The 110,222-nt window shown below is 63.9% G+C and carries 113 protein-coding genes, 1 other RNA gene, 2 pseudogenes and 1 riboswitch (1 of these 117 cut by a window edge); of the genes and pseudogenes, 43 read left to right on the top strand and 73 right to left on the bottom strand.

Annotated elements, in window-relative coordinates; all coding sequences use genetic code 11:
* The first annotated feature begins 99 nt into the window (after nucleotides 1–99).
* The 4 genes from D3242_RS09760 to D3242_RS09745 all read left to right on the top strand — a co-directional run bounded on the left by D3242_RS09760 (nucleotide 100) and on the right by D3242_RS09745 (nucleotide 5,430).
* Entirely contained in the window at nucleotides 100–3,489 is a 3,390-nt protein-coding gene (locus D3242_RS09760; RefSeq protein ID WP_064981185.1) for a helicase-related protein, read from the top strand.
* A gap of 15 nt (nucleotides 3,490–3,504) precedes the next feature.
* Nucleotides 3,505–3,891, top strand: coding sequence for an RNA-binding S4 domain-containing protein (locus D3242_RS09755; RefSeq protein WP_019861705.1), 387 nt, complete (start codon nucleotides 3,505–3,507; stop codon nucleotides 3,889–3,891).
* Nucleotides 3,892–4,140: 249 nt separating this feature from the next.
* The gene (fdxA, locus tag D3242_RS09750; RefSeq protein ID WP_008873823.1) at nucleotides 4,141–4,479 is read left to right on the top strand and encodes a ferredoxin FdxA; all 339 of its coding nucleotides are present in this window, start codon (nucleotides 4,141–4,143) and stop codon (nucleotides 4,477–4,479) included.
* A gap of 369 nt (nucleotides 4,480–4,848) precedes the next feature.
* The gene (locus D3242_RS09745; RefSeq protein WP_010911999.1) at nucleotides 4,849–5,430 is read left to right on the top strand and encodes a CarD family transcriptional regulator; all 582 of its coding nucleotides are present in this window, start codon (nucleotides 4,849–4,851) and stop codon (nucleotides 5,428–5,430) included.
* Nucleotides 5,431–5,508: 78 nt separating this feature from the next.
* Here D3242_RS09745 and D3242_RS09740 read toward each other — a convergent pair whose 3' ends face one another.
* The 3 genes from D3242_RS09740 to D3242_RS09730 form a co-directional block, all read right to left on the bottom strand.
* The gene (locus tag D3242_RS09740) at nucleotides 5,509–6,282 is read right to left on the bottom strand and encodes an amino acid ABC transporter ATP-binding protein (protein WP_019861706.1); all 774 of its coding nucleotides are present in this window, start codon (nucleotides 6,280–6,282) and stop codon (nucleotides 5,509–5,511) included.
* Nucleotides 6,279–6,959: an amino acid ABC transporter permease gene (locus D3242_RS09735; protein WP_064981186.1), complete on the bottom strand. Its 681-nt coding sequence runs from the start codon at nucleotides 6,957–6,959 to the stop codon at nucleotides 6,279–6,281. The genes D3242_RS09740 and D3242_RS09735 overlap by 4 nt, the downstream gene beginning before the upstream one ends.
* Nucleotides 6,960–7,096: 137 nt before the next feature.
* A complete protein-coding gene (locus D3242_RS09730) occupies nucleotides 7,097–7,870 on the bottom strand; it encodes an amino acid ABC transporter substrate-binding protein (protein ID WP_038650222.1) in 774 nt (257 codons plus the stop codon).
* A 325-nt stretch (nucleotides 7,871–8,195) separates the two neighbouring features.
* Here D3242_RS09730 and D3242_RS09720 point away from each other — a divergent pair, with 325 nt between their 5' ends.
* Entirely contained in the window at nucleotides 8,196–9,059 is an 864-nt protein-coding gene (locus D3242_RS09720) for an RNA polymerase factor sigma-32 (RefSeq protein WP_019861710.1), read from the top strand.
* Between the two features lie 159 nt (nucleotides 9,060–9,218).
* Here the strand turns inward: D3242_RS09720 and D3242_RS09715 are convergent, their stop codons facing one another.
* The 4 genes from D3242_RS09715 to thiB all read right to left on the bottom strand — a co-directional run bounded on the left by D3242_RS09715 (nucleotide 9,219) and on the right by thiB (nucleotide 14,348).
* Nucleotides 9,219–10,688, bottom strand: coding sequence for a M48 family metalloprotease (locus tag D3242_RS09715; protein ID WP_038650226.1), 1,470 nt, complete (start codon nucleotides 10,686–10,688; stop codon nucleotides 9,219–9,221).
* A gap of 258 nt (nucleotides 10,689–10,946) precedes the next feature.
* Nucleotides 10,947–11,723 (bottom strand): thiamine ABC transporter ATP-binding protein, encoded by a 777-nt coding sequence (thiQ, locus tag D3242_RS09710; RefSeq protein ID WP_064981194.1) that lies wholly within the window; start codon nucleotides 11,721–11,723, stop codon nucleotides 10,947–10,949.
* The gene (gene thiP / locus D3242_RS09705) at nucleotides 11,716–13,374 is read right to left on the bottom strand and encodes a thiamine/thiamine pyrophosphate ABC transporter permease (protein ID WP_064981197.1); all 1,659 of its coding nucleotides are present in this window, start codon (nucleotides 13,372–13,374) and stop codon (nucleotides 11,716–11,718) included. Before thiP ends, thiQ begins: the two co-directional genes overlap by 8 nt.
* A complete protein-coding gene (gene thiB, locus D3242_RS09700; protein ID WP_019861717.1) occupies nucleotides 13,350–14,348 on the bottom strand; it encodes a thiamine ABC transporter substrate binding subunit in 999 nt (332 codons plus the stop codon). The genes thiP and thiB overlap by 25 nt, the downstream gene beginning before the upstream one ends.
* Nucleotides 14,349–14,391: 43 nt before the next feature.
* Nucleotides 14,392–14,506, bottom strand: a riboswitch (TPP riboswitch).
* A gap of 88 nt (nucleotides 14,507–14,594) precedes the next feature.
* Between thiB and D3242_RS09695 the strand changes: the two genes are divergently transcribed.
* From D3242_RS09695 to D3242_RS09680, 4 genes are all read left to right on the top strand, one after another.
* The gene (locus D3242_RS09695; RefSeq protein ID WP_019861718.1) at nucleotides 14,595–15,239 is read left to right on the top strand and encodes a thiamine diphosphokinase; all 645 of its coding nucleotides are present in this window, start codon (nucleotides 14,595–14,597) and stop codon (nucleotides 15,237–15,239) included.
* Nucleotide 15,240: 1 nt separating this feature from the next.
* A complete protein-coding gene (locus tag D3242_RS09690) occupies nucleotides 15,241–17,061 on the top strand; it encodes an ABC-F family ATP-binding cassette domain-containing protein (protein ID WP_064981198.1) in 1,821 nt (606 codons plus the stop codon).
* A gap of 229 nt (nucleotides 17,062–17,290) precedes the next feature.
* Nucleotides 17,291–17,533, top strand: a complete 243-nt coding sequence (locus tag D3242_RS09685; protein ID WP_064981208.1) for a type II toxin-antitoxin system CcdA family antitoxin — start codon at nucleotides 17,291–17,293, stop codon at nucleotides 17,531–17,533.
* Nucleotides 17,533–17,832: a CcdB family protein gene (locus D3242_RS09680; protein WP_064981209.1), complete on the top strand. Its 300-nt coding sequence runs from the start codon at nucleotides 17,533–17,535 to the stop codon at nucleotides 17,830–17,832. The genes D3242_RS09685 and D3242_RS09680 overlap by 1 nt, the downstream gene beginning before the upstream one ends.
* Nucleotides 17,833–17,858: 26 nt before the next feature.
* On the opposite strand, the gene D3242_RS09675 is transcribed toward D3242_RS09680, so the two are convergent.
* Both D3242_RS09675 and D3242_RS09670 read right to left on the bottom strand, forming a co-directional pair.
* Nucleotides 17,859–19,568 (bottom strand): hypothetical protein, encoded by a 1,710-nt coding sequence (locus tag D3242_RS09675; RefSeq protein WP_064981211.1) that lies wholly within the window; start codon nucleotides 19,566–19,568, stop codon nucleotides 17,859–17,861.
* 75 nt (nucleotides 19,569–19,643) lie between these two features.
* The gene (locus D3242_RS09670; protein WP_010912013.1) at nucleotides 19,644–20,942 is read right to left on the bottom strand and encodes an adenylosuccinate synthase; all 1,299 of its coding nucleotides are present in this window, start codon (nucleotides 20,940–20,942) and stop codon (nucleotides 19,644–19,646) included.
* Nucleotides 20,943–21,155: 213 nt separating this feature from the next.
* Between D3242_RS09670 and D3242_RS09665 the strand changes: the two genes are divergently transcribed.
* Nucleotides 21,156–22,067, top strand: coding sequence for a DMT family transporter (locus tag D3242_RS09665; protein WP_064981213.1), 912 nt, complete (start codon nucleotides 21,156–21,158; stop codon nucleotides 22,065–22,067).
* A 55-nt stretch (nucleotides 22,068–22,122) separates the two neighbouring features.
* On the opposite strand, the gene serA is transcribed toward D3242_RS09665, so the two are convergent.
* The 5 genes from serA to glmM all read right to left on the bottom strand — a co-directional run bounded on the left by serA (nucleotide 22,123) and on the right by glmM (nucleotide 28,629).
* Complete coding sequence (serA, locus tag D3242_RS09660; RefSeq protein WP_019861724.1) at nucleotides 22,123–23,724, bottom strand: phosphoglycerate dehydrogenase; 1,602 nt, start codon at nucleotides 23,722–23,724, stop codon at nucleotides 22,123–22,125.
* A 63-nt stretch (nucleotides 23,725–23,787) separates the two neighbouring features.
* Nucleotides 23,788–24,963 (bottom strand): phosphoserine transaminase, encoded by a 1,176-nt coding sequence (locus D3242_RS09655; RefSeq protein ID WP_064981217.1) that lies wholly within the window; start codon nucleotides 24,961–24,963, stop codon nucleotides 23,788–23,790.
* A gap of 201 nt (nucleotides 24,964–25,164) precedes the next feature.
* Nucleotides 25,165–25,938 carry an outer membrane protein gene (locus D3242_RS09650; protein WP_064981221.1) on the bottom strand — a complete coding sequence of 258 codons (774 nt, stop codon included), beginning with the start codon at nucleotides 25,936–25,938 and terminating at the stop codon, nucleotides 25,165–25,167.
* 256 nt (nucleotides 25,939–26,194) lie between these two features.
* Nucleotides 26,195–27,028, bottom strand: a complete 834-nt coding sequence (locus D3242_RS09645; RefSeq protein WP_038650246.1) for an outer membrane protein — start codon at nucleotides 27,026–27,028, stop codon at nucleotides 26,195–26,197.
* A 248-nt stretch (nucleotides 27,029–27,276) separates the two neighbouring features.
* Nucleotides 27,277–28,629 carry a phosphoglucosamine mutase gene (gene glmM / locus D3242_RS09640; protein WP_019861728.1) on the bottom strand — a complete coding sequence of 451 codons (1,353 nt, stop codon included), beginning with the start codon at nucleotides 28,627–28,629 and terminating at the stop codon, nucleotides 27,277–27,279.
* A 369-nt stretch (nucleotides 28,630–28,998) separates the two neighbouring features.
* Here glmM and D3242_RS09635 point away from each other — a divergent pair, with 369 nt between their 5' ends.
* Nucleotides 28,999–29,835, top strand: a complete 837-nt coding sequence (locus D3242_RS09635; protein WP_064981223.1) for a hypothetical protein — start codon at nucleotides 28,999–29,001, stop codon at nucleotides 29,833–29,835.
* 294 nt (nucleotides 29,836–30,129) lie between these two features.
* Entirely contained in the window at nucleotides 30,130–30,588 is a 459-nt protein-coding gene (locus D3242_RS09630) for a hypothetical protein (protein ID WP_019861730.1), read from the top strand.
* 87 nt (nucleotides 30,589–30,675) lie between these two features.
* On the opposite strand, the gene ftsH is transcribed toward D3242_RS09630, so the two are convergent.
* The 11 genes from ftsH to ybgC form a co-directional block, all read right to left on the bottom strand.
* The gene (gene ftsH, locus D3242_RS09625) at nucleotides 30,676–32,604 is read right to left on the bottom strand and encodes an ATP-dependent zinc metalloprotease FtsH (RefSeq protein WP_019861731.1); all 1,929 of its coding nucleotides are present in this window, start codon (nucleotides 32,602–32,604) and stop codon (nucleotides 30,676–30,678) included.
* Nucleotides 32,605–32,726: 122 nt separating this feature from the next.
* Nucleotides 32,727–34,094 (bottom strand): tRNA lysidine(34) synthetase TilS, encoded by a 1,368-nt coding sequence (tilS, locus tag D3242_RS09620; protein WP_064981225.1) that lies wholly within the window; start codon nucleotides 34,092–34,094, stop codon nucleotides 32,727–32,729.
* A gap of 58 nt (nucleotides 34,095–34,152) precedes the next feature.
* Nucleotides 34,153–35,265, bottom strand: coding sequence for a tol-pal system protein YbgF (gene ybgF, locus D3242_RS09615; RefSeq protein WP_064981228.1), 1,113 nt, complete (start codon nucleotides 35,263–35,265; stop codon nucleotides 34,153–34,155).
* Nucleotides 35,266–35,477: 212 nt separating this feature from the next.
* Complete coding sequence (gene pal, locus D3242_RS09610) at nucleotides 35,478–35,984, bottom strand: peptidoglycan-associated lipoprotein Pal (RefSeq protein ID WP_013892538.1); 507 nt, start codon at nucleotides 35,982–35,984, stop codon at nucleotides 35,478–35,480.
* A gap of 235 nt (nucleotides 35,985–36,219) precedes the next feature.
* Nucleotides 36,220–37,491: a Tol-Pal system beta propeller repeat protein TolB gene (gene tolB / locus D3242_RS09605; protein ID WP_223217914.1), complete on the bottom strand. Its 1,272-nt coding sequence runs from the start codon at nucleotides 37,489–37,491 to the stop codon at nucleotides 36,220–36,222.
* An 80-nt stretch (nucleotides 37,492–37,571) separates the two neighbouring features.
* Nucleotides 37,572–38,729 (bottom strand): cell envelope integrity protein TolA, encoded by a 1,158-nt coding sequence (gene tolA / locus D3242_RS09600; RefSeq protein WP_019861736.1) that lies wholly within the window; start codon nucleotides 38,727–38,729, stop codon nucleotides 37,572–37,574.
* Between the two features lie 8 nt (nucleotides 38,730–38,737).
* Complete coding sequence (gene tolR / locus D3242_RS09595; RefSeq protein ID WP_027047494.1) at nucleotides 38,738–39,190, bottom strand: protein TolR; 453 nt, start codon at nucleotides 39,188–39,190, stop codon at nucleotides 38,738–38,740.
* 10 nt (nucleotides 39,191–39,200) lie between these two features.
* Complete coding sequence (tolQ, locus tag D3242_RS09590; RefSeq protein WP_019861737.1) at nucleotides 39,201–39,911, bottom strand: protein TolQ; 711 nt, start codon at nucleotides 39,909–39,911, stop codon at nucleotides 39,201–39,203.
* A gap of 185 nt (nucleotides 39,912–40,096) precedes the next feature.
* Nucleotides 40,097–40,483, bottom strand: a complete 387-nt coding sequence (locus D3242_RS09585; protein ID WP_223217846.1) for a type II toxin-antitoxin system RelE/ParE family toxin — start codon at nucleotides 40,481–40,483, stop codon at nucleotides 40,097–40,099.
* A complete protein-coding gene (locus D3242_RS09580; RefSeq protein WP_019861739.1) occupies nucleotides 40,473–40,748 on the bottom strand; it encodes a type II toxin-antitoxin system ParD family antitoxin in 276 nt (91 codons plus the stop codon). The genes D3242_RS09585 and D3242_RS09580 overlap by 11 nt, the downstream gene beginning before the upstream one ends.
* 95 nt (nucleotides 40,749–40,843) lie before the next feature.
* The gene (gene ybgC, locus D3242_RS09575; RefSeq protein ID WP_019861740.1) at nucleotides 40,844–41,326 is read right to left on the bottom strand and encodes a tol-pal system-associated acyl-CoA thioesterase; all 483 of its coding nucleotides are present in this window, start codon (nucleotides 41,324–41,326) and stop codon (nucleotides 40,844–40,846) included.
* 57 nt (nucleotides 41,327–41,383) lie between these two features.
* Between ybgC and D3242_RS09570 the strand changes: the two are divergent.
* A pseudogene (locus tag D3242_RS09570) lies at nucleotides 41,384–42,633 on the top strand (glycoside hydrolase family 5 protein).
* 15 nt (nucleotides 42,634–42,648) lie between these two features.
* On the opposite strand, the gene D3242_RS09565 reads toward D3242_RS09570, so the two are convergent.
* The 8 genes from D3242_RS09565 to D3242_RS09530 form a co-directional block, all read right to left on the bottom strand.
* On the bottom strand, nucleotides 42,649–43,545 hold the full coding sequence (locus D3242_RS09565) for a metallophosphoesterase (protein WP_064981229.1): 897 nt from the start codon (nucleotides 43,543–43,545) through the stop codon (nucleotides 42,649–42,651).
* Nucleotides 43,546–43,704: 159 nt separating this feature from the next.
* A complete protein-coding gene (ruvB, locus tag D3242_RS09560; protein WP_010912034.1) occupies nucleotides 43,705–44,742 on the bottom strand; it encodes a Holliday junction branch migration DNA helicase RuvB in 1,038 nt (345 codons plus the stop codon).
* A gap of 43 nt (nucleotides 44,743–44,785) precedes the next feature.
* Nucleotides 44,786–45,406 carry a Holliday junction branch migration protein RuvA gene (gene ruvA, locus D3242_RS09555; RefSeq protein ID WP_038650268.1) on the bottom strand — a complete coding sequence of 207 codons (621 nt, stop codon included), beginning with the start codon at nucleotides 45,404–45,406 and terminating at the stop codon, nucleotides 44,786–44,788.
* Between the two features lie 27 nt (nucleotides 45,407–45,433).
* A complete protein-coding gene (locus D3242_RS09550) occupies nucleotides 45,434–45,853 on the bottom strand; it encodes a type II toxin-antitoxin system VapC family toxin (protein WP_064981231.1) in 420 nt (139 codons plus the stop codon).
* Nucleotides 45,831–46,100 (bottom strand): AbrB/MazE/SpoVT family DNA-binding domain-containing protein, encoded by a 270-nt coding sequence (locus tag D3242_RS09545; protein WP_019861745.1) that lies wholly within the window; start codon nucleotides 46,098–46,100, stop codon nucleotides 45,831–45,833. The genes D3242_RS09550 and D3242_RS09545 overlap by 23 nt, the downstream gene beginning before the upstream one ends.
* Before the next feature lie 56 nt (nucleotides 46,101–46,156).
* The gene (gene ruvC / locus D3242_RS09540; RefSeq protein ID WP_010912038.1) at nucleotides 46,157–46,666 is read right to left on the bottom strand and encodes a crossover junction endodeoxyribonuclease RuvC; all 510 of its coding nucleotides are present in this window, start codon (nucleotides 46,664–46,666) and stop codon (nucleotides 46,157–46,159) included.
* A gap of 93 nt (nucleotides 46,667–46,759) precedes the next feature.
* Nucleotides 46,760–47,293, bottom strand: coding sequence for a protease adaptor protein RcdA (gene rcdA, locus D3242_RS09535; protein ID WP_019861747.1), 534 nt, complete (start codon nucleotides 47,291–47,293; stop codon nucleotides 46,760–46,762).
* A gap of 377 nt (nucleotides 47,294–47,670) precedes the next feature.
* The gene (locus tag D3242_RS09530; protein WP_019861748.1) at nucleotides 47,671–48,051 is read right to left on the bottom strand and encodes a hypothetical protein; all 381 of its coding nucleotides are present in this window, start codon (nucleotides 48,049–48,051) and stop codon (nucleotides 47,671–47,673) included.
* A 329-nt stretch (nucleotides 48,052–48,380) separates the two neighbouring features.
* On the opposite strand from D3242_RS09530, the gene D3242_RS09525 reads away from it, so the two are divergent.
* The gene (locus tag D3242_RS09525) at nucleotides 48,381–48,932 is read left to right on the top strand and encodes a DUF2269 family protein (protein WP_038650278.1); all 552 of its coding nucleotides are present in this window, start codon (nucleotides 48,381–48,383) and stop codon (nucleotides 48,930–48,932) included.
* A 42-nt stretch (nucleotides 48,933–48,974) separates the two neighbouring features.
* Here D3242_RS09525 and D3242_RS09520 read toward each other — a convergent pair whose 3' ends face one another.
* From D3242_RS09520 to D3242_RS09510, 3 genes are all read right to left on the bottom strand, one after another.
* Entirely contained in the window at nucleotides 48,975–49,745 is a 771-nt protein-coding gene (locus tag D3242_RS09520) for a sulfite exporter TauE/SafE family protein (protein WP_064981233.1), read from the bottom strand.
* Between the two features lie 115 nt (nucleotides 49,746–49,860).
* Nucleotides 49,861–50,589, bottom strand: a complete 729-nt coding sequence (locus tag D3242_RS09515; protein ID WP_064981235.1) for a class I SAM-dependent methyltransferase — start codon at nucleotides 50,587–50,589, stop codon at nucleotides 49,861–49,863.
* Nucleotides 50,590–50,671: 82 nt separating this feature from the next.
* Nucleotides 50,672–51,130, bottom strand: a complete 459-nt coding sequence (locus tag D3242_RS09510; protein WP_064981237.1) for an Lrp/AsnC family transcriptional regulator — start codon at nucleotides 51,128–51,130, stop codon at nucleotides 50,672–50,674.
* Between the two features lie 133 nt (nucleotides 51,131–51,263).
* On the opposite strand from D3242_RS09510, the gene D3242_RS09505 reads away from it, so the two are divergent.
* The 9 genes from D3242_RS09505 (at nucleotide 51,264) to D3242_RS09465 (ending at nucleotide 59,141) form a co-directional block, all read left to right on the top strand.
* Nucleotides 51,264–52,169, top strand: coding sequence for a DMT family transporter (locus D3242_RS09505; RefSeq protein ID WP_064981238.1), 906 nt, complete (start codon nucleotides 51,264–51,266; stop codon nucleotides 52,167–52,169).
* Nucleotides 52,170–52,302: 133 nt separating this feature from the next.
* The gene (locus tag D3242_RS09500; protein ID WP_027047496.1) at nucleotides 52,303–52,950 is read left to right on the top strand and encodes a thiamine phosphate synthase; all 648 of its coding nucleotides are present in this window, start codon (nucleotides 52,303–52,305) and stop codon (nucleotides 52,948–52,950) included.
* Nucleotides 52,951–52,996: 46 nt separating this feature from the next.
* Nucleotides 52,997–53,992, top strand: a complete 996-nt coding sequence (locus D3242_RS09495; protein ID WP_080643835.1) for a tetratricopeptide repeat protein — start codon at nucleotides 52,997–52,999, stop codon at nucleotides 53,990–53,992.
* A gap of 130 nt (nucleotides 53,993–54,122) precedes the next feature.
* Nucleotides 54,123–54,689: an elongation factor P gene (gene efp, locus D3242_RS09490; protein WP_019861758.1), complete on the top strand. Its 567-nt coding sequence runs from the start codon at nucleotides 54,123–54,125 to the stop codon at nucleotides 54,687–54,689.
* A gap of 24 nt (nucleotides 54,690–54,713) precedes the next feature.
* Nucleotides 54,714–55,514 carry an inositol monophosphatase family protein gene (locus tag D3242_RS09485; RefSeq protein WP_019861759.1) on the top strand — a complete coding sequence of 267 codons (801 nt, stop codon included), beginning with the start codon at nucleotides 54,714–54,716 and terminating at the stop codon, nucleotides 55,512–55,514.
* A gap of 101 nt (nucleotides 55,515–55,615) precedes the next feature.
* Nucleotides 55,616–56,302 (top strand): PAQR family membrane homeostasis protein TrhA, encoded by a 687-nt coding sequence (trhA, locus tag D3242_RS09480; RefSeq protein WP_038650286.1) that lies wholly within the window; start codon nucleotides 55,616–55,618, stop codon nucleotides 56,300–56,302.
* Between the two features lie 104 nt (nucleotides 56,303–56,406).
* Nucleotides 56,407–57,432 carry a MotA/TolQ/ExbB proton channel family protein gene (locus D3242_RS09475; protein WP_027047497.1) on the top strand — a complete coding sequence of 342 codons (1,026 nt, stop codon included), beginning with the start codon at nucleotides 56,407–56,409 and terminating at the stop codon, nucleotides 57,430–57,432.
* A 1-nt stretch (nucleotide 57,433) separates the two neighbouring features.
* On the top strand, nucleotides 57,434–58,465 hold the full coding sequence (locus tag D3242_RS09470; RefSeq protein ID WP_019861763.1) for a peptidoglycan -binding protein: 1,032 nt from the start codon (nucleotides 57,434–57,436) through the stop codon (nucleotides 58,463–58,465).
* A gap of 247 nt (nucleotides 58,466–58,712) precedes the next feature.
* A complete protein-coding gene (locus tag D3242_RS09465; RefSeq protein WP_064981240.1) occupies nucleotides 58,713–59,141 on the top strand; it encodes a hypothetical protein in 429 nt (142 codons plus the stop codon).
* Between the two features lie 93 nt (nucleotides 59,142–59,234).
* Here the strand turns inward: D3242_RS09465 and D3242_RS09460 are convergent, their stop codons facing one another.
* Nucleotides 59,235–59,588 carry a DUF1304 domain-containing protein gene (locus tag D3242_RS09460; protein ID WP_064981242.1) on the bottom strand — a complete coding sequence of 118 codons (354 nt, stop codon included), beginning with the start codon at nucleotides 59,586–59,588 and terminating at the stop codon, nucleotides 59,235–59,237.
* 265 nt (nucleotides 59,589–59,853) lie between these two features.
* Here D3242_RS09460 and D3242_RS09455 point away from each other — a divergent pair, with 265 nt between their 5' ends.
* Nucleotides 59,854–61,341, top strand: a complete 1,488-nt coding sequence (locus tag D3242_RS09455; protein WP_064981243.1) for a carboxypeptidase M32 — start codon at nucleotides 59,854–59,856, stop codon at nucleotides 61,339–61,341.
* Between the two features lie 36 nt (nucleotides 61,342–61,377).
* On the opposite strand, the gene D3242_RS09450 is transcribed toward D3242_RS09455, so the two are convergent.
* On the bottom strand, nucleotides 61,378–63,180 hold the full coding sequence (locus D3242_RS09450) for an ABC transporter transmembrane domain-containing protein (RefSeq protein WP_064981245.1): 1,803 nt from the start codon (nucleotides 63,178–63,180) through the stop codon (nucleotides 61,378–61,380).
* A 203-nt stretch (nucleotides 63,181–63,383) separates the two neighbouring features.
* On the opposite strand from D3242_RS09450, the gene rpmE reads away from it, so the two are divergent.
* Nucleotides 63,384–63,605, top strand: a complete 222-nt coding sequence (rpmE, locus tag D3242_RS09445; RefSeq protein ID WP_010912060.1) for a 50S ribosomal protein L31 — start codon at nucleotides 63,384–63,386, stop codon at nucleotides 63,603–63,605.
* Nucleotides 63,606–63,842: 237 nt separating this feature from the next.
* Here rpmE and D3242_RS09440 read toward each other — a convergent pair whose 3' ends face one another.
* Nucleotides 63,843–64,472, bottom strand: coding sequence for a TetR/AcrR family transcriptional regulator (locus tag D3242_RS09440; protein WP_019861769.1), 630 nt, complete (start codon nucleotides 64,470–64,472; stop codon nucleotides 63,843–63,845).
* A 125-nt stretch (nucleotides 64,473–64,597) separates the two neighbouring features.
* Here D3242_RS09440 and D3242_RS09435 point away from each other — a divergent pair, with 125 nt between their 5' ends.
* Complete coding sequence (locus D3242_RS09435) at nucleotides 64,598–65,425, top strand: NAD(P)H-binding protein (protein WP_064981247.1); 828 nt, start codon at nucleotides 64,598–64,600, stop codon at nucleotides 65,423–65,425.
* Nucleotide 65,426: 1 nt separating this feature from the next.
* A complete protein-coding gene (locus D3242_RS09430; RefSeq protein WP_019861771.1) occupies nucleotides 65,427–65,903 on the top strand; it encodes an anthrone oxygenase family protein in 477 nt (158 codons plus the stop codon).
* Between the two features lie 30 nt (nucleotides 65,904–65,933).
* Here D3242_RS09430 and D3242_RS09425 read toward each other — a convergent pair whose 3' ends face one another.
* From D3242_RS09425 to D3242_RS09415, 3 genes are all read right to left on the bottom strand, one after another.
* A complete protein-coding gene (locus tag D3242_RS09425; protein WP_019861772.1) occupies nucleotides 65,934–66,281 on the bottom strand; it encodes an Rdx family protein in 348 nt (115 codons plus the stop codon).
* A gap of 32 nt (nucleotides 66,282–66,313) precedes the next feature.
* Entirely contained in the window at nucleotides 66,314–67,063 is a 750-nt protein-coding gene (locus tag D3242_RS09420; RefSeq protein WP_064981249.1) for a YebC/PmpR family DNA-binding transcriptional regulator, read from the bottom strand.
* A gap of 210 nt (nucleotides 67,064–67,273) precedes the next feature.
* Nucleotides 67,274–67,597: an ArsR/SmtB family transcription factor gene (locus D3242_RS09415; protein WP_010912067.1), complete on the bottom strand. Its 324-nt coding sequence runs from the start codon at nucleotides 67,595–67,597 to the stop codon at nucleotides 67,274–67,276.
* Nucleotides 67,598–67,648: 51 nt separating this feature from the next.
* Between D3242_RS09415 and D3242_RS09410 the strand changes: the two genes are divergently transcribed.
* The 4 genes from D3242_RS09410 to D3242_RS09395 are packed head-to-tail and all read left to right on the top strand — an operon-like array spanning nucleotide 67,649 to nucleotide 69,460.
* On the top strand, nucleotides 67,649–68,131 hold the full coding sequence (locus tag D3242_RS09410; protein WP_038650300.1) for an SRPBCC domain-containing protein: 483 nt from the start codon (nucleotides 67,649–67,651) through the stop codon (nucleotides 68,129–68,131).
* Nucleotides 68,132–68,153: 22 nt separating this feature from the next.
* Nucleotides 68,154–68,546 (top strand): VOC family protein, encoded by a 393-nt coding sequence (locus D3242_RS09405; RefSeq protein WP_020629069.1) that lies wholly within the window; start codon nucleotides 68,154–68,156, stop codon nucleotides 68,544–68,546.
* Between the two features lie 57 nt (nucleotides 68,547–68,603).
* A complete protein-coding gene (locus D3242_RS09400; RefSeq protein ID WP_064981251.1) occupies nucleotides 68,604–68,966 on the top strand; it encodes a glyoxalase/bleomycin resistance/dioxygenase family protein in 363 nt (120 codons plus the stop codon).
* 26 nt (nucleotides 68,967–68,992) lie between these two features.
* Nucleotides 68,993–69,460, top strand: coding sequence for an SRPBCC family protein (locus tag D3242_RS09395; protein WP_027047499.1), 468 nt, complete (start codon nucleotides 68,993–68,995; stop codon nucleotides 69,458–69,460).
* A 20-nt stretch (nucleotides 69,461–69,480) separates the two neighbouring features.
* Here D3242_RS09395 and D3242_RS09390 read toward each other — a convergent pair whose 3' ends face one another.
* From D3242_RS09390 to ssrS, 4 genes are all read right to left on the bottom strand, one after another.
* Nucleotides 69,481–70,248 carry a TerC family protein gene (locus tag D3242_RS09390; protein WP_019861779.1) on the bottom strand — a complete coding sequence of 256 codons (768 nt, stop codon included), beginning with the start codon at nucleotides 70,246–70,248 and terminating at the stop codon, nucleotides 69,481–69,483.
* Between the two features lie 78 nt (nucleotides 70,249–70,326).
* A complete protein-coding gene (locus D3242_RS09385) occupies nucleotides 70,327–71,151 on the bottom strand; it encodes a TIGR00282 family metallophosphoesterase (protein WP_019861780.1) in 825 nt (274 codons plus the stop codon).
* Nucleotides 71,152–71,221: 70 nt separating this feature from the next.
* Nucleotides 71,222–71,809, bottom strand: a complete 588-nt coding sequence (locus D3242_RS09380; protein ID WP_064981721.1) for a 5-formyltetrahydrofolate cyclo-ligase — start codon at nucleotides 71,807–71,809, stop codon at nucleotides 71,222–71,224.
* A 97-nt stretch (nucleotides 71,810–71,906) separates the two neighbouring features.
* Nucleotides 71,907–72,062, bottom strand: a non-coding RNA gene (gene ssrS / locus D3242_RS09375) — 6S RNA.
* 136 nt (nucleotides 72,063–72,198) lie between these two features.
* Between ssrS and D3242_RS09370 the strand changes: the two genes are divergently transcribed.
* The 5 genes from D3242_RS09370 (at nucleotide 72,199) to msrB (ending at nucleotide 76,083) form a co-directional block, all read left to right on the top strand.
* The gene (locus tag D3242_RS09370) at nucleotides 72,199–73,038 is read left to right on the top strand and encodes an AAA family ATPase (RefSeq protein ID WP_027047501.1); all 840 of its coding nucleotides are present in this window, start codon (nucleotides 72,199–72,201) and stop codon (nucleotides 73,036–73,038) included.
* Between the two features lie 78 nt (nucleotides 73,039–73,116).
* Complete coding sequence (locus D3242_RS09365; protein WP_019861783.1) at nucleotides 73,117–73,563, top strand: GNAT family N-acetyltransferase; 447 nt, start codon at nucleotides 73,117–73,119, stop codon at nucleotides 73,561–73,563.
* Between the two features lie 7 nt (nucleotides 73,564–73,570).
* Nucleotides 73,571–74,761: a vWA domain-containing protein gene (locus D3242_RS09360; RefSeq protein ID WP_064981252.1), complete on the top strand. Its 1,191-nt coding sequence runs from the start codon at nucleotides 73,571–73,573 to the stop codon at nucleotides 74,759–74,761.
* An 18-nt stretch (nucleotides 74,762–74,779) separates the two neighbouring features.
* Nucleotides 74,780–75,577: an MBL fold metallo-hydrolase gene (locus D3242_RS09355; RefSeq protein WP_064981254.1), complete on the top strand. Its 798-nt coding sequence runs from the start codon at nucleotides 74,780–74,782 to the stop codon at nucleotides 75,575–75,577.
* Nucleotides 75,578–75,678: 101 nt separating this feature from the next.
* A complete protein-coding gene (msrB, locus tag D3242_RS09350; protein WP_010912078.1) occupies nucleotides 75,679–76,083 on the top strand; it encodes a peptide-methionine (R)-S-oxide reductase MsrB in 405 nt (134 codons plus the stop codon).
* 69 nt (nucleotides 76,084–76,152) lie between these two features.
* Here the strand turns inward: msrB and D3242_RS09345 are convergent, their stop codons facing one another.
* The 13 genes from D3242_RS09345 to D3242_RS09285 all read right to left on the bottom strand — a co-directional run bounded on the left by D3242_RS09345 (nucleotide 76,153) and on the right by D3242_RS09285 (nucleotide 91,333).
* Nucleotides 76,153–76,488: a hypothetical protein gene (locus D3242_RS09345; RefSeq protein ID WP_064981256.1), complete on the bottom strand. Its 336-nt coding sequence runs from the start codon at nucleotides 76,486–76,488 to the stop codon at nucleotides 76,153–76,155.
* Complete coding sequence (locus D3242_RS09340) at nucleotides 76,469–76,909, bottom strand: hypothetical protein (RefSeq protein WP_019861789.1); 441 nt, start codon at nucleotides 76,907–76,909, stop codon at nucleotides 76,469–76,471. Before D3242_RS09340 ends, D3242_RS09345 begins: the two co-directional genes overlap by 20 nt.
* Before the next feature lie 49 nt (nucleotides 76,910–76,958).
* Nucleotides 76,959–77,219 carry a DUF2312 domain-containing protein gene (locus tag D3242_RS09335; RefSeq protein ID WP_010912082.1) on the bottom strand — a complete coding sequence of 87 codons (261 nt, stop codon included), beginning with the start codon at nucleotides 77,217–77,219 and terminating at the stop codon, nucleotides 76,959–76,961.
* Nucleotides 77,220–77,544: 325 nt separating this feature from the next.
* Entirely contained in the window at nucleotides 77,545–81,003 is a 3,459-nt protein-coding gene (gene pyc, locus D3242_RS09330; RefSeq protein ID WP_064981258.1) for a pyruvate carboxylase, read from the bottom strand.
* A 293-nt stretch (nucleotides 81,004–81,296) separates the two neighbouring features.
* Nucleotides 81,297–82,412, bottom strand: coding sequence for a branched-chain amino acid ABC transporter substrate-binding protein (locus D3242_RS09325; RefSeq protein ID WP_120145497.1), 1,116 nt, complete (start codon nucleotides 82,410–82,412; stop codon nucleotides 81,297–81,299).
* 137 nt (nucleotides 82,413–82,549) lie between these two features.
* Nucleotides 82,550–82,897 carry a DUF6867 family protein gene (locus tag D3242_RS09320; protein WP_010912085.1) on the bottom strand — a complete coding sequence of 116 codons (348 nt, stop codon included), beginning with the start codon at nucleotides 82,895–82,897 and terminating at the stop codon, nucleotides 82,550–82,552.
* Between the two features lie 110 nt (nucleotides 82,898–83,007).
* The gene (locus D3242_RS09315) at nucleotides 83,008–83,736 is read right to left on the bottom strand and encodes an ABC transporter ATP-binding protein (protein ID WP_010912086.1); all 729 of its coding nucleotides are present in this window, start codon (nucleotides 83,734–83,736) and stop codon (nucleotides 83,008–83,010) included.
* Nucleotides 83,736–85,211: an ATP-binding cassette domain-containing protein gene (locus tag D3242_RS09310; protein WP_064981260.1), complete on the bottom strand. Its 1,476-nt coding sequence runs from the start codon at nucleotides 85,209–85,211 to the stop codon at nucleotides 83,736–83,738. Before D3242_RS09310 ends, D3242_RS09315 begins: the two co-directional genes overlap by 1 nt.
* On the bottom strand, nucleotides 85,211–86,806 hold the full coding sequence (gene livM, locus D3242_RS09305) for a high-affinity branched-chain amino acid ABC transporter permease LivM (RefSeq protein ID WP_019861792.1): 1,596 nt from the start codon (nucleotides 86,804–86,806) through the stop codon (nucleotides 85,211–85,213). Before livM ends, D3242_RS09310 begins: the two co-directional genes overlap by 1 nt.
* 4 nt (nucleotides 86,807–86,810) lie before the next feature.
* A complete protein-coding gene (locus D3242_RS09300) occupies nucleotides 86,811–87,713 on the bottom strand; it encodes a branched-chain amino acid ABC transporter permease (protein WP_019861793.1) in 903 nt (300 codons plus the stop codon).
* A gap of 337 nt (nucleotides 87,714–88,050) precedes the next feature.
* Nucleotides 88,051–89,052 (bottom strand): 4-hydroxyproline epimerase, encoded by a 1,002-nt coding sequence (locus D3242_RS09295; protein ID WP_064981262.1) that lies wholly within the window; start codon nucleotides 89,050–89,052, stop codon nucleotides 88,051–88,053.
* A 17-nt stretch (nucleotides 89,053–89,069) separates the two neighbouring features.
* On the bottom strand, nucleotides 89,070–90,383 hold the full coding sequence (locus D3242_RS09290) for an NAD(P)/FAD-dependent oxidoreductase (RefSeq protein WP_064981264.1): 1,314 nt from the start codon (nucleotides 90,381–90,383) through the stop codon (nucleotides 89,070–89,072).
* A 14-nt stretch (nucleotides 90,384–90,397) separates the two neighbouring features.
* Nucleotides 90,398–91,333 (bottom strand): dihydrodipicolinate synthase family protein, encoded by a 936-nt coding sequence (locus tag D3242_RS09285; protein WP_064981266.1) that lies wholly within the window; start codon nucleotides 91,331–91,333, stop codon nucleotides 90,398–90,400.
* Nucleotides 91,334–91,402: 69 nt separating this feature from the next.
* On the opposite strand from D3242_RS09285, the gene D3242_RS09280 reads away from it, so the two are divergent.
* Nucleotides 91,403–92,095, top strand: coding sequence for a GntR family transcriptional regulator (locus D3242_RS09280; RefSeq protein WP_064981273.1), 693 nt, complete (start codon nucleotides 91,403–91,405; stop codon nucleotides 92,093–92,095).
* Nucleotides 92,096–92,103: 8 nt separating this feature from the next.
* Here the strand turns inward: D3242_RS09280 and D3242_RS09275 are convergent, their stop codons facing one another.
* Nucleotides 92,104–92,415 (bottom strand): hypothetical protein, encoded by a 312-nt coding sequence (locus tag D3242_RS09275; RefSeq protein ID WP_064981278.1) that lies wholly within the window; start codon nucleotides 92,413–92,415, stop codon nucleotides 92,104–92,106.
* 228 nt (nucleotides 92,416–92,643) lie between these two features.
* A pseudogene (locus D3242_RS09270) lies at nucleotides 92,644–93,021 on the bottom strand (winged helix-turn-helix transcriptional regulator).
* 84 nt (nucleotides 93,022–93,105) lie between these two features.
* On the opposite strand from D3242_RS09270, the gene D3242_RS09265 reads away from it, so the two are divergent.
* Both D3242_RS09265 and D3242_RS09260 read left to right on the top strand, forming a co-directional pair.
* On the top strand, nucleotides 93,106–93,435 hold the full coding sequence (locus tag D3242_RS09265) for a nuclear transport factor 2 family protein (RefSeq protein ID WP_019861801.1): 330 nt from the start codon (nucleotides 93,106–93,108) through the stop codon (nucleotides 93,433–93,435).
* Entirely contained in the window at nucleotides 93,432–94,232 is an 801-nt protein-coding gene (locus tag D3242_RS09260) for an SDR family oxidoreductase (protein WP_019861802.1), read from the top strand. The genes D3242_RS09265 and D3242_RS09260 overlap by 4 nt, the downstream gene beginning before the upstream one ends.
* A 73-nt stretch (nucleotides 94,233–94,305) precedes the next feature.
* Here D3242_RS09260 and D3242_RS09255 read toward each other — a convergent pair whose 3' ends face one another.
* Nucleotides 94,306–95,802: a CoA-acylating methylmalonate-semialdehyde dehydrogenase gene (locus D3242_RS09255; protein WP_019861803.1), complete on the bottom strand. Its 1,497-nt coding sequence runs from the start codon at nucleotides 95,800–95,802 to the stop codon at nucleotides 94,306–94,308.
* A 161-nt stretch (nucleotides 95,803–95,963) separates the two neighbouring features.
* Between D3242_RS09255 and D3242_RS09250 the strand changes: the two genes are divergently transcribed.
* Entirely contained in the window at nucleotides 95,964–96,845 is an 882-nt protein-coding gene (locus tag D3242_RS09250; protein ID WP_019861804.1) for a LysR family transcriptional regulator, read from the top strand.
* A 5-nt stretch (nucleotides 96,846–96,850) separates the two neighbouring features.
* Here D3242_RS09250 and D3242_RS09245 read toward each other — a convergent pair whose 3' ends face one another.
* Nucleotides 96,851–97,426 (bottom strand): hypothetical protein, encoded by a 576-nt coding sequence (locus D3242_RS09245; protein ID WP_064981280.1) that lies wholly within the window; start codon nucleotides 97,424–97,426, stop codon nucleotides 96,851–96,853.
* 192 nt (nucleotides 97,427–97,618) lie between these two features.
* Here D3242_RS09245 and D3242_RS09240 point away from each other — a divergent pair, with 192 nt between their 5' ends.
* On the top strand, nucleotides 97,619–98,062 hold the full coding sequence (locus D3242_RS09240) for a phospholipase A2 family protein (RefSeq protein WP_019861806.1): 444 nt from the start codon (nucleotides 97,619–97,621) through the stop codon (nucleotides 98,060–98,062).
* Nucleotides 98,059–100,212: a phospholipase D-like domain-containing protein gene (locus D3242_RS09235; protein ID WP_064981287.1), complete on the top strand. Its 2,154-nt coding sequence runs from the start codon at nucleotides 98,059–98,061 to the stop codon at nucleotides 100,210–100,212. The genes D3242_RS09240 and D3242_RS09235 overlap by 4 nt, the downstream gene beginning before the upstream one ends.
* A 13-nt stretch (nucleotides 100,213–100,225) precedes the next feature.
* On the opposite strand, the gene D3242_RS09230 is transcribed toward D3242_RS09235, so the two are convergent.
* The 10 genes from D3242_RS09230 to rsfS form a co-directional block, all read right to left on the bottom strand.
* Nucleotides 100,226–101,482 (bottom strand): D-amino acid dehydrogenase, encoded by a 1,257-nt coding sequence (locus D3242_RS09230; protein ID WP_064981289.1) that lies wholly within the window; start codon nucleotides 101,480–101,482, stop codon nucleotides 100,226–100,228.
* 124 nt (nucleotides 101,483–101,606) lie between these two features.
* Nucleotides 101,607–102,149, bottom strand: coding sequence for a GreA/GreB family elongation factor (locus tag D3242_RS09225; RefSeq protein WP_019861809.1), 543 nt, complete (start codon nucleotides 102,147–102,149; stop codon nucleotides 101,607–101,609).
* 14 nt (nucleotides 102,150–102,163) lie between these two features.
* Nucleotides 102,164–102,586: a nucleoside diphosphate kinase regulator gene (rnk, locus tag D3242_RS09220; RefSeq protein WP_064981290.1), complete on the bottom strand. Its 423-nt coding sequence runs from the start codon at nucleotides 102,584–102,586 to the stop codon at nucleotides 102,164–102,166.
* 273 nt (nucleotides 102,587–102,859) lie between these two features.
* The gene (gene alr, locus D3242_RS09215) at nucleotides 102,860–104,005 is read right to left on the bottom strand and encodes an alanine racemase (RefSeq protein WP_064981723.1); all 1,146 of its coding nucleotides are present in this window, start codon (nucleotides 104,003–104,005) and stop codon (nucleotides 102,860–102,862) included.
* A 65-nt stretch (nucleotides 104,006–104,070) separates the two neighbouring features.
* Nucleotides 104,071–104,592, bottom strand: a complete 522-nt coding sequence (locus tag D3242_RS09210; protein WP_019861812.1) for an RNA pyrophosphohydrolase — start codon at nucleotides 104,590–104,592, stop codon at nucleotides 104,071–104,073.
* Between the two features lie 30 nt (nucleotides 104,593–104,622).
* The gene (locus D3242_RS09205) at nucleotides 104,623–105,804 is read right to left on the bottom strand and encodes a divergent polysaccharide deacetylase family protein (RefSeq protein WP_064981292.1); all 1,182 of its coding nucleotides are present in this window, start codon (nucleotides 105,802–105,804) and stop codon (nucleotides 104,623–104,625) included.
* A gap of 192 nt (nucleotides 105,805–105,996) precedes the next feature.
* The gene (locus D3242_RS09200) at nucleotides 105,997–107,328 is read right to left on the bottom strand and encodes a S41 family peptidase (protein WP_064981294.1); all 1,332 of its coding nucleotides are present in this window, start codon (nucleotides 107,326–107,328) and stop codon (nucleotides 105,997–105,999) included.
* A 1-nt stretch (nucleotide 107,329) separates the two neighbouring features.
* On the bottom strand, nucleotides 107,330–108,700 hold the full coding sequence (locus tag D3242_RS09195) for a murein hydrolase activator EnvC family protein (RefSeq protein WP_064981296.1): 1,371 nt from the start codon (nucleotides 108,698–108,700) through the stop codon (nucleotides 107,330–107,332).
* 204 nt (nucleotides 108,701–108,904) lie between these two features.
* The gene (rlmH, locus tag D3242_RS09190) at nucleotides 108,905–109,387 is read right to left on the bottom strand and encodes a 23S rRNA (pseudouridine(1915)-N(3))-methyltransferase RlmH (RefSeq protein ID WP_064981297.1); all 483 of its coding nucleotides are present in this window, start codon (nucleotides 109,385–109,387) and stop codon (nucleotides 108,905–108,907) included.
* 84 nt (nucleotides 109,388–109,471) lie between these two features.
* Nucleotides 109,472–109,849, bottom strand: a complete 378-nt coding sequence (rsfS, locus tag D3242_RS09185) for a ribosome silencing factor (protein WP_010912111.1) — start codon at nucleotides 109,847–109,849, stop codon at nucleotides 109,472–109,474.
* Nucleotides 109,850–110,091: 242 nt separating this feature from the next.
* Between rsfS and D3242_RS09180 the strand changes: the two genes are divergently transcribed.
* On the top strand, nucleotides 110,092–110,222 hold the 5' end (the start) of the coding sequence (locus D3242_RS09180; RefSeq protein WP_064981299.1) for a mechanosensitive ion channel family protein. Its footprint extends 721 nt past the window's final position; 131 of the gene's 852 nt are visible here — the first part of the coding sequence; its start codon is at nucleotides 110,092–110,094; its stop codon lies beyond the right edge, outside the window.

Below are 110,222 nucleotides of genomic sequence, written 5' to 3'. Positions count from 1 at the left end.
TTCGCTTCGCGCCCGAAATCCCTATGTGTCGCCTGTCATACGCGCCAGTTGAGGCACGCTCCCGACAACCAGAGGCCAGAAAGCCTTATTTCCAGGTCGATGAACATCCAGCCGAAACACACTGAGCCGCTGATCTTGTCGGGCCGCGACGTGACCGCCGTGCTTGGCCCAACCAACACCGGCAAGACCCATCTCGCCATCGAGCGGATGGTGGCGCACGAAACCGGCGTCATCGGCCTGCCGCTCAGGCTGCTGGCCCGGGAAGTCTATGCGCGCGTCTGCGAAAAGGTCGGCGCCCACAAGGTCGCGCTGATCACCGGCGAGGAGAAGATCCAGCCGCCAGGCGCCAAATATTCGGTCTGCACCGTCGAGGCCATGCCGCGCGAGACCGACGCCGCCTTCGTCGCCATCGACGAGGTGCAGCTCGCCGGCGACCTCGAGCGCGGCCACATCTTCACCGACCGTATCCTGCATCTGCGCGGCCGCCAGGAAACGCTGCTGCTTGGTGCCGCCACCATGCATGGCATCCTGCAGCGCCTGCTGAAGGGCGTCTCGGTGGTGACGCGGCCAAGGCTGTCGCACCTGGCCTATGCCGGTTCGAAGAAACTGACTCGCCTGCCGCGCCGCACCGCGATCGTCGCCTTTTCCGCCGACGAGGTCTATGCCATCGCCGAGCTGATCCGCCGCCAGCAGGGCGGTGCCGCCGTCGTGCTCGGCGCGCTTTCGCCGCGCACCCGCAACGCCCAGGTGGCGCTGTTCCAGTCGGGTGATGTCGACTATCTCGTCGCCACCGACGCCATCGGCATGGGTCTCAACCTCGATCTCGACCATGTCGCCTTCGCCCAGAACCGCAAATTCGACGGCTACCAGTACCGTAATCTGACGGCGGCCGAACTCGGCCAGATTGCCGGCCGCGCCGGCCGGCATCTGCGCGACGGCACGTTCGGCGTCACCGCTCAGGTCGACCCGCTCGACGAAGACCTCGTCAAGAAGATCGAGGGCCACGACTTCGATCCGGTGAAGGTGCTGCAGTGGCGCACCGCGCATTTCGACTTCGCCAGTCTCGATGCGCTGAAGCGCTCGATCGAGACCAACGCGCCGGTCGAGGGCCTGACGCGCGCCCTGCCGGCGGTCGACGCACAGGCGCTGGAATATCTCTCCCGCGACGAGGACATCCGCGCGCTCGCCACCGATGCCAAGCGCGTGGCGCTGCTGTGGGAAGCCTGCGCGCTGCCCGACTACAGGAAGATCGCGCCTGCCCAGCATGCCGACCTCATCGCCTCCATCTACATGGACCTCGCCCGTCATGGCCATGTCGACGAGAACTACATGGCCGAGCAGGTGCGCCGCGCCGACACCACCGAGGGCGACATCGACACGCTGTCGCACCGCATTGCCCAAATCCGCACCTGGACATTCGTGTCGAACCGGCCCGGCTGGCTGGCCGATCAGGCACACTGGCAGGAAAAGACGCGCGAAATCGAAGACAGATTGTCGGATGCGCTGCATGAGCGGTTGACGAAACGCTTCGTAGACCGCAGGACTTCCGTCCTCATGCGGCGCCTTAGAGAAAATACAATGCCTGAAGCCGAAATCAGTCCTACCGGAACCGTCCTTGTCGAAGGCCACCATGTCGGCGAGTTGCAAGGGTTCCGCTTCACCGCCGACCAGACCGCCGGCGGCGAAGACGCCAAGGCCGTGCGCACGGCCGCGCAAAAGGCGCTTGCCGCCGAGTTCGAGGCGCGCGCCGAACGCTTCGGCGCCTGCGCCAATGGCGACCTGGCGCTAGGCTCGGACGGCACGCTACGCTGGATCGGCGCGCCGATCGGCACGCTGGTTTCGGGCGAAGACGCGCTGAAGCCGCGCCTTGTGCTTTTGGCCGACGAACAGCTGACCGGCCCGGCGCGCGACAAGGTCGCCGCGCGCGCCGAACGCTTCGTCAATTTCCAGATCGAAACGCTGCTGAAGCCGCTCGTCGACCTGAAGAACGCCGACCAGATTTCCGGCATCGGCCGCGGCATTGCCTTCCAGCTGGTCGAGAATTTCGGCCTCATCAACCGCCGCGATATCGCCGAGGAGATGAAGTCGCTCGACCAGGAGGGTCGCGCGGCCCTGCGCCGCCTTGGTGTGCGCTTCGGCGCCTACCACGTCTTCGTGCCCGCTTTGATCAAGCCGGCCCCCGCCGGGCTGGTGACCTTGCTGTGGGCGCTGCAGAACGACGGCAAGGACAAGCCTGGTTTCGGCGACGTCGTCCACGCGCTGGCGTCCGGCCGTACCTCCGTGGTCATCGATCCTGCCTTCGACAAGGCTTTCTACAAGCTTGCCGGCTATCGCAATCTCGGCCGCCGCGCCGTGCGCATCGACATATTGGAGCGGCTGGCGGACCTCATCCGTCCGGCGACCAACTGGAAGCCCGGCCTCGGCCAGCGTCCGGACGGCGCCTATGACGGCCATTCCTTCATGGTGACGCCGCCGATGATGTCGATCCTTGGTGCCACCGCCGACGACATGGAAGAGATTCTCAAGGGCCTCGGTTACCGCGCCGAGCCGAAGCCGGCGGCGGAGGTGAAGGCGCGGCTGGAGGCGCAGGACACCGCCGCGCGTGAAGCCGCTGCCGCGAAACTCGCGGCGGAAGAAGCCGCGCGCGCCGAGCAGGCCAAGGCAGCCGAGGCAGCCGCTACGGACGCGGCCGCGGAGGCGGCGGTCGAAGGTTCGGAACCGGCTGTTGCCGAGACCGCGCTCGAAACTCCCGCCGAGGTCATCGCGGAAACGACAGCGGAGCCGGTCGCGGAAGCGCAACCGGAAGCTCCAGCCGAAGCCGTGGAAGAACCCGCTACAGAGGTCGCTGTCGCCGAAGCGGTTGCTGAACCTGTTGCCGCGCCGGAAGCGGAAGCCGAATCGGTCGAGGCGACGCCGGCGGAGCCAGTTTCCGAAGCTGCACCGGCGACGGAAGCGGTTTCGGACGAGCCTGCCGTGGTGGCCGAAGCGGCCGCCGGCGAGCCCATCGCCGAAGCCGAAGCGCCCAAGCCCATCCTGCTGTGGCGCCAGGGCCGTTTCGAACAGCGCCCCCGCCATCACGAAGGCCGCAACAACCGCCAGCGCAATGGACAAGCGCGCGGCCGAAACAATGCGCCCGCCGATGCCGCCGGCGCACCGGCCACGGCCGCGCCCGGAGAACGTCTCACCCATGAGGGGCGGCGCGATGGCGCCGGCAAGCCGCGCTTCGACCGTTCCAAGTTCAAGCCCAAGCCGCAGGGTGAAGGCGATCAGCGCCGTGACGGCCGCCCGCAGGGCGAGCGTCCCGAGCGCCGCGAAGGCCGACCCGACTGGAAGGGTGGCCGGCCCGAGGGCAAGGGCGGTCCCGATCGCGGCAAGGGAGGCGCAAAGCCCGCTTTCCAGCCGAAGCCGCGCGAAGAACGTCCGGTGCGCTTCGATCCGGATTCGCCCTTCGCCAAGCTCGCCGCCTTGCGCGACCAGCTGAAGAAGTAGGCTCGGAAGGGTTCGATGGTTGCCGAAGGCCGCCAGCGCATCGACAAATGGCTGTTCTTCTCGCGCGCGGTGAAATCGCGCTCACTGGCGGCGAAGCTCGTCGTCGCCGGGCGCGTGCGCATCAATCGCGACAAAGCAGCGCAGGCCTCCGATCTGGTCAAGCCGGGTGACGTGCTGACCATCACGCTCGACCGGCGCATTTTCGTCTGGAAGGTGCTTGGCGCGGGTGTCCGGCGCGGCCCGGCGGAGGAAGCCCGCACCCTCTACGAGGACATGTCGCCGCCGCCCACACCGAAGGGGGAGGCGCTTCCCGACGCCATACCGGCGCTGCGCGAGGCCGGCAGCGGCCGCCCGACCAAAAGAGAGCGCCGCCAGACCGACCGCTTGCTTGGTGACGATTGAGGCTTGCCGGCCAGACCGCGGGCCGAAATCCCCGGGCAACGGCGGGCGCAGGACGGAACCGAGCCCGGCAAACAAGATGCTCCACAAGACATCAGCCGCCCTCGCCGTGCCTGCCGGCTGGAATTCCATTCCGCCAACGCCGAAGCGGTCGGGCATGGCAACGCTTGCAAGCGAGAGACAAAGGCGTTACCTCACGGAAAAAGCCCAAGAAAACTGGCCCATTAAGCTGGGACGTCCCGGAGCCGACCGATGACCTATGTCGTGACCGACAATTGCATCAAATGCAAATATATGGACTGCATCGAGGTCTGTCCGGTCGACTGTTTCTACGAAGGCGAGAACATGCTCGTCATCCATCCCGACGAGTGCATCGACTGCGGCGTCTGCGAGCCTGAATGCCCGGCCGACGCGATCAAGCCCGACACCGAGCCAGGCCTCGACAAATGGCTGCAGATCAACACCGAATATGCCGAGAAATGGCCCAACATCACCGCCAAGAAGGAGCCGCCGGCAGACGCCAAGACCTTCGATGGCGAGGCCGGCAAGTTCGAGAAATACTTCTCCGCCGAGCCTGGCGAAGGCGATTGACAATACAGCCGTAAAGGCTTGTATGACGCAGCGTAACAGGCACATCGGATTAACCGCCTTGACAGGCGGCGATTGGTTGTGGCCTTCGCTTACGCAGCAAAACCTTGATTCTTCCGACTTTTTGTGCTACATCAGCGAAACATGCCGGTGACACAACGTCGATTTATGGCGCAGACGCCCCAAATCACTGAAAGGTGAAAATCCCATTCCGGACCAGAGCGATCTGGGTCAGGCGGTCGCAGTTCGTGCGGTTTGCCGGTCCCGACCTTTCCGGTGGGTTCATCTGTTGTGCGGCTAACGATCGGTTTCCCCGGTCGCACGAGTTCAGCCGGCACCGCCGCCGGCCCATAACAAGGAGTTCAGGGCGTAATGGCAACGATCACCCCGCAGAAGAAGTCCACTGGTGCGCGTCACGGTTTCAAGACCGGCGAGTATATCGTCTACCCGGCGCATGGCGTTGGCCAGATCGTGTCGATCGACGAGCAGGAAGTGGCCGGCCATAAGCTGGAACTGTTCGTCATCGACTTCCAGAAGGACAAGATGCGCCTGAAGGTGCCGGTCGCCAAGGCGACCTCCATTGGCATGCGCAAGCTGTCGGAAGAGGATTATGTCGAGCGCGCGTTGAAGGTCGTGCAGGGCCGCGCCCGCGTCAAGCGCACCATGTGGTCGCGCCGCGCCCAGGAATATGATGCCAAGATCAATTCCGGCGACCTGATCTCGATCTCGGAAGTCGTGCGCGACCTCTACCGCGCCGACAACCAGCCGGAGCAGTCCTATTCCGAGCGCCAGCTCTATGAAGCGGCACTCGACCGCATGGCCCGCGAGATCGCGGCCGTCAACCGCATGTCGGAAACCGAAGCCGTGCGCCTGATCGAGGTCAACCTCAACAAGGGCCCTAAGCGCGGCGCCAAGGCCGACAATGAGGAAGCCGAGCAGGAAGAAGCTGCCTGAGCTCTTGAGCCTTTAAGTTCACGAAAAACCCGGCCTCGCGCCGGGTTTTTTGGTTCTCGGACAAGGCAATGGCTGGGCCTATGCTTGACCTCCGCCTTCCTTCTCCGCCTCCTGCTTCAGCGTCGCGATGAAGCGCTTGGTCCGTTCGCGCTCCGGATTGCCGAACAAGGTCGCCGACGGACCCTGCTCGACGATGACGCCGGCATCTAGGAACACCGCCTCCTGGGCGATCTTGGAGGCAAGCCGCAAATCATGCGTCGCCATCACCATGGTCGTGCCTTCGCTGGCGAGCTTGCCGAGCACGTCGACCACTTCTTGCGCCAGTTCCGGATCGAGCGCCGAAGTCGGTTCGTCGCATAGCAGCACCTTCGGCGACGGCGCCAAGGCGCGGGCGATCGCCACGCGCTGCTGCTGGCCGCCTGACAGCGTCGCCGGCCAGGCATCCGCCTTGTGCGCCATCCCGACCTTTTCCAGCAAGGCGAGCGCCCGCTCGCGCGCCTTCTCAGGCGACCATTTCAGCACCGTCACCAGCCCTTCCATGACGTTCTCGATGGCGGTGCGGTGCGGGAACAGCTGGAAATTCTGGAACACCATGCCGGTCTGCAGGCGCAGCCGCCTGATATCGGCGGCCGGCACCTTGATGCCCGGGCGAAACTCGAGCGTCTCGTCGCCGATGCGCACCGTGCCCGAAGTCGGGATTTCCAGGAGGTTGATGCAGCGCAACAGCGTGCTTTTCCCCCCGCCCGAGGGGCCGACAAGTGCCGTGACGCTGCCTTCGGCGATCGCGACCGTCACGCCCTTGAGCACAAGATTGTCGCCGAAGCGCTTTTCGATGTTGGTGAGGCCGATCATGAGCGTGCCTCCAGGAAGCCGCCATAGCGGTTGAGCCGCTCCTCCAGCCGCGTCTGAAGGGCCGACAGCACCGAACTCATCGCCAGATAGAGGATCGCTGCCTCGACATAGAGGATCAGCGGCTCATAGGTGGTGGCGACGATGCGCTGCGCCGCCTGGAACATCTCGGGCACGGTGATGGCGGCGGCCAGCGAGGTGTCCTTGACCAGCGAGATGAAGGTGTTGGAGAGCGGCGGCACCGCGACCCGGCCGGCCTGCGGCAGGATGGTGCGCCGCATCGCCTGACTCCAGGTCATGCCGATCGAATAGGCGGCTTCCCACTGGCCCTTCGGCACCGAGCCGATGGCCGCGCGGATGATCTCCGACGTGTAGGCGCCGATGTTGAGCGTGAAGCCGATCAGCGCTGCGGTAAAAGCATCGAGCAGGATGCCGACCGACGGCAGGCCGTAGAAGATCAGGAACAGCTGCACCAGCAGTGGCGTGCCGCGGAAGATCCAGACATAGAAGCGCACGAGCATGACCAGCGGCTTCGGCCCGAACAGCCGGCCGAGTGCTGCCCCGAGGCCAACCGTCAGGCCCAGCACGAAGGACAACAGCGTCAGCGGTACAGTGAAGATCAAGGCGGCCCAGAGCAGCGAAGGCAGCGACTCCAGCATCAGTTGCAGCCAGTGCGGCACGAAAGACCCTCCAGAATGGTCGAGATGGCTTCATCGAGGCGCGAATGCGCCGGCCATATCACGACAAAAGCGGCGAGCCGTCAAAGACGGCCCGCCGCTGGATGCGTTGCAGGGGCGACGAACGGCCCCACTCAAAGTTACTTCGAAACGTCCTGGCCGAAATAGGTGTCGGCGATCTTCTTGTAGGTGCCGTCGGCCTTGATATCGGCCAGCGCCTTGTTGATGGCGGCAACCAGTTCCGGATCGCCCTTGCGCACGATGACGCCGGAATAGTCGGCGTTTTCCTCTTGCGCGGCGATCTTCACATTGGCGTCGGGCTTGTGCTTCTTGAAGTCGAGGAACGACAGGCTGTCATTGATGGTGGCGTCGGCGCGGCCGGTCAAAAGCAGCTGGATCGACTGGTCGAAGCCGTCGGTGCCGACCAGTTCGGCGCCGTTCGCCTCGGCCAGCTTGCCGAAGTTCGAGGTCAGCGACTGCGCCGACTTCTTGCCCTTGAGATCGGCGAAAGCCTTGATGTCGGTGTTGTCGCCGCGAACGATCAGCACCGCCTTGGAGGCGATATAGGGATCGGAGAAATCGTACTTGGCCTTGCGCGCGTCGGTGATGCCGACCTCGTTGATGACGGCGTCGTAGCGCTTGACGTCGAGGCCGGCGATCAGCCCGTCCCACTTCCCTTCCAGGAACTCGACCTTGACACCGAGCTTGTCGGCGATCGCCTTGGCGATCTCGACGTCGAAGCCGACCAGCGCGCCGGACGCGTCATGGTAGGTGAAGGGCGCGTAAGTGCCTTCCGTGCCGACCTTGATGATGCCGGCCTGTTTGATCTGATCGAGATTGGCGCCGGCATGGCCTGATGTGACCGCCAGGGCCTGCAGCGTTCCGGCGACGATAAGCGACTTGAGCCATTTCATATTTTTGTGATCCCGTCCTTGGTCTGATGTCTGGCCTGCTGTGAGGGCTGGAAAATGACAGATGCCAGCCGAAAGAATAAGGAACCAGATTTCAAAAACAAAGAATTCCTGAAACCAAATTCTCTAAATATGATCTCTTGCATCGTCTGGCCGCCCCCGGCAACCGCGTCGAAATCGCCCGGACAGTACTCTCGCCCGCCCGCGCCAGCGGAACCTTTCTCGCGCATGGCAGTTTTGGCTGTTCTAGGGCGCGACGCCGCGATTTCAACCGGTGCCCTGCCAAGTTCGTAACGTCGGTTAGATCGCCGGAGCCAGGGAGCGCCCCATGATGGAAGACACGGCAGGACGGATCATGGTCCGCGCGGCAATGAAGGCTCCCTATCTCGAACGCGACGAAGAACATCGGCTGGCCTTGCTCTGGAAGCAAGACAACGACCAGAACGCATTGCACAGCATCACTGTTGCCCATATGCGGCTGGTCATTTCCATGGCCTCGAAATTCCGCCATTACGGCCTGCCGCTCGGCGACCTGATCCAGGAAGGTCATGTCGGCCTGCTCGAGGCCGCCGCCCGCTTCGAGCCCGAACGCGAAGTGCGGTTTTCGACCTATGCGACGTGGTGGATCCGCGCCTCGATGCAGGATTACATCCTGCGCAACTGGTCAATCGTGCGCGGCGGAACCAGTTCCGCGCAGAAAGCCCTGTTCTTCAACCTGCGCCGCCTGCGCGCCCGGCTGGCGAACGGCGCCGAGCCGCTTTCCAACACGACCCTCTACCGCGAAGTGTCGGTGGCGCTTGGCGTCTCCGAGGCTGACGTGGCGATGATGGATTCACGGCTTTCGGCGCCCGACTCCTCGCTCAACATGCCGCTTGCCGACGATGCGGGCGCGACCGAGCGGATGGACTTCCTGGTTTCCGACGATCCCCTGCCCGACGAGATCGTCGGCGACAAGATCGATATCGCGCGCCGTTCGCTTTGGCTGCGGGAGGCGCTCCATGCGCTGAACGCGCGTGAACTCAGGATCATCGAGGAACGCCGGCTGAACGACGAGGGCGCCACGCTCGAGGCGCTCGGCGAGACGCTCGGTATATCCAAGGAACGTGTCCGCCAGATCGAGGCCCGCGCCATGGAAAAGCTCAAAGTGGCGCTGGTGAAGCAGAACCCGGAATTTCTGGCGACGGCCGCCTGACTTTCAACGGCACGGCACAAGAGTGCGGTCAAAACTCGCTCCGCTGAGTCGAATGGCTTGGTTTTCGAGAACCGGAGCGGAGTGGTCTCTAAGTCCATGAGAACCGGAAGCACAGAAAGCCGCGGCAAGCGTCCAGCGAAGTGAGTTTGCTGCGTACTCTTATTTGTCGGTGACGATCTTGACCTTGTCGCCGGACGAAACCGCGGCGCCCGGCGACAGCGCGTTGAGCACCCGGAACAGATCGAGCTTGCGGTCGACGCCGACCATCTGCGCGGCGAGCGAGCCCATGGTCTGGCCCGGCTGCACGGTAAGCACGCGGATATGCAGGGGCTTCAAGGCCGCCTTTTCAGCGGCACTCAGGATACGGAACGACCCGCTGACAGAGCGTGCCACCGTCTCCAGCGAGGTGCTGGCCGAGGGTGCCGCGGTGAGCAGCCGGTAGACCTGGCCGCCGGCACGGATCACCGCGATGTCGAACTGCCAGCCTTCGGCACTGGCATGCGCCGTCGCGGCCTCGTTGCCGTTGATGGTTTCCTGCTTGACGCTGCTGTCGTCCAGACCGGCCACCCAGCCGCTTCTGATGTAGTCGGTCAAGGCGCGGTTCTTGTCGATCGAAACGCCGTCGAAGCGGATCGCTATGTCGCCAGGCCCGGTCGCCGTCACCGCCGCCGCCGAATTGTCGATGATGAAACCGTCCGGCACCGTGAAGGACACGCCGAGGCCCGGATGAAGGAAGGTCTCGCCACGCACATAGCCTTCCTCCGGCGTATCGCCATAGAGCAGGCCGTCTATGCCGGCGAGGAAGGAATCGCGGTCGCGCGTGCCGACACCGGGCGCGCCGAACTGGCGGGCATGGCGCTGCGCCAGGTCGATGCGCTGCGGCGTGTTGGGGTGCGTCGCCAGAAAGTCGAGGCTGGCGTCGGTGGCGCCGCTGATCGAGCGGAAATCGGTATAGGCCGACATCGACTGCAGGAAGCGGCCGGCGGCATAAGGGTCGTAGCCGGCTTCGCCGATCGACTTGATGCCGATGGCGTCGGCCTCCAGCTCCTGGTTGCGCGAGAACTGTGCCAGCCGGAGCTTGCCGCGGATCAAAGCCGCCTTGGCGGTCGGGCTGTCGCCGAGCACGTCGGAAACCACTTTGGTCGCCAGGCCTTCCTCGGCCTCCAGCTGCTGGCGCTGCAGGCCGTGATTGGCGGTGACGTGGCCCATCTCATGCGCGATGACGGCGGCGAGCTCGGACGAATCATTCGCCAGCGCCAGCAGACCGCGCGTGATGTAGAGATAGCCGCCCGGCAGTGCGAAGGCGTTGACGTTGGGCGAATTGAGGATGGTGATGCGGTAAGTCTGGGTCGGGTTCGCCGACACAACGGTCAGATTGCCGACGACCTTGGCGACCATGCGCTCAAGCTTGGGATCGGAATATTCGCCGCCATAGGTCGCCAGGATGCGCGGATGCTGCGCCTTGGCCAGTTCGGCGAGCTTGTTGTTGGCACTGACATTGTCGACCGTGATCGGCTTGTCGGACGGTTGGAAGCCGGATTCCTGGACTTCCGGAGGCGTGAACATCTGGCAGCTTGCGAGCGCCACGGCAAAGCCGGCCAGCGCCAGAAAGCGCGCTAGCGGGTTCATTCGTAGCTTGTCGACGCCGATCGCCAGAGCGGCTTCCTTTCAGGTCCCGGCGCATGACCACGAAAATCGGGGGCGATCTCCGGAACCTGTCATGCGCAAAAACGAATTTCTACGGTACTCGTCACACGTCCCTAGGGGCGTGTGACGAGTACCGTAGGCAAATCACGGCTTGTGCCAAACCAATAGGGCGGACCTAGCCACACTACTTCTGCCATGGCAAGCAAGCGCCCCGTTGCCTGATGCCGGTTTGACCGTAAATTATGTCCGCTTCCGGGCAATATCTCGTGATACGGCATTGCCGGCACCTGCACCGACATAGCGCCGGAACGCCTCCGGACCAGCCCCAACAAAGAAATCGTCCGCGCTGCCGGTGGCCGCGACGGCGCCATTGTCCAGAAACACCACATTGCGGCCAATGCGGCGGGCGTCCTGTGGCTGGTGCGTGACGAACAGCACCGTCATGCCGCGCTCCGCATGCACGCCGGCAACCAGGTCGAGCATATCGTCGCGTAAGGCAGGCCCGAGCGAAGCGAAGGGTTCGTCGAGCAGAAGCACCGGGCGATCGCGCACCAGCACGCGCGCCAGGGCGACACGCTGGCGCTCGCCGCCGGAGAGTTCGCGCGGCAGCCGCTTGTCCTTGCCGCCAAGGCCTGTGCGTTCCAACGCTTCGGCAATGGCGGTTCGATCGGCTTCGGTCAGCCGCAGCGATGGCGAGCGGCCGAGCCCGACATTCTGCTCGACGGAGAGATGCGCAAAAAGGTTGTTTTCCTGAAACACCATCGACACCGGCCGTGCGGCTGGCGGCGCTGCGCCGACATCGGCCCCGCCGATCAGCACGCGGCCCGACTGCGGCGTCTCGAAGCCGGCGACCAGATTGAGCAGCGTCGACTTGCCCGAACCGCTCGGCCCCATGATGGCGGTGATTTCCGCCGCCGCGAACGCGACATCGAAGGTGAGCGGCGCCTCGCCATAGCTGAACGAGACCTTGTCCAGCCGCACCGGAACACCCTTCCCTCTCATCGCTCCGTCAGACATTGCGGACCTTGTCTCTTCCCAGCCAGTCCGCCGCCAGCACCAAGGTGAGGCAAACGAGGCCAAGCAACAGCGCCAGGCCGGCGGCGTCCTGCGTGCGGTAGCTGCCCATGCGCGCCAGGAGAAGGTAAGGCAAGGTCTGCACGGAATCACTGCCGAACAGCGCGATAACGCCGAGATCGCCGAGCGACAGCGCCATGGCGAAGGCGAAGGCGGTGGCGAGCGGCCGCCGCAATGACGGCCAGTCGACCAGCCGCAGCCTGGCCCAGCCGGAAATGCCGAGCTGCGCGCAGAGCCGTTCGTGGCGCTCGCTCGCCGCGTCATAGGCGGGACGGACGGCGCGCAGCGCGAAAGGCATCGCCATGACAGAATTGACGGTGACGACCATGACCGGGGCGATGGCAAAGACATCGCCGGCATGGCGCAGCAGGAGGAACCAGCCGGCTCCGATGACGATCGGCGGCACGACCAGCACAAAACCGGCGCCGGTATCCGTGGCGTGTTCGAGCAGTGTCCTTCGACCGGCGCGGCGCCTCAACGCGAGTGCCCGTCGCGCCATGGTCAGCGCCAACGACAGCATCACTGAAAGCAGCGCCGACAGGAAAGCGAGCACCGCACTGGTCAGCGTCGCCTGCCGGACAGCGGCCTCGCCGGCGAGCCGGCCGAGATCGGCGCCCAAGCCTGCCGAGACGGTCGCGGCCATCGGTCCGATAACGAACAGCAGCGCCAGCACGATGAACACGGCGTTGAGTGACGCCTCGGTCGTGTCGACGGAGAGATAACGGCGCGGCGCCACTGGCAGGGTGGTGTCGCCGACGACATTGGCGCCAAGCCGCGTCAGCGCCAGCACCACGATGAAGGTCAAGGCAATCTGCAGCAATGTCAGGGCGACCGCCCGCGCCGGATCGAAATCGAAGCGCAGCGCCTGGTAGATGCCGACCTCCAGCGTCGTTGCCGCCGGTCCGCCGCCAAGCGTCAAAACGATGGTGAAGGAGGTGATGCAGAGCATGAAGACCAGCCCGGCGACACCCGGCAGAGCGGCGCGCAGCGTCGGCCATTCGATCAGCCGGAAGGCCGGCCGCGCCGCCATGCCGAGCTGGCTTGCCAGCCGCCACTGGTCGGCGGGTATCGTCTGCAGCGCCTCGAGGAACAGGCGGGTCGCCAACGGCAGGTTGAAGAAGACGTGGGCGACGAGAATGCCGGACAAGCCATAGATGCCTGGCCAACCCTGGCCGCCGACGGCGCTGAACAGGCCGGCGAAATAGCCGGCACGGCCGTACAGCGCCAGTATGCCAAGCGCCGCGACGATCGCCGGCAGCGCCAGCGGCACGGCGAAGAGTTGCAGGATGAAGGCGCGGCCGAAGAAACGCGGATGCCGCGACAGGGCGCGCGCCACGAACAGCGCCGGGATCACCGAAAGCAGGGTCGAGAGGACTGCCTGCCAAAGCGTGAAGCGCACGACGCGCAGCAGGTAGGGATCGAAGGCCGCCCAGGCTCCCGAAAAATCATGGGCGCCTTCGACGAGCAGGCCCGCGAATGCGCCGCCGATCAGCAGCGTGATCGCGGCGAGCGCGATGATGCCGGCGCTGACGCGTGAATCCGTGGTTTGCGCCGGCGTCACCACTCTGCCTATTTGCTCATCACCGCCAGCCATTCATCCACCCAGGCCTTGCGGTTGGCGGCAACCTCTTCGGGGCTGAACAGCAGGGTCTTGGTCGGCTTGACCAGCTTGTCGAAGGCCGGGTTGAGCGGCTTGTCGGTCTTTCCGGCCGGGAACATCCAGTTGGTCTCCGGGATCGCGTCCTGGAATTTCGGCCCGGTCATGAAGGCGATGAATTTTGCCGCCAGCGGGTTCTTGGCTCCGTTCGTGGTGATTCCCGCGACCTCGATCTGCAGATATTCGCCCTCCTCGAAAGAAGCGGCCTGGTAGCGCTGCGTGTTCTCGGCGACCATGTGATAGGCCGGCGAGGTCGTGTAGGACAACACCATCGGCGCCTCGCCCTTGGTGAACAGGCCATAGGCCTCGCTCCAGCCCGGCGTCACGGTCAGCACCTTCGTCTTGAGCTTGGCCCAGGCTTCCGGCGCCTTGTCGCCATAGACCGACTTCACCCACAACAGCAGGCCGAGGCCCGGCGTCGAGGTGCGCGGATCCTGGATGACGATCTTGTCGTCGGCACTGCCTTCGACCAGTTCCTTCAGGCTCTTCGGCGGCGTCTTCAGTTTTTCGGTGTCGTAGACGACGGCGAAATAGCCGTAGTCGAAGGGAACAAAAGTATCGTCGCTCCAGCCACCCGGCACGTTGACATCGGAGACCGCGCCATGCGGGGCAAACAACCCGCTAGCCTTGGCATCGGCGGTGAGATTGGTGTCGAGGCCAAGTACGATGTCGGCCTTGGTTGACGCGCCTTCTAGCTTGACGCGGTTGAGCAGGGCCACGCCATCGGCGACCGAGACGAACTCTACGTCGCAGCCGCATTCGGCCTCGAATTCCTTCTTCACCACCGGGCCTGGCCCCCAGTCGGCGGTGAAGCTTTCATAGGTGTAGACGGTGAGCTTGTCCTTGGCCAAGGCCGGCCCGGACAGCGCCACGACCATGGTCGAGACAAGAGCGTATAAAAGCGTGCGCATCGGCGCCTCCTTCGTTCGAATTGCAAGGAATTGAGGCGCCGGACTGTCCGAAACGTCTAATCCCTCCGCCGGTACAAACCGGATCAGGTTCAGCGGGTTGGCGAGACTGCCTCTCAGCCGGTCCGCGAAGATCGCGTCCGGCACCCCGTTAGAGCGTTTCGACACATAGGCCGGGCCGGGGAACCGCGCAAGTGGCAGTTTGCCGGCCTTCCGTTTCCGCTGCCGGGCTGGTACAGGCCACCGGATATGAGCACATTCACCATCCTGCTTGGCGGCGATCTCATCCGCACGCCCCGGCTCGACCGCCAGGTCGACGGCTCGCGCATCATTGCCGCCGACGCCGGCATCGGCCATGCCCGGCTGCTCGGCCTTGTGCCGGAACTATGGGTGGGTGATTTCGATTCGGTGCCGGCCGATCTCCCCGCCGACCTCGCCGCAGTGCCCCGCCGAACCTTCCCGGCGGAGAAGGACAAGACCGACGGCGAATTGGCGATTGCCGCAGCCCTCGAGCGTGGCGCGACTAGCCTGGTGCTGGCGGGCGCGTTCGGCGGCAAGCGCGCCGACCACGCTTTCCTGCATCTGGCGCTCGCCCTGCGCCTGGCCGAAGCCGGAACCGAGGTGCTGTTGACCAGCGGCGCCCAGGAAGGTGTCCCGTTGCTGTCGGGAACGGCCGGCTTCGACTATGCCGACGGCACGCTGTTTTCGATCCTCGGCTTTTCCGAACTTGCCGGCCTGACCGTCACCGGCGCCAAATGGCCGTTGAACCAGGTCGTAGTGGCGTTCGGCTCGTCGCTGACCATTTCCAACGAGGTCCGGGGCCGCCTCGACATCGCGCTCGGCCACGGCCGCGCGCTGCTGCTCGCGCATCCGTATCCACTACCTGAAAGCTGACATGGCCCCGCCTCTTCTCAATCTCGACGGGATAAGACTGACCTTCGGCGGCACACCGCTGCTCGACGGCGCCGCCTTGACGGCTTCGGCCGGTGACAAGATCGCGCTGGTCGGCCGCAACGGGTCCGGCAAGTCGACGCTGCTTAAGATCGCGGCCGGCCTGATCGAGCCGCAGGACGGTGAGGTGTTTCGCCAGCCCTCGGCAACCGTCCGCTATCTGCCGCAGATGCCCGACATGGAAGGTTTCGTCACCGTGCGTGCCTATGTCGAGGCGGGCCTCGGGCCAGCCGACGATCCCTACCGCGCCTCCTATCTCATGGAGCATCTTGGCCTCACCGGCGAGGAACGGCCGGGTGATCTCTCAGGTGGCGAGGCCAGGCGCGCAGCCCTGGCCCGTGTCATGGCGCCGGAACCCGACATCCTGCTGCTTGATGAGCCGACCAATCATCTTGACCTGTCGGTCATCGAATGGCTGGAAGAGGAGCTCGTGCGCACCTCCTCGGCACTCATCGTCATCTCGCACGACCGCCGCTTTCTAGAGCGCGTGTCGCGCGCCACCGTCTGGCTCGATCGTGGCCAGACCCGCAGGCTGGACAAGGGTTTTGGCCATTTCGAGGAATGGCGCGACCAGGTGTTGGAAGAGGAAGAGCGCGAGCAGCACAAGCTTGGCCGCCAGATCGTGCGTGAAGAACACTGGCTGCGTTATGGCGTGACGGCGCGGCGCAAGCGCAACATGCGCCGCCTCGGCGAGTTGCAGACCATGCGCCAGCGTTTGCGCGGCCATAGGGGCGCCGAGGGCACCGCGACCATGGTGGCGAGCGACGCCGCCGAATCCGGCAAGCTGGTGATCGAAGCGAAGAACATCGAGAAGAGCTTTGGCGACCTCACCGTGGTCAAGGGCTTCTCGACCCGCATCCAGCGCGGCGATCGCGTCGGCCTCGTCGGACCGAACGGCGCCGGCAAGACGACGCTTTTGAAGATGCTGACCGGCGAATTGGCGCCGGATGCCGGCTCGGTGCGGCTCGGCACCAATCTGGAAATCGCCACGCTCGACCAGAAGCGCGAGGCAGTCGACCCGCAGGAGACGCTGGCGCAATACCTCACCGACGGACGCGGCGAAAACCTCGTCATCAATGGCGAGCAGCGCCATGTCGTCTCCTACATGAAGGATTTCCTGTTCAAGCCGGAGCAGGCGCGCACGCCGGTGCGCGAACTGTCCGGCGGCGAGCGGGCGCGGCTGATCCTGGCGCGCGTGCTGGCACGACCGGCAAACCTGCTGGTGCTCGATGAGCCGACCAACGATCTCGACATGGAGACGCTGGAACTGCTGCAGGAACTGGTCGCCGGCTTTGCCGGCACCGTCATCCTGGTCAGCCACGACCGCGATTTCCTCGACCGCACCGTGACCAGCATCATCGCGCCGGACGGCGGCGGCCGCTGGGTCGAATATGCCGGCGGCTATTCTGACATGCTGGCGCAACGCGGCGGCACCAGGCTCGACGACCGCAAGGCGCGGGCCAAGGCTGAAGCGGCCGATGCGCCGGCGCCTGGCAAGAGCGAACCGGCGGCCCCGAAAGGGCCGGCGAAGAAACTGTCGTTCAAGCAGAAATTCGCCCTGGAATCGCTCCCCAAGAAGATCGAGGCGGTGACCGCGTCGATCTCGCGGCTGGAGAACAACATCGCCGACCCGGCCTATTACGAGCGCGATCCGGCCTCCTTCCAGAAAACCATCGCCGCCCTCGACAAGGAACGCGCGACGCTGGCCGCGCTCGAGGAAGAGTGGCTGGAGCTGGAGATGCTGCGCGAGGAGATGGAAGGGTGAGGAGCGTTCGGCCGTAGGCCAATCGATCGACAACGATTTGTCGATTGAAGCGACGAACGGTGAAAGCCCGGTTCGCCTTCAGGCGAATCGAAAGATCCAGTGGACCTTTGGAACGGATTGAACGCCCGAAGGGCTGGGAGCCATAGCGGAGGGCCAAGCCCTCTCACCCGCAGCCAGAGCCACTCCATTATTGCCCCCGCATGAAGATGCGCATGTTGCGGAGGCTATTATGCGCAAGATTGCCTTGAATGCGATCCGTCAGCCAGCAAATCTGTCGATCGACTCGAACCTCATGAGGGAAGCCAAGGGGCTTGACGTGAATGTCTCACGCGCCGCGGAAGCCGGCATCGCGGAGGCGGTTGCGGCGGAAAAAGCGCGGCTGTGGAAACTTGAGAACCGCGCGACCATGGATGCCTGGAACGATTACTTCGAGAAACACGGCATTCCGCTGGAAGAGTTCCGGCAGTTCTGATGCCTCGCTATGACGTCTTCGCTGGCCGCATCGAAGGCAATTATCTGCTCGACGTTCAATCCGACCTGCTCGACAATTTCAAGACGCGGGTGGTCGTCCCGCTTCTGCCCGTTGCAACAGTGCCGCCGCCGATGCGAAAGCTTCATCCGACCTTCGAGATCAACGGCCGAAAGCTGGTAATGGCCACGCACCTTATTGCCACCGTTCCAGCGAGCAAATTGGGTGAAAGTCGGCTGAACCTGACGAAGCACCCCGACGACATCGTCGCCGCGCTCGACATGCTGTTACAAGGCTTCTGAACGAAGGCGGCCGTTACGCCGCCTTCTCAGCCTGCCGTCTTCGCCTGCCAGGCCTTGATCGCCTCGTCGAACACCTTCTCGCCGGGAATGCCTTTTTCCATGGTCAGCAGGGCTCGGCGCCCGGTCTTGTAGACGACCGGAACGTCGATCCAGTCCTGGCCGCGCAGCAAGGTCATGTTGGCGTCCTCGTCGGCCTTGGTGTCGTTGAGCGCGACGAGGAAGAATCCGTCGGCGATCTTGGCCGGTATACCGATCAGCGGGCTGCCGGCATCCTGCTCGGAACTCTTCATCGCGACGCGCAATATGTTGTCGACGCCGCCGCCCTCGAAACCGTCGGGCGTCAGGAAGATCATCTCGATGATGTGGCTGGCTGGCAGCGTCTGGTCGGTGTTGCGGCGGATGGTCATGCGCAACTGGATGTCCTTGCCGGGTATGGTCGCCTCGGCGCGGATCGCCGGCTCGGGCGGCAGGTCGCCACCGGGCGATTCCTGCACCAGCGACCAGACGATGCTGCCAGGCTCGGCCGAGCCCTGCGCGGTGCTGGTGCGCTCCTCATAGAAGATCGCCTTCTGGCCGACCGGCACCGAGGCCGCCGCCGCCGGGGCAGCCGGTGCCGTGGGCGTGGCGCCCGCTGGGGCGGGCGGCGTAGCGGCAGCATTGGCCGGGGCGGCGGGTGTAGTTCCGTTGGCAGGCGGGGTTGCGGCGGGCGCGGCGCCCGCCGCGGGTGCGGTCGCGGCAGGTGCTGCCGCGGCTGGCGCTGCCGCGGGCGCGGCAGCAGCCGGGGGCGGATTGGCCGGCGCATTCGTCGCCGATGGCGGTGTCGTCAGCGCGGCGACGGATTCACCCTCGCCTATACCGGTTTGGCCACCAGCCGGGCCGGGGTCGGTTTCGCCACCTTCGGGCGTCAGCCGCTGCGTGAATTTCGTCGCCTCGGCACCTGCCGCGGGCGCTGGTGCCGCCGGGGCGTCGGTCGCCGGCTTGGCCGGCGCCGGTTTCACCGGTTCGGTCTTGGCGACCACCTTGCTGCCGTCCAGGCCCAGCATCTTGCTGAAGGCGTCCTTGTTGAGCCAGATGCCATAGCCACCGCCGGCAACGACCAGCAAGGCCACGACGGCGGCGATCAGCCCGCCATAGCTGCGTTTGCGCTCGGCCGGACGCAGGCGGAAAGTGTCGGCTGCCGCCGGCTCTTCATCGTTCGGGAAGACATCGGCGCGGTCATCGTCCTGGTCCGCATCCATGCCCGGCAAGGCAGGATCGGCGAGATCGGGGGCCACCGGTTGCACCGGCGTGGGTTTCTGCCAGCTTGGCTCGGCCTTGGCTACGGGCGAAGGCGCGGACTGGTAAGGTTCCGGCGTGGCGGCAGGCGGCGGCGCGGGACGGTAAGGCTCGGCCTTGGCGGCGGGCGGTGCCGGCCACGCCGGCTCCGCCTTCACCGGCTGGCGCGTGTGGCTCGGCTGGTTTTTGTTGCGGTCGATCGAGGAAAAGATGTGCTCCAGCTCCGCGAGCGGGTCCGTTTCCGGCACGCTCTTGGCATACTCGCGCTCGACGCTCGTAATGGCGTTTTCCAGTGAGCGCTTTTGCGCGCTTATGGCTTCGGTGGCCAGCGGCGGCGAATATTCCGCGAGCTTCTTGGCCAGCATGGAACGAACGCTGTCATAGATGCGCGTACGCTTTTCGGGCGTCTCGTCACCGTGCTTGTCGAGCGCCTTTTTCAGAACAGCAACAAAATCTGCCATGCTTCAGTCGACCTGTATTTTGCTTCCGCGCCGGCCCCCGCAAATCAGCCGTGATGCCCGGAAAGGCTTCAGAAACTAGTCTTGAAACGGATCGGTCACAAGTATCGTATCGTCCCGTTCCGGGCTGGTGGAGAGGAGTGCCACCGGCGCGCCGATCAACTCCTCTATGTATCGGACATATTTGACGGCCTGAGCCGGAAGGTCGTTCCAGCTGCGCGCGCCGGCAGTGGTGCCTTTCCACCCTTCCAGGGTCTCGTAGACCGGTTCGACACGGGCCTGCGCGCCCTGGCTCGCAGGCAGGTAATCGATCATCTCGCCGTCGAGGCGATAGCCGGTGCAGACCTTGATCTCGTCCAGCCCGTCGAGCACGTCGAGCTTGGTCAGCGCGATGCCCTTGATGCCGTTGACGGCGACAGCCTGGCGCACCAGCACCGCGTCGAACCAGCCGCAACGGCGCTTGCGCCCGGTGACGACGCCGAACTCATGGCCGCGCGTGCCGAGGAATTCGCCGATCTCGTTCTTCTGTTCGGTCGGGAACGGACCTTCGCCGACGCGCGTCGTGTAGGCCTTGGTGATGCCGAGCACATAACCGATGGCGCCCGGACCGACGCCCGAGCCGGCGGCGGCCTGGCCGGCCACCGTGTTGGACGAGGTGACGAACGGATAGGTGCCGTGGTCGATGTCGAGCAGCGTGCCTTGCGCGCCCTCGAACAGGATTCGCTCGCCGGCGCGGCGCTTGTCGTCGAGTATCTTCCAGACACGGTCCATATAGGGCAGGATCTCGTCGGCGACCGACGTCAATTCGGCCATGATCGCGTCATGCGTGACTTCGCCATGGCCAAGCCCGCGGCGCAGCGCATTGTGATGCGTCAGCAGCCTGTCGACCTTCAGGGGCAGCGTTTCCAAATCCGCCAGATCCATCACCCGCACCGCTCGCCGACCCACCTTGTCCTCATAGGCCGGACCAATGCCCCGGCGGGTCGTGCCAATCTTCGTCCCGGAATTTGACGCGGCGTCCTCGCGGAATCCGTCCAGCTCCCGGTGCAGCGACAGGATAAGCGCTGTGTTTTCGGCTATTTTCAGGCGATCCGGCGTCACTTCGACGCCTTGCGCCTTGAGCTTCGCCACTTCGGCCACGAAAGCATGCGGGTCGAAGACCACGCCATTGCCAATGATGGACAGCTTGCCCTGCCGCACAACGCCGGACGGCAACAGCGACAGCTTGTAGACCTTGCCGTCGACGACCAGCGTGTGGCCGGCATTGTGGCCGCCCTGGAAACGCACCACGACATCGGCGCGCTCCGACAGCCAGTCGACGATCTTGCCCTTGCCTTCGTCGCCCCACTGCGAGCCGACGACCACCACATTGGCCATGTTTCTTTTCCCTTGAGACGCCGCCTAGCGGCTTGGATATGGTTCGAAACGACAGGCCTCTATAGCGTCAAGACCTCGCGAGCGCGACCTTTCTTTGCCGCCGAAAATGCCCTGAGGCACAACAATTTTCGGCTTTGACATCATTTACTTGGGCTGAGAGGGGCAATAGGCCGGCAAACACCGCGACGCATCCGTCGCGGCCGGAATCCCGCGATGCATCGAAGCGCCTACTTATTCCTGCTGCTCACCACCTTGCTGTGGGGTGGCAATTCGGTGGCCGGCAAGCTGGCGGTCGATCACGTCTCGCCGATGATGCTGGTCTTCCTGCGCTGGGTGCTGGCGGTGGCGATCCTGCTGCCGATCGGCTGGCGCACGATCCAGGAGGACTGGCCTGTGGTGCGCCGGCACTGGCTCGTTCTGGCGGCACTCGGCGCCAGCGGCTTCACATTGTTCAACGTGATCTTCTACACGGCACTCAACTACACGACGGCGATCAATGTCTCGATCGAACAGGCGGCGATGCCGATCCTGATCATGACGGCCAATTTCGTCTTCTTCCGGCTGCGCGTGAACTGGGCGCAGATCGCCGGCGTCGTGCTGACCATTGCCGGCGTCATCCTGACCGCTTCCCACGGCGATCCGCGCCGGCTGCTGACCCTGGAGCTCAATTTCGGCGACGCCATCATGCTGGTGGCGGTCGTCCTCTACAGCGGCTATTCGGTCGGCCTGCGGCTGAAGCCGGCGCTGCGCTGGCAAAGCCTGATGCTGGCCATGTCGATCGCCGCGCTCATCACCTCGCTGCCCTTCTTGCTGTGGGAGGTCGTCGCCGGCAAGGCCATCATGCCCGACGCACGCGGCTGGACGGTCATCGTCTACACCGCGATCGGCGCCTCGGTCGTCTCGCAGATAACCTACATCAGGGGCAACGAGCTGATCGGCGCCAACCGCGCCGGCCTGTTCATCAACCTGGTGCCGATCTTCGGCACGTTGCTTTCGGTGCTGATCGTCGGCGAGACGTTCCAGCTCTATCAGGCCTTGGCGCTTGTGCTCGTGCTGGGCGGCATCGGGCTTGCCGAACATAGCGGGCGCAACAGCGCTATGACCCGGTCGGCCAAAGTGCGCTGAGCAGCAAGAAGGCGCGACAAACGCCGCGCCTGCTAATCTTGGCGAAAAGCCTGGATCAGATGCCGCCGACGTCGAACTGCAGCCGCTTGGCCGAGTCGATCGACTTGTGCGCCCGCACCTGCTCCAGCACCTTTTCCGGGAACGGCGCGTCGAGATAGAGCAGCGCTATGGCGTCGCCGCCCGGCCGGTTGCGGCCAAGCTGGAAGTTGGCGATGTTGACGCCATTCTCGCCGCACACCGTGCCGAGCAGGCCGATGATGCCGGGGGCATCGGCATTGGTGGTGTAGAGCATGTGCTGGCCGACCTCGGCGTCGAGGTTGATGCCCTTGATCTGGATGAAGCGCGGCTTGCCGTCCGAGAAGCAGGTGCCGGCGATCGAGCGCGTCCTGTGCTCGGTCTTGACCGTCAGCTTGATGTAGCCGTCGAACACGCCTGACTTGTCGCGCTTGACCTCGGCGACGATGATGCCGCGCTCCTTCACCATGATCGGCGCCGAAACCATGTTGACGTCGGAGACCTGCGGCCGGATCAGCCCGGCCAGCGTCGCGCTGATCAGCGCGCGCGTGTTCATCGTCGCGGTTGAGCCGTCGAACAGGATCTCAACCTCCGTGATCGGATCCTCGGTGACCTGGCCGACAAAGGCGCCGAGCACTTCGGCGAGCTTGACGAAGGGCTTCAGCCGCGGCGCTTCTTCCGCCGTGATCGACGGCATGTTGATGGCGTTGGAGACCGCGCCCTTGATCAGATAGTCGGCCATCTGCTCGGCGACCTGCAGCGCGACATTCTCCTGCGCTTCCGCCGTCGAGGCGCCGAGATGCGGTGTCGCCACCACGTTTTCCATGCCGAACAGGGCGTTCTGCTCGGCCGGCTCGACCTCGAACACGTCGATGCCGGCGCCCGCCACCTTGCCGCTCTTCAACGCCGCGATCAGATCGGCCTCGACGATCAGCCCGCCGCGCGCGCAATTGATGATGCGCACGCCGTTCTTCATCTTGGCGATTGCCCCGGCGTCGATGATGTTGCGCGTCTTGTCGGTCAGTGGCGTGTGCAGTGTGATGAAGTCCGCGCGCGCGAACAGCTCATCGAGCTCGACCTTGTCGACGCCGAGCTCCTCGGCACGCTTGTCCGACAGGAACGGGTCGAAGGCGATGACATGCATCTTCAGGCCGACGCCGCGTGTGGCGACGATCGAGCCAATATTGCCGCAGCCGATGACACCCAGCGTCTTGCCGGTGATCTCGACACCCATGAAACGGTTCTTCTCCCACTTGCCGGCATGGGTCGAGGCGTTGGCTTCCGGGATCTGGCGCGCCAGCGCGAAGATCATCGCCACGGCGTGCTCGGCTGTCGTGATCGAATTGCCGAAGGGCGTGTTCATCACGATGATACCCTTGCGGCTCGCCGCCGGGATATCGACATTGTCGACGCCGATGCCGGCGCGGCCGATGACCTTGAGCCTGGTGGCGGCGTTGATCAGCTTTTCGGTGACCTTGGTCGCCGAGCGGATGGCAAGGCCGTCATACTGGCCGATCACCTCGAGCAGCTTTTCCTTGTCCTTGCCGAGGTCGGGCAGATAGTCGACCTCGACGCCGCGATCCTTGAAGATCTGCACGGCGGTAGGAGAGAGTTTGTCAGAGACGAGAACGCGGGGCGCCATGGCGGCCTCCTTGAAATGGGATTGATCCGGGAATGGGCGGCCCGCGGGCCGCCACGGAAAGTCTCAGGCCGCCGCTTTCAGCGAAGCCTTCTGCGCGGCGAAGGCCCAGTCGAGCCAGGGCAGCAGCGCCTCGAGATCGGATGTCTCGACCGTCGCACCACACCAGATACGCAGGCCGGGAGGCGCGTCGCGATAGGAGCCGATGTCATAGGCGACGCCTTCCTTGTCGAGCGCCGAGACCAGCCCCTTGGCGAAAGCCGCCTGACCGTCGGCGTCGAGCGCCGCCACATCGGCATCGGTGAAGGACAAGCAGACCGAGGTGTTCGACCGCGTCGCCGGCTGGACGGCGAGATGGCCGAGCCAGGAGGACTTGTCGACAAATCCGTCGAGCACGGCGGCATTGGCATCCGCCCTGGCGACCAGTGCATCGAGGCCGCCGGTCGACTTCGCCCAGTGCAGCGCGTCGAGATAGTCCTCGACACACAGCATCGACGGCGTGTTGATGGTCTCGCCCTTGAAAATGCCCTCGATCAGCTTGCCGCCGGAGGTCAGGCGGAAGATTTTCGGCAGCGGCCATGACGGCTTGTAGCTCTCCAGCCGTGCGACCGCGCGGGGCGACAGGATCAGCATGCCATGCGCGCCCTCGCCGCCCAGCACTTTCTGCCAGGAGAACGTGACGACATCGAGCTTTTCGAAATCGAGCTTTTGCGCGAAAGCCGCCGAAGTGGCGTCGCAGATGGTCAGACCCTTGCGATCCGCCGGGATGAAGTCACCATTCGGCACGCGCACGCCCGACGTGGTGCCGTTCCAGGTGAAGACCACGTCGCGGTCGAAATCGATCTTGGCCAGATCCGGCAATTCGCCATAGCCGGCCTCGAGCTTGCGCACGTCGGGCAGCTTCAGCTGCTTGACCACGTCGGTGACCCAGCCGGAGCCGAAGCTTTCCCAGGCGACCATGTCGACGCCGCGCTCGCCGAGCAGCGACCACAGCGCCATCTCGACGGCGCCTGTGTCCGACGCCGGTACGATGCCGATGCGGTAGTCGGCCGGAACCTGGAGGATTTCGCGCGTCAGCTCGATCGCCTGTTCGAGCTTGGTCTTGCCGATCTTGGCGCGATGAGAACGGCCGAGCGCGGCATTCTTGAGCGCCTCGACCGACCAGCCGGGGCGTTTTGCGCAAGGACCTGAGGAGAAATTGGGGTTTGCCGGACGGAGTCCGGGCTTCGTATGCGTCGTCATCGTGGTCTATCCTTCCAGATAGTGGCCCCTCGTTGGGGAGGGGTGGCCCACGGACGGCGATATGCGTTCAGGCCTCGGGCGTCAAGAGGAAAGTTTTTGTCGCTGCCGGGATACCGGCAGTCCGCGATCAGGATCGCGTGATCTCAAACGCGAACGGCGGACCGCTGGGATCCGCCGCTAAAGTCTCGCCAGGTCCCTTGTCTACCAGAGATCGTAGCGCAGTCCGAGTTTGATCTGGTGATTGCTGATGCCCTTGTGGACCGGGAAGGAGGTCAGACTTGCGGCCGTGACATATTCGGCATCCGGGGCGGAGAAGTACTGATAGCCGAGGTCGACCGAAACGTTTTTCGACACCTGGTAGGCAAGGCCCGCATTCAGCGTATAGGCCAAGGAGTACTTCGTCTTGTCGTCTGTCTGGACGAAATCGTCGGTGGGGTCGCCATTGTTGGTGAAATAGTTGGCCGAGAGCTGGCGCGTGCTCTGTACGATACCAACGCCACCGCCCACATACGGGGTGATCCCGACATAAGTGCCAAGGTCGACATAGCCGTTGAGCATGAGCGAGTAGGCGTAATTCTTCAGGTTCGCCGATGCGACGGTAGAGGTTGCCGGCGGCACAACGCTCAGTGTATCGTCATAGCCAACGCCGATTTTGTTGCCTGGCAGATAGCCGAGATTGAGATCGGCGCGCAGATAGTCGTTGAAGTGATAGCCAAAGCCGATGCTGGCAAAGATCGGATCTTCTTTCTCGTCGAAGCTCGCCGGCGTGAAGGCGAAATCATCGTTCTTGAAGCTCTTCTGCACCAGATAAGAGACGTCGCCGCGCAGATACCAGCCGGAGCCGACCTCGACCGGCACATAGTCGGGCGCCTGATCGGTGTAGATCGGCGGATCGTAGTCGGCAGCGATTGCCGGCGTCAGCGGCAAGAGACCGAGTCCGGCAAGCGCCAGCACAATACGCGATGTGAGTGTCATAGTCCCGACTCCCGGATTTGACGACACCTGCGATCAACACGGCAGCCATCGTTTCAGGAAGCATTGTTAACCATAGTGGTTAAGTCACGGTTAAGGCTAATAGAGCGTTAGCGAATTCATTTCAGCTAATGCATGGCGCTCTAAATTGCCCTCCCTGTCCGGGCACTTCATTGGCGACAGCTCAAACGAAAACCGCCCGGTCAAGCCGGGCGGTTCGTGTATATTGGAGGCAGTAGATTTCTTACTTGGAGATTTCTTACTTGGTGTAGACCGGCTCAGGTTCGGGCTGGTAGGCCACCACCGGTGCCGCGCACCCATTGTTGCCACCGAACTGATAGCGCAGGCCGCCGCGCACCTCGTGGGTGTTGATGCCGCGGTCGAAACCCGGACCGGCGCTGCTCGCATCCCATTCGAACATGCGGCCGCCCTGAATATGGGAGAAACGATAGCCCGCATCGAGGATGATCTTGTCGGTCAAGCAGTAGGAGGCACCGGCCATCAGAGCATAAGCGAAGCGCCAGTTGGATGCTCCGGGGTTGGTCTCGGTGGTGTTCGGATCGTAGACGGTATCCCACTTGACGCGCGCGCCGCCGATACCGGCGCCGACATAAGGCGTGATGCCGTGCCAGGTGCCGATATCGACATAGGCATTGGCCAAGAGCAGCAGGGCGCTCATCTTCGACACTTCGGTCGACGTCGAGACGAGATCCGAGGTGCCGCCGTTGAAGTTCGACTTGAACCAGTAGTCGGCGGTCACGTCCGTGCGCAGGTGATCGTTGATCTTGTAGCCGACGCCGCCGCCGAGCGAGAAGCCGCCCTTGAGCTTGCCGTAATCGAAACTCTTGCCGCCCGGTATGACCGTACAATTACAGGGATCGATGCCGTAGGTCATGTAGTCGATGCCGCGCACATCGGACTTGTGATAGTCGATGTCGCCGCGGATATACCAGCCGCCGACGTCGACCGGCTGTTCGTAGACCGGTGGCGGTGCCTCTTCGACCTGCGGCTCAGGCAGGTCGGCTGCGAACACCGGCCAGGCCAGGCCCGCGAACAGCAACGCGAACAGGGCCTTTCTTGCTGTATTGAACATGCTTGTCACCCCTAGGAACCCTCGGAACGCGATCGCGGCCGAACGAGATTGGCTTTCAGGCGTGGATAATGAATTGGAAAAGTTAAAAGGCGTTTAACCCTGTCGATTAACCACGAATCTCTAAAATTCGAGGAATTGGGGAATGATTTCGACAAACAAGAAGACCGGTTCCGGCCAACAAAAAGCCCGCCTCAGGGGCGGGCTGGATGCGACGGCAGCGACGTAACGCCTGAGGGCACCGGGGGAGGTCAGGCGGCGCTGCGGGTCTCCGAAATTACCTCGACAATGTCGTTGACGACGGCCTCCACCAGTTGCGGATCGTCGCCCTCGGCCATGACACGGATCAGCGGCTCGGTGCCGGACGGACGGATGACCAGACGCCCGGTCTTGCCGAGACGATTGCGCGCATCCTCGATCGCCGCCTTGACGGGAGCTTCCTCGAGCGGCTTGCCGCCGGCGATACGGACATTCTTCAAGAGTTGCGGCACCGGCTCGAACTTCTTCGACAGTTCGCTGACCGGGCGTCCCTGGCGCTTGATGCAGGCCAGCACCTGCAGCGCCGACACCAGGCCGTCGCCGGTGGTCGAGAAATCCGACAGCACGATGTGGCCGGACTGTTCGCCGCCGACATTGAGCCCATGCGCGCGCATATGCTCCACGACATAGCGGTCACCGACCTTGGTGCGGTGCAATTGCAGTTTCATGTCGCCGAGGAAGCGTTCGAGGCCGAGATTGGACATGACCGTCGAAACCACGCCGCCGCCGGCAAGCCGTCCGCTCTGGTGCCAGGACTCGGCGATCATCGCCATGATCTGGTCACCGTCAACGATCGCGCCATTCTCGTCGACGATGACGACCCGGTCTGCATCGCCATCGAGCGCGATGCCGATATCGGCGCGCACTTCATGCACTTTCTTCTGCAGGCCGGCCGGATGCGTCGAGCCGCATTCCTTGTTGATATTGAAGCCGTTGGGTTCGACATTGATGGCCACGACCTCGGCGCCGAGCTCCCACAGCGCCTCGGGCGCCACCTTGTAGGCCGCGCCATTGGCGCAATCGACGACGATCCTGAGGCCCGAAAGCGACATCGAGCGCGGCAATGTACGCTTGGCGAACTCGATGTAGCGGTCATGCACGCCGTCGACACGCTTGGCGCGGCCAAGCCCGTCGGAATCGGCGAGTGTCAGTTCGATATCCTTGTCGAGCATGCTCTCGATGCGCTCTTCGATCTCGTCCGAAAGCTTGTAGCCATCCGGCCCGAACAGCTTGATGCCGTTGTCGTAATAGGGATTGTGCGAAGCCGAGATCATGACGCCGATATCGGCGCGCAGTGAACGCACCAGCATGGCGACGGCCGGGGTCGGGATCGGGCCGAGCAGGAACACGTCCATGCCGGCGGCGCAGAGACCCGCCACCATCGCATTCTCGATCATGTAGCCGGAAAGCCTGGTGTCCTTGCCCAGAACGACGCGATGGCGGTGGCTGCCGCGCTGGAACGAAAGGCCGGCGGCCATGCCGACCCGCATGGCGATTTCCGCGGTCATCGGAAACTTGTTCGCGCGCCCGCGAATGCCGTCGGTGCCGAAGTAATTCCCTGCCATGCGAGTTCAATTCCTGAAGGTTCTTTGCCGGGCATTTTAATGCCATAATTGACCGGCGCGCCATGATCACATTGTGTGATTATATGTTACCAATCCTTAGAAAATCATTGTTGTGCGCTGCACACAACAAGGCAGCAGCCCAACATGAAGGCACCGCGGCGCTGCAATATACCAGTTCTGCGAGCTATACGCCGCAGCTGCACGCGGAAAATCTTGTTCTTGACCCGGCAAGGGGCAATGATTTCATCACCTTATCGGGAGGAGCAAGCTTTGGGCGATATATACGCCACTTAGCATCTGGCGCAACCGACCGTTGAGCGTTATTGATTCGCTGGGACGTATAATGGGCTGCTGCAACGGAGAAACGCTATGCTCATCCACCGACTTGCCACTTTGACCGGCCTCGCCGTAGTGACGTTGTTCCTGGCCGCGCCAGCCAACGCACTGACGATGGCCGAGTGCAGCACGAAGTATAACGCCGCCAAGGATGCGGGGACACTGGCCGGACAGACCTGGAACCAGTTCCGCAAGGCGCAATGCGGCACCGATGCCGCCGCCACCACGGACACCAAGCCGGCCGACACGAAGAAGGCAGCCGAAACCAAGCCGGCCAAGGCGGCCAAGGCAGCGGCCGCCGACGCGGGCGCCGCGAAAGGCCTGACGGCCAAGGAATGCAGCGCCAAGTACCAGGCGGCGAAGGCCGCCGGCACGCTGAACGGCATGAAGTGGAACGACTTCCGCAAGACCGAATGCGCCGCCGGCGCATCCGCCGCCGCTGACACCACCAAGCCGGCAACCACCAAGGCAGCCGCGGCTCCCGCCGAAGGCAAGGGCCTGACCATGGCCGAGTGCAGCACCAAGTACCAGGCGGCGAAGACGGCGAACACGCTGAAGGGCCAGAAGTGGAACGACTTCCGCAAGGCCGAATGCGGCGCCGCCGCCTCCGAAGACGACAGCGTGCCAGCTCCGAGCGAAGCAAATTACACCAAGGAGCCGGCGAAGCCGACGACGGCTGCGCCCAAGGGCGTCACCTTCCCGTCCGCGATCTCGCCGAAATATGCCAGCGAGACCCCCGGAAAGGGCCGCATGCACACCTGCCTCGACCAGTACTATGTCCTCAAGGACGCCAATGCGCTTGGCGGCCTGAAGTGGATCCAGAAGGGCGGCGGCTTCTACAGCCTGTGCAATGCCAAGCTGAAGGGCTAAGCTACGCATTCCCCCGGATCGATGAGGCATGAGCCGGTTGAGATCGAATTGAGTTAGACGGAAAGTCTGGCAAGGACAGGCAAAGGCCCGCGATGCATCTGCTTCGCGGGCCTTTTGTTGCTCGCGACGACGCCCGCGGGCTTGCTCGCACTATCGCGGGAGCTGTCGGCATCAATTCGCCCACACTGCCCACCGTCGGGCTTATCGCTAGCGCCCAAAGATTCCAATTGAACATATAGGGAACAAACAGTATACAAAAGGATGTCTAACTTTGTTATCAACCGGGAGGATCTTATGCCCAATTTGAAATTGGCGGTATTGGCTGTGACGGCATCGGTTGCTTGGAGCGTCGCCCCTGCAAGCGCACTGACGATGAAGGAATGCGGCGAGACCTATCGAGCAGCCAAAGAAGGCGGCACTCTGAACGGCATGGACTGGGCCGCTTTCCGCAAGGAGAAATGCGCGATGCCCGCTGCGGAGAGTGTCAGCGGGGATACCGTCAAAACCGCGCCGCAGCCGAAAAAGGAAACCGACGCGGCGGTCGCCCCCACTGTAGCGCCGGCAGGCGTGACATTCCCAACCACCCTCGCCGCCGAGTTCAAGACCGAAAAGCCCGCGAAGGCGCGGATGAAGACCTGCCTGCAGGGTTACCACGGCAACAAGGAGGCGGGTACGTTGAACGGCCTTCGCTGGATCCAGAAGGGCGGCGGTTATTACAGCCTGTGCAATGCGCGGCTAAAAGCTGAATCATAAAAATCGAATACGGCGGATGAAGCGGTCACGCAGACGTTGAGCCGTGATCCTCGGGCTTGTTCCCGAGGATCTGCTGTCCGCCCTGGCTCAGCTCGACGGCTGTGGCTCCATGCCGCCTTCGGGCTCGGGGCCTTTCTTGCGGCGGCCGCCGGACTTCGGCACGGCCGAGCCGCGGCTGGGCGGCGTGTCGTCGCCGAGGTCGCGCGCGGGCTTCTCGCCGGCGATCAATTGCTTGATCTCGTCGCCCGACAGCGTCTCGTATTCGAGCAGCCCCTGCGCCAGCGCGATCCATTCCTTCTTCTTCTTGGTCAGGATGGACTTGGCCGTCGAATAGGCCTCGTCGATCAGGCGGCGCACTTCGGCGTCGATGATCTGCGCGGTCTCTTCCGAGATGTTCTGCGTGCGCGCCACCGAATGGCCGAGGAACACTTCCTCCTGGTTGTCGCCATAGGCGACATGGCCGAGCTTGTCGGAGAAGCCCCAGCGCGTGACCATAGCGCGCGCCAGCTTGGTCGCCTGCTCGATGTCGGAAGAGGCGCCCGAAGTGATGTTCTCCTTGCCGAATTTGAACTCCTCGGCAACGCGGCCGCCCATCATGATGGCAAGGCGCGAGATCATGTACTTGTAGCTCATCGAGTAACGGTCGCCTTCCGGCAACTGCATGACCATGCCGAGCGCACGGCCACGCGGGATGATGGTGGCCTTGTGCAGCGGGTCGGCCGACGGCACGTTGAGCGCCAATATGGCGTGGCCAGCCTCGTGATAGGCGGTCAGCTCCTTCTCGGCCTGGGTCATGGCCGACGAGCGGCGCTCGGCGCCCATCATGATCTTGTCCTTGGCGTCCTCGAACTCGGCCATGGTGACGAGGCGCTTGTTGCGCCGCGCCGCCATCAGCGCCGATTCGTTGACCAGGTTCATTAGGTCGGCGCCGGAGAAGCCCGGCGTGCCGCGCGCGACGACCTTGAGGTCGACATTGGGCGCCAGCGGCACGTTGCGCACATGCACCTTGAGGATCTTCTCGCGGCCGACGATGTCGGGGTTCGGCACCACTACCTGGCGGTCGAAACGGCCCGGACGCAGCAGCGCCGGATCAAGCACGTCGGGACGGTTGGTGGCGGCGATCAGGATGATGCTTTCGTTGGATTCGAAGCCGTCCATCTCGACCAGCAGCTGGTTCAGCGTCTGCTCGCGCTCGTCGTTGCCGCCGCCGAGGCCGGCGCCACGATGGCGCCCGACCGCGTCGATTTCGTCGATGAAGATGATGCAGGGCGCGTTCTTCTTGGCCTGGTCGAACATGTCGCGCACGCGGCTTGCACCGACACCGACGAACATCTCGACGAAGTCCGAACCCGAAATGGTGAAGAACGGCACATTGGCTTCGCCGGCGACCGAGCGGGCGAGCAGCGTCTTGCCGGTGCCGGGAGGGCCGACCAAAAGCACGCCGCGCGGAATCTTGCCGCCAAGGCGCTGGAACTTCTGCGGATCGCGCAGGAACTCGACGATCTCTTCCAGATCTTCCTTGGCTTCGTCGACGCCGGCGACGTCCTGGAAGGTGACGCGGCCATGCGCCTCCGTCAGAAGCTTGGCCTTCGACTTGCCAAAACCCATGGCGCGCCCGGATCCGGACTGCATCTGGCGCATGAAGAATATCCAGACGCCGAGGATCAGGATCATCGGCAGCCAGGAGATCAGGTAGCCGAACAGCGAATTGGAACCGTCGGTCTCTGGCCGCGCATTGATGGTGACGTTCTTGTCCTGCAACCGCGAGACCAGCTGGGGATCGCCGGGCGAATAGGTCTGGAAGCCGGTGGAATTGTCGGTGTAGGTGCCGGTGATGCGGGCGCCCGCAATGGTCACCGTCTTAACCCGGCCGGCCGCGACATCCTGCAAGAACTGCGAATAAGGCACATCGCTCGAAGCCCCGCGCGTCTGCGGCGTCTGGAACAGATTGAAGAGAGCGATGAGCAGGACCGCTATGATCGCCCAGAGCGCGAGGTTGCGATAGTTCGGATTCATCAATTGTCCCGTTGGCGTCCGCGCACGGACAGCATCATGAGAGGAAACTTGAGCCTAACATAGGGAGAGCGTCTCCCCTTGCCAAGCAGAACAGCATGTCTGGGTTAAGCTTTCGACCACCATCAATTGGCACCGTGGCCGCCCAATGGCGAAGCGGGAAGCGGTGACGCGCCGATCAGCTCGGCGACAGCCCGCGCCGGCGCCAGATCGAAGGACGGCAGAAAGCGGGAAAAAGGCGACACGACCGGTCGCGCAGCGAACGCTGGTGGCCTCGGCTGACGCGGCGGCAAACCAGGGTTTTCAAGGGCTTGCCGCGATGTCGGTTCCGCGGCCATTGCGGCGCGCATCAGGCTTGCCGGGGTTTCTCCCTCATCGATTGCCAGCCGCCTCGCTGCTGTCGCACCCAACGGTGCGATCAACAATGCGCCGGGCCTGTCGTTCAATGTGATGTGGCGGCGGCCGTCCCAGACGGTGTTGTCGACAGCGATTGCGGCGGGCGGCAAACCCCGCGCCTCGCGGCGCAGGAAGAGGCCGGCACGCCGGAAATCGACCACCGTCCGCGACAATGTGGCGCAAAGAAATCCGGTCTTCAGCCGGCCCAACAGCGCCTCGCTGCGCGCCTGGTCCGGCAGGAAGGCCACGCCTCCGGCTGTGGCCATCAGGATGCGCAACGCATAGACGGCCGCCCGGTCGTCTTCCGCGGTCAGCAGAGCGGGATCGAGCCAGATGAGGCCCGTGCTCGGCTGGCTGGCGAAGCGATGGATCAGACCGGCCGCGCTGACGCCAAGCTGCCTGCGCTCGACGGCGGCCTGGCCGGCGAGCAGCAGCGCATTTTCCATATAGCCGACACTTTCGCCGGCAAGTGCTGCGCGCACGCGCGGTCGCTCGAAGGCCTCGTCGATATTGGTCGGGTCATCGGCCCAGCCGACATGTTCATGCCGCAAGAAATCGCGAAGCGCCGAGCGCCGCATCCCCAGAAGCGGCCGAACGATCCACTCGCGCCAATCATAGAGGGTGGCCGGCGCCATGCCGGCAAGCCCACGACCTGCCATGTCGGCGAGCTCCCGGTCCCGTGCATGCCGCATCAGCACCGTCTCGGCCTGGTCGTCGGCGGTATGACCGGTGACGATCAGGCCGATGCCTTCCGCGCGCGCCGCCTCGGCCAGCAGATGGTAGCGCGCTTCCCGCGCCGCCGCCGGCAGACCGGTCGATGGCTTGCGCCCGGACCACGTCAGGGTGCGGTGGGCAATGCCGCGCTCGGCGCACAACTTCGCCACGGCTTGCGCCTCGGCTGCCGAACCCTGACGCAAGCCATGGTCGATGGTCACGGCCAGCAGTTTCGCGGGCGATGCGGTTCGGTCGAGATACTGTTTGAGAAGGAGAAGCAGGGCGGTCGAGTCGCTGCCGCCGGACACGGCCGCAATGGCGCCGCGGGTAAAATCGATAGGCGAAAAAAGTCTGGTCGAAAGATCAGGCTCGGTATCGAGCATCAACGCATGTCGTCCAAAAACGGTCCCGGTCCCGGGACCAGGACATGCCTGGGAAAAATCAGCACGCAGCCAGGGCCTTCTCCTGCTTGACGCGTTCCTTGAGTGCATTGGAGATATCGGGGTAGCGCTTGCCGACTTCGCTGAAGGTGGCGCAGGCGACGTCGTGCTGCTTGAGGCCGACCAGTGACACGCCAAGCTTCAACAGCATGTCGGGCGCCTTCTTGGCCTTGGGGTAGTCCTTGCTGGCGGCGAGGAAGACCTCGGCCGCGTCGCGGTATTTCTGCTGGCCAAGCAGCGATTCACCCAGCCAGTAATGCGCGTCCGCCGCCTTCGCATCGCGCGGGAAGCGCGAGATATGATCGCGAAAACCCTGCTCGGCGGTGCCGTAGTCGCCCGACAGGATGAACTGATAGGAATTGCGGTAAAGCTCCTCCGGGTCGTTGGTGGAAGGCAGCGCCGCGACGATCGTTGCGTTGGACTTGCCGGCCTTGGCCGGGGCCTTGGTGGCCGGAGCAGCGTCTTGTGTCGGCGCGGTCGACTGGGTGTTGCCGCCGGCATCGATCACATTGCCGTTCTTGTCGACGGTAATGGAACCGAAGGTCTTTTCCGGGGCTCCCGTGCCGGGAATCACCTTGCCGGGGTCGCCATCGGGCGATTCGACGATGACGTCTTCGACCGTCTTGCCGCCCGCGGACTGATTGCCGCCGGGCGCGGCGCCGGCATCGGCCGGAGCCTGGGTTGCCGGGGCCGCCGCGACGTCGGTGTTGGTGTCGGTGGTGGCATCGGATTTCTTCTGCGCCGGAGGCTGTCCGCCTTGTGCGCCGCCTTCAAGCTGCTGGAAGCGGAATTCGTTGTCTTCCTGCTGCTTGCGCATCTGTTCCTGCATCTGCAGGATCTGGAAATTGAGCTCTTCGATCTTGCCGTTCATCTGGCGCAGCTGGTCCTCGAGCCCGGTGGCGCCGGCGCCGTTCGACTGCTGCGCGAGCTGGACCTGGTCGGGTTTCTTCTTGTCGCTGAAGAGGCTCGGCAACTCGAGGCTCGGCAGATGGAAGGAAAAGCCGCTGTCGGTTGACTGCCCTGGGCCGCTTGCCCCCGGACCGTTTGCCAGGGCGGTGAAGCCTGATAGGAGCAGCGCCGCAAGCGTGCCGCTCAGAACCGATCTCAAATGCATGTGCCTCTCGCGGTGTGTCGTTAGTCTGTTCGCGCCTTCCAATCAGGATGGGACCAGCCAGGCGCCCTCGGCTCATAGCAGGACGCGAGACTTCGGCCAAATTTTGTTTCGGTCACCCGGATATGAAAAAGGCGGCCCGAAGGCCGCCTTTCGCGAAGTTGTGTTGCATTTTTGCCAGCCGGCGCGATCGCGTCTCTGGACGCGCGGCCAACTCAGGAACCGGCGCCGCTGAGCGTGGTAACGGCGCGGCGATTCTGCGACCAGCAGGAGATGTCGTCGCACACCGCGACCGGACGTTCCTTGCCGTAGGAAATGGTCTTCAGGCGGCTGGAAGCGACACCCTTGGAAACGAGGAAGTCGCGGGCGGCGGCGGCGCGGCGGGCGCCGAGCGCCAGATTGTATTCGCGCGTGCCGCGTTCGTCGGCGTGACCTTCGACGACGATGGCGTACTGCTTGTACTGGTTCAGCCACTGCGCCTGGCGGGCGAGCGTCGTCTGCGCATCCGCGCGGATCGAGGACGAGTCTGTATCGAAGAAGATACGGTCGCCAATGTTGACGGTGAAGTCCTGCGCCGAGCCGGGTGTTGCGGCGCCGGCACCGTTGAGGCCAAGATCAGCGGCGCTGTTGGGCGTCTTCTTCGAAGCGCAACCGGCGATGGCGAGCATCGCCACCAGCGCGATCATGACCGGGTTTCTGGTAAGTGCTGCGATACGGCCCATGCCGCCTCTCCTTCGCATTTCGAGTGATTTCGTTGATCACCCAGTAACCACGTTTGGGTTAACCGGCATTCAAGAAACACGGTTAAAATTTGGTTTAGGCTGCCCGTCCGCAACCTTTTAAGCCAGGGTCACAGTTGGCGCGGACCCTAGGCGGAAATGCGGCCAAAACGCGACGAAGGCATGGAAAAGGGGCCGAAACGGCCCCTTTTCAGCATGTGTGGCAATTCGGCCGACGCTATTCCAACAGCGGCGACCAGGCGGGATCCGACGCGAAATTCGCCGTCGGAATCGGCTGCTCGTTGCGGCCGGTGAGGTCGACCGAAACCAGTTTCGGGCCGCCATTGGAGTCGCGGAAGAACATCAAGACGCGGCCGTTTGGCGCCCAGGTCGGTCCTTCCTGCTGGAAACCGGACGACAGGATGCGCTCGCCGGAACCGTCGGTCTTCATGACGCCGATCTGGAATTCGCCGCCGGTCTGCTTGGTGAAGGCGATGAGATCGCCACGCGGCGACCACACCGGCGTCGAATAGACGCCGTCGCCGAAGGATATGCGGGTCTGGCCCGAGCCGTCGGCGCCCATGACATAGATCTGCGCGCGGCCGCCGCGGTCGGAGGTGAACACCACCTTGCTGCCGTCGGGCGAATAGGAAGGCGATGTGTCGATTGCCGTCGAATTGGTCAGCCGCGTCGTCGAGCGGCTGCGCAGGTCCATGGCGAAGATGTTGGAATTGCCGTCGTCGCGCAGCAGGCTCATGATCACCTTCTGGCCGTCGGGCGAGAAGCGCGGCGCAAAGGTCATGCCGGGGAAATTGCCGACCAGTTCGCGCTGCCCGGTCTCGATCTGCAGGAGATAGACGCGCGGCTGGCCGCTCTCATAGGACATGTAGGTGATTTCCTGCCGGTTCGGCGAGAAACGCGGCGTCAGCACGATCGAGCGGCCGTCCGAGAGATAGCGGACATTGGCGCCGTCCTGGTCCATGATGGCCAAACGCTTCTTGCGCGCGTTCTTGGCGCCGGATTCGTCGATGAATACTACACGCGTGTCGAAATAGCCCTTCTCGCCGGTCAGCCGCTCGTAGATGGCGTCGGCGATGATGTGGGCGACGCGCCGCTGGTTGGCGTCGTTGGCGAAGAACTGCTCACCCGACATCTGCTGTCCGGCGAAAGTGTCCCAAAGCCGGTACTGCGCGCGGATGCGCCCATCGGCCTCCTTGCTGACGCTGCCGGTGACCAGCGCCTGGGCGTTGATCACCTTCCAGTCGTCGAAGCGGGGTGCGGCATCCGGGTTCGAGATCTTCTCGATGAAGGCGCTCTTGTCGATCGGCGCGAACAGGCCGGAACGCTTCAGATCGGCGGTGACGATCTGGGAAATCTGCGCGCCAAGCGCGTCACCGCCCTGGAAATCCGTGATGGCGATCGGCAGCGGCTCGACATTGCCCTTGTTGACGTTGAGCTCGACGAGCGCCCATGCCGGCATGGGGACAATGGCGGTCATGCCCAGCGCCATGGCTGCAATCGTCAGGAGCGGCTTGAGGAAGGATCTCATATCTTCTCGCTTCTCTTCTTTTGATTGGTTGGGCGCCAGGCCTAGAGGCCGAGCATTTCCCTTGGATCGAAAGTGACCCGGATGTCGTTCCAGATGTCCTGCTTGCCAGCAGGAACCTGCAAGCCGGCCACGTCGCATTTCTGCACCGCGCGCACCGCGCTTTCATCGAACTGCCGGTTGCCGCTCGACTTTTCGACGGAGGGACGGCCATCGAGCTTGCCGGAGTTGTCGAGGTTGAAGCGCACGACGACGACGAAGTTCTCCGAGCCCTCGAGGCCAACCGGCAGCGTCCAGCACCCACCCAACTGGCTTTCCAGGGCGCCCTGCTCCGACTTCGACAGTTTCTGGCCCTGGTCCTTGTCGCCGCCGAGCGAGGCTTGCTGCGTAGAACGCTTGGCCCCGCCGCCGGAGGGCTTCTGCTTGTCGAGGAGCGCGGATATTTCGTTCGCGTTGAACTGCTTGTCGTCGGATTTCGGTTTCGACGACGCTTCCTTGACCGGCTTGTCGGCATCCTTGCGTTCAGGCGCCTTGGCGCTTTCGGCCTGTGCCGGCTGCGGCTTCGGCCGCGCTTCCGGCGCGGGCGCCGAGCTCGGCAATTGCGTCTCTTCGGTCGGCGGATCCTTGGCTATGGCCTCGGCGACGGCATCCGGCTTGACCTCGGGTGTCGGATCGATGGCTGCGGTCTTGTCCTGCGGCGGCGGGGTCGGCGCCGGCTTGGCCGGCGTCGGCTTCGGCTCGGTCTGCTTGACCGGCTCGGGCTTGACCTCTTCCTTGGGCGTCGGCGCGGGCGCCACTTCGGTCGCCGGAATGGGCTTCGGCTTTTCCTGCGGCTTCGGCACGTCCTCGGTCTTCGGCGTCTCTTTGGGAGTCGGCGCGGGCGGCGGGGCCGAGGTCATGTCGACGGGCTTCGGCTTGGCTTCCGGCGTTATCGGCTTGTCGGTATCGACGCTGTTTTCGCCGACCTTCTGCGACGCCGGCACGATATCCGGGCGCTGCGTCGGCAGTGGCGCCGGTTTTTCATGCATCACGGCCTTCTTGTCGCCCTGCAGCGTCTGCGCGATCGCCTCCATCGGCACGATATCGACCGCGACCGACTCGACATCGGCGGACGGGAGCGCGGCCGGCGCCGACAGGGTGAACAGGCCGAAGGCCAGCACCGCCGTGTGCAAGATCACCGATGTGGTGAGGCCGGTCTTCATCTTCTTGTCTACTGATCCTGTTCCTGCAGCGAAACCAGGCCGATATTTTTGTAACCGGCGGCCGAAATGCGGGCCATCACCTTCATCGCCGTGCCATAGTCGGTGGACTTGTCACCACGGATGAAGATGCGCTCCTCGTAACCGGTCTTCGAGATCGCCTGCAGCTTGGCCACCAGCTCTTCGATCGGGATCTCGGTTTCCTGGAGATAGATCTGGCCGGCGGCGTTGATCGAGACGGTGATCGGCTGCGTGTCGGCATTCATCGCCTTGGCCTGCGTGTCGGGCAGGTCGATCGGCACGCCGACGGTCAGCATGGGTGCGGCGACCATGAAGATGATCAGCAGCACCAGCATGACGTCGACCATCGGCGTGACGTTGATCTCCGACATCAGCCCATGGTGACGGCCGCGCCGCCTGTGGCCGCGCCCGCCGCGTCCCGCCATGCCTACGGACATACCCATCAGCTACTCCTCAGGCCTTCGGCGCGACTTTTTCATCGATTTGGCGCGAGAGTATGGCGGAGAACTCGTCGGAGAACCCTTCCATGCGCACCGCGAGCTTGCTCGCATCCGATGACAGCTTGTTGTAGGCGATGACCGCCGGGATGGCGGCGAGCAGGCCGATGGCCGTCGCCAGCAGCGCCTCGGCGATACCGGGTGCGACCACCGCGAGGCTGGTGTTCTTGGAGCCGGCAATGGCCTGGAACGACGTCATGATGCCGATGACCGTGCCGAACAGACCGATGAACGGGGCCGCCGAGCCGGTGGTAGCCAGGAAGCCGAGACGACCCTCAAGCTTCTCCATCTCGCGGGTCAGCGCCAGGTCCATCGCCTTGTCGATGCGGGTCTGCAGCCCGAGCGGCGTCTTGGCGCCCTTCTCAAAACTCTTCTTCCACTCGCGCATGGCGGCGACGAAAATGGCGCCCATGCCAGAGGTTTTGCGGTCGGCGAGCGTGCGGTAGAGCTCCTCCAGCGACTGTCCGGACCAGAAGACCTGCTCGAAGCGGTTCAGCGCCAGCCGCATGCGGCCATAGGCAACCAGCTTGTCGATGATGATCGCCCAGGTCCAGACCGAGGCGCAGAGCAGCCCGATCATGACCAGCTTGACCACCCAGCTGGCCTGCATGAACAGCGCCCAAATCGACAATTGCGCGCCCGGTTCGGCGAGTGCGATATTTTCCATCGTTACGTCCTTAAGATTTCCGGGCGAAGCTGGCGGCTGGCCCCTGGCATCCCTTGTGGTCGGTTCGCACGAAGCTACCGGACGCCCCAAACCGTGCCGTTAGCGGCCTTTTCAGGGCAAATATTGGTGAAAGGAAGGCGCTGGATAGCGCCAATCTTCACCAATCTCTTCATGAACCGTTATGGTTAAGGATGGGTTAGTGAATAAGGCGCGGCGCATTGCCGCGCCTGGTGGCGAGACCGATGCGCTTCCACTCCCTGGGAGTCGGTCTCATCCACGTGGTCGGTGGGGTAGTCCTGCCCGCCATAGAGGACGCGCGGGATCAGCACTTGCTGCCCGTCGACCCGGAACAGGATGGACGCACGCCGTTCAAAGCCGACAACCCGGATTCCGGATCCGATGGCATCGCGAACGGAGCCGCGTTCCGGGAACGTTGATAGCGCCATGCACGCGGCCTCGATGCGGTCGATATAGCCACCGGCGCGCGCGGCACCGCTTTCCTTTTCGATGTAATTGTAAATGGCAAAGAGGTCGGACTGCGCCGAAGGTCTGAAAACGACCCTATGCGTCACGCTTGGCGACCTTCAGGCGGTCTGCATGATGCTCGCGCAATGCCTTGAACACGTCCTCGGCCGGGATATCCGGGCGAGGATCGTCAAGAGCTTCCTGCACCTTGGCTCGCATGATGGCGGTGATGACCTGCTCCTCGCGGTCAAGGGCGCGAAGCGCGGCACGCATGACTTCGCTCGCGGAATCATAAGCTCCCGACGCCAAGCGGGCGTCCAGGCTGCTTTGCTGGCGGCCGAGCGTCACGCTTATTGGTTTGCTGGTTCTCATGGCGAATGTCTTCCCTGTCCTACCTTATAGCACAATGTATGACACTGTCATACCATTTTCAGGAGGCACACAAGCTCCGTTGTCGGGCCAACCGTTTAATCAGGCGAAACACGAAACTTGGGCATGAACGCCGCGACCCATTCCTTGGGAAAGCGCCGCGGTCGTCCATTCTCGCCGATGATCGCCGCCTCGACCTTGGCTTCGACCAGCACCTCGTCGCCGCGCTTGAGCTGCTGCGCCATGAAGATGCGCGCGCCGGAAATGGTGTCGGTGCGGGTGTCAACGGTCAGGATGTCGTCGATGCGGGCGGGGCTGCGGAAATCGATCTCCATGCGCCGCACCACCCAGACGATCTTCTCGCCATGCTTGCCGTCGGCGAGCTCCGTGTGATGCACGCCGGTGAGCCTGAGATAGTCGGAGCGGCCGCGCTCGAGGAATTCGAGATAGCGCGCATGGTAGACGACGCCGGAGAAATCGGTGTCGGCATAATAGACCCGCGCCATCAGCCGGTGGCCGAACGCCGTCAGCGCGCCGGAAAGCCCGGCCAGCAGCGTCGCCGATTCACCATGATCGTCCATTGCGCTTCCTTTTTAAGTCCCGACGAGGCACCTGTTCTCCGCGCGACAAAGCATCGGATGGCACCGTTGACGGCGATGATCAAGAGTTTGATGGCGGCGCTGCTGGTGCTCATGGCCTTGGTGCTGCCTGGCCAGGCAGCGACTTTCACGATGAAGCGCGGCCTCAATCTCGACCAGTGGGTCACCTGGCCCGGCGAGGATCAATGGGGCGACGCCAGGACCATACTGCCCTATCCGGAATGGCGCAAATTCCTTGGAGATGACGATCTCAGAGCGCTCAAGGAAGCAGGCTTCGATTTCCTGCGTATGCCGGTAGACCCGTCGCCTTTCCTGTCCGACCAGACAACGGCGCTGCGCCATGACCTCTATGCCAGCGTGCTGGACTCGGTGCGCATGATCAACCGTGCGGCCTGAAGGTGATCGTCGACATGCACCTGATCCCGGCCGGCGGCCGCCGCAAGATCGGCATGGCGCAGGTGATGGATGATCCGCGGACCTTTGACCGCTACGTCGACATGGTGCGCAAGATGGCCCGCACCCTGGCCGGCGAAGATCCGGGCCAAGTCGCCTTCGAGCTTATGAACGAACCGATCGTCGACTGCGACAGCGACGGCACCAGCCTGTGGCCGGACCGCCAGCGCGAATTGTTCGCCGCGGCACGATCGTCGGCTGGGAAACTGACGCTGGTGCTGACCGGAGCCTGCTATTCCGCCGCCTCGTCCCTGGAGAAGATCGATCCCAAGGCGATCCCCGACGACAATGTCATCTGGACCTTCCACTCCTACGATCCGTTCCTGCTCACCCACCAGGGCGCGACCTGGGCCGGCGACTTTATCCCCTATGTGACCGGCCTGCCCTATCCGCTTGATGCCGTGCCGAATGCGCAGCTCGACGTGGCGCTCGACACCATCCGCGCCCGGATCAAGGCCGAGGCGCCGTGGACGCGGCAGAGCGGGCTGCTTGCCTATCTCGACGAACAGGTCGCCCGCATGGACAGCCCCGACAAGCTGCTCGGCCTGATGGACGCGCCGTTCAAAAGGGTCGAGGCATGGGCGAAGGCCAACGGCATCAAGCCCGAAAACATCACGCTGGGCGAGTTCGGCATGATCCGCCAGGAATACGGCAACGCCTATGTGATGCCGGCGCCGTACCGCGCCGCTTACGTCAAGGACATGATCGCCAGGGCCGAGGCGCATGGTTTCTCATGGTCGGTGTGGAGTTATGGCGGCGCCTTCGGCATCGTCGATGCCTTCAATAGTGACAAGGTCGAGCCGGATGTGATGGACGTGATCCGCTCGCTTCACTGAGAGCCGTTGTTCAGATCAGCCGAGGTCGATCTGCAGGATCTCCGGCCGCACGCCGAAGCGCACCGGCATGATGCTGAAGCCGAGCCCACCTGAGACGATCAAATTGCGGTCGTTCTCGACGACGTGGCCATAGGCGTAGCGGTTGCCGAAACGCGACGGCACGACAGGCGAATAGCCGAACAATCGCACCTGCCCGCCATGGGTGTGGCCCGACAGGGTCAGCGAAACCCGCGACGGGACGGTCGGAAAAATATCAGGCTCGTGGGCGAGCAGGATGATCGGCGCGGTGTCGCCAACCTTGGCCAGCGTGCCGTCGAGATCGTCGAGCCCCCTGAACCCGTCGCCCTTCCTGGCCGGCAGCAACGCCAGCTGATCGGCCAGGCCGGCGATCCAGACACTATGGCCATCCTTCTCCAGGCGAACGACATCGTTCTCCAGCACCGGGATGCCGACCTTTTCCAGCGCCTTGCGCGCAATGGTCGGGCCGGCTCCGGCGCGCTGCGCGAAACCATCGTTCCACCAATCGTGATTGCCGAGGATCGACAGCACGCCGAGCGGCGCCTTGAGGCCCGACAGCGCGGACGCCCATTGCGATGGCGTCACCGGCCCCGTCACCAGCGGCATGCCGGCAATATAGTCGCCCAGCAGCACGATGAGGTCCGGCTGCAGTGCATTGGCGTCTTCGGCGAGCGAAGCAATCCGTTCCTGCGTCATCCAGGGTCGGCAGGCATGGATATCGGCGAGCGCCACAACCCGCAGCTTCAGGCCATCAGGCCAGTGCGGCGGCGTCAGCGCGTAGCGCTTCACATGGGTCAAGAGCATCGGCTCGATGCCGACCGCATAGGCGCCGAGCGCGGCAGCCGTCAGGAACGACCCGCCGATGAAGCGCAGGAACCCGCGTCTGGTGATCATGGACTGGCTCCCGGCCCCTCGATCGCAGCGGTTGCCCGCACGCGTCCGATAAAATCCACGATTACGCCGGCAAATCGGCGAAGACGCGCAGATTTTGCGCAAGACGGGTCACATATCCTTGATCGATGGTCTGGGAACCCGCGCCTGAACGGTTGGGGGCTATTCTTCCTGGAACAGGTTGATCTGCTGCTGCGCCAAATCCTTCGGCGCATCGAGGCCGAGATGGCGCCAGGCATTGGCCGTCAGCATGCGGCCGCGCGGCGTGCGCTGGATGAAACCCTGCTGGATCAGATAGGGCTCGATGATGTCCTCGATGGCGTCGCGCGGCTCGGACAGCCCAGCGGCGATCGTCTCGATGCCGACCGGACCGCCACCGAAATTGCGGGCGATCATCGAGAGATAGCGGCGGTCGAGCGCATCGAGCCCGAGCGCGTCGACCTCCAGCCGGGTCAATGCCTCGTCGGCGATCAGGCGATCGACATGGCCGTCGCCGGCGACCGAGGCGAAGTCGCGCACGCGGCGCAACAGCCGCCCCGCGATGCGCGGTGTGCCGCGCGCGCGCCGCGCGATTTCCAGCGCGCCGTCGTCGCCGAGCGGCATTTGCAGGATGCGCGCGCCGCGCCGCACGATCTGCTCCAATTCCTCGACCGTATAGAAGTTGAGCCGCACCGGAATGCCGAACCGGTCGCGCAGCGGATTGGTGAGCAGGCCAAGCCGCGTGGTGGCGGCTACGAGCGTGAAACGGGCGAGGTCGATCTTGACCGAACGCGCCGCCGGCCCCTCCCCGATGATCAGGTCGAGTTGGAAATCCTCCATTGCCGGATAGAGGATTTCCTCCACCGCCGGGTTCAGCCGATGGATCTCGTCGATGAACAGCACGTCGCCTTCTTCGAGATTGGTCAGCAGTGCCGCGAGATCGCCGGCCTTGGCGATGACCGGTCCGGAGGTCGAGCGGAAATTGACGCCGAGTTCACGCGCCATGATCTGCGCCAGCGTCGTCTTGCCCAGCCCCGGCGGTCCGACGAACAGCACATGGTCGAGCGCCTCGTTGCGGCCCTTGGCGGCCTCGATGAAGACTTTGAGATTGGCCCGCACCGCCGCCTGGCCGACAAAGTCGGCGAGCGTCTGCGGCCGCAAGGTCTGATCGGCATCCTCGCCGCGTTTTTCCGGCGCAATGAGACGGGGCGACAGGCTCATACTGTCTTCCTTGCATATGGCAAGAGGAGGGACAAGCGAGCCCTCACCGCGCCAGTTCCTTCAGCCCGAAGCGGATCAGCTTCGAGGCATCCGCGTCCTCGCCTGCCGTCTTCAGTGCCGCGGCGACCGCATTGGCGGCGGTGTCGCGCGAATAGCCGAGATTGACCAGTGCCGAGACCGCGTCGGTGATCGGGGCCGGGGCGACACCTTCACCGAGTTCCTGCTTCAGGCCGATGGTGCCGGAGGCGGCGCCCGCATAGGCGGGCGCCTTGTTCTTCAATTCGGTGACGATGCGCTCGGCCACCTTCTTGCCGACGCCAGGCGCGCGGGAAACCATGGCGATGTCGCGCAGCGCGATCGCATTGGCGAGGTCGGCCGGCGCCAGCGTCGACAGGATGGCCAGCGCCACCTTGGCGCCGACACCCGGCACATTGTTCATCAGCAACCGAAACCACTCCCGCTCAAGCTGCGACTGGAAACCATAGAGGCGCAGCATATCCTCGCGCACATAGGTCTCGATGAACAGCACCACCGCTTCGCCGGGCGAAGGCAGCGCTGCCAGCGTGCGCGCCGAGCAATAGGCGACATAGCCGACGCCGTGGATGTCGACGAGGCAATGATCCTCGTCGATCTCGTCCAGCGTGCCCTTGAGCTTGCCTATCATGCCGGGTCTTTCATGGAAGATGGGCCCTCATGGGTGGGTTTCCGGAGAAATGATGTCGAGGTCGGGAAAGTAACTGCGATAACGCGCGGCGTCGCGGGTCAAAAGACGATGCCCGGCAACGGTTGCATGAGCGCCGATAAAGAAATCAGGCAAGGTCCTTTCCCTGATGCCACCGGCCCGGCGATAGCGGGAATGCGTGGCGCCGGCAAGGAATGCCGCGTCCCAGGGCACAAGTTCGCGATCCATCTCCAGCATGGCGACGGCTTTTCGAAGTGCGGCCTCTGTCGCGATCAGCGGTGCTAACTCGGACCAGATGATCGAATTGACGACCAACGCACCGTCGCGGCGGCAGAAGGCGATCGCCGATGCCGACCATTCTTTCATCGGCCCGGCTGGTCCCCAAACGTCGATCAGGACATTTGTGTCAATCAACGTCGAGATCTTCACGCGGCCCCCTCAACCACTCCATGTATTGGTCGGTGGTCATGCCCCCCAGGTCCAACGTCCCCTCCATCCGGTCGAGGACATCTTGGAGCCTGCGCAATTTCTCCTCCTCGGAGAGGTTCTCGTTGACGGCAACCAGCTGAACGCCCCCGTCGGTGGCCACGAACTCAACCTCGGAACCCGGACCGATGCCCAGATGGTCCCTTATCGGCTTGGGGATTGTCACTTGCCCCTTGGTGGTGACGCGCATGGTAATACCTCCAAGGTATTACTTATCCGCTCAACGTGAACAAGTCAAGAACATCGCTAGCCGGCAAGCGCCATCCGGTAGGCGGCGCTCTGGCGGTGATGCGCGTGGCAAATCGCGATGGCCAGCGCGTCGGCGGCGTGTTCGGTATCGAAGGTCGCTTTCGGCAGCAGCACCTTCACCATCATGTGGATCTGCTTCTTGTCGCCATGGCCGACGCCGATGACCGCCTTCTTCACCGCATTGGGCGCGTATTCGGCGACGACAAGGCCGGCACGCGCCGGCACTAGCATGGCGATGCCGCGCGCCTGGCCGAGCTTCAGCGTCGCCACGGCATCCTTGTTGACGAAAGTCTGTTCGACGGCCGCCTCATGCGGCATTGCCGCATGCAGGACTTCGGCGAGCCCGTCATGCAATTGGCAGAGCCGCGTCGCCAGCGCCGCCTTGTCCTCGGAGCGCACGGTGCCGGACGCGACGAAGCGCAAGGAATTGCCGAGGCTCTCGACGATGCCCCAGCCGGTGCGTCTGAGCCCCGGATCGATGCCGATGATGCGAATCGCGTCCCCCATCCGGTCACTTTACCTCCGGGGGACAGCGATGCCAGCGAAATGTGAACAAACCGGAAACGGAGGCCTGTCGAGCTGGAAATATTCCGAAGCCGCTCAGTTGCGGGCGAACGCCGTGTTGAGCAGGCTGATCTGGTCGGAAACCGGATTGGGCCGGCGGCCAATGGGCTGCATGTCGGCTACCGCGCCGGCGCCGTAGATCTCGTCGTCCATGCGGCGCACCAATGCCTGCAGGCGAAGCGAGCGGTTGACCAGGTCGAGGAACTCCTCGGGCAGTTCGGCCCAGCCGGCGGCTTCGTCATGCGCGGAAGCGGTATCGAGGCGCACCTTGGACTTTTCCGAAGCGACCTGGTCGCGGGTCATCTCGCCGGAATTGGCCGCGCGCTGCAAAAGCAACCAGGAGGCAACCTGCATCAGCCTGGTCGTCAGCCGCATCGATTCGGCCGCGTAGAGCGTGGCCGCCAGGCGCGACAGCTTCTTGGCCTCGGCACGGCCCTTGCCGTCGAGATACTCGGCCGCCTGTTCGACCAGCCCCATGCCTTCCTGGTAGAGCGGTTTGAAGGAATGCGAAAAAACCCGGCGCTCCGCCAGTTTGACGGTTTTCGCACTGCCCTTCGAAGGCTCGTTCATTGATACGCCCCTGCACTTGCAACCGGCCGATTCGGTTCACTGCCGATACACCCGGCACCCTATCTGACTGAAGCTTGAAAATGCGCTTCGCCGGGGGTGAAGGCAAGCACATGTTTAACAGAAGGTTAACAGCGGACCGACACCCGGCGTGCCACCGGAATGCGGACAAAAAAAGAGCCGCGGATAAGGCGGCTCTCAGGAGTTTAACAGGGAGGCGTCAAACAAAGTGGCTCCAACCACTCGGTAAGAATCCAGATCACTGGATGCGCATAGTAAACGCCTGTAAAGCTTAATGAACCTTTAACGGCACCGATGTTTTTTGACCGAACGCCCCATTCCTGTGCCGTAACAGCACAGACCCGAAGCTCGCTTCAGGCTCAGGCTTTCTTCCAGACCACCGGCAAAGCGATGAAGGCAAACAGCAGCATGCCGGCATAGAAGCCGATCGAGGCTATCCCCAGCAGCGGTTCTATTGCGGGCGTGCCGGCAAGCAGAATGAAGAGGCCGATCATGAGCCCAATTCCGCTGATCGCGGTCAGCCAGAAGTGTACGACGGCGATCGTCTTTAGCCCGACCGTAGGAAACAAATGGTAGAAGAAGGCAAAGACCGCCGACATCAGCCAGCCTGCCACCATAATGTGAGCGTGAGTCGGCATCTGGCCATGGTCTTCGCTGATCGCCATATGGATGCCGAGCGCCATGCCGCACAGCGCATAGATGATGGCCAGCGTGAAGAAATTGCGTGCTACCCCTTGCATAATGTTCCCCCTCATTGCCTCTTCCCGTTGCGGGAATGGGTTGATCGTCCGGCGTCTGCTGTCGCCACCGGGCTCCCGGCCTCGGCGCACTAGCATCGGTACTGTTTCCAGACGATGTCGCGCTCCCCCTGACGCATCCGACAATAGCAGAAAATGAAGCCGCGCATCGGTGGTTGTCGAGAATCAGCGCTGATCGAAAACCGCCGAAACAAAAGCTGTTTTTCCGCGACATCGTGCCGAAACAGGCATTACGCTAAACGCCCGCTCCTCTGACGGCTGGTGCATATCCGCCCGGCTGCGAACAACAAGAAATGTCCCAGGAGCAAACAATGGACTGGTATTCAATCGTCAAATTCCTTCACGTCGTCTCAGCCATTTTGTGGGTCGGCGGCGGCTTCGTATTGTTCCTCCTCGGCGTGCTTGCCGAGCGCGCCGGCAACATCGAGGACAAGTTGCAGGCGATGCGCGCCAGCGGTCAGTTGGGTGGCCTTTTCTTCGCACCGATGTCGATGCTGACCTTGCTCTTCGGCCTCATCATGTGCGGCTTCTGGGTCGGCTTCTCCGACCTGTGGATCATCATCGGCCTGGCAGGCTACGCCACGACCTTCTCGATCGGCATGCTCATCTTCAAGCCGACCGGCGAGCGCATGGGCGCGATGATCGCCAAGGAGGGCGTGACACCTTCCGTGCTTGCCATTGGCCAGCGCATGATGAGCGCGGCTCGCTTCGACTATGCGGTGATGCTGGTGATCGTCGCCGACATGGTGCTCAAGCCGACCACGCATGACATCGGCATCCTCGCCGGCATGGTACTGGTCCTGGTGGTCGGCGCCACGCTGGCCTTCGGCGGAAGCCGCCGGCTGGTGGAAAGCGCCGCCTGATCTCCCTGACGGTGAGAGCGGCCGAACAGCCGCCTCGCCTGTCTACATCAGGCCGGCGAGGCCGTCCCACAAAAGCTTCAGTGCCACGACCGCCACGGTCGCGTAGGTGAAGGGATAAAAAATCTCCGGCCGCATGCGCCGCACCAGCCACGCGCCGGCGATAGTCGAAAGCGGCGCCAGCGGCATCAGCACGGCCGACGCCGTCAGGTTGGCGGTGTCGAACTGGCCGAGCGCGAAATAGGGTATGAGCTTCAGCGCATTGGTCGCGGCAAAGAAGATCGCGGCCGTGCCCGACAGGACCTTGGGGTCGAGCCGGATCGGCAGCGCATAGACCTGGAAGGGCGGGCCGCCGACATGGGCGACGAAGCTGGTGAAGCCGGCGACCGTCCCCCAGATCGCGGCAGCCACGCGGTTGGGTTCGGCGGCGTGGTCGGCGCCATGGCGGAACTGCAGATAGAGCCAGCGCAGCACGAAGATGATGGCGACGGCACCGACGATCAGCCGCACCGCTTCCTCGGTGACCAAGGCCGCCGTCAACCAGCCAATGCCGATGCCGATGACGGCGCCCGGCATCATGTCGACCAGCATCTTGCGGTCATAGACGCCCCACCACGTCCAAACCGAGACGATGTCCATCAGGCACAGGATTGGCAGCAGGATGGCGGCCGCCTGCACCGGCGGCATGGTCAGCGCCATCAGCGGCACGCCGACGAAACCGACAGCGCCGCCAAACCCGCCCTTGGACAGGCCGACCAGAATGACCGCCGGAATGGCAGCCGCGTAGAACCACGGATCGAGAAGCAGGCCTGACATGGGGAGGGACTGGTCTGGAGGGAAGGCGTCATCGCCTGAATAGCCGAGAATTGCGCTTTGGGCGACTGTAAATGCGGGCCGGTTGCCGAACACCTGCCAATGTCCGGCTCGTGCCTTATCGCCGGGCCGAGACCAGCAGGAACATCGGCCGTTCCAGCTCTTCCGCGAGTTCCGGCTTGGCCATGATCTGCGCGTCTGTCGGACAGAACTCCTCGACATGCTCGATCGCGAAACCGGTCCGGATCAGCGCGTTCAGCGTCGTGCCGATGGTGCGATGATGTTTCACCACGCCCTTGGCCAGCCAGTCGGTCTTGCGCGGGCCCTCCACCAGATAGCGGTCGACAGGCCATGTCCTTCGGCCTTCGGCATCGACCGCCCAGCCCGGCCTGGTCGGAGCCATGTAGATCGGATGCTCCGTCGAGAAGACGAAATGGCCGCCGGCCGACAGCGCCTGATGCACCGTCCCGAACAGCCGCGCGACATCCTTGACATAATGCAGCGCAAGCGAGCTGTAGGCGAGACCGAAGCTGTCTTGCGGCAGGTCGAGCTTGTCGAGGTCGGCCCGTTCATAGGTGATGCCGGTGTCCGGGCCGGCGGCCCTCGCCCGGGCCAGCATCTTCTCCGACAGGTCCAGCCCCAGGACATGGCTCGCCCCATGCTCGTGCGCCCAGCGGCAGAACCAGCCGAAACCGCAGCCGAGGTCGACGATCCGCAAGCCGCCCACTTGAGGCAGCATGGCGCACAGCGCCGGCCATTCGGCGGCGCCTTCCAGGCCGTCGATCGACCGGCCAAGCTGGCTGTAGCCCGGGAAGAAATCCGGCTGGTCGTAGATATTCTGCGCCATGTCTACCTCGTCTCTCAGCCAATCATCCGGCGGGCTGACATTTAGTGGACTGGTCGCGCCTGTCCACCACAGCCATGTGGAGTCAAGACGACGGGGCCGACCGCGCCCCGAGCGGCGGCGGCCGCCGCCGGATCGGCTGCGCCTTGATGATGGCGGTGCTGGTCTCGGCCTTGTCGGCGATGCGGTCGAGAATGCCGTCGAGGTCGCCGATCGAGCGCACGAACAGCCGGGCGACGAAACAGTCGTCACCCGTCACCTTGTCGCATTCGCCGAACTCGGCGATCTCCTCGATCAGCTTCTGGACGATGTGCAGCTTGCCCGGCAAAGGCCGGATACGCACGATCGCCTGCAGCGTATAGCCGAGCGCCAGCGGATCGATTTCGACGGTGAACGCCCGGATGACGCCGCGCTCCTCGAGCCGCCGCAGCCGCTCCGAAACACTTGGCGACGACAGCCCGACCTGGGCGGCCAGCTCCTTCAGCGAGGTCCGCGCATCCCTGACCAGGATTTCGAGGAGATTTCGGTCGAGATCGTCAAGCATTTCAGATTTCTCACAAATTCGTGGCAGGAACCTAATATAATTAGGTCATGCCTCCATACAGCCTTTCCAATCAGATGGAAAGCGCCCAACCCGCATGAGATTATGCCGCCTCAAAATGGGCTCAGAGGTTATCATGAACGATACGGTACGTGGCACGGTCGAAATGTCGGCCGCAATGGCCATCCTCGGGACGATCGGATGGTTCGTCGTCATGTCCGGCCAGCCGATCATGGATGTGGTGTTCTGGCGCTGCGCGTTCGGCGCGGTGACGCTGCTGATCATCTGCGCTTGCCTGGGATTGTTGCGCGGCAGGCTGCCGCCGCGCGTCATCGGCCTCGCCGCGCTTGGCGGCGCGGCCATCGTCATCAACTGGCTGCTCCTGTTCAGCGCCTTCTCCCGCGCGTCGATCTCGATTGCCACCGCCGTCTACAACACCCAGCCCTTCATGCTGGTCGGCTTCGGTGCACTCTTCTTCGCCGAACGGCTGACGCTGACCAAGCTGACATGGCTGGCAATAGCCTTTGCCGGCATGGTGCTCATCGTCGAGGCCACGCCTGATGCCGGCGATGTCGGCACCAACTATTTTGCCGGCATCGTCATGGCGCTGGCCGCGGCCTTCTTCTGGGCCGTCGCGGCCATCGTCACCAAGAAGCTCAAGGGCACGCCGCCGCACCTGATCGCGCTGATACAGGTCTGCGTCGGCGTCGTCATGCTGGCGCCCTTCGCCCATCTCTCGCGTCTTCCCGCCGACCCGTGGAGCTGGGCGATGCTGGCGACGCTCGGCATCGTCCACACCGGCCTGATGTACATATTGATGTACGGCGCCATCCAGAAGCTGCCGACGCATCTGCAGGGATCGCTGTCCTTCATCTATCCGGTGGTCGCCATCCTGGTCGATGTCGTGGCTTTCGGCCATCGGCTGCATCTCAGCCAGGTCGCCGGCGCCGCCGCCATTCTGGTGGCTGCCGCCGGCATGAACCTCGGCTGGTCCTTGTGGAAATCGAAACCGGTCACCGCGAGCCCTGAGCCGGTCAAGTAGGGCAGGCACGCCTGCCGCCCCGCGGTCAGGAAACGCGATCCCGACTGCCCGCCTGTTCAAAGCGGGCAGTTTGCTCTATGCCGCAATGCAACCATCTTCGCCCGGCATAGGCGAAATCCGGGATCGAAGAACCATGAACGACGCCACACCCCCAAATCGTTGCCGCATCGTGCTGATCGCGCCGCCCGGCGTGCCGGCCGCCCGCATCGCCACCGCATTCGACGGCGGCGACGTCGCCTCGCTGATCCTGCCCGAAAACGGCATGGACGAGGCTTCCTTCCAGGCCTTTGCCGAACAGATTGTGCCGACGGCGCAGGCCGCGGGCGTGGCCGTGATCATCGCCGGCGATACCCGCATCGCCGGCCGTGTCCAGGCCGACGGCATCCATGTCGAGACATCCAAGGCCGAACTCGCCGAAACGATCGAACATTTCCAGGCGAAGATGATGGTCGGCGCCGGCGGTGCCAAGAAGCGCGACGACGCGCTCGAGCTTGGTGAGGTCAGGCCCGACTACATCTTCTTCGGCCGCTTCGGCTACGACAACAAGCCGGAGCCGCATCCGCGCAACCTGTCGCTGGGCGAGTGGTGGGCGCAGATGATCCAGATCCCCTGCATCGTCATGGCCGGATCCGATCTGGCTTCCGTCGAGGACGTGGCCGCCACCGGCGCCGAGTTCGTCGCGCTGTCGAGCGCGGTGTTCGCCGAGGGCGTCGATCCGAAAACCGCCGTGGCCCGTGCCAACGCATTGCTCGACGAAACCGCGCCGCGCTTCGAGGACTGATGTGGCTCCGGTAAGGTTTCCCCTTCAGGCCTTGCTTGCAGCGGTCATGATCCAGGCCGCCGCCGCCGAAACCGTACCCCAGCCGCAGCCCAAGCCTGAAACCGGCGTGCACACCGACAAGCCGATCGAAAAGCAGCTGCCGCAGCCCGCCACCACGGCGGAGCCGGCACCGCTGCCCTCGGTCGACAGCATCAATCCCGACCGCTTCGGCGCCAAGCCGGCGGACGCAGCCTATGGCGCTTTCCAGCGCGGGCTCTACAAAACGGCCTATAATCTGGCGCTGACTCGCGCCCAGAACGGCGACCCGGCGGCGCAGACATTGGTGGCCGAGATCCTGTCGCGCGGGCTAGGCGTGCCGCTGAATGCGGCGGAAGCCTCGAAATGGTATGCGCTTGCCGCCGAACAGGGTGTGCCTGAGGCGCAGTTCCAGTATGCGCTGATGCTGCTCGACGGCCGTTACGTCAAGAAGGATCCGAAAGAGGCCTACGCCCTGATGCAGGCCGCCGCCGAAGCCGGCAACCAGCTGGCGCAGTTCAATTTCGCGCAGATGCTGGTCCAGCAGGATCCCGGCGACGCGGGCCTGACCAAGGCGGTTTCCTATTATGAGCGCGCCGCCGCGACCGGCCTCGCCGACGCGCAATACGCCATGTCCCAGATCTATGCCAACGGCGTCGGCGGCAAGCCGCGCGACGACGCGCAGGCGAGACGCTTTCTCGCGCAGGCCGCGCGGCAGAACTACGACACCGCGCAGATCGATCTCGCCGCCTGGATGATCGAGGGCCGCGGCGGCGCCCGCGACCTGAAATCGGCTTTCGGCTGGACGAAGCAGGCAGCCGAGGGCGGCAACGTCGCGGCGCAGAACCGGCTGGCAAAACTCTACATGCAAGGCATCGGTACAGACCCGGACCTGGTGCTCGCCGGCGCCTGGTACGTCGTCGCCCGCCGCGCCGGTCTCATCGATCCCGACATGGACGATTTCCTGCAGGGCCTGAGCGACGACCAGACCAAGCAGGCCCTGCAGAAGGCAAACCGCCTGCCCTGATGGCGGCAGGTGCGATCGCCCGGCGCCGGGTCCATTGCTGCCCGCTCCCTTGCCTCTCCGGACGATTTGTGGTCTTGGGAGCCCCTAAATCGCTTGTCCCAGCGAAAATCTCATTCCGGATCCCATCATCATGGCCAAGATCAATGGCAACGAAATCCGTCCCGGCTACGTCATCGAGCATGATGGCGGCCTGTGGGTGGCGGTCAGGACCAACACCGTCAAGCCCGGCAAGGGCGGCGCCTACAACCAGGTCGAACTGAAGAATCTGATCAACGGCACCAAGCTCAACGAGCGCTTCCGCTCGGCCGAGACGGTCGAACAGATCCGCCTCGACCTGAAGGATTTTTCCTTCCTCTACGAACAGGACGACGCGCTGGTGTTCATGGACACCCAGAGCTACGAACAGCTCGAACTGAACAAGGATTTCGTCGGCGACCGCGCCGCCTTCCTGCAGGACGGCATGATGGTGACGGTCCAGCTCTATGAGGAGAGGCCGATCGGCATTTCGCTGCCCGACTATGTCACCCTCACCATTACCGAGGCCGACCCGGTGGTGAAGGGCCAGACGGCGGCATCCTCCTACAAGCCGGCGGTGCTGGAGAACGGCATCCGCGTGCTGGTGCCGCCCTTCATCGGCGCCGGCGAACGCATCATCGTCGACACCAACGAAATCACTTACGTGCGCCGCGCCGACTGACGCGCTGCAGCAGGAAGACATACGATGGCACGCTCAGCCCTTCTTAACGTCATGGTCCAGGCCGCAATGAAGGCCGGCCGCTCGCTGTCGCGCGACTTCGGCGAGGTCCAGAACCTGCAGGTCTCGCTGAAGGGACCCGGCGACTATGTCAGCCAGGCCGACCGCAAGGCCGAGGACATCATCTTTGCCGAATTGTCGAAGGCGCGTCCGGGCTACGGTTTCCTGATGGAAGAGCGTGGCGCGGTGGAAGGCGAAGACAGCCAGCACCGCTGGATCGTCGATCCGCTCGACGGCACCACCAATTTCTTGCACGGCATTCCGCTGTTCGCCGTCTCGATCGCGCTGGAGCGCCAGGGCCAGATCGTCGCCGGCGTCATCTACAATCCGGCCATGGACGAGCTCTACACGACCGAGCGCGGTGGCGGCGCCTTCATGAACGACCGCCGGCTGCGCGTGGCCGGCCGCATCAAGCTGGTCGACACGGTGATCGGCTGCGGCATGCCGCATCTGGGACGCGGCCACCACGGCAATTTCCTCGTGGAATTGCGCAACGTCATGGCCGAGGTCTCGGGCGTGCGCCGTCTCGGTTCCGCCGCGCTCGATCTCGCTTATGTCGCTGCCGGCCGCATGGACGGTTTCTGGGAAACCGGCCTGTCGGCCTGGGACATTGCCGCCGGCATGCTCCTGATTCGCGAAGCCGGCGGCTTCGTCTCGGACATGGATGGCGGGCAGGACATGCTGGACAACGGCTCCGTCGTTGCCGGCAACGAGGTCATCCAGCGTGCGCTGCTGAAGACGGTGAAAAAGCCCCTGGCATCCCGCTAAAGCCCTCCCGCCGCGCTGAAGGGCCGCGGTCGCAAAACCGCCACCTAAGCTTGAAATACTGTCCGGCGGTTGCCCAGATATAGGGTGACGCAGGACGATCGATGACCAATATCCCGCCGCAACTCGAAATCCCCTTTGTCGGGCGCTGGCACTACTCCCGCGCGGAGATGATCGCCGACGGCATTGTCCATGCGGTCGGCATCGTGCTGGCGATCGCGGCCGGCTCGGCGTTGCTGGCGCTGGCGGCGTTTCGCGTCGGACCGGGCGAGTACATTGCCGCCGCCTTCTATGTCGTTTCGCTGCTGACCGTGCTCTCGGTGTCGCTGGCCTACAATCTGTGGCCGGTGACGTCACCGGCCAAATGGGTTCTGCGGCGCTTCGATCACGCCGCGATCTATCTTCTCATCGCCGCCACCTACACGCCTTTTCTGGCTCAGCTCGACGCTTCGCCGCTGGCCCGCTGGATGATCGTGCTGGTCTGGATCGCGGCGGCGACGGGCATCGCCATCAAGGTGTGCTTTCCCGGCCGTTTCGACCGGCTGGCGATCGTCTTCTATCTCGCCATCGGCTGGAGCGGCATCGTCCTGGTCAAGCCGCTCGTCGAGACGCTGCCGACGACGTCGATCGTGCTCATCGTCGCCGGTGGCGTCGTCTATTCCTGCGGCGTCATCTTCTTCGCCTGGAAGGGTCTGCGCTTCCACAACGCCCTGTGGCACGGCTTCGTCGTCACTGGCGCGGGCCTGCATCTGGCGGCCATGGTCGACTGCCTGGTGATAAACCGTTTCTGATCCGCCTGCGGCAATATTGCCAAGCGCCATTCAATTTGGTCACAATTCCGTTTAGAGTCGCGAACGACGTGATCGGCGGCAGCGGCAGCGAAAACGGGGCACGGATGGCTTTTCTCAGATCCTTCGGCATGGGCAGGCGCTCCGACGTACTGATCTACGATCCACATAAACTGTCGAGTCCGCAGGTGTTCCTGCTGACCATGGTCATCTTCCTGGCCATCGTCGCCTTCATTGCCGCCATCCTGACCCGCCAGATCTCGACGGCCTTCGTCACCAATCCCGGGCTCAACGGCCTGATCATCGGCGTGCTCGCGGTCGGCATCCTGCTTGCCTTCGCCCAGGTTGGCCGGCTGTTTCGCGAGGTGCGCTGGCTCAACTCCTTCCGCGCCGGCTCGGAGACCACCGAGCCGGTGCTTTTGGCGCCGATGAAAGCCATGATCGGCCGCTCCTCGACCATGGCGTTCTCGACCTCCTCGATGCGCACCATGCTCGATTCCATCGCCACGCGCCTCGACGAAAGCCGCGACACCTCGCGCTACCTGGTCGGCCTCCTGGTGTTCCTCGGCTTGCTCGGCACCTTCTGGGGCCTGTTGAACACGATCGGCTCGATCCGCGAGACCATCGAATCGCTCGATCCCGGCACGGGTGACGCCGCGGCGGTGCTCGATTCCTTGAAGCAGGGCCTCTCGGCGCCGCTGGCCGGCATGGGCACCGCCTTCTCGTCCTCGCTGTTCGGCCTCTCCGGCTCGCTCGTGCTCGGCTTCCTCGACCTGCAGGCGGGCCGCGCCCAGACGCGCTTCTACACCGAGCTAGAGAACTGGCTGTCCTCGGTCACCGATCTCTCCTCCGACATCGTCGTCTCCGATCCGGCCAAGAGCGAACCGTCCGACGAAATCCGTCTGCTGTCGGAGCGGCTGCGCAGCATGCAGGAGAATGGCGGCGGCTCCAATCCGCGTGTCGCCACCGCGATGGCCAATCTCGCCGACGGCATTTCCGGCCTGGTCAAGAACATGCGCTCCGAGCAGCAGATCATGCGTGACTGGGTCGAGGCCCAGTCCGATGAGCAGAAGGCGATGCGCAACACGCTGGAAAAGATTGCCGACGCCCTGAAGAAGCCCGGGGTGCACTGACATGGCGCTTGCCAGGGGCCGGCGTACCGATCGCCGCATCGACTATTGGCCGGGCTTTGTCGATGCGCTGTCGACGCTGCTTTTGGCCATTATGTTCCTGCTCACCGTCTTCGTGCTGGCGCAGTTCCTGCTCGGCCGCGAGATTTCCGGCAAGGATACGGTGCTCGCCCGTCTCAACTCGCAAATCAACGAACTGACCCAGTTGCTGGCGCTGGAGCGCTCGACCGCCCAGGACAAGGACGATTCGCTGGCCAATCTGCAGGCGTCGCTGTCGGCGGCCGAGGCGGAGAAGAGCCGGCTCGAACAGTTGCTGGCGCAAGGCGCGGGCGCCGGCGACCAGGCCAACCAGCGCGCCGCGGCGCTTTCGGGTGAACTCGACAGCCAGCGCCAGATCAGCCAGCAGGCGCTGAGCCAGGTCGAGATCCTCAACCAGCAGATCGCCGCGCTGCGCAAGCAGATCGGCGCGCTTGAAGACGCCCTCAATGTGTCCGAAGCCCGCGACCGCGATTCCAACACCAAGATCGCCGATCTCGGCCGCCGGCTGAACGTCGCCCTGGCGCAGCGCGTGCAGGAATTGAACCGCTACCGCTCCGACTTCTTCGGACGCCTGCGCGAGATCCTCGCCGATCGCGAAAACATCCGCATCGTCGGCGACCGCTTCGTGTTCCAGTCGGAAGTGTTGTTTCCGACCGGCTCCGAGGTGATCAACGATGCCGGCAAGGTCGAGATGAAGAAGCTCGCCGACGCCATCATCGAGTTGCAGAAGGAAATCCCGCCCGAGATCAACTGGGTGCTGCGCGTCGACGGCCATACCGACAACAAGCCGCTCTCCGGCACCGGCCGCTACCGCGACAATTGGGAATTGTCGACGGCGCGGTCGACCTCGGTGGTCAAGTTCCTGATTGAGAACGGCGTGCCGGCCAACCGCCTGGTCGCCGCCGGCTTCGGTGAGTTCCAGCCGCTCGACCCCGCCGACACCGACGAGGCGCGCAACAAGAACCGCCGCATTGAACTGAAGCTCACCGAACGTTGATTTCTCATCACGCGAACTCACGCGAATTTGTTCGCCGGCTCAACTCTAGGGCGCAGACGGGAGCCGGCAAGGCCTGAAAAGATTATCTTTTTTTAATTACACTTGGCGCCGGAGCGCTCCTAGCTTGCCGCCCAGGGCCGAGAACCGCCGGCGATGCCTCCCATCGCGACGCGACGGAACCCGACGGCCCGCGGCTGGAAGGTAGACGAAAGAACCGCTGCCTTCCTCTTCTGGAGGAGACGCGACGATGCGCTCTTTTAACCCTACGCTTAGAACTGCAGCACTGACCGCATTCCTTATCGCCATTCCGCTCGCCGGCGCCTATGCCGCGGGCCATCACAAGGGCGCTCTCGACGCGACGGACCCGACAGACATGACCGGCCCGCGCGTCGAGGCTCTCATCGAACAGGTCCAGGGTGTCCGCCACGGCATCGTCGACGCGAGGCAGGCCAACAACATCACTCCGGCGGTGGCGGAGCGCCTGGAGATGCGTACCGCCCGCATCAGCCAGGCGGCCGAGAAGATAGCCGCGTCGGATCACGGCAGGATTCCGGCCGCGCAGTATCATGACCTGCTGCGCCGTCTCGACAATGTCGACCAGCAGCTGCGGGTCGACACCGGCAGCGGTTTCCTGATGGGTGACGGCGCCGACGGCGGAACCTATCCGAACGGCTGAAGCCATCCGGCAAGGTCCAAGAGGAAGGGACTATCTGGCGCCTTCGGGACCCCAATCCCGCGGGCGTCCTTTTTCCTCACCAGCCCGGCTTGCCTACCAACCAAGCCAGATCGCGATCAGGGCGACCACCGCCGGCACGGTCTGGATGAACAGGATCTTGCGGCCGACCGTTGCCGCGCCGTAGAGGCCGGCAATGGCGACGCACAACAGGAAGAAGACCTTGACCTGAAAACCGGCGGCGCCGAGGTACAGCCCCCAGATCAGGCCGGCCGCGAGAAATCCGTTATAGAGGCCCTGATTGGCCGCGAGCACCTTCGATGCGTTAGCGAATTCGGGCGTCAGGCGAAATGTCTTGTGCCCGCGAGGCGTGTTCCAAAGCACCATCTCGAGATAGACGATGTAGACATGGATCAAGGCCACCAGCCCGACCAGGATGTTGCCGATCATTTGCTCCCCCTTAACGCGTTGCCGGCAGCATTTCATGTCTGGCATCGCTTGCGCAAGGTGCATCCGCCGGACGGCATCTGGGCAATTCCAGGAAAAGTGTGAGGCGGTTTTCCCGGGAAAAGCGCGCAGCGCTTTCCCTTGGGAATTGCATCAAAACAAAGAGTTAGAGCGGTTTGCCGTTTCCATGGAACGGTGAACCGCTCTTAGGGTTGCCAACGCTTTTGCGTTGGTGTCTTTTCGCGCCGTCTCAATCACGGAAGCCGCTATGTCCTTTCAGAAACTCGATGACCTCGGCCACAAGCTCGAAGCGCTTGAGCATGCGCTGGCCATCCTCGGCGCCGACGAAGCCACGCATATGGCCGTCGGTGGCGGCGAGAAGCGCGCCGAGGCGATGGCGGCACTCGCCGGCATGTACCACACCAGGGCGACCGCCCCGGAAATCGCCGATTGGATCGCCGCCGCCGAAGGCGAGGCGCTCGACGACGAGCAGCGTGCGGCGCTCGGCGAACTGCGGCGGCAATACACCAACCTGACCTGCCTGCCGGTCCAATTCGTCGAACGCCAGACGACGGCGCGCATGCGCTGCGAGCAGCTGTGGCGCGACCTGCGCGCCAAGAACGACTGGGCGGGCTTCCAGCCGGCGCTCGAAGGCGTGGTGGCGCTGGTGCGCGAAGAGGCGGCCCTGCGCTCCGACGTGCTCGGCCTCGCCCCTTACGATGCGCTAATGGAGCAATTCGACCCCGGCAACCGTACATCAGACATCACGCCCGTCTTCGCCGATTTGAAAGCCTTCCTCAAAGGCTTCGTCCCGGAGGCTCTGGCGATCCAGGAAGCGCGGCTGCGCAAGCATCCGCTGAAGCCGCTCTCAGGCACCTACGCGATCGACAAGCAGCGCGAACTTGGCCTTGCCATGATGGCAGCCGTCGGCTTCGACCTGACGCACGGCTCGCTGTCGGTGTCGCACCATCCCTTCTGCGGCGGCGTGCCCAGCGACGTGCGCATCACCACCCGTTACAAGACGTCGGATTTCCTGTCGGCACTGATGGGCGTGCTGCACGAGACCGGCCATGCGCTCTATGAACAGAACCTGCCGAAGGCGTGGTCGCACTGGCCGCTCGGTAAGGCGCGCGGCATGGCCGTGCATGAGAGCCAGAGCCTGTTCGTCGAAAAGCAGATCGGCCGCAACCCCGCCTTCTGGCGCTGGGCGCTGCCGGTGGTGGACAAACATCTCGGCGAGGCCTGGTCGCTCGACGATCTCCTGCCGCATGTGCATCGCGTCGAGCGCGGGCTGATCCGCGTCGACGCCGACGAGGTGACCTATCCCCTGCACGTTATCCTGCGCTACGAACTGGAGCAGGAACTGGTCTCGGGCAGGCTCGAGGTTGCCGATTTGCCCGAAGCCTGGGACGCCAAGATGCGCGACTATCTCGGCCTCTCCACGTTGGACAACCCGGCCGACGGGCCGATGCAGGACGTGCACTGGCCGGGTGCCGCCTTCGGCTACTTCCCGTCCTATACGCTGGGCGCGATGATGGCGGCGCAGCAATGGGCCGCGCTGACGCGCGAACATCCCTCAGCCGATGACGATCTCGCGAAAGGCAATTTCACCGCCATCAATGACTGGCGCCGCAAGAAGATATGGTCGCAGGGCTCGCGCTGGTCGACGCCGGACCTGCTCGAACGCGCCACCGGCGAAAAGCTCAACGCCGTGTATTTCGTCGATCACCTGCGCAAACGGTATGGAACCGCGTAAAGCGATCGAAGGAACCGACAGGACAGAAGCGCCTGTCTACTCCGCCGCGCCCCTGAAGGCGCTGGCGCCGGTCTCGAACTGCAGCTTGGCCAGCCTGGCATAGATGCCGCCCCTGGCGACCAGGCTCTGATGCGTGCCTTCCTCGACGATGCGGCCGCCATCCATGACCAGGATCCTGTCGGCCTTCAGCACCGTCGCCAGCCGGTGGGCGATGACGATGGTGGTGCGGCCTTGCATCAGCCGTTCCAGCGCTGTCTGCACCAGCGTCTCGCTTTCGGCATCCAGCGCCGAGGTGGCCTCGTCGAGCAGCAGGATCGGCGCGTCGCGCAGGATGGCGCGGGCGATCGCCACGCGCTGGCGCTGGCCGCCGGACAGCGTGACGCCGCGCTCGCCGACCTGGCTGTCATAGCCGTTCTCGAGCTTGAGGATGAATTCGTCGGCCAGCGCGTCCTTCGCCGCCGCCTCGATCTCGGCTTCGCTGGCACCCGGTCGGCCGAAGCCGATATTGTCGCGCGCGCTCGCCGCGAAGACGGTGACGTCCTGCGGCACGATGGCGATGCGCTCGCGCACCGAAACCGGATCGGCTTCGCGCACGTCGACGCCATCGATCAGGATCCGGCCGCTTTCGGGATCGTAGAAGCGCAGGATCAGCGAAAACACGGTGCTCTTGCCGGCTCCCGAGGGGCCGACAATGGCCACCGTCTCGCCGGGCATGACCTGGAAACCCAGGCCGTGGACGGCGGCACGGTCGGGTCGCGCCGGATAGGAGAAGGAGACGTTGTCGAAGACGATCGCGCCCTTGGCGACCGCCGGCAGCGGCTTCGGATCGGACGGCGCCTGGATCGCCGGCTTTTCGGCCAGGATCTCGGTCAGCCGCTCGGCTGCACCCGCCGCCTGGGAAAGTTCGCCCCAGACTTCCGACAGCGCGCCGAGCGCGCCGGCGGCGAACACCGAATAGAGCAGGAACTGGCCAAGCGTGCCCGGCGACAGCGTGCCTTCGAGCACGTCGCGCGAACCGAACCACAGCACCGCCACGACAGAGGAAAAGATCATGAAGATGGCGAAGAAAGTGAGGAACGAGCGTGCAAAGATCGAGGCGCGCGCCGCCTCGAAGGCAGCCTCCACGGCGGACGAAAAGCGACCGGTGACCAGTCTTTCATTGGTGAAGGCCTGCAGTGTACGCACCGCGCCGATCTGCTCGCTGGCATAGGCCGTCGCATTGGCCAACGTGTCTTGCGCCAGCCGCGATTTGCGACGCACCGAGCGCCCAAAGGCGACCAGCGGCAAGACGATGACGGGGATGGCGGCAATGACCAGGCCGGACAGCTTCGGGCTGGTGAAGACCATCATCGCCACGGCTCCGAGGCCGAGGATGACGTTGCGCAACGCGACCGAGGCGGTGGCGCCGACCGCCGATTTGACCTGCGTCGTATCGGCCGCGAGCCGCGATACGATCTCTCCCGACTGCGACGTATCGAAGAAGGATGGCGACAGGGTCGTCACATGGCTGAACACGTCGTTGCGGATGTCGGCAACAACACGTTCGCCGAGCGTGATGACGAAATAGTAGCGGCAGGCCGACGCCGCCGCCAGCACCGCGGCCATCACCACCAGCATGCCGAAATATTCGGCGATGAAGCTGGAATCCGATGCCGAAAAGCCGTGGTCGATCATGCGCCGCACCGCCAGCGGCAAGGCCAGCGTCGTCGCCGCCGCGACCGTCAGCGAGATCACCGCGCCGACCACCAGTTTCCGGTAGCGGCCAAGATAGGGGAACAGGCGCCTGAGCGGCTTGAGCGAGCGCCGACGCTCGTCCGCATCGCCACTGATGTCCGCCATGACCGTTTTCCTCTGGCCCTTTTCGTGCGCGCCATCAATATGCGGTTGACGCGGCCTTGTGATTCAATTTCGGCTGATGTATAGGCTCGCCGACCGTTTTAGAAGCCGTGGCTACTCAATAGCTACGGCTTCGAGTTTTAAAAAGAGGCGCATCGACGCAGGCTTATGCCCGTCAGCCGCGTCGACAAGCCAGGAACCGAACCATGAAGAGCGCTATCCATCCCGACTACCACACCATCAAGGTCGTCATGACCGACGGCACCGAATACACGACCCGTTCGACCTGGGGCAAGGAAGGCGATACGATGAACCTCGATATCGACCCGACCACCCACCCGGCCTGGACCGGCGGCCAGCAGACCCTGCTCGACCGCGGCGGCCGCCTCTCCAAGTTCAAGAAGCGTTTCGAAGGTTTCGGCCTCTAAGCCCACTTCGGCATTGTCGCAGATCAAAAACCCGCCTCTTGTGGCGGGTTTTTTTGTTGCGATGAGGTGACGCGACTCGAGCTGGCCCTCATCCCCCGAACTCCCCCTTGTAGTGAGGGGGACCGAGGGTCTGGGTGCGGGTCTGACGCCGCCCCTTCGCACACCGACTTGCCGGGGGCGGGGCGCGGGTTTCGCCCGTCCTTCGAACCCCCACGAGGGGGAGGATGGGGAGGCATTCTACCCGTCCAACAATTCCCGCAGCGCCATGCGCTTGTAGGCTGCCACCAGCCTGTCGCCCTCCTGCCGCTCGACCGAGATGGCCAGCCGCATCGCTGCCTCGCCCATTTGCCAGACGAGGAACGCCGTGGTCTCCAGCGAGACAGGGTCGGCGCCGGGACGCAATCGCCTCAGCACCGCCACCAGGAATTCGGCATTGGCCCGGCTGTCGGCGAGTTCGAGCTGACGCAGCGCCTGGTCTGCCTGCGTGCCCGACCAGATGTCGCGCATCACCGGTTCGGCCAGGAATAGCCCGTAATAGATATCGACCAACTCCGAGAAAGCCCGCCGCAGGCCTTCGGCGTCGCCGACATCCTTGAGCGCGGCCGAGATGCAGGCCTGGCTCTCGGCGGTGTAGCGCTCTGCCAGCGCCCAGATGATCGCCCGCTTGTCGGGAAAGAACTGGTAGAGCGAGCCGATCGACACCCCTGCCCGTTCGGCGACTTCGCCCATGCGCATGGCATCGCTGCCTTGCTCGGTAATCAGCGCCGAGGCGGCCGCCAGCATGCGCTCCACCCGCTCGCGGCTGCGCTGCTGGCTTGGCGCCCGTCGTGGCGAAGCGATCTGCTCGTTGGCCGGCTTGCCTTCCATGGACTGTCTCCAACAACGCATTCGGCACGAACGCCGAGGGAAATGGCTTGACTCGCAAAATACGAGGGTTTATCACGTTTTGCAAATATGAGGATTACTCATGTTCTGCGAAAAGGAAAACCACCATGACCGAAACCAAACCAATCCTGATCCTCGGCGGCACCGGCAAGACCGGCCGCCGTCTTGCAGAGCGGCTGACGGCGCGCGGCATTCCGGTACGGATCGGCTCCCGTTCCGGCACGCCGCGCTTCGACTGGGAGGCTCCCGCAAGCTGGGCTCCCGCACTCGAAGGCGTCAGCGCGGTCTACATCAGCTTCTATCCCGACATCGCCGTGCCGGGCGCCGCCGAAGTGATCGATGCGTTCACCCGCCTTGCCATGGAGCATGGCGTTCGCCGGCTGGTGCTGTTGTCGGGCCGCGGCGAGCATGAGGCGCAGCGCGCCGAAGAGATGCTGAAGGCTTCCGGGGCCGACTGGACGATCCTGCGCTGCGCATGGTTCTCGCAGAATTTCAGCGAAGGCTTTCTCATCGAGCCATTGCTGGCGGGCGAAGTGGCCCTGCCGGTCGGACCTGTCGGCGAACCCTTTGTCGATGTCGACGACATCGCTGACGCCGCCGAAGCGGTGCTGACCGAGCCCGGTCATGTCGGCCAGCTCTATGAGTTGACCGGGCCGCGGCTGTTGAGCTTCGCAGATGCGGTCGCCGAAATTGCCAAGGCGACCCGACGCGACATCCGCTTTGTCAGAATTTCGCATGATGAGTTCACCGCTGCTGTCGCGTCGCATGAACTGCCATCCGAAATCGTCTGGCTGCTCGATGAGCTGTTCTCGCAGGTCCTCGACGGCCGCAACGAGTCGCTCACCGACGGCGTCCAACGCGTGCTCGGCCGCGCACCGAAAGACTTTTCCGACTACGCAACCGAAACCGCCGCAACAGGCATCTGGAGTAACTGAGATGAGCAAGCTTGTTCCCGCCCTCACCATCATCGCCGCAATCGGCTCGGGCGTCGTCGGCGGCGTCTTCTTCGCCTTTTCCAACTTCGTCATGGCGGCACTTGCCCGGCTGCCTGTCCCGCAAGGCATCGCCGCGATGAATTCGATCAACATCACGGTGATCACGCCGACCTTCATGACGGCGCTGTTCGGCACCGGCCTGCTCTGTCTGGTGCTTATCGCGGCCGCTGTCATGGGCTGGAGCCAGTCCGGCTCGTACTGGCTGCTCGCCGGCGCGGTGCTCTACGTGATCGGCAACCCGATTGTGACCATGGTCTTCAACGTGCCGCTCAACGATGCGCTTGCCGCCGTCGACCCGGCCAGCAGCAATGGCGCCGCCGTGTGGGCCAACCATCTGAGCCAATGGGTGATGTGGAACCACGTCCGCACCATCACCGCCATCGTGGCGATGGCCTGCTTTATCTTCGCATTGCTGTGAAGAGGCCTTGCGAAACACAAAGGGCCCCGCTCAGGCGGGGTCTTTTTGCGTGTGCCCCTTTGACGTGTGGCCCTTGCGGTCGGAATGACCGAGATCGCGATCGGGGTCGATCACGTCGCGCACCAGCTGCTTGAGTTTTGCCGCATCGGGAAAGCCGCCGTCGCGCTTGCGATCCCAGATGAGAACATCATTGCAGGAGATGGTGAAGACGCCGCCGGTGCCAGGCACAAGCGTCACTTCGCCGAGATCGGTGCCGAAGGTGGAGAGCAGTTCCTGCGCCATCCAGCCGGCACGCAGCAGCCACTGGCACTGCGTGCAATAGGTGATGCGGATGGCGGGCAACGGCGCCCCGCTCCTATCGGATTGAGCTCTGTCCATATCGGATTGAGCTTTGCTCATATCCCAACCGATCACGCCGCGCTGAGCTTGGCCAAGGTCTCGTCGTCGACTTCGAAGTTGGCGTAGACGCTTTGCACGTCATCGTCGTCCTCGAGCGTGGCGACCAGCTTCATCAGCGACTGTGCCCGTTCCTCGTCGACCGGAACATTGTTCTGCGGCCGCCAGATCAGCTTCACCGATTCAGCTTCGCCGAGCGCGGCTTCCAGTGCCTTCGACACCTCGCCGAGATTCTCGAAGGCGCAATAGATCGTGTGGCCTTCCTCGTCGCTTTCGACATCGTCGGCGCCGGCCTCGATCGCCGCTTCCATGACCTTGTCGGCGCTGCCGGGCGATGCCGGATAATAGATCTCGCCGACGCGGTCCCACATGAAGGACACCGAACCGGTTTCGCCCATCGCGCCGCCGGCCTTGGTGAAGGCCGCGCGCACATTCGACGCCGAGCGGTTGCGGTTGTCGGTCAACGCCTCGACGATGACGGCGACGCCTCCTGGGCCATAGCCCTCATAGCGCACGGCCTCGTAGTTTTCGGCATCGCCCATCGACGCCTTGTTGATGGCGCGCTGGATGTTGTCCTTCGGCATCGACACCGCCTTGGCGTTCTGGATCGCCAGCCGCAGGCGTGGGTTCATCGATGGGTCGGGCGTGCCGCTCTTGGCGGCCACGGTGATTTCGCGCGCCAGCTTGGAAAACATTTTCGACCGCACCGCGTCCTGACGGCCCTTGCGGTGCATGATGTTCTTGAACTGTGAATGGCCAGCCATGGCACCCCTGTCGTGTTCGGCTAGAGCATCTCGCAGCCAGGTGGATCACCTCGCCCTTGCAAAATGCTCGAATTCAAATTTCAGAGCGTCCCAGGTGCAACCCGTGGAAGCACGGCGTTCTCTGCCGGAATGGCCGGCTTATAGATAAATCGGCTCAATTCGTCCAGCCGCGCCGTGCTGCCGGCAGCCAACAAGGACGTCTACAGGCGCTCATGCCTCCAGATCGGACTTCAGCCGGTCGATGATGCTGAGCGCATGGCCGGCATACTGGCTGATCCAGCGGTCGTGGATCTGCTTGATCGGCAGTGCGTTGAGATGGTTCCAGCGCTCGCGTCCGTCGCGGCGCGCGACGATCAGCTCCGCCTCCTCCAGCACCTTGAGGTGCAGCATGACGGTGCAGCGGTCGATGTCGGGGAAGGCATCGCACAGCATACCGGTGGTCTTCGGTTCGTCCTTCAGCCGATCGAGCATTTCGCGCCGGCGCGGGTGCGCCAGCGCCTTGAAAACATTGTCATCTTGCGATCGACTTGACATGTTATGTTTATATAACATATCGTCGAACCGATCAAGGATGGAGCTGTGGATATGTCTCTTGGATTCCGCGTTTCCGGCCGCATCGGCAAACCGGTCGCCGAAGTCTTCGACGCCGTCATCAACCCCAGGAAGCTGAGCGGCTATTTCACCACCATCGGCGGCGCCAGCGCACCGCTCAAGACCGGCACCAGCGTCGTCTGGTGGGGCACGGTGCCGGTCGAGGTCGACGAGGTGGTCAGGGACAGCCGTATCGTGCTGCGCTGGGACGCCACCGACGCCGACGGCAAGCCGGCCTACAAGACCCGCATCGAGATGAATTTCGAACAGCTGGACGATGGCGGCACCTTTGTCACCATCGCCGAAAGCGGCTGGCAGGAAGGCGCGGTCGGCCTGAAGAAATCCTACCTCAACTGCGAGGGTTGGTCGCAGATGCTGGCCTGCATGAAGGCTTATGTCGAATACGGCATCAATCTGCGCGACGGCTATTACCGCAGCGAGATGAAGGGCGAACCCGCCAACGAGACCAATGTTTGAGCAGCGAAAACGGAGGCCAGCGATGACGAAAGTAACACCGTTCCTGATGTTCGAGGGCAAGGCCGAGGAGGCGATGGCGCTTTATTGCGAGACCATTCCCGGCAGCAACATCCTCGACATCACCCGCTATGGCGCCGGTGAGGATGGCCCGGAAGGGACGCTGAAGCTGGCGCGCGCTTCGATCGCCGGCCTGGACGTCATGGTCTTCAACAGCCCCGTGCACCACGCCTTCGGCTTCACGCCGTCGGTCTCGTTCTATATCGACTGCTCCTCCTCGGAGGAACTGGACCGCATCGTCGACGCACTGGCGAAGGATGGCGGGTTCCTGATGCCACCCGACAATTACGGTTTCAGCCGCCGCTTTGCGTGGTTGAACGACAGGTTTGGTGTCTCCTGGCAAGTCAACCTGGCCTGACCGAACCTGGCCGAAACGATCACGAAGACACCCAAGCGCAGCGCAATGGAGACAGCAATGACGACGAAAATCACCGGCGGCATCAACATCGCCATGAAGGTGCCGCCGCATCAGTTTGAGGCGACGATCGCCTTCTACCGCGATATCGTCGGCCTGAAGCCATTCACCGCCAAGGCGCCGGCGATCGGCTTCGAGCTCGGGCCAAACCGCCTATGGATCGACGAGGCGCCGATGTTTAGCCAAGCCGAGGTCTGGCTGGAACTGTTCACCGAGGATTTCACGACCGCTGCCGCACACCTCGCCGAGGCCGGCGTCGTGCGTTGCGATGCCATCGAGCCCTTGGGCGAAGGCTTTCGCGGCGGCTGGATCACCAACCCGGCCAGCGTCGTCCACATGCTGCGCGAGCCCGACGCCTGGTGAGCGCCAAGGCCAGAAAGGAGACCGCCATGGAGATCCGCGAAACCCCGACAGCCGAAGCCGGCATGCTGATCCGGCGGCCTGTCGCCGAAGTGTTCGAGGCCATCGTCGATCCAGCCGTCACCACCAAATTCTGGTTCACTCATGGCAGCGACCGGCTGGACAGCGGCAAGGAGGTCCGCTGGGAATGGCGCATGTATGGCGTCTCGACGACAGCCAAGGCCAGCGAGATCGTCAGGAACGAAAGGATCGTCATGCAATGGAGCGATCCGCCGACCACGGTGGTCTGGACCTTCAACGAAATGCCCGGGGATGCGACCTTTCTCGAGGTCCGTAACTTCGGTTTCGCCGGGACGGGCGACGAGCAGGTTAAGGAAGCGATCGGCTCGACCGGTGGCTTCACGCTGGTGCTGGCCGGCGCCAAGGCCTGGCTGGAACAGGGTCTGACGCTTGGCCTGATAGGCGACCGCCACCCGAAGGGCGTGCCGGGGCGTTAGATGCCCCAACACCCCGATGCTCAATGCCCGTCGCCGGGCTTCGCTTTCCTGCGCCGCCGCGCCAGCATGTTGAGCCCCTCGACCAGGGCCGAGAAACCCATCGCCGCGTAGATGTAGCCCTTGGGCACGTGGTAGCCCATGCCGTCGGCGATCAGCGTCATGCCGATCATCAACAGGAAGCCCAGGGCCAGCATGACGATGCTGGGGTTCTTGGCGATGAAGTTGGCCAGCGGACCCGCCGCCAGCATCATCACGCTGACGGCCACGATCACGGCGATGTACATGATGGCGATCTCGTCGGTCATGCCGACGGCGGTGATGATGGAATCGATCGAAAAGACGAGGTCGAGCAGCAGGATCTGGAAGATCGCGCCGGCAAGCGAGATCTTGAGCGTCTCACCCATCATCGTGTCCTTGTGGTCGTCGGGATCGACCGTGTGATGGATCTCCTTGGTCGCCTTCCACACCAGGAACAGGCCGCCGGCGATCAGGATCAGGTCGCGCCAGGAGAAGCCATGGCCGAAGGCGGTGAAGACCGGCGTCGTCAGTTGGACGATGATCGAAATGGTGGCCAGCAGCACCAGCCGCATGACCAGCGCCGCCGAAATGCCGAGCCGGCGGGCGCGGGCCCGCTGCGCTTCCGGCAGCTTGTTGGTCAGGATCGAGATGAAGATCAGATTGTCGATGCCGAGCACAATCTCGAGCACCACCAGCGTCAGCAAGGCGACCCATGCGGTTGGATCGGAAACGAATTGAAAATGCGGCGCAAGAAATTCGATAAGCTGCATGGAGGTCGTTGTCCCCTCTTTTAACGATCTGAAGCAGATGTCGTCGGCAGTTAGGTACTGCGCGCGCCGATATCAATGTCATGACCAGAAGGATGGAGCCGTTTCTTCCAGTCTGGGCCCGCGACGAAACGGCGCGATCTTCTCGGTCAGTCCGGTACGATCGGAAATATTGACACCGACCCCACACAAGGTCGCCGGGCCGGTCGCTGCCTCGAAGCGCCCCTTCGGCACTTTCGACAGGAACCGGTTGAGCGGTTCCTCCTTGTCCATGCCGAGCGAGGAATCATAGTCGCCGCACATGCCGGCATCCGACAGATAGCCGGTGCCGCCATTGAGGATCTGGTGGTCTGCGGTCGGCTGGTGGGTGTGGGTGCCGACGACTAGGCTGGCGCGGCCGTCGACAAAATGCGCGAAGCACATCTTTTCCGAGGTTGCCTCGGCATGGAAGTCGATCACCACCGCATCCGCCTGTTCGCCGAGCGGGCAGGCGGCAAGCTCGCGTTCGCCGGCCTGGAACGGATCGTCGAGTTCGGGATGCATGAACACCCGGCCCATGATGTTGGCGACCAGCACGCGCGCGCCGCTTCTGGCGATGTAGACGCCGGAGCCGCGCCCGGGTGTGCCTTTGGGAAAATTCGACGGACGTAGGAAGCGTTCTTCGCGCGGCGCGAAGGCCAGCGCATCGCGCTGATCCCAGACATGATTGCCGGTGGTTACGACATCGGCGCCCGCCGCGATGGTCTCGCGAAAGATCTCCTCGGTGATGCCGAAGCCGCCGGCGGCATTCTCGCCATTGACGATGACGAAATCGAGTTTGAAGTCCGATATCAGGCCGGGCAGTTGTTCCCACACCGCCGTGCGTCCCGTTTTTCCGACCATGTCACCGAGGAAGAGAAGTCTCATATGATCCCGCACCGAAAGTCAGCGAAGCAAAAGCTGCATGACATCCGCGAAAAGATCATGCCTCCATTATCTACAATTTTGGCGTGAAGCGGCGCAACCCGCTCTCGGTGAGTATTTCCGGGATGACCACGTCATGGTTCTCGTCCGGAACCTGTGCCACCTCCTGGCAGTCGAAGGCGATGCCGATCAGCCGGGGCGTATGCCCCTTGTCGACGAGCTTCGCGATCGCGCGGTCGTAATAGCCGGCGCCATAGCCGATGCGGTGGCCGCGCGCGTCGAAGGCGGCGAGCGGCACCAGCATCACCTCGGGATCGAGCACCTCGGCCTCTTCATGGGGCCCGACCGTGCCGAAGCCCATGTCGACCATCGGCGCGCCGCGCACCAGTTCGCGAAAGACGATCGTGGTCTTGTCGAGAATGGCGGGCAGGCAAAGCCTCGCGCCCTGTTCACGCAAGGCAAACATCAAGGGCCTTACGTCGACTTCCGAACGCATCGGCCAGAAGCCGGAGACGATTTGGCCGGGCTCGATGGCGAGATGATCGCGCGCCGTCTCTGCCATTTCGAGCGCCATCTCCACCCGCCAGAATTCATCGAGCGCATCGCGGCGTCCAAGCGCCTGGAGTCGCAGCTGTTTTTTCTGGTCTTTGAGAGATGTCATGCGCGGACGATAGAAAAGGCCGGATCGGGATTGCGTTTTGGGAGCGACGTTTTCCACCGCATCATCCACCGAAATGCGTGGATACAGGGGCAAGAAGTGACGATCCACACAACCGGTGGAGAGAGCGATCCCGGGAACCTACAAAGTAGGTGGGCGCCGTGTGAGAAAACCCACGGGTCTTCCCAGGGACAGCTCCCTAAGGATCGTTAAGGCCCCGGGGAAAATGTTCTCCTGCCGGGAAGCACAGACCGTCCCTCCCAATATAGGCCGCTCATCGGTCGAGCGCCAGTGAGACCGGCAGTCTCGGCGGCTTTATTCGCCATCCGCGCTGCACCCTTGCACAGGCCGGGCGGCGTCCTTACGGTCACAGGGTGAACCAAGGAGCAAAAATGCGTTTCGAAGGCACGGCGGCCTATGTCGCCGACAAGGATCTGATGGTGGCCGTCAACGCGGCGATCGCGCTGGAGCGGCCCCTGCTGGTCAAGGGCGAGCCCGGCACCGGCAAGACCGAGCTTGCCCGCCAGGTGGCGGCGGCACTTGGCCTCGATCTCATCGAATGGCACGTCAAATCGACGACGCGGGCGCAGCAAGGCCTTTACGAGTATGACGCCGTGTCACGGCTGCGCGACAGCCAGCTCGGCGATGCCAGGTTCAACGACATCAAGAACTACATCAAGCGCGGCAAGCTCTGGGAGGCGTTCGCGGCGGGCAAGAAGGTTGTGCTCCTCATCGACGAGATCGACAAGGCCGACATCGAGTTCCCCAACGACCTTCTGCAGGAACTCGACCGGATGGAGTTCTTCGTCTACGAGACCGGCGAGACCATCCGCGCTGCTATCAGGCCGATCGTCATCATCACCTCCAACAATGAGAAGGAACTGCCGGACGCCTTCCTGCGCCGCTGCTTCTTCCACTACATCCGCTTTCCCGACGTCGACACGCTGCACAGGATCGTCGACGTCCATTATCCCGGTATCAAGCAGAATCTGGTGCGCGCGGCACTTACCCAGTTCTACGAGATCCGCGAGGTCCCCGGCCTGAAGAAGAAGCCGTCGACCTCCGAGGCGCTCGACTGGATCCGCCTGCTGGTCGCAGACGACATCGCACCCGAGGATTTACGCGCCGACCCGAAGAACGCATTGCCCAAACTGCATGGCGCACTGCTGAAGAACGAACAGGACGTGCATCTGTTCGAGCGCCTGGCCTTCATGGCCAGAAGACAGCAATAGCGCTTTCCCCGACCGTGGACCGTTGCGGCGGGCCGGACAGGACGGCAGCTTCGGCCACAACCTTTCGCAGGAGATGAAATGTCCGAGATTATTGTCCGCCCGCTCGCACAGTCCGACCACGCCGACTGGAAGCGCCTGTGGACCGACTACCTTACCTTCTATGAAACCAGGCTGCCGGAAGAGGTCTATGCCGTCACCTGGAAGCGGCTGTTCACGGAAGGCGAATTCGAGCCGAAGGGTTTTATCGCCACGCTCGACGGCAAGGCGGTCGGCCTCACCCACTATCTCTACCATCGCTCAGGCTGGTCCGAGAAAAACAACTGCTACCTGCAGGACTTGTTCGCCGACCCGGACGTGCGCGGCAAGGGCATCGGTGCGGCGCTGATCAATGCCGTAAAGCAGGAAGCGGCAAAGATCGGCGTCAAGAATGTCTACTGGATGACGCACGAAACCAATGCCACGGCGCGCAAGCTCTACGACCACGTGGCGCGCCGCACCGGCTTCATCGAGTATGATCTGCTGTAGATAGACAATGTTCATCCCCTTCTTCCTCGAACTGAAGGCCGCACGTGTTCCCGTCTCGCTCAGGGAATATCTGTCACTGCTGGAAGGACTGGAAGCCGGGCTGGTCGACTATGACGTCGAGGGTTTTTATTACCTGGCCCGCGCCGCTCTGGTGAAGGACGAGCGCCACATCGACCGCTTCGACCAGGTATTCGCGCATGTCTTCAAGGGCATTGAAGCGCTGGGCGGACCGGATGCGGTGGACGTTGCCAACATCCCGGAGGAATGGCTGCGCCGGCTTGCCGAAAAGCATTTGACCGAGGAGGAGAAAAAGCTGGTCGAGGCGCTCGGTGGCTTCGAAAAGCTGATGGAGACCTTGAAGCAAAGGCTGGAGGAGCAGAAAGGCCGCCATCAGGGCGGCTCGAAATGGATAGGCACCGGCGGCACCTCGCCCTTCGGCGCCTATGGCTACAATCCCGAAGGCGTGCGCATCGGCCAGCACGAAAGCCGCAACCGCCGCGCGGTGAAGGTCTGGGACAAGCGCGAGTTCCGCAATTTCGACGATGCCGTCGAGCTCGGCACCCGCAACATCAAGATCGCGCTGAAGCGGCTGCGCCGCTGGGTGCGCGTGGGCGCCGAGGAGGAATTCGACCTGCCCGGCACCATCCACGCCACCGCCGAGCATGGCTATCTCGACGTGCAGACGCGGCCCGAGCGCCGCAACGCGGTCAAGCTTTTGATGTTCTTCGATGTCGGCGGCTCGATGGACGACCACATTAAAACTGTCGAAGAGCTGTTTTCGGCGGCGCGTGCCGAATTCCGCCAGCTCGAATATTTTTACTTCCACAACTGCCTCTACGAGGGCGTGTGGAAGGACAATCGCCGCCGCCATGCCGAGGTGATTCCGACCTTCGATCTCCTCCACAAATACGGCCCGGACTACAAGGTGATCGTCGTCGGCGACGCCGCGATGAGCCCTTACGAGATCGCCCACCCCGGCGGCTCGGTCGAGCATTGGAACCCGGAGGCAGGCGCCGTCTGGCTCGGCCGCCTGCTGCAGCAATGGCCGAATGCGGTATGGCTCAATCCCGAGAGCGAAAAGAACTGGGGTTACACCCATTCGATCGCCATGATCCGCGACATCTTCGGCGGCCGCATGTTCCCGCTGACGCTGGCCGGGCTCGAAAGCGCAACGAAGCAGCTTTCCAGAAAACACTGAGCAATTTCCGGAGCCACCATGACCTGCTTCCTCTGCCTGCAATGCGGCGTCCAATTCGCGGCGACGGAGACGCCGCTGCAACACTGCCCGATCTGCGAGGACGAGCGGCAGTTCGTGCGCTGGGAAGGCCAGGCCTGGATCGCGCCGCAGGAGCTCTCTGCCGGGCATCGACTGGTGATGCGGGATGATGCCGGCGTGCTCGGCTTCGGCATCGAGCCGCGCTTTGCTATCGGCCAGCGGGCGCAGCTGGTGCAGACGCCGCATGGCAATGTGCTGTGGGACTGCGTCTCGATGGTCAGCGACGAGGCGGTGGCCGAGATCAACCGCCGCGGCGGCCTGGCGGCCATCGCCATTTCGCACTGCCACTTCTACTCGGCGATGGCATGTTGGAGCGAAGCGTTTGGCGGCGTGCCGATCTATCTCCACGCCGACGACCGCCAATGGATCATGCGGCCGCATCCCTCGATCGTCAGTTGGCAAGGCGAGACGCTCGTCCTCAATCCGTCGCTCACGCTCGTCCGCTGCGGCGGCCATTTTGCCGGCAGCCAGGTGCTGCACTGGCAGCGCGAGGGCGGCAACGCCCTACTGACCGGCGACACGGTGCAGGTGACGCCGACGCGCCGCCATGTCAGCTTCATGTACAGCTATCCCAACCAGATACCGCTCAACGCGGCGGCCGTGCGCCGCATAGCGGCGGCATTGGAACCATTCGCCTTCGACGATATCCGCGGGGCATGGTGGGACCTGAACATCATCGGCGGTGGCAAGACGGCCCTGGCCACCTCTGTCGCGCGCTATCTGGCGGCGATAGGATGATGATCGCGAGCGTAAATGCGGGCAAACCTTGTAACAAATGCCTATTTGTTGCGAATATGAGGTTGCAACAAAGAACGAGCCGCCAAGGCTGAGGAGATCAAATGGACACCCACACTTACCCCGTCACCCGCACCGATGCCGAATGGCGCGCCCGGCTGACGCCGGAGCAATATGCGGTCATGCGCAATCACGGCACCGAGCGGCCGGGCAGCTGCGCTTTGCTCTACGAGAAGCGCGCCGGCACATTTTCCTGCGTCGGCTGCGACCAGCCGCTGTTCGAATCCAAGCTGAAGTTCGAGAGCGGCACCGGCTGGCCGAGCTTCAACGACCCGGTGCCCGGCTCGATCGAGACCACCGTCGACCGCAGCTATGGCATGGTCCGCACCGAGTGCCATTGCTCGCGCTGCGGCAGCCATCTCGGCCACGTCTTCGAGGACGGCCCGCCGCCGACCGGTCTGCGCTATTGCATCAACGGCGTGGCGCTTAATTTCGAGCCGGCGGCCTGAAGGGGCATCGCGCAGGCTTTCAGCAAAGGGCGGCTTCGGCCGTCCTTTTTCATGCTGCGTTCCGTCCGCTCAGACCACGACCGTGGCGATGAGCCACAGCGCCGAGCCCAGCAGCATCAGCGCGGCCTTGGCGCCCGATTTCTCGGCCGTCCGCCAGACCGCTATGGTGAGGAAGATGTTGTAGGGCACCGGTGCGAAATGCACCGCCAGCACGAGCCCGACCGGCATCTTCAGCGCAAGCAGGATCAGAGCGACCACGGACGAGGCAATGCTGATCCCCGTCCCGACCAGCAGCATGTCGCGCCAGAACAGCCGGTCGATCGGCACCTCGCCTTGCCAGCGCGAGCGGAAGAAGGATCCGGCGCCTTCCGGGGACACCGGCGCCCTACCCCTGTCCGAGCACATCGACAACGGCGCGCTCGACGCGCGAGCATTCCGTCACCAGCCAGTCGGTCATGGCGGGCCAGTTGTCCTCGGCAAAGCAGTTGACCCGCCACATCGAATTGATGCCGAGGCCCTCGCAACTTTGTTCCGGCCTGAGGTTAAGCCTCTCTTCGATCGCCGGCTGGAACGGCTTCAACCGCGACCAGCTTTGCGTGGCGCCGAACTTTTCGTTGCGGCCGAAAAAGACGCCGACATGGTTCTGCGCCGGCGCGACATACATGGAAATGACCAGGGCGAAATCAGGCAGCCCGCGCTGCCAGAACCAAGGCCCGCGCCGCGCCAGCCGGGCTCTTTCCTCCGGATGCCGTTCGGCGAACAGCGACCAGAAGCCACGATGGCGGAACTCCGAGGCGCGGCGTCCGCCGAAGTCGAATTCGCTCATGGTTCAAACCGTATTCACGGCAACCGCATCGGGCACCGGGCGGTTAGTCTTACACCATGCCGAGCGCTGCCATGTACAGATCGAGGATGGCATCCTCTTCCTGGCGCTCGGCCTGATCCTTCTTGCGCAGCCGGATGATGGTGCGTATCGCCTTGGTGTCGAACCCCGTGCCCTTGGCCTCGGCGAACACTTCCTTGATGTCGTCTGCGATCGTCTTCTTTTCTTCCTCGAGCCGCTCGATGCGTTCGATGAGGGCACGCAACTGGCCGGCGGCAACAGTCTGGCTGGTCTCGGTGATATCGTCGGCCATGTTTTTCTCCAAAATTGGTTCTGGGCCGCGACTCGGCGAAAGACGGCGGCAAATTTGAGCCGGTTCGATGCCCGACCGGCGGCGGCGGGTCAAGCTGTTATCGAACAAGGCATGAGGGCTGCCGACAGAAGCCGACAGCCATCTCGCTCACATGGACCTGGGCATGTCGAGATTCAGGCCAGGCCGAGCCGAGAATGGTGGCTTCCGCGAACCGGAGCAAAGCGTACTTAAAGTACGTGAGCGCAGTTCTACTGCGACGCAGTAGAACGGGGAAGCCCAGGAAGCCACTATTCGCAGGCCGGCATCACCTGAATATCGATATGCCCTAAGCGAACGCGATCAGCAGATCCTTCGCATCGATCTGGTCGCCGGCCTTGACCAGCACCTCGGCGACGGTGCCGTCGCGCTCGGCATGCAGCGCCGTTTCCATCTTCATCGCCTCGATGGAGAGCAGCACGTCACCGGCCTTCACCGCCTGGCCGGTGGCGACCGAAAGGGCGGAGACCACGCCCGGCATCGGCGCGCCGACATGCGCCTCGTTGCCAGGCTCGGCCTTGCGGCGCGCCTTGGCGGCGGAGGCGCCATGCGCCCGGTCCGGCACCTTCACGCGCCGCGGCTGGCCGTTGAGCTCGAAGAACACGGTGACCATGCCCTTGTCGTCGACATCGCCGATGGCGAGGCAACGCACGACAAGCGTCTTGCCCTTCTCGATGTCGATGAAGATCTCGTCTTCCGACTTCATGCCGTAGAAATAGGTCGGCGTCGGCAGGACGCTGACCGGCCCGTAGGTCTCCTGCGCGCCGGCAAAGTCGGTGAACACCTTCGGATACATCAGCCAGGAGGCGAACTCGTATTCCGAGAGCTTGCGCTCGAGCTTCTCCTCGATCTCCTTGCGGCTGGCCTCGAGATCGGCGGGCTTGAGCAGCGAGCCAGGCCGCGCCGTGATCGGCTTGTCGCCCTTCAGCGCCTTCTTCTGCAGCGCTGCAGGCCAGCCGCCGGGCGACTGGCCGAGATCGCCGCGCAGCATCGAGACGACCGAGTCCGGGAAGGCGATATCCCTGGCCGGGTTCTCGACATCGGCGACGGTGAGGTCCTGGCTGACCATCATCAGCGCCATGTCGCCGACCACCTTGGACGACGGCGTCACCTTGACGATGTCGCCGAACATCAGATTGACGTCGTGATAGGTCTGCGCCACCTCGTGCCAGCGCGTTTCCAGCCCGAGCGAGCGAGCCTGTTCCTTGAGGTTGGTGAACTGTCCGCCCGGCATTTCATGCAGATAGACTTCCGAGGCCGGCCCCTTGAGATCGCTTTCGAAGGCGGCATACTGGTTGCGCACCGCTTCCCAGTAGAACGAGATCTTGCGGATCCATTGCGGGTCGAGGCCAGGGTCGCGCTCGGTGCCCTTCAGCGCCTCGACGATCGAACCCAGGCAAGGCTGCGACGTGTTGCCGGAGAAGGCATCCATCGCCGCGTCGATGGCGTCGACGCCGCTCTCCACCGCCGCCAGCACGGTCGCCGCCGACAGGCCCGACGTGTCGTGGGTATGGAAATGGATCGGCAGGTCGGTCGCCTCGCGCAGCGCCTTGAACAGCACGCGGGCCGCCGCCGGCTTCAACAGGCCCGCCATGTCCTTGACGGCGATGATGTGGGCGCCGGCGGCCTGCAGTTCGCCGGCCAGGCCGACATAGTATTTCAGGTCGTACTTGGCCCGCGCCGGATCGAGAATGTCGCCGGTATAGCACATCGCCGCTTCGATCAGCTTGCCCTCGGCGCCGACCGCGTCCATGGCGACGCGCATGTTCTCGACCCAGTTCAGGCAGTCGAAGACGCGGAACAGGTCGATACCGCCGCTCGCCGCCTGCTTGACGAAATGCTGCACGACGTTGTCGGGATAATTGGTGTAGCCGACGCCGTTGGCGCCGCGCAGCAGCATTTGCAGCAGCAGGTTGGGGGCCGCCTCGCGCACCAGCGACAGCCGCTCCCAAGGATCCTCGGTGAGAAAGCGCATGGCGACGTCGAAGGTCGCGCCGCCCCAGCATTCGAGCGACAGAAGCTGCGGCAGGGCGCGCGCATAGGTGCCGGCAATATTGGCAATGTCATGCGTGCGCATGCGTGTCGCCAGCAGCGACTGGTGGCCGTCGCGCATGGTGGTATCGGTGACCAGAACTTCCTTCTGCTCGCGCATCCAGCCGGCGAATTTCTCCGGACCGAGCACGTCCAGCTTCTGCTTGCTGCCGCCCGGCACATTGCCGTTGAGATAGGGCACGACCGGTGCTGCCGCATCGGCCTTCGGCATCGGCCGGCCGCGCGTCTCGGGATGGCCGTTGACGCTGACATCGGCCAGGTAGTTGAGCAGCTTGGTCGCGCGGTCCTGGCGCTTGACCTGCTGGAACAGCTCCGGCGTCGTGTCGATGAACTTGGTCGTATAGGAGTTGTCGGCGAAGCTCGGGTGGTTGATGATCGCTTCGAGGAAGGTGAGGTTGGTGGCGACGCCGCGGATGCGGAATTCGCGCAGCGCCCGGTTCATGCGGGCAATCGTCTCGGCCGGCGTCGGCGCCCAGGCCGTCACCTTCTCCAGCAGCGGATCGTAGAAGCGGGTGATGACGGCGCCGGAATAGGCGGTTCCGCCATCCAGCCGGATGCCGAAGCCGGTGGCGCCGCGATAGGCGGTGATGCGGCCGTAATCCGGGATGAAATTGTGCTCGGGATCTTCGGTGGTGATGCGGCACTGCAAGGCATGGCCGTTCAGCCTGATGTCCTTCTGCGCCGGCACGCCCGATTGCGGTGTGCCGATGGCGAAACCGTCGAGGATGTGGATCTGCGCCTTGACGATGTCGATGCCGGTCACCTGCTCGGTGACGGTATGCTCGACCTGGATGCGCGGGTTGACCTCGATGAAATAGAATTTCCCGGTATCGGCATCCTGCAGGAACTCGACCGTGCCGGCGCCGATATAGCTGGTCTCGCGCGCGATCTTCAGCGCGTAGCCGCAAAGCTCCTCGCGCTGCGCCATTTCGAGATAGGGCGCGGGTGCCCGCTCGACGACCTTCTGGTTGCGGCGCTGGATCGAGCAGTCGCGCTCGAACAGGTGCACGGCATTGCCATGCGTGTCGCCAAGCACCTGCACCTCGACGTGGCGCGCGCGCTCGATCAGCTTTTCGAGATAGACCTCGTCCTTGCCGAAAGCGGCCTTCGCCTCGCGCTTGCCTTCCGTGACCTCGCGGGCGAGATCGGCCTCGGAACGGATGGCACGCATGCCGCGCCCGCCGCCGCCCCAGGAGGCCTTCAGCATCACCGGATAGCCGATCTCCTTGGCCAGTTTCTTGACCGCCTCCATATCGTCCGGCAACGGATCGGTGGCGGGAATGACAGGCACGCCGACTTCGATGGCGAGATTGCGCGCCGCGACCTTGTTGCCGAGACGGCGCATCGTGTCCGGCTTCGGTCCGATGAAGGTGATGCCCGCTTGCGCGCAGGCTTCGGCGAATTCGGGGCTTTCGGACAGAAGCCCGTAGCCGGGATGGATGGCATCGGCGCCCGAGAGCCTGGCGACGCGGATCACCTCCTCGATCGACAGATAGCTCTCGATCGGCCCCATATCCTTGATGAGATGCGGACCGCGCCCGACCTGGTAGCTCTCGTCGGCCTTGAAGCGGTGCAGCGAATATTTGTCTTCCTCGGCCCAGATCGCCACGGTTTTGAGGCCCAGTTCATTGGCCGCGCGAAAGACGCGGATGGCGATTTCTGACCGGTTGGCGACGAGGATCTTCGTGATGGCCAAGGACTGGGCTCCAGCAGCGGAAGGGACGGGAAATCGGTGCAATGATTAGCGTGAAAATGCTGCAGTGCAAACAAAATCAGCGCCGGTTTAAACCGATTTAAATCAATTATCCGGCCAACACTCGCACGCCTTAGCCCCAACGGACGGAACAATGGCGACAATTTCGATCCTGGATGCGATCTCTCCGCCTGAGGGGAGCCGGCAAGAAAGATCATCGGCCGACCGAACGCGCCAAAAGAAAATGCCCGGCGCGTTGCGCCGGGCATCTTGGATTTCAGACCTGTCAGAGCAGCTTATTTCGGGAACCAGGAATACTTGCCGTCGTCCTTCTTCTTCCACTCGTACATGATGTAGCCCGGCAGCTTCGGATCGCCCTTGGCGTCATAGGCAAGATCGCCCAGAACGGTCGGGAACGGGCCGTTTTCATGCATCGCCTTGGCAACGGCCTGCGGGTCGTTCGTCTTGGCGGCAGCAGCCGCCTCGGCGACCACCTGCACGGCGGCGTAGGCGTAGAGCGTGTAGGCTTCCGGCTCGAAGCCCTGCGCACGGAACTTCTCGACGAGTTCCTTGTTGGCCGGGATCAGGCGCGGATCGGGTCCGAACGTGTTGAGCGTGCCGGCGACGGCGTCGCCCGCGATCGCCGCGAGTTCGTCCGTCACGATGCCGGCACCCGACATCATCGGTGCCTTGAGGCCCTGGTCCGCCGACTGGCGGATGATCAGGCCGGCTTCGGTGTGCAGGCCGCCCCAATAGATCAGGGTGACGCCGGCTTCCTTCATCTTGGCGATGAGCGCCGAGAAGTCCTTGTCGCCGACATTGACGCCTTCATACATCACTTCCTTGACGCCGGCGGCGTTCATCGCCTTCTTGGTTTCATCGGCGAGGCCCTGGCCATAAGGGGTCTTGTCGTGCACGACGGCGACCTTGGCATCCTTGAAGTTCGCGGCGATATAGGCGCCGGCGATGCTGCCCTGCTGATCGTCGCGTCCGCAGGTGCGGAACACGTTCCACAGACCGCGCTCGGTGAACTTCGGGTTGGTCGCGGCCGGGGTGATTTCGACGATGTTGTTTTCGGCGTAGACTTCCGAGGCCGGGATCGAGACGCCCGAGTTGAAGTGGCCGATCACGAACTTGACGCCGTCGCCGACGAACTTGTTGGCAACCGATATGCCTTGCTTCGGGTCGGAGACGTCGTCGCCGACTTCAAGCTTGATCTGCTCGCCGTTGATGCCGCCCTTGGCATTGATCGCAGCGACCGCCGCCTCTGCGCCCTTCTGCAGCTGTGCGCCGAAGGCCGCGTTCGGACCGGTGATCGGACCGGCAACGCCGAACATTACATCAGCCCACGCGTTGCCGCCGAACGCGACAAGCGCGGTCAGGGCGACGGCGGACAAAAGTGACTTTTTCATTTAAACGCTCCCATTAACGGAGTGGGCGTGGATGAAGCTTTCATGCGATGCCCACCCTTATCGCAGAAAGCATAGTTTGCCGATTTTCAGGCACTTGTCACGCCGATTCATCCCTGACCCGGCGTTAATGATGAACCTCAACCTTTCGGTTTCCAGCTCAAGATTGAAGCTCTTTCGTAGAGCCAATTATACTGTGTGACCATCTGGTTGGTTCGTGTGTATTGATAGCCGACGAAGCCCAATATCATCAGCACGATGGTGTCGACGATATAGTACTGCAGCGAGAACATCGTGCCGTCGAACAGCGCATGATGGATGAAGCGGATGCCGATGCCGAGACCCAGCAGATAGGCGAAAAGCTGGATGAAGGAGCGCCATGTCTGGGCGCTGGCCTTGCCGGTCATCCAGGCCGCCCAGCCGCCGAGCAGGCAAGTGACGAAGAAGAACTGCCAGATCGAGGGTTCCTCATAGAGAATGCCCTGCATGATGAAGTCTCCCTAGCACGATCCCGAAAAGTTGCAGACTTTTCGGACAAGGATCATGCGACAAACAAACAAGTTGGAGCGGGATACCGGATGCACATTCCGCTCCAAACTCAGTGATGTCCGCCTTCGAGATAGGCGGCGCGCACTTCCGGATTGGCGAGCAGTTCCTTGCCGGTGCCGCTCATCGTCACATTGCCGTTGACCATGACGTAGCCGCGCGTGGCGAGCTTCAACGCGCCGAACGCGTTCTGCTCGACCAGGAACACGGTCAGTCCTTGCGTGCGGTTCAGCTCGCGGATGGCATCGAAGATCTGCTTGACGATCAGCGGCGCCAGGCCCAGCGACGGCTCGTCGAGCAGAAGCAGCTTCGGCCGCGCCATCAGCGCGCGTCCGATCGACAGCATCTGCTGCTCGCCGCCCGACAGCGTGCCGCCGCGCTGCGCGATGCGCTCCTTGAGCCGCGGGAACAGCGTGAACACCTTCTCGACGTCCTCGTCATAGTGTTTGAGGTTGTCGAGGCTGGCGCCCATCTGCAGGTTTTCCATCACCGTCATGCGCGGAAAGATGCGCCGGCCTTCGGGTGACTGGGCGATGCGCATGCGCGCGATCTCGTGCGTCGGCAACTGGGTGATGTCGGTACCGGCGAAGGTGATGGTCCCTGTGCGGGCGCGCGGAGCGCCGAAAATGGTCATCATCAGCGTCGATTTGCCGGCGCCGTTGGCGCCGATCAGCGCCACGATCTCGCCCTCCTTGACGGTGACATCGACGCCGTTCAGCGCCCGGATGTTGCCGTAGTAGGTCTCCACGCCCTTGATATCGAGCAGCGTTGTCCCGGCCATTATTTGCCCCCTCCACGCTTGCCCGACACAGGCTTGGCCGCACCGGTAGTCTTTGCGGAAGCATGGCTGGTCGCCACCTTGCCGGCATCGACGCGGCGCGAGAATTCCGTGTCCTTGCCCCGACCGAGCAGCTTGGCCTGCTTGACCCATTCCTCGCGCGCAATGCGCCCGTCAAAGGCGAGATAGGCTTCGGCAGCCTCGACATCGGCCTTCTTCCAGGCGCCGATCTGGTCGAAGTGGAAGATGCCGTGCTCGTTGAGCTTCTTCTCGTTGACCGTGCCGATACCCTTGATGCGGGTCAGGTTGTCGGCCTTGCCGCCACGAGGGGCGGCGAGGCGGTTCGAAATGCCTTCGGCCTTTGCAGCGGGCGCCTTGGCGGCCGTCTTCTTCGGTGCTGCTTTCGCCGCCGGCTTGGCCGGCGCGGCCGGTTTTGCGACGGGTTTGCTCACCACGGTTGCCGCGCGGGCATCGACCTGTGCCGCCTTCGAGGCGCCTTTCGACACCGTGACGCGCTCGCCATCGCTGTGTCCGACAGTGTCGGTCACAGGTCCGGCCAGGTATGATGACGACGTACCCGGGCCATGCGCCGCATCCGGCCCAATGTCGAGCTGCTCGATGACGTCCTCGTCGCCGACCTCGGTCAGCACGGTCTCGACCTCCTCGTCGTCGACGCCGAGATAGGCGGCGATGACGCGCGGATCGGTGCGCACCGACTGCGGATTGCCGTCGGAGATCTTGCGGCCGTATTCCAGCACCACGACATGGTCGGAAATCTGCATGACCACCGACATGTCGTGCTCGATCAGCAGGATCGAGGTGCCGGTGTTGTGCTTGATGTCCATCAAGAGCTCGTTGAGCGCCGCCGATTCTTTCGGGTTGAGGCCCGCCGCCGGCTCGTCGAGACACAGAAGTTCCGGACCCGTGCACATGGCACGCGCGATCTCGAGGCGCCGCTGCGCGCCATAGGGCAGATCGCCGGCCGGATCATCGGCGCGATCGACGAGATCGGCCTTCTCCAGCCAATGCCTGGCCAGCTCCATCGACTCGGCTGACGCCTTGCGGTAACCGCTGAAGCCGAACAGGCCAAGCACCGTATAGCCCGATGCCTTCATCAGCTTGTTGTGCTGGGCAACCAGAAGGTTCTCCAACAACGTCATGCCCGAGAACAGCCGGATGTTCTGGAAGGTGCGCGCCACCTTGGCGCGCGCCGGGATCTCATGGTTGGGCAGCCGCTCCAGCAGATAGGTCGAGCCGTCGGCCCGGTTGAGCGTGATCATGCCTTCGGACGGCTTGTAGAAGCCGGTGATGCAGTTGAACACGGTGGTCTTGCCGGCGCCGTTAGGCCCGATCAGCGCCGTGATCTCGCCGCGCCTGGCGGTGAAGGAGAGGTCGCCGATGGCGACCAGGCCGCCGAATTTCATCGACAGATGGTCGACCTGCAGGATGGCGTCGTTCATTTGCGTGGTCGCGTTCATCAGCCGTGGCCCTCCTTGGTGAAGGAGCTTGAGACAGCCCTTCGCTCCTTGAGGAAGGCGGTCGGTTCGCGACTGCCGACGAAGCCGCGCGGCTTCCACAGCATGACGATGACCATGGCCATGCCGAACAGAAGCATGCGGTAGAGTTCGGGGGTGAAGTCCGGCCCGAAGATCTGCTTGAGGAAGTCGAGTTCGCGCAGCGCCTCGGTGCCGCCGATCATCACCATCGCGGCAACCGCAATGCCGACCAGCGAGCCCATGCCGCCGAGAACGACGATGGCAAGGATGATGGCCGATTCCAGGAAAACGAAGGATTCCGGGCTGACGAAGCCTTGCCGCGCGGCGAAGAACGAGCCGGCGAAGCCACCGAACATGGCACCGGTTGCGAAGGCAGTCAGCTTGGTGGTGGTGGTGTTGATGCCGAGCGAGCGGCAGGCGATCTCGTCCTCACGCAAGGCCTCCCAGGCGCGGCCGACCGGCAGACGGCGCAGCCTGATGGTGACGAAGGCGGTAAGCAGGCACAGGCCCAGGATCAGATAGTAGAGGAAGATCTTGTAGTAGGCGCTCGAGGTCGCAATGTGCAGAACCTTGGCAATGTAGTTGGGATCCGACACGTTGAAGGTCATCAGGCCGAAGAAGGAAACCTTGGGAATGCCGGAGATACCGGCCGACCCGTTGGTGACCTCACGCCAGTTGATCAGCACCAGGCGGATGATCTCGCCGAAGGCGAGCGTCACGATCGCCAGATAATCGCCGCGCAGGCGCAGCACGGGGAAGCCGAGCAGCACCCCCCACAGAGCGGCCATGCAGCCCGCGGCTGGCAGCAGGATCCAGAACGACAGGCCGTATTGCGTGGCAAGAAGCGCATAGGCATAGGCGCCCAGTGCATAGAAGGCGACGTAGCCGAGATCGAGCAGGCCGGCGAGGCCAACGACGATGTTCAGCCCCCAGGCCAGCATCACATAGATCAGGATCTGGATGCCGAAATTGTCGACCCATTTCAGCGAGCCCTGCAGCCCTCCAGCAATCGACCAGGCGTTCAGCGACAGCACCGCGACCACGAGGATCGGGTATAGCACCAGCGCTGTGATGCCCAATTTGGTGAAGTTGGCATGGATGAAGGCGCGAAAGTAGTAGATCACGCAAGCCAGCACATAGATGACCGCCAGGGCGCGCAGGAATTGCAGATAGCCGGCAGGTTCCGCTCCCACCCATCCGGCGAGGGAGCCATTGAAGACGAACAGCAGCACCATCGCGACGACAGCCACGATGAACGCCGGCAGCGTGAAGAACCGTGACCCCACGCTGGCCGGCAACAGACCGGTGGCGACGTTGGCGATCTTCTGGTTGGCCATGAAGGGCTGGCCATAGGCGACATAGAGGAAACGGCCGACGGCCGTGGCGATCACCACGGCGGCGAGCAGGCCCCAACGCTGAGTCAGGACCAGTTCATTGGACATGTTCTGACCGGTCTTCAGACCGATGAACAGCACGAACAGGCCAAGCGCGATGGCACCGGCATAAAACGCTTCCTTAAGCGCGCGTTGGGTGGGGGTGGCGACGCTGTCGCTCTCACGAGATACGGTCACGGCCATGATCTCAGACCTTTTCGACTTCTGGCCGGCCCAATATGCCGGAAGGCAGGAAGATCAGCACGATCGCCAGGATCGAGAACGCCGCGACGTCCTTGTAGTCGATCGAGAAATAGGCCGACCACATGCTCTCGATGAAGCCGATCAGCAGCCCGCCGAGCACGGCGCCCGGCAACGAGCCGATGCCGCCAAGCACCGCCGCGGTGAATGCCTTCACACCCGGCACGAAACCGTCGGAGAAGGCCACCACGCCATAATACATCAGGAACAGCGTGCCGGCGACGGCGGCAAGCGAGGCGCCCATGATGAAGGTGATGGAGATGGTGCGGTCGACGTCGATGCCCAGAAGGGCCGCCATCTTGCGGTCCTGTTCGCAGGCGCGTTGCGCCCGGCCAAGCGAGGTCTTGTTGACCAGGTACCAGAACACCACCAGGAGCAGCGCGGTGACGATGACGATGATGATCTGCTTCAGCGACACGCTGACGCCGTTGATGTTGTAGACCTGGCTAACCATCGGCGGGATCGGCTTGTTGCGCGGACCTTGCGTCACCTGGACGAAGTTCGACAGCGCGATCGACATGCCGATGGCGGTGATCAGCGGCGCCAGCCGGAACGAACCGCGCAGCGGCCGGTAGGCCACCTTCTCGATCGTCCAGTTGTAGAGGCTGGTGAGCAGCATCGCCACGATCATCATGACCAGCAGCGCGATGACCACGGGCACCGAATAGAACAGCGCGCCGAGGATGAGGAAGACGATCAGCGCCGTGAAGGCGCCCACCATGAAGATGTCGCCATGGGCGAAGTTGATCATGCCGATGATGCCGTAGACCATCGTGTAGCCGATTGCGATCAGCCCATAGATCGATCCCAGCGTCAGCCCGTTGATAAGCTGCTGGACAAAATACTGCATGTGTACATGGCTCCCCTGGAATGTCGCCCATGCAGACGCATTCCTTTTCGTATTTCCCCTAGTCGTAAAGTTTCGAGCCCGGATTGCAACGTGATTTTTTTTGACCGCCCCGCGTGTTTCCGATTCACGTCGTTCCGACCGCCCGTTTTCTGCACCCGACCCCTGGACTATCGCGGACCCTATCATTGGCATAACGCAATGTCTTTGACGATTCGGCCGTATCATGCACCCCGTTTCGAAGAAATCGCCGTCAAAATTAGGTGATAAGAGGATTCGTTGCGTTCCTGACAGGGTTCGTCTTTTCGTCACACTCCTTTCCGCAAGGTCAGGATTCTCCTCACTTGACCACGAAACCATGCGCGAACGGATCGCGGTCGTCGATGAAGATGGTGTTCAGTCCGGTCATCCGCGCCCAGCCGCCGATCGAGGGGATGATCGCCGGTCTGCCCGCCACGGTGACCTCCTTTTCGACCTTGCCCTTGAACAGCGAACCAATGATCGATTCATGCACGAAGGCATCGCTCGCCCTGAGCTTGCCCTTGGCATGGAGTTGCGCCATGCGCGCCGAGGTGCCGGTGCCGCACGGTGAGCGGTCGATCGCCTTGTCGCCGTAGAACACGGCATTGCGGGCATCAGCCCCTTTCACCGTCGGCTTTCCGGTCCACAGCATGTGCGACAGCCTGTTGATGCCGGGGTTCTCCGGATGCACGAAGGAATATTTCTCGTTGAGCCGTTGCCGCACCACCGGGCTCCAGGCGATGAGGTCGCCGGCGGAATAATCCGCCATGTCGCGGTAGTTCTTCTGCGGCTCGACGATGGCGTAGAAATTGCCGCCATAGGCGACATCGACGGTGATCTCGCCGAGCCCGGGACATTCGACCGTCAGACCTTCGGCATGGAGGAAAGACGGCACATTGGTGATGCGCACTTCCTCGACATATTCGCCGACCTGTTTGTATTCGGCGATGACCAGCCCGGCCGGCGTATCGAGCCTCAGCACACCCGGCGTCTTCGGCTTGATCAGCCCGTGTTCGATGGCCATCGTCACCGTGCCGATGGTGCCATGGCCACACATCGGCAGGCAGCCGGAGGTTTCGATGAACAGGATGGCGATGTCGCAATCCTCGCGCGTCGGCGGATAGAGGATCGAACCTGACATCACATCATGGCCGCGCGGCTCGAACATCAGCCCGGTGCGGATCCAGTCATACTCGGCGAGGAAATGCGCGCGCCGTTCCATCATCGTCGAGCCCTCGAGCAGCGGGCCGCCGCCGGCGACCAGCCGCACCGGATTGCCGCATGTGTGGCCGTCGATGCAGAAGAAGGATTTCTTGGCCATGTCGTTCCTCGAAAAATTCAAAACCGTTGTGGACTGAAGGGGGCAAGATCAACAGACGCAACCTGCCCCAGGATGATTTCCCGGATCAACCGTGCGGTCGCCGCGGCCTGGGTCAGGCCCAGATGGCCGTGGCCGAAAGCATAGACCACCGGCCGGCTTCCCGAGGCCTTGCCGATGACAGGCACCGAATCCGGCAGCGAGGGCCGGAACCCCATCCATTCGCGCCCGCCCGAGGGATTGAGCCCGGGCAGGAACTGCTGCGCCTTCTGCAGGAGCGCCTTCGATCTGTTGAAATTGGCCGGCCGCTCGATGCCGCCGAGCTCGACGGCGCCGCCGACGCGCAGGCCCGTCTCCAGCGGCGTGATGACGAAGCCATGGCCGGAGAAGATCAGCTGCCGCTTCACGTCAAAGGCACTCCTGGGCAGCGTCGTGTTGTAGCCGCGCTCGGTCTCCAGCGGAATGCGGTCGCCAAGCTGCCGCGCCAGAAGATGCGACCAGGCGCCGGCAGCGACGATAAGGTGCCTTGCCTGCCTGGTCGTGCCATCGGCCAACGTCAGTGTCGCGCCATCCTGGTCCGCCGCGACCCGATCGATCCCAGCCCTCTCGAAGCGGGCACCCTTGGCCTCGGCGTAAGCCCACACCGCCTTGCCGAGCAGCTTTGGATCGGCCACCGTCTTCCAGCCCGGCACGAAGGTGCCCTTGATGAAGCGCGGGGAGAGGCCTGGCTGCAAACCCGCCAGGCCTTCGCCCTCGACATGGCGAAAGCCGATGCCGAAGCGCTCGCGCGCGGCCCAGCCGGACAGCGAGGCGCGGAACTCGGCTTCGCTCTCGTAGAGCTCCAGCGAGCCGTCCTCGCGCAGCATCGGCCGCGTGCCGGAGCGATCGAGCAGCCCCATCCATTCGGTTTCGGCGAGCTTCATCATGCCGGCCTGGGCGGCGAGGCTGGCTTCGTATTTCGCCGGCGCGCCGGCGCGCCAGAAGCGGATCAGCCAGGGCAGCAGCCGCGGCAGGTAGGCGGGCGGAATGCTGAGCGGGCCGAGCGGATCGGCCAGCCATTTCGGCAGGTGCTTGATCATGCCCTTGTGCGCCAGCGGCAGCACGTCTGAGAAGGCGAAGGCCGCCGCATTGCCGGAGCTCGTCTCCTCGCAGATGCCGGTGCGGTCGAAGATTGTTACGCTGCACCCCGCCTCGACAAGGAAGGCAGCGGCACAGATGCCGATGATGCCACCGCCGACAATGGCGATATCTTTCCCTTCTCCCCATTCACGGGGAGAAGGCGCCCCAGCGGCGGAGCGCTGCTCCTGTTCCGGGGATTTGGAATTTTCTGGCACGTCGGTGCTGTCCCTTATTCGGCTGCCACCAGTCTGTCCGCCGATAGAGGAGACGTCTGGAGCGACGGCAGCTTCGGCCGCACCGCCAGCGCATCCCGTATGATCTTCTCGACTGCCTTGCGGCGCTCGCCCGACAGCGGCTGGCGCGGCATGCGCACGCGGTCATTGGTATCGATTGCCAGCACTTCGGCAAGCTTGATGTTCTGTACCAGATAGGTCGAGACGTCGAGGTCGAGCAGCGGCCGGAACCAGCGGTAGATGGCGAGCGCCTCCTCGCGGCGGCCCTGCTTCATCAGTTGGAAGATGGCGACGGTCTCGCGCGGGAAGGCGGTGACCAGGCCGGCTACCCAGCCGATGGCGCCGATCGACAGCGCCTCGAAGGCGAGATTGTCGACACCGGTGAACAGATCGTAGCGGTCGCCAAGCCGGTTGATGATCTCGGTCGAGCGCCTGATATCGTCGGAGGATTCCTTGATGGCGACGAAGCGCTTGTCCGACGCCAACTCCTCCATCTGGTCGACGGTGACGTCGACGCGATAGGCGAGCCGGTTGGAGTAGATCATGACCGGCAGGTCGCCGGCCTCGGCGACCGCGCGCAGCGCCGCGACGGTCTCTTCCGCATTGGTGTGGTAGATCGGGCTCGGCACCACCATCAGGCCATCGGCACCTTCGCTCGCGGCGCGCCTGGCAATAGCGGCGGCCTCCCGGGTGCCCGCCTCATTGACGGTCAGCAGCACCGGCTTCTTGCCGGAGACTTTCTGCGCGGTCTTCAGCACCTCGATCTTCTCGTCAGGCGACAGCATCGGCCCTTCGCCGAGCGAGCCGCAGACGATGATGCCGTCGCAACCGGCCTCCATCTGCAGGCCGAAGCAGCGCTCCATTTCGGCATGGTCGAGCCGGTCGTCGGCGGTGAATTTGGTCGTGACGGCGGGGAAAACTCCGGTCCACATAATCGTGTCTCCATCTGATATATCAGCCGTATATCTGTTAAGAAACTCACTGTCAATGCGGAATCCGTTATGATATATCCAAAATATATCAGGAGGTCGCCTTTGATATCCATGGAAGCAACCATGACGTCCGAGCCGGCGGCGGCCAGGGCCTACCGCGTGCTCGAGCATATGATCGTCACGCTGGAACTGGCGCCGTCGAGCTTTGTCACCGAAGGAGCGCTTATCGAGAAGCTGGACCTCGGCCGCACGCCGGTGCGCGAGGCGATCCAGCGGCTGGCCTGGGAAGGGCTGCTGGATGTCAGGCCACGCGCCGGCATCGCGATCGCGCCGCTGCATCCCGGCGACTGGCTGCGCGTGCTCGACGCCCGACGCGGCGTCGAGGTGGTGCTGGCCCGCTCGGCCGCCCGCTTCGTCACCCGCGAGGCCGCCGACCTGTTTCACGAGGCGGCGCTGGCCATGCAGAAGGCGGTCATCTCGGGCAATGTGCTTGCCTTCATCCAGGCCGACAAGGCGCTGGACGAGGCGCTGGCGATGGCCGCTGACAACCGCTTCGCCGCGCGGCTGGCCGCGCCGCTGCAGACCCACAGCCGCCGCTTCTGGTTCCGCTACAAGGCGGATACGGGCCTGGCCGAGTCAGCCGAGCATCATGTCGCGCTGATCCGCTCGATCCTCGACGGCGACGAGGAGGCAGCCGCCAAGGATGCCAAGCGGCTGATGGCGCTGCTGCGCGGCCACGCCGAGGTCGCCGCGACGCGTTGAATGGGCGATCAGATTCCTTGCGCGGCGGCGATGGCGGTACTCTCCCATCCCTCACCGGTCGCGAAGATGCAGCTTCGGCCCTGCACGTCGGTCACCAGCATGGACCAGGTCCCGCTTGCCGAAACATAGATCTCGACAATGGCGGATTGCCCGACCACACCATAACCAAGCTGCTTTTGTTGAAAGGCCTGCGCCAGTCCCGCGACGAGGTCGTTGTGGCCGCCGCAGATAAATTGCGCCTGCGCCGAAAGCGCCGACAGCGCCAGCGCGGCGCCGATCACGGCTATCCTGATCCATCGAAACGAAAAACTGTGTGCCATCTGGCACCTCCTTCGCCTTGGCGTTCCGGCAAAGGGAGGCACATGGGGCAGCCTCAACGCACCGGAACGCTCCAGGCCGGGTTCGACGTCTTCATCACGTCACTCCTTCTGGTTTCCGGTCTGTCGTCAGGGAACCTTATCATTCCCTGGAATCGATATGGTGAGGCCCCGATCTGAAAACAAGCATCGCTTCGGAGCTTGCGGCGCGTTGCAGAGCAACGATCGGCGTCAGACTTCCGTCGGTTCGCGAAGTGCCGCCCATTTCAGCAAGGCGTCGAGGGCCGGGCACAGCGCCTGGCCCCAATCGGTCAGGCAGTACTCGACCTTCGGCGGCACCTGGTGGTGGACGATACGGCGAACGATGCCGTCGGCCTCCATCTGCCGCAGCTGTTGGATCAGCATCTTCTACGAGATCGCCGGGATCGCCCGTTCGAGGTCGGAGAAGCGCAGCACCTTGCCGCCGAACAGGTGAAACAGGATCACCAGCTTCCAGCGGCCCTCGAGGATGCGCAGCACATTCTCGACGCCGCTCGCCGCCGACAACGGCGTCAACGTCTCGGGCTTACTCTCAGGTAAGTACCTTACTTTTTCGTCTGTTCTTGTCATTTCACCAGTATATCTCATTTTAGAAGCCGGACAAGCGCCGCCGGCCTCGATGGGCGGCGGCAACCCCGCACCGGACACGACACCATGACCGCAAACCTTCCGCAGCCGCTGGCCGACTATTTTGCCGCCAAGAACCGGCACGACATCGACGCCATGCTCGTGCCTTTCTCGTCAGACGCCACGGTCAAGGACGAAGGCGAACCCCATCGAGGCTCAGTCGCCATCCGCGGCTGGATGGAGGCAACGACACGCAAATACCGGGTGTCCGTCGAGGTCGCCGACGTGACGGTCAACGGCGATAAATGGCGGATCGCCGGCATCGTGTCTGGAAATTTCCCCGGCAGCCCCGCGACACTCCACTACGTCTTCACACTGGCCGATGACCGGATCGCGCGGCTGGAGATCGGCGCATGACCTTCGTCCAGAAATTTGCGGTCGACGATCGGGAATTTGCCGGCAAGCGCGTTCTGGTCACCGGGGGCACAAAGGGTGCCGGCGAGGCCATCGTGCGTAGGCTTTCGGCGGCGGGAGCGATGGTTGCAACCACCGCTCGCTCGGCGACGGAAGCATGCCAGCCGAAGCTGTTCATGCGGGCCGACATCAGCACTCTGGCAGGCGTCGAAAAGGTCGCCGCGGGTGTCATGGAGCAGCTTGGTGGTGTCGACATCATCGTTCACAACGTCGGCGGTTCGAAGAGCCCAGGAGGAGGATTTGCCGGACTGTCGGAGCAGGCCTGGCAAGATGAACTGGACCTCAACCTGCTGGCGGCAGTGCGGCTCGATCGCCTGCTTGTCCCGCATATGATCGAGCAAGGTTCAGGCGTGATCGTTCACATGTCGTCGATCCAGCGCCGCCTGCCGCTGCACGAATCCACAATCGCCTATGCGGCGGCCAAGGCAGCCCTTTCAACCTACAGCAAGGCGCTGTCCAAGGAACTCGGCCCCAAAGGCATCCGCGTCAACACCGTGGCGCCGGGCTGGATCCACACCACTGCTTCGGAAGCCATGGTGAAGCGGCTGGCATCCCACTCGGGCTCGGATGAGGCAACCGCCCGCCAGGGCATCATGGATGCGCTGGGCGGCATCCCGATCGGCCGGCCGGCATGGCCGCAAGAGGTTGCGGAACTCGTGGCATTCCTTGTCTCGGACCGCGCCTCGGCGATCCACGGCGCCGAATACGTCATCGACGGTGGCACCATACCGACGGTCTGACGGAGGCAAGCGGCCGACAAAAAAGAAAGAGGCGGGATGAGCCGCCTCTTTCTTGTTTTGGAACGTTTCCCAATCAGTTCATCGTCGGGATGACGAACTCGGCGCCATCCTTGATGCCGGACGGCCAGCGCGACGTCACCGTCTTGGTCTTGGTGTAGAAGCGGAAGGCGTCCGGGCCGTGCTGGTTGAGGTCGCCGAAGGACGACGCCTTCCAGCCGCCGAACGTGTAATAGGCGATCGGCACCGGGATCGGCACGTTGACGCCGACCATGCCGACTTGGACACGGCTTGCGAAATCACGCGCGGCGTCGCCGTCGCGGGTGAAGATGGCGACGCCATTGCCCATTTCATGGTCGTTGGCGAGCTTGATCGCGCTCTCATAGGTCGGTGCACGTACCACCGAGAGCACCGGCCCGAAAATTTCTTCCTTGTAGATGCGCATGTCCGCCGTGACATTGTCGAACAGGCAGCCGCCCATATAGTAGCCGTTCTCATAGCCCTGCATCGTGAAGCCGCGGCCATCGACGACCAGCTTGGCGCCTTCCTTGACGCCGGTATCGACGTAACCCTTCACCCGCTCCAGCGCCTGCGCCGTCACCAGCGGGCCGAAATCGGCGGCCGAATCCGTCGACGGTCCGACCTTCAGGCTCTCGACGCGCGGGATCAGCTTTTCCATCAGCCGGTTGGCCGTGTCGTTGCCGACCGGCACAGCCACCGAGATCGCCATGCAGCGCTCGCCGGCGGAGCCGTAGCCGGCGCCGATCAGCGCGTCGACGGTCTGGTCCATATCGGCGTCAGGCATGATGATCATGTGGTTCTTGGCGCCGCCGAAGCACTGCACGCGCTTGCCCGCCGCGGTGCCGCGCGAATAGATGTAGTGGGCGATCGGCGTTGAGCCGACAAAGCCGACGGCCTTGATGTCGGGATCGTCGAGGATGGCGTCGACGACTTCCTTGTCGCCGTTGACGACGTTGAGGATGCCAGCCGGCAGGCCGGCCTCGAGGAACAGTTCGGCGATGCGGATCGGCACGCCCGGATCACGCTCCGACGGCTTCAGGATGAAGGCGTTGCCGCAGGCGATCGCCGGGGCGATCTTCCACAGCGGGATCATCGCCGGGAAGTTGAACGGGGTGATGCCGGCGACGACGCCGAGCGGCTGGCGCATCGAATAGACGTCGATGCCGGGGCCGGCGCCATCGGTGAACTCGCCCTTCATCATGTGCGGCGCACCGATGCAGACTTCGACCACTTCGAGGCCGCGCTGGATGTCGCCCTTGGCGTCGGCGATGGTCTTGCCGTGCTCGCGCGCCAGTATGTCGGCCAGTTCGTCATAGTCGCGGGCGACCAGTTCGAGGAATTTCATCAAGACGCGAACGCGGCGCTGCGGGTTGGTGGCGGCCCATTTCGGCTGCGCCGCCTTGGCATTCTCGACCGCCGCGCGCAGTTCCGCCTGCGAGGCCAGCGCCACCGTGCCGCGCACGGAGCCGTCCATCGGCTGCATGACGTCCTGCTTGCGGCCGCTGGTGCCGGCGACACGCTTGCCGCCGATGAAATGACCGTATTCGATCATGATATCTCTCCCTTGTTTGTGATGGACGCATTGTCCGCCTTTGCGATGGCGAAGGCAACGCGAGGAAGAACGCAACCGTTGTGCAGCAAATAGATAACGATTGACGGGCGCGCATCAATTCTCGCAAATGGAGGACCGCAAGATATCTCCTGGGGATTCCCATGAACTGGGATGACGTCCGTATCTTCCTCGCCGTGGCACGCGCCGGCCAGATCCTGGGCGCAGCCAAGCGGCTGGAGCTCAACCACGCCACCGTCTCGCGCCGCATCGCCGCGCTCGAAGACGCATTGCGCACAAAGCTCTTTCGCCGTCTGACCACAGGCAGCGAACTGACGCCGGCCGGCGAGCGCTTCCTCGACATTGCCGAGCGCATGGAGGGTGACATGATCGCCGCGCGCTCGACCATATCAGGCGAAGGCGACGATATCTCCGGCACCGTGCGCATCGGCGCGCCGGACGGGTTCGGCGTCGCCTTCCTGGCCAGGCGCCTCGGCGAACTGACCGCACTGCATCGCGAGCTGACGATCCAGCTCGTGCCGGTGCCGCGCTCCTTCTCGCTGTCCCGTCGCGAAGCCGACATCGCCATCACCGTCGAGCGGCCGACCGAGGGCCGGCTGGTAGCGGGTAAGCTAGTCGATTATTCGCTGGGCCTGTTTGCCTCGCGCGCCTATGCCGAGGCCAATGGCCTGCCCAAAACCGCGGCCGAACTCGGCCGACACACCCTCATCGGCTATGTGCCGGATCTCATCGTCAGCCCTTCGCTCGACTACGCGGCCGAATTCAGCGCGGACTGGCGCACCAGCTTCGCCATCTCCTCGGCACTCGGCCAGGCCGAAGCGGTGCGCTCGGGCGCCGGCATCGGCATCCTGCACACCTTCGTCGCGCGCTCGATGCCGGAACTGGTGGCCGTCGATGTGGTGGCGCCCATCCGCCGTGCCTACTGGCTGGTCTATCATGAATCGGTGAGGCCGCTGCGCCGCATCCAGATCGTCGCCGGCTTCATCACCAAGGCGGTGGAGCGGGAAAGAAGTCTCTTCCTGTAAGGCGCTCAGGGCCCATCGAGAACGAACGAACTCGCCACCCGTTCGGCCTCGTCGGCCAGTGGCGCCCACTTCTGCTTCATTTGCTCGAGGCTGTCGCCCGTGAGCCCGCAAGTCACCAGACCGAAGTGGGTGCCGCGCAGCGAAAGCACGACCTTGGCGTGACCGGGGAAGCTGGCGCTGCCGTCGCCGACCTGGAAATCCATATCGGCAATTCGTGCCGGATAGCCATCGGGAAAGCGGATCAACTTTTCGTTGCTGAAGGCCGCCGAGGTAAAGGCGGCTCCCACCATCTCTTGCCAGGCCTGCGGCGACCAGCCCCTTTCGAGAAATGCCTTGGGATCGGCGGGTGAACCGGACGCCTGCGGATCATAGAGACCGACCGATATCCGGCAGGTCAGGCCCTGATCACCGGATTTTATCTTCAGCCGCATCGTCTTGCCGGAAGGCGCCTCGTTTCTCCACCCTTCCGGAAAGGTCAGGGAAAATCCGTTGTCCTTGTCGTGAACGGTCTTGTCGGCGGCGTTGGCCGCCGAGATGCAGGACAGAAATACGACAGCTGTAGCCGCAAAGCCGATACGCATCACTGGTGCTCGCGAAATGCCAGACGGGGTCGATGCGCCCGGCAGGTTGTATCGCTGCGGTAATAACACGGTCTGGTGATACACGCCGCCTTTTGCTTGCCACAAAACCGGCCAGTGTGGCATCAGGCATGCGGTCGCCGGCCATTGGCAGGGCCGCCGGTGGGAATCGTTCAGAAAGCTGGCGCGGAAAAAATGCGAGCCGTTCTTGCCATCCTGCCGCTGATTTTCGTTTCGGCCTGCGCCAACCCGTGGACAAAAGTGCCGGAAGCCGAATTGCCCAAGCCGATCCGTTACGCCATGGCGCGCCCCTCGCCTTTCGTCTTCGGCAATTATTGCGGCCCCGGCACCCGCACCGGCGATATGTCGGCCCGGCCGGTCGACCGCCTCGACGCGGCGTGTCAGACCCACGACGCCTGCTACATCGCGCGCCACAATCATTGCGATTGCGACGGCGCGCTCGTCGCCTCCGCCCGGGCGATCCGTGATGACAAGACGGCGCCACGCAAGATGCGCAGCGAGGCGGAATTGCTGATCGCTACCTTCGCCATCCCCGTCTGCAAGGTGTTTCCCCAAGGCTTCATGCCGCCGCGCGACCCGGCTCAGTTGAGCGCCATGAAGGCCGGAGCCACCGGGTGAATCGCCACGCATTTATCATCCTTGCCCTGTTCGGGCTGACCGCCCTTGCCGGTTGTGCCGGCACAGGCCGCAATGCCTGCAATCTCCTGCCGGGACAGGCGGCCTGCGCGCGGCCGTCTCTGTCGGCCAGCACGCCTGGGCCGCAGGTCGCCGCGTCGCAGTTTTTTGGCGATGCCGGCGCCAGCGACTACGAAAGACGCTTCCTGGCGCTGCTCGCCCACAATCAGCTCGGCGCCATGGATCGCGCCAACGGTACCGGCCCGTTCGGGCGCAACCGCCGCGATGTGCAGAACAGCGGCTTCCGGGCGACCTATTCGACGCTGCAGCAACTGGCCGAACCACTCGCCAGGACACATCTGCCGTCGGCCAATGGCGGTAGCGGCGTGGGCCATTTCGACGGACGCTGGCGGGTGTCGCGGCAGACGCTCTACATCGATGCGGCGGCACGGCCCTCGTCACCCAAGAGTTTCGATTTCTCCGGCCTGCAGGCGCGAAGCACCGAGATCGTCGTGCGCCAGGCCGGAGAGCAGCCGGTCGAGATCGAGGCCACCTGCGACGGCGCGTTGGCGATCCGCGCCGCCGGAGCCTCGCGCACCATCGCCGCCGGCGCGGCATTTCGTTTTCGCCTGTCCGGCGAGGACGACACGGTCAGCCTGTTTCCCAGCGACAGCCTGAACCGCTGCACGGCAAGGATCCGCTCCAGCCTTGTCCCGGCCGGGGCGCCGCTCACCATCCGGCGCGAAGAGACCGCGGATCCGGCTCTCGCCAGCTTCGACAGCCGCTACGAGCGCTGCCCGGTCCCCGAAAGCGCCGGCCTCGACGCGCTCGAGCGCGCCTTCTATGCCAGCCGCTGGCTGTCGCAGACCTGCGCCCTACCCGTCGGCGAGCCCAGGCTGCTGCGCAAGTCGCGCGACGGCTTCAACGCCAAGGTCGAGGCGCTGATGGGCGCACCGCTGTCCGATGCGGCGATAGACAAAGGCGACCCGGAGCTGCCTCTCGATTTCTCCAGGGCGCCACGGCTGAAGCTGATCTATCTGTCGTCGCTGGAATTCAAGGCGGACTTCTCCGGCTGCATCATCGAGCGGCTGATCCGCCATCATGCCGCCCTTGGCACCAAGGTGCGCATACTGGTCACCGACGTGCTGGAGCGCGAAAAGGACGACGCCATGCTGCACCGGCTGGCGGCCGAATTCCCCAATGTCGAATTGCAGGAATACCGCTGGCGCGCCGATCATGGCGCGCCGATCGACGAGCAGATTTCACAGCTGCACAAGACCCATCATATCAAGATGCTGGCGACGCTGGCTGTGGACCCTGCGCGCTCGCGCGTCATCATCGGCGGCCGCAACATCCATGACGGCTTCCTGTTCCATAGTCCGATCGACCTGTCGCGCTATCCGGACCTGCAGCAATACGGCAAGACCGACGGCTTTTCGCTGAACTACTATTCGAACTGGAGCGACTTCGACATCGAGTTCGCCGACCGGGCGACGGTCGAGACGCTCGCCGCGCATCTATCGACGATATGGTTGCGCGACGCCGACACCAATCTGGCGCGCCCCTTCTCCATCCCGGTCCATGGAAATGGCCGCCCCCAGGGCAATGCCCGGCATTTCATCTCCGTGCCCTATGAGGACGACCATGCGCTGGAGGACTATTTCGTCGAGCTGGTCGATGCCGCCCGGCAGCATATCCAGATCGTCAATCCCTACCTCAATCTGACGCCGAGCCTCGCCCATGCTTTTGACCGGGCGCTCGCCCGCGGCGTCAAGATCGACATTGTCGGCCGCATCGATCTCAAGGGCGATATTGGCGGCAAGTTCCTCACCGCGCTCAACAAGCTGTTCGTCGAGAAATATGGCGACCGCATCAACATCCGCGAGTTCAAGGCGCCCGACGTGGTGCTGCATTCCAAGATCATGATGATCGACGAAAGGCTGGTCGCCATCTCCTCGGTCAACCTCAACAACCGCAGCTTCTTCCACGATTCAGAGAACGGCATGATGGTGCTCGATCCCGCCTTCTACGTCAGGATGAAGCCGATCTATGACGACTATCTCGCCCATTCGAATCCGGTTTCCAGCAACGTGACGATCCCGTGGATCTATCGGCTGCTGTTCGACGAAGCCTGGGTCAAGCAGGCGTTCTGATCTCCCGCGCCGCCTATTTCAGGTAGCGCTCCTGCGCCAGGGCACGGGCATCGATGTCAGGCACCTTGTTCGACATGATGTCGGCCAGCACCTTGGCCGAGCCGCAGGCCATGGTCCAGCCGAGCGTGCCATGGCCGGTATTGAGGAAGAGATTGGAAAGCTCGGTACGGCCGATCAGCGGCGGCCCATCCGGTGTCATCGGCCGCAGGCCGCACCAGAAGGTCGCCTCGCGCATGGCGCCGGAGCCCGGAAAGAGATCGCCGACCGAATGTTCGAGCGTGCGCCGCCGCGATTCGTGCAACCTGAGGTCAAAGCCTGAAATCTCGGCCGTGCCGCCGACGCGGATGCGGTCGCCCAGCCGGGTGATCGCCACCTTGTAGGTTTCGTCCATCACGGTCGACACCGGCGCCAGGGCGGCATCCTTGATCGGCACGGTGATCGAATAGCCCTTGACCGGATAGACAGGGATCGACCGCTTCATCCGGCGCATGAAGCCGGCCGAGTAGCTGCCCAGCGCCATCACATAGGCTTCGGAGGCCTTGAACCCCTTGCTGGTGCTGAGATTGGCAATACGGTTGCGGCTGCGCAGGACGCGCCAGATCGTCGTGTCGTATTCGAACTTGACGCCCCGCGCCACGCAGAGCTGGGCCAGTTTCTCCGTGAACATCTTGCAGTCGCCGGTCTCGTCATGCGGCAGCCTCAGCCCGCCGACGAATTTCTCGCGCACGCCGGCCAGCGCCGGCTCCGCCGCGATGCAGCCGTCCTGGTCGAGGATCTCGTAGGGCACGCCATATTTCTTCAGCACATCGACATCGCCACCGGTGCCGTCGAGCTGCTTTTGCGTGCGAAACAGCTGCAGCGTGCCCCGGCTGCGCTCGTCATAGGTGATGCCGGTCGCCTCGCGCAGCGCCTTCAGCGTGTCGCGGCTGTATTCGGCCAGCGGCACCATGCGCGACTTGTTGATGGCATAGCGCTCCGCGGTGCAGTTGCGCAGCATCTTGACCAGCCAGGTCCACATATGCGGATCGAAGGCCGGCCGCACCACCAGCGGGCCATGCTTCATCAACAGCCATTTGATCGCCTTGAGCGGAATGCCGGGGCCGGCCCAGGGCGAGGCATAGCCGGGCGAAATCTCGCCGGCATTGGCGAAACTGGTTTCCAGCGCCGGGCCTTTCTGGCGGTCGAGCACCGTCACCTCGTGGCCGGCCTCGGCAAGATAATAGGCCGTGGTCACCCCGATGACGCCGCCGCCCAGCACCATGATCTGCATCGTTCACTCCTTGCCGCGCCGCGCGTCCTCAGGACGCCCGTGGACGCGACCGCATTTCTCGATTTGCGCATGATCCCAAATGAAAATCGATGCCGATTTTCGAGAACCATGCGCTGTTGCCCATTCACGCCGCCGAGGGACCGGGGTCGTCGTCTTCTGTCTGCCGCATTCCGGGCGTCTCGCCAAGAGGCCGCCAATCGTCTGCGGCGCTGTAGACGAGAGTGAGCCCGTGCGGTCGCCGCCCGTCGGCCCGGTCCCTCTGCCTGACCGCGCGCCGGGCAGCCTCCGGCTGGTAGAGCACGGCCTTGATCAGGATCGACTCCCGCCGGCCGTCGGCGTGCTCGATCGAAGCCGCTTGGCCCTGCGCCATGCCAAGCATGCACAGCCCACGCCTGGTTGCCACCGACAGGCTGGAGCCCACCGGCCCGCGCCCCTCGTTCTGCACCAGGGTACGCGTCTCGGCATGACCGGCATCGACGCTGAACACCACCCTGCTGTTCAGCGTGACGATATCGGGGCCGACCGAATCGATCGGCACGATATCGGCGCTTGAAAGCTTGTGTTCGAGCATGCGCACGATCGGATCCGCGAATGCCCGCCGGCGCTCCAGCATGACTTCGAGGACGGCGCGGTCCTTCGTCGTCAGGCAGCAATTCGTGTTCTTCATCACCGCCTCCTCGATCAGCGCCGCTGCGCGCCGGAGGCCGGCGTGTCGACGGCTTCGACGGTCACCGACAGTTCACGGCCGCCCCGACTGCTCCAGCACACCGCCTGCCCGGCCGCCGCCCCGATGAGCGCCGTTCCCATCGGCGTCAGCACCGAGATCCTGTTTTCGGCAATGTCGGCGTCGCCGGGATAGACCAGCATGATGCGCTGGGTCTCCCCGCCTTCGCCGCGGACCGTCACGATCGAACCCATACGCACCACGTCGGCCGGCATCGCCGCCGCGTCCGTGACGACGGCGCGGTCCATCTCGAAGAGCAGTTCCTCGGCCGTCTCGGGGGCACGGTCGAGCAACGCTCTCGCCAGGCCGGTCAACCTGTCATGGTCGGTGTCGCTGATCACAATCCGACTCGATGGACGCGGTCCTGTTGCATGTTGCATGGCACACCTCTTGGATCGGCGCATCGAATGGATGCGCGCTTGCCGCCGCACTGATGGCGGCGTGATGAAAGCCGGCAGCCACGAAGGGCTGTACGGCTTGATGGCGGTTTGGATGTATGGATGCCCCGATACGGACGGACGCCAGAAGGCGGCCGCGCCGGGGCTACGATCCCGCGATCGGGCAGACCCTGAACAAGGTTCTGGTGTAAGCGAGGTGGCTCATGCCCCGAACCTTGCCGACAGGCGCCCGCTTGTCAAGCGCGGCCAAACCGCTCAACCGCCGACATAGTGGCGGTGAAAGCGCGGGCCGAGACTGGCCAGGATTTCATAACCGATGGTGCCGGCATGGCCGGCGGCATCGTCGACGCTCTGCGAGGGACCGAGCAGCTCGACCACATCGCCCTCGCGCAGCCTGCCGGGCGGCAGGGCCGATATGTCGAGAATGATCGAATCCATCGACACGCGCCCGAGGAAAGGCAGGCGCACGCCCCCGAACCAGGCCGCCGAAGCGGAGCGGCGCAGCCAGCCATCCGCATAGCCGAACGAAATCGTCGCCAGGCTCAGCGGAGCGTCCGCGTGATAGCTGTGGCCATAGCCGATGCCGGCGCCCTTTTCGACGCGGCGCGTCTGCGCCACCTTGGCCTGCAGCCGCACCACGGGCAGCATCGGATTGGCCTCACCAGGCGTCGGGTTGATGCCGTAGAGCGCCGCTCCCGGCCGAGCGAGATCGTGATGGTAGGACGGCCCGAGAAAGATGCCGGAGGAATTGGCGAGCGAGGCAGGCGCCTCGGGCAGTACGGCGCGCAGCCGTTCAAAGGCCAGCCGCTGCTGCTCGTTGGCCGGATGGTGAGGCTCGTCGGCGCAGGCCAGATGGCTCATCACATATTTGACGTCGATGCCGTCGAACGCACTGCTATCCCCAGCCAGCGCCTCGACTTCGGCCGGCGCCATGCCGAGCCGCGACATGCCGCTGTCGACTTGGATGGCAGCCGGCAGCCGGCGACCGGCAGCCTGCGCCGCCGCGCGCCAGGCCTTCAACTGCGCGCCACTGTTGATGACCGCGCAAAGCCCAGCCGCCATCGCTTCCGGCTCGGAGCCAGGCGGCAGCCCGTTCAGCACATAGATATCCGGCCCGGTTCCGATCGCCTTGCGCAGCGCAATGCCTTCGGCCAGCAGAGCGACAAAGAAGATGTCGCAGCCTTCCCGGGTCAGTGCCGCCGCCACCTGGGCGGCGCCAAGCCCGTAGCCATTGGCCTTGACCACGCCCGCGCAGGCCACGCCGCCCAGCCGCGCCTTCAGCCGCCGGTAGTTTTCACGGATCGCGCCGAGATCGATCGTCAGGATCGCGCCGGCCGCCGCCTCGCTGACCGGCCACCCGGTGACGGTTTTCGCAGCGGACCGGTTGACGGCGTCGTTCATGGCGACCCTCATTGCATCGGCCTTCAATACGACCCTCGCACCAACGCGGCAACCTCGACGCGCGATTACCGCGCCAGATGGCTGAACGCCGCCACCACCTCTTCATAGACCTTGCGCTTGAACGGCACGATCAGGTCGGGCAGATCCTGCATCGGCCGCCACGACCATTTGTCGAATTCGGCGGTGTGGCCGCCGGGCGGCGGATTGATGTGGATTTCGCTGCTCTCGCCATGGAAGCGGAAGGCGAACCATTTCTGCGTCTGGCCGCGATACCGGCCCTTGAAGGCAATGCCGACGAGATGATCCGGCAGGTCGTAATTGATCCAGTCCGGCGCCTCGGCGAGCAGCGAGACGCTGCGCATGCCGGTCTCCTCATAAAGCTCACGCTCGGCCGCCTGCAGCGGTTCCTCACCCTTGTCGATGCCGCCTTGCGGCATCTGCCACAGTTGCGTCGTGCCGGCGAATTCGCTGTCGGGCTCGGCAATGCGATGCCCGACCCAGACCAGGCCTTCGCCATTGAGGATCATCAGCCCGACACAGGGACGATAGGGCAGCGTTTCGCGGTCGACTATTTTCGTCTTCGGCATCAGTCAGTCTCTCCAGCCATCTTGCGATGGCTAACCCTTTTGCGGATCGATCGCCACCGCTGAAATCGGCACGATCTCGATGCCGCGCTTCCTGGCCTCGGCAATCCAGGACGACACGGTGTCGACCGTGAGATCGAAGGCCGAGCCGATGCCGACGGCAGTGCCCTTGGCCCGCGCTGTGGCTTCGAGACTGTCGAGTTTCTTCAGGATTGCGCCGCGATCCTGCACGGCGTCGATCGCCGTATCGCCGGCTACGAAGGGCACGCCGTCCTTCAGCGCCAGGTCGGGCGCCAGGCTGCGCGCCGACGAACCGTCGTCTATATAGGCCAGACCCCGTTTGCCGAGTTCGGCCATGAACGGCCCCATTGCCGCCGGGTCGGCGGAGAAACGCGCGCCCATATAGTTCATGACGCCGGTGTAGTTCGTCGTCCGCGACAGCGCCCAGTGCAAACTCTTGAGGTTCTCCTCGGCGCTCGCCGCCACCGTCAGCGTGTTGCGGCCGGGGTTGACGTTGGGATAGTCGAACGGTTCGAGCGGCACCTGCATGACGATCTCGTGGCCACCCTGCCGGGCGGCTTGCATCCAGCGGCCGATGCTGTTGCCTTGCGGCGCGAAGGCCAGTGTCACTTCCGCCGGCAGCTTGGCGATCGCAGCCTGGGTGCCGGTCTGCGAGACGGCCAGCCCGCCGATGACGATCGCCACCCGCGCCCCGCGCGCGCCGGACCACGGCCGTGCATAGACATCGAAAGGCCGCCTTCCATCGGCGGAGCGTATCGGCAGCGGTCCGGTGTCGCTGGCTTCGATCAGCGCCTTGTCGGGAAGATGCGCGATCTTCAGGTTCTGCCCAATGCTCGATGGATCACGGATGACGATGGCGGCTTGCGGAGGGCCATCGCCCTCCTCCTTCTGCACATGGATGATCTGAGGACCACCGGTTTTGGACGGCGTTTCAACCTTTGGCGCCGCCACCGGGGCCAGAGCGGATGGCGCGGCGGCCGGCTCGGCCGCAGCCGTCACTTTCGGCGTCGAAACGGCGACCTCTTGCGGCTTTCGAAACGGCTTTTCCCGGAGCGCGATCGCGGCCGAGACGCCGACCAGCGCCAGCACGACAACGGTCGACGCAACCACGCCAGTGCTGAACTTGCGGGCAGCGCGCGGCGCCCGGAGCGTCTGTCCAAGCGGGCGTTCGATGTCCTTGCCGATATCAGCCAAGCCCTGTCCCCGGGGCGCATGGTTGCGAAGGCGACCCCTTCGACGACATGCGCGAATTCATCAACCCTGGCGCCCCCTGGCGCCGCATCCGGAGGCCTGGTCTTGCCTCCCCGAATCAAACTGCCGGAACCTTTCGGTCCCGGCAGCATCGCATTGCTTCGTTCAGGCGGCCAGACCCGGCCGACCAAACCGTTACTGGTTGAGCACGGCCTTTTCCGGATTGGGCGGGAAGGCCGGATCGGTCTTCTCGCCGCGCAGCAGCTTCTCGGCAAAGATCAGCTGCAGATCGTCCTTCGGATCCGGCGGCACATAGGCTGCCGAGCCCGAGCCGGTCGCGCTCTCGTCGGCGCCCTTGATGTGCCCCTTGAGATCGGATTCGCCGCGCGTCAGGTCCCTGCCCTGCAGTTCCGGCGGCAGCGGCTGGTCGACCTTGATGTCGGGCGTGATGCCCTTGCCCTGGATCGACTTGCCCGATGGCGTGTAGTAGAGCGCCGTCGTCAGCCGCAGCGCGCCATTCTCGCCGAGCGGAATGATGGTCTGCACCGAACCCTTGCCGAAGGACTGCGTGCCCACCACCGTGACGCGGCGCAGATCCTGCAGCGCGCCGGCGACGATTTCGGACGCGCTGGCCGAGCCGCCATTGACGAGCACGATCATCGGCTTGCCGTTGATGTCGTCGGTCTGCTTCGGCTTGGCGTCGAAGCGGGTGACGTCCTTCGGATCACGGCCACGCGTCGAGACGATCTCGCCGCGCTTCAGGAAGGCGTCGGACACGCTCACCGCCTGGTCGAGCAGGCCACCCGGATTGAGGCGCAGGTCGAGCACATAGCCCTTGAGCTTGTCGTCCGGCACCTGCTTCTTGATGGTGTCGATGGCGCTCTCGAGGTCGTCATAGGTCTTTTCGGTGAAGGAGGTGATCTTCATGTAGCCGATGTCGTTCTCGACCCGGAACTTGACCGCCTTGACCTTGATAATGTCGCGCACCACCGTCAGCTCGATCGGCTTGTCGGCGCCCTGGCGCAGGATGGTGAGCTTGATCGGCGTGTTGACCAGGCCGCGCATCTTTTCGACCGCGTCGTTGAGCGTCAGGCCACGAACCTCTTCGCCGTCGATCTTGGCGATGTAGTCGCCGGCCAGCACGCCAGCCTTGGCGGCGGGCGTATCGTCGATAGGCGTGATCACCTTGACCAGGTCGTTCTCCATGGTGACCTCGATGCCGAGGCCGCCGAACTCGCCCTTGGTCTGCACGCGCATATCCTGCGCCTGTTCGGCATTCATGTAGGAGGAGTGCGGATCGAGAGAGGAAAGCATGCCGTTGATGGCGTTCTCGACCAGCGACTTGTCGTCGGGCGGCGTGACATATTGCGCCCGCACCCGCTCGAAGATGTCGCCGAAGATCGCCAGCTGCTTGTAGGTCTCCGATCCCGCAGCGTTCGCCGACGAGCCAGGAGCACCATAGACGAGGCTCATGGCGGATGCGCCCATCAGCGCACCGGCAAACAGAAGCGACAGTTTCCGCATCATTTCACGTCCTTCCAGAATAACGGTCCGCCCACCATGGGGTCGGATCGACGGGTTTTCCATCCTTGCGGAACTCGACGTAGAGTTCCGGCGTGGCATTTCCATTCTTCGAAACCGAGGTGCTTGCCACCTGGGCCTCTCCCATCGCACCGACCGGCTCTCCTGCGAGCACTGACTGGCCAGTCACGACGCTGATTCTGCTCATCCCCGCCAGAACGACATGATAACCGTCGCCAGCATTGAGGATCAAGAGTTGACCATAGGAGCGAAACGGCCCCGCATAAAGCACATTCCCATCCGCCGGAGCGGTGACGATGGCTCCCGATTGTGTCGCAAGCATGTCGCCAAGCATCACCGCGCCATTACCGTCGTCCGCGCCAAACCGGCGCTTGATGCGGCCGGTGACCGGCAGCGCGATCTGCCCCTGCAGCGCCGAAAAGGGGGCGGTCGCGGTGAGCCGGTTGCCTTCGGGAACCGGCAGCGACGCCAGCGATGCCGTTTTGTCGCCGCCATCGTTTCCATCACTGTTCGGAACGTCACCCGGCTGGCCCGCGGCGGCTGCCTTTGCGGCATCGGCGGCCTTGCGGGCCTTGTCGGCCTGCGCTTCGAGCGAGGCGATCAGGTCCTTCAGGCTGGAGGCCTTGGCCGCCAGCTGCTCGGAACGCTGCTGTTCGGCCGCCATTTGCGCCTGCGTATCGGCCTCGAGCTTCTGCTTGGCTTCCAGCAGCATGCCGAGCCGCTTCTTTTCCGCCACCTGCTCGCCGACAGCGTCCGTCAGCCGCGCCCGCTCGGCCTCGATCGAGGCCGTTACCCGGGTCTGCTCCTTGAGGTCGGCCAGCAGGCTGTCGGTCTGCTGGCGCAATTCCGGCACCACGGCGCCGAGCAGGATGGCGCTTCGCACCGACGACAGCGCGTCCTCTGGCTTGACCAGGATCGCCGGCGGCGGGTTGAGCCCCATGCGCTGCAGCGCGCCCAGCACCTCGGCCAGCACATCGCGTCGCGCCATGAGCGAGGCGCGGATTTTCTGTTGCCGGTCTTTCAGCCCTTCCAGCTTGGCGCCGATGTCCTCGATGTCCTGACCAAGCTTCTGCTCGGTCATCGCCGACTGGATCAGCGCGGCGGTGATCGAGGCATGGTCCTTCTTGACTGCGGCAATATCGGCGGCGAGCTTGGCAAGCCGTTCGGACGACAGCGTTATTTCCTTGGAAACCTGCTCGTACTCGGCGCGGCTCTGGTCCGGATCGGGCGCCATGTCGAGCGTGTTTTCAGCCCGCGCCGAGTGGAACGACAGAAGCATCGCCACCGCAGCCATGCCGCAGCGCGCGCGCCAGGAGCCCCCTGTCGGGCCCGTTATCGATTTCCAGCCCTCAGACATTCGCGATCTATACTATCCGCGGCTTCGTTAACGAACCATCAACCATGTTTGACCAGCCCGTCCCCGAATGAATGTTGCCCAAAGTGGTCCCCATTTTGGGCAACGACATGCATCAAACCACAGATTCTGAATCTAGCTCCGCATTGGGGCGGAAATCCGGGCAATGGGCAACGAATCACCGCTGGCGCCAACTGTGCGGCAGGCTCACGCGCGATGATAGGGGTGGCCGGAAAGGATCGTCGCCACCCTGTAGAGCTGCTCCCCCAGCATCACCCGCACCAGTTGATGCGGCCAGGTCAGCGCACCGAACGACAGCACCAGATCCGCCTGGTCGCGCAGCGGCGGATCGTGGCCGTCGGCGCCGCCTATGGCCAGCACCAGCGCCTTGCGCCCACCGTCGCGCAACTGCCCGATACGATTGGCTAAATCCTGCGAGGAAAGGCTCTTGCCGCGCTCATCGAGCAGGATCAGCGCCGTGCCCGGCTGCAGCTGCGCCTGCAGTCGGGAGCCTTCGTCGCGCTGGCGCTCGATAGCGCTCTGCGACCGGCCCTCTGTGATCTCGGTTATCCCGGCGAATTCAAGCCCGACCGCCGGCCCGCTCTTGGCGAAGCGCTCGAAATAGCGGTCGGCCAACTCCCGCTCGGGGCCGGCTTTCATTCGGCCCACGGCATGAACTGAAATCTTCATCCTCGCCTCTATAAGCCGCTAATGCACGTCACCCAAAGTGGGAAGCGGTTCTGGGACAATGACATGCATCAAAACAAAGGCGGCTTAGTGGAGGGTCTCTTCCTCGAGATCCGGCGCCTGCCACATCTTTTCGAGATTGTAGAATTCGCGGACTTCGGGGCGGAAGACATGGACGATGATGTCGCCCGAATCGATCAGGACCCAGTCGGCGCCGGACAGCCCCTCGACGCGCGCCGTGCCGAGGCCGGCATCCTTGAGCGCCTTGAGGAGATGGTCGGCGACAGCCGAGACATGACGGTGCGATCGGCCCGACGCGACGACCATGTAGTCGCCGAGGCTCGATTTCCCCTGAATATCGATTGAGACGATGTTTTCGGCCTTGGAGTCTTCCAGACTGGCAAGGACTGTGTTGATGGCGCGGGACACGGCGTCGTTTACGCTGATCCCGGCCGGCGAAGGCACGATGTCGGCCTTCTTCCGCAGTGCTGTTCTCAGTGTATTTCCTTTCGCAGCAAGAACAACCAAATCACCCCCAAAAGCAGGTGACGCCACTTAGATAGGCAGAGTTCCCTGACAGTTTCAAGACGCAGCCCCAACTCACGCGAACTCGCCGGTTGCCCGCTTGTTCCAGAGGGAGGCAAAAAAAAGCGGAACCCAGGCGTCTGGCATGGGTTATCGGCTGACCGACCAACCGGAATCCCGCCATGCCGATCGACCCGCAAAACACCCTTCTTACCGTCCAGGCCGGCCTGGCGCAGCTCAGTACGCTGATCGTTTCCTATTCCTTCTCGGCCATCGGCGCCATCATCCTGCTGGTGGTCGGCTACATCGTCGC

Source organism: Mesorhizobium jarvisii, from assembly GCF_003601985.1.
GTDB lineage: Bacteria > Pseudomonadota > Alphaproteobacteria > Rhizobiales > Rhizobiaceae > Mesorhizobium > Mesorhizobium jarvisii.
Note: the sequence above shows the minus strand (reverse complement) of the source record. Positions and strands in the feature narration are given on the sequence as shown.

Bases quoted from the DNA above. Each gene is read 5' to 3' on its own strand.
- D3242_RS09245 (WP_064981280.1), bottom strand. From the start codon at position 97,426: ATGCGTATCGGCTTTGCGGCTACAGCTGTCGTATTTCTGTCCTGCATC.
- D3242_RS09510 (WP_064981237.1), bottom strand. From the start codon at position 51,130: ATGCTTGACGATCTCGACCGAAATCTCCTCGAAATCCTGGTCAGGGAT.
- tolR (WP_027047494.1), bottom strand. From the start codon at position 39,190: ATGGGTATGTCCGTAGGCATGGCGGGACGCGGCGGGCGCGGCCACAGG.
- rnk (WP_064981290.1), bottom strand. From the start codon at position 102,586: ATGCAACATGCAACAGGACCGCGTCCATCGAGTCGGATTGTGATCAGC.
- D3242_RS09460 (WP_064981242.1), bottom strand. From the start codon at position 59,588: ATGATCGGCAACATCCTGGTCGGGCTGGTGGCCTTGATCCATGTCTAC.
- D3242_RS09420 (WP_064981249.1), bottom strand. From the start codon at position 67,063: ATGGCTGGCCATTCACAGTTCAAGAACATCATGCACCGCAAGGGCCGT.
- glmM (WP_019861728.1), bottom strand. From the start codon at position 28,629: ATGGCAGGGAATTACTTCGGCACCGACGGCATTCGCGGGCGCGCGAAC.
- thiQ (WP_064981194.1), bottom strand. From the start codon at position 11,723: ATGTCTGACGGAGCGATGAGAGGGAAGGGTGTTCCGGTGCGGCTGGAC.
- tolB (WP_223217914.1), bottom strand. From the start codon at position 37,491: ATGGCGCTGGGCATGACCGCCATTGTCCCCATGCCGGCATGGGCGCTC.
- D3242_RS09265 (WP_019861801.1), top strand. From the start codon at position 93,106: ATGACCGCAAACCTTCCGCAGCCGCTGGCCGACTATTTTGCCGCCAAG.
- D3242_RS09430 (WP_019861771.1), top strand. From the start codon at position 65,427: ATGAGCAAGCTTGTTCCCGCCCTCACCATCATCGCCGCAATCGGCTCG.
- D3242_RS09505 (WP_064981238.1), top strand. From the start codon at position 51,264: ATGAACGATACGGTACGTGGCACGGTCGAAATGTCGGCCGCAATGGCC.
- D3242_RS09525 (WP_038650278.1), top strand. From the start codon at position 48,381: ATGGACTGGTATTCAATCGTCAAATTCCTTCACGTCGTCTCAGCCATT.
- D3242_RS09515 (WP_064981235.1), bottom strand. From the start codon at position 50,589: ATGGCGCAGAATATCTACGACCAGCCGGATTTCTTCCCGGGCTACAGC.
- D3242_RS09565 (WP_064981229.1), bottom strand. From the start codon at position 43,545: ATGATCACCAGACGCGGGTTCCTGCGCTTCATCGGCGGGTCGTTCCTG.
- D3242_RS09400 (WP_064981251.1), top strand. From the start codon at position 68,604: ATGACGACGAAAATCACCGGCGGCATCAACATCGCCATGAAGGTGCCG.
- D3242_RS09295 (WP_064981262.1), bottom strand. From the start codon at position 89,052: ATGGCCAAGAAATCCTTCTTCTGCATCGACGGCCACACATGCGGCAAT.
- D3242_RS09425 (WP_019861772.1), bottom strand. From the start codon at position 66,281: ATGGACAGAGCTCAATCCGATAGGAGCGGGGCGCCGTTGCCCGCCATC.
- D3242_RS09665 (WP_064981213.1), top strand. From the start codon at position 21,156: ATGCATCGAAGCGCCTACTTATTCCTGCTGCTCACCACCTTGCTGTGG.
- D3242_RS09285 (WP_064981266.1), bottom strand. From the start codon at position 91,333: ATGTGGACCGGAGTTTTCCCCGCCGTCACGACCAAATTCACCGCCGAC.
- alr (WP_064981723.1), bottom strand. From the start codon at position 104,005: ATGAACGACGCCGTCAACCGGTCCGCTGCGAAAACCGTCACCGGGTGG.
- D3242_RS09395 (WP_027047499.1), top strand. From the start codon at position 68,993: ATGGAGATCCGCGAAACCCCGACAGCCGAAGCCGGCATGCTGATCCGG.
- D3242_RS09670 (WP_010912013.1), bottom strand. From the start codon at position 20,942: ATGGCCAATGTGGTGGTCGTCGGCTCGCAGTGGGGCGACGAAGGCAAG.
- D3242_RS09470 (WP_019861763.1), top strand. From the start codon at position 57,434: ATGGCGCTTGCCAGGGGCCGGCGTACCGATCGCCGCATCGACTATTGG.
- trhA (WP_038650286.1), top strand. From the start codon at position 55,616: ATGACCAATATCCCGCCGCAACTCGAAATCCCCTTTGTCGGGCGCTGG.
- D3242_RS09360 (WP_064981252.1), top strand. From the start codon at position 73,571: ATGTTCATCCCCTTCTTCCTCGAACTGAAGGCCGCACGTGTTCCCGTC.
- thiP (WP_064981197.1), bottom strand. From the start codon at position 13,374: ATGGCTGGCGGTGATGAGCAAATAGGCAGAGTGGTGACGCCGGCGCAA.
- D3242_RS09645 (WP_038650246.1), bottom strand. From the start codon at position 27,028: ATGTTCAATACAGCAAGAAAGGCCCTGTTCGCGTTGCTGTTCGCGGGC.
- D3242_RS09240 (WP_019861806.1), top strand. From the start codon at position 97,619: ATGCGAGCCGTTCTTGCCATCCTGCCGCTGATTTTCGTTTCGGCCTGC.
- livM (WP_019861792.1), bottom strand. From the start codon at position 86,806: ATGGCCGTGACCGTATCTCGTGAGAGCGACAGCGTCGCCACCCCCACC.
- D3242_RS09635 (WP_064981223.1), top strand. From the start codon at position 28,999: ATGCTCATCCACCGACTTGCCACTTTGACCGGCCTCGCCGTAGTGACG.
- D3242_RS09530 (WP_019861748.1), bottom strand. From the start codon at position 48,051: ATGCAAGGGGTAGCACGCAATTTCTTCACGCTGGCCATCATCTATGCG.
- ruvB (WP_010912034.1), bottom strand. From the start codon at position 44,742: ATGAGCCTGTCGCCCCGTCTCATTGCGCCGGAAAAACGCGGCGAGGAT.
- D3242_RS09310 (WP_064981260.1), bottom strand. From the start codon at position 85,211: ATGAACGCGACCACGCAAATGAACGACGCCATCCTGCAGGTCGACCAT.
- D3242_RS09760 (WP_064981185.1), top strand. From the start codon at position 100: ATGAACATCCAGCCGAAACACACTGAGCCGCTGATCTTGTCGGGCCGC.
- D3242_RS09755 (WP_019861705.1), top strand. From the start codon at position 3,505: ATGGTTGCCGAAGGCCGCCAGCGCATCGACAAATGGCTGTTCTTCTCG.
- D3242_RS09500 (WP_027047496.1), top strand. From the start codon at position 52,303: ATGAACGACGCCACACCCCCAAATCGTTGCCGCATCGTGCTGATCGCG.
- D3242_RS09210 (WP_019861812.1), bottom strand. From the start codon at position 104,592: ATGCCGAAGACGAAAATAGTCGACCGCGAAACGCTGCCCTATCGTCCC.
- ruvC (WP_010912038.1), bottom strand. From the start codon at position 46,666: ATGGGGGACGCGATTCGCATCATCGGCATCGATCCGGGGCTCAGACGC.
- D3242_RS09745 (WP_010911999.1), top strand. From the start codon at position 4,849: ATGGCAACGATCACCCCGCAGAAGAAGTCCACTGGTGCGCGTCACGGT.
- D3242_RS09545 (WP_019861745.1), bottom strand. From the start codon at position 46,100: ATGCGCGTCACCACCAAGGGGCAAGTGACAATCCCCAAGCCGATAAGG.
- D3242_RS09720 (WP_019861710.1), top strand. From the start codon at position 8,196: ATGATGGAAGACACGGCAGGACGGATCATGGTCCGCGCGGCAATGAAG.
- D3242_RS09195 (WP_064981296.1), bottom strand. From the start codon at position 108,700: ATGTCTGAGGGCTGGAAATCGATAACGGGCCCGACAGGGGGCTCCTGG.
- D3242_RS09230 (WP_064981289.1), bottom strand. From the start codon at position 101,482: ATGCAGATCATGGTGCTGGGCGGCGGCGTCATCGGGGTGACCACGGCC.
- D3242_RS09680 (WP_064981209.1), top strand. From the start codon at position 17,533: ATGCCTCGCTATGACGTCTTCGCTGGCCGCATCGAAGGCAATTATCTG.
- D3242_RS09355 (WP_064981254.1), top strand. From the start codon at position 74,780: ATGACCTGCTTCCTCTGCCTGCAATGCGGCGTCCAATTCGCGGCGACG.
- serA (WP_019861724.1), bottom strand. From the start codon at position 23,724: ATGGCGCCCCGCGTTCTCGTCTCTGACAAACTCTCTCCTACCGCCGTG.
- D3242_RS09520 (WP_064981233.1), bottom strand. From the start codon at position 49,745: ATGTCAGGCCTGCTTCTCGATCCGTGGTTCTACGCGGCTGCCATTCCG.
- thiB (WP_019861717.1), bottom strand. From the start codon at position 14,348: ATGCGCACGCTTTTATACGCTCTTGTCTCGACCATGGTCGTGGCGCTG.
- D3242_RS09405 (WP_020629069.1), top strand. From the start codon at position 68,154: ATGACGAAAGTAACACCGTTCCTGATGTTCGAGGGCAAGGCCGAGGAG.
- D3242_RS09630 (WP_019861730.1), top strand. From the start codon at position 30,130: ATGCCCAATTTGAAATTGGCGGTATTGGCTGTGACGGCATCGGTTGCT.
- D3242_RS09280 (WP_064981273.1), top strand. From the start codon at position 91,403: ATGATATATCCAAAATATATCAGGAGGTCGCCTTTGATATCCATGGAA.
- ruvA (WP_038650268.1), bottom strand. From the start codon at position 45,406: ATGATAGGCAAGCTCAAGGGCACGCTGGACGAGATCGACGAGGATCAT.
- tolQ (WP_019861737.1), bottom strand. From the start codon at position 39,911: ATGGAAAATATCGCACTCGCCGAACCGGGCGCGCAATTGTCGATTTGG.
- D3242_RS09435 (WP_064981247.1), top strand. From the start codon at position 64,598: ATGACCGAAACCAAACCAATCCTGATCCTCGGCGGCACCGGCAAGACC.
- D3242_RS09345 (WP_064981256.1), bottom strand. From the start codon at position 76,488: ATGTGCTCGGACAGGGGTAGGGCGCCGGTGTCCCCGGAAGGCGCCGGA.
- D3242_RS09495 (WP_080643835.1), top strand. From the start codon at position 52,997: ATGATCCAGGCCGCCGCCGCCGAAACCGTACCCCAGCCGCAGCCCAAG.
- D3242_RS09580 (WP_019861739.1), bottom strand. From the start codon at position 40,748: ATGAGAACCAGCAAACCAATAAGCGTGACGCTCGGCCGCCAGCAAAGC.
- pal (WP_013892538.1), bottom strand. From the start codon at position 35,984: ATGGGCCGTATCGCAGCACTTACCAGAAACCCGGTCATGATCGCGCTG.
- efp (WP_019861758.1), top strand. From the start codon at position 54,123: ATGGCCAAGATCAATGGCAACGAAATCCGTCCCGGCTACGTCATCGAG.
- D3242_RS09695 (WP_019861718.1), top strand. From the start codon at position 14,595: ATGAGCACATTCACCATCCTGCTTGGCGGCGATCTCATCCGCACGCCC.
- D3242_RS09370 (WP_027047501.1), top strand. From the start codon at position 72,199: ATGCGTTTCGAAGGCACGGCGGCCTATGTCGCCGACAAGGATCTGATG.
- D3242_RS09410 (WP_038650300.1), top strand. From the start codon at position 67,649: ATGTCTCTTGGATTCCGCGTTTCCGGCCGCATCGGCAAACCGGTCGCC.
- D3242_RS09650 (WP_064981221.1), bottom strand. From the start codon at position 25,938: ATGACACTCACATCGCGTATTGTGCTGGCGCTTGCCGGACTCGGTCTC.
- msrB (WP_010912078.1), top strand. From the start codon at position 75,679: ATGGACACCCACACTTACCCCGTCACCCGCACCGATGCCGAATGGCGC.
- ftsH (WP_019861731.1), bottom strand. From the start codon at position 32,604: ATGAATCCGAACTATCGCAACCTCGCGCTCTGGGCGATCATAGCGGTC.
- D3242_RS09250 (WP_019861804.1), top strand. From the start codon at position 95,964: ATGAACTGGGATGACGTCCGTATCTTCCTCGCCGTGGCACGCGCCGGC.
- D3242_RS09440 (WP_019861769.1), bottom strand. From the start codon at position 64,472: ATGGAAGGCAAGCCGGCCAACGAGCAGATCGCTTCGCCACGACGGGCG.
- D3242_RS09455 (WP_064981243.1), top strand. From the start codon at position 59,854: ATGTCCTTTCAGAAACTCGATGACCTCGGCCACAAGCTCGAAGCGCTT.
- D3242_RS09380 (WP_064981721.1), bottom strand. From the start codon at position 71,809: ATGACATCTCTCAAAGACCAGAAAAAACAGCTGCGACTCCAGGCGCTT.
- D3242_RS09675 (WP_064981211.1), bottom strand. From the start codon at position 19,568: ATGGCAGATTTTGTTGCTGTTCTGAAAAAGGCGCTCGACAAGCACGGT.
- D3242_RS09365 (WP_019861783.1), top strand. From the start codon at position 73,117: ATGTCCGAGATTATTGTCCGCCCGCTCGCACAGTCCGACCACGCCGAC.
- D3242_RS09485 (WP_019861759.1), top strand. From the start codon at position 54,714: ATGGCACGCTCAGCCCTTCTTAACGTCATGGTCCAGGCCGCAATGAAG.
- D3242_RS09655 (WP_064981217.1), bottom strand. From the start codon at position 24,963: ATGACGACGCATACGAAGCCCGGACTCCGTCCGGCAAACCCCAATTTC.
- fdxA (WP_008873823.1), top strand. From the start codon at position 4,141: ATGACCTATGTCGTGACCGACAATTGCATCAAATGCAAATATATGGAC.
- D3242_RS09730 (WP_038650222.1), bottom strand. From the start codon at position 7,870: ATGAAATGGCTCAAGTCGCTTATCGTCGCCGGAACGCTGCAGGCCCTG.
- D3242_RS09450 (WP_064981245.1), bottom strand. From the start codon at position 63,180: ATGGCGGACATCAGTGGCGATGCGGACGAGCGTCGGCGCTCGCTCAAG.
- D3242_RS09740 (WP_019861706.1), bottom strand. From the start codon at position 6,282: ATGATCGGCCTCACCAACATCGAAAAGCGCTTCGGCGACAATCTTGTG.
- D3242_RS09690 (WP_064981198.1), top strand. From the start codon at position 15,241: ATGGCCCCGCCTCTTCTCAATCTCGACGGGATAAGACTGACCTTCGGC.
- rcdA (WP_019861747.1), bottom strand. From the start codon at position 47,293: ATGAACGAGCCTTCGAAGGGCAGTGCGAAAACCGTCAAACTGGCGGAG.
- D3242_RS09320 (WP_010912085.1), bottom strand. From the start codon at position 82,897: ATGCAGGGCATTCTCTATGAGGAACCCTCGATCTGGCAGTTCTTCTTC.
- D3242_RS09275 (WP_064981278.1), bottom strand. From the start codon at position 92,415: ATGGCACACAGTTTTTCGTTTCGATGGATCAGGATAGCCGTGATCGGC.
- D3242_RS09200 (WP_064981294.1), bottom strand. From the start codon at position 107,328: ATGATGCGGAAACTGTCGCTTCTGTTTGCCGGTGCGCTGATGGGCGCA.
- D3242_RS09385 (WP_019861780.1), bottom strand. From the start codon at position 71,151: ATGAGACTTCTCTTCCTCGGTGACATGGTCGGAAAAACGGGACGCACG.
- tilS (WP_064981225.1), bottom strand. From the start codon at position 34,094: ATGCTCGATACCGAGCCTGATCTTTCGACCAGACTTTTTTCGCCTATC.
- rpmE (WP_010912060.1), top strand. From the start codon at position 63,384: ATGAAGAGCGCTATCCATCCCGACTACCACACCATCAAGGTCGTCATG.
- tolA (WP_019861736.1), bottom strand. From the start codon at position 38,729: ATGAAGACCGGCCTCACCACATCGGTGATCTTGCACACGGCGGTGCTG.
- D3242_RS09340 (WP_019861789.1), bottom strand. From the start codon at position 76,909: ATGAGCGAATTCGACTTCGGCGGACGCCGCGCCTCGGAGTTCCGCCAT.
- D3242_RS09335 (WP_010912082.1), bottom strand. From the start codon at position 77,219: ATGGCCGACGATATCACCGAGACCAGCCAGACTGTTGCCGCCGGCCAG.
- ybgF (WP_064981228.1), bottom strand. From the start codon at position 35,265: ATGCATTTGAGATCGGTTCTGAGCGGCACGCTTGCGGCGCTGCTCCTA.
- D3242_RS09260 (WP_019861802.1), top strand. From the start codon at position 93,432: ATGACCTTCGTCCAGAAATTTGCGGTCGACGATCGGGAATTTGCCGGC.
- D3242_RS09300 (WP_019861793.1), bottom strand. From the start codon at position 87,713: ATGCAGTATTTTGTCCAGCAGCTTATCAACGGGCTGACGCTGGGATCG.
- D3242_RS09255 (WP_019861803.1), bottom strand. From the start codon at position 95,802: ATGATCGAATACGGTCATTTCATCGGCGGCAAGCGTGTCGCCGGCACC.
- D3242_RS09475 (WP_027047497.1), top strand. From the start codon at position 56,407: ATGGCTTTTCTCAGATCCTTCGGCATGGGCAGGCGCTCCGACGTACTG.
- D3242_RS09390 (WP_019861779.1), bottom strand. From the start codon at position 70,248: ATGCAGCTTATCGAATTTCTTGCGCCGCATTTTCAATTCGTTTCCGAT.
- rlmH (WP_064981297.1), bottom strand. From the start codon at position 109,387: ATGAAGATTTCAGTTCATGCCGTGGGCCGAATGAAAGCCGGCCCCGAG.
- D3242_RS09325 (WP_120145497.1), bottom strand. From the start codon at position 82,412: ATGAAAAAGTCACTTTTGTCCGCCGTCGCCCTGACCGCGCTTGTCGCG.
- D3242_RS09715 (WP_038650226.1), bottom strand. From the start codon at position 10,688: ATGAACCCGCTAGCGCGCTTTCTGGCGCTGGCCGGCTTTGCCGTGGCG.
- D3242_RS09315 (WP_010912086.1), bottom strand. From the start codon at position 83,736: ATGGCCGGGACAACGCTGCTCGATATCAAGGGCGTGGAGACCTACTAC.
- D3242_RS09465 (WP_064981240.1), top strand. From the start codon at position 58,713: ATGCGCTCTTTTAACCCTACGCTTAGAACTGCAGCACTGACCGCATTC.
- ybgC (WP_019861740.1), bottom strand. From the start codon at position 41,326: ATGGACGATCATGGTGAATCGGCGACGCTGCTGGCCGGGCTTTCCGGC.
- D3242_RS09225 (WP_019861809.1), bottom strand. From the start codon at position 102,149: ATGAAGAACACGAATTGCTGCCTGACGACGAAGGACCGCGCCGTCCTC.
- D3242_RS09415 (WP_010912067.1), bottom strand. From the start codon at position 67,597: ATGTCAAGTCGATCGCAAGATGACAATGTTTTCAAGGCGCTGGCGCAC.
- D3242_RS09685 (WP_064981208.1), top strand. From the start codon at position 17,291: ATGCGCAAGATTGCCTTGAATGCGATCCGTCAGCCAGCAAATCTGTCG.